The organism is Xanthomonas fragariae, assembly GCF_900183975.1.
In the GTDB taxonomy this organism is placed as follows: Bacteria; Pseudomonadota; Gammaproteobacteria; order Xanthomonadales; family Xanthomonadaceae; genus Xanthomonas; species Xanthomonas fragariae.
On the sequence record NZ_LT853882.1, the window covers coordinates 1,140,814 to 1,256,156 of the forward strand.

The 115,343-nt window shown below is 62.2% G+C and carries 83 protein-coding genes, 3 tRNA genes, 6 other RNA genes and 18 pseudogenes (2 of these 110 only partly in view); 73 read left to right on the plus strand and 37 right to left on the minus strand.

Annotation, left to right across the window (positions count from 1 at the left end; all coding sequences use genetic code 11):
* On the minus strand, positions 1-169 hold the start of the coding sequence (locus PD885_RS05215) for an IS5 family transposase (RefSeq protein ID WP_065975359.1). The gene continues 800 nt to the left of window position 1, outside the view; only the first 169 of its 969 coding nucleotides appear in the window; its start codon is at positions 167-169; the stop codon falls past the left edge of the window.
* A 108-nt stretch (positions 170-277) separates the two neighbouring features.
* Between PD885_RS05215 and PD885_RS05220 the strand changes: the two genes are divergently transcribed.
* From PD885_RS05220 to PD885_RS05240, 5 genes and pseudogenes are all read left to right on the plus strand, one after another.
* Positions 278-1,084 (plus strand): IS5 family transposase, encoded by an 807-nt coding sequence (locus tag PD885_RS05220; protein WP_002801519.1) that lies wholly within the window; start codon positions 278-280, stop codon positions 1,082-1,084.
* 40 nt (positions 1,085-1,124) lie between these two features.
* Positions 1,125-1,624, plus strand: a pseudogene (locus tag PD885_RS05225) (P-loop NTPase family protein); the annotation flags it as partial.
* 586 nt (positions 1,625-2,210) lie between these two features.
* Positions 2,211-8,393, plus strand: a complete 6,183-nt coding sequence (locus PD885_RS05230) for a transducer protein car (RefSeq protein ID WP_088056685.1) — start codon at positions 2,211-2,213, stop codon at positions 8,391-8,393.
* A 176-nt stretch (positions 8,394-8,569) separates the two neighbouring features.
* Positions 8,570-9,936, plus strand: a pseudogene (locus tag PD885_RS05235) (IS5 family transposase).
* Positions 9,937-9,995: 59 nt separating this feature from the next.
* Positions 9,996-10,983 (plus strand): annotated as a pseudogene (locus PD885_RS05240) (IS3 family transposase).
* Positions 10,984-11,010: 27 nt separating this feature from the next.
* On the opposite strand, the pseudogene PD885_RS05245 reads toward PD885_RS05240, so the two are convergent.
* The 5 genes and pseudogenes from PD885_RS05245 to PD885_RS05270 all read right to left on the minus strand — a co-directional run.
* A pseudogene (locus PD885_RS05245) lies at positions 11,011-11,442 on the minus strand (transposase); the annotation flags it as partial.
* Positions 11,443-11,947: 505 nt separating this feature from the next.
* The gene (locus PD885_RS05255) at positions 11,948-12,889 is read right to left on the minus strand and encodes an SDR family oxidoreductase (RefSeq protein ID WP_209019682.1); all 942 of its coding nucleotides are present in this window, start codon (positions 12,887-12,889) and stop codon (positions 11,948-11,950) included.
* Between the two features lie 346 nt (positions 12,890-13,235).
* The gene (locus tag PD885_RS05260; protein ID WP_088056686.1) at positions 13,236-15,548 is read right to left on the minus strand and encodes a xanthine dehydrogenase family protein molybdopterin-binding subunit; all 2,313 of its coding nucleotides are present in this window, start codon (positions 15,546-15,548) and stop codon (positions 13,236-13,238) included.
* Positions 15,545-16,633, minus strand: coding sequence for an FAD binding domain-containing protein (locus PD885_RS05265; protein WP_040763049.1), 1,089 nt, complete (start codon positions 16,631-16,633; stop codon positions 15,545-15,547). The genes PD885_RS05260 and PD885_RS05265 overlap by 4 nt, the downstream gene beginning before the upstream one ends.
* Positions 16,606-17,184 carry a (2Fe-2S)-binding protein gene (locus tag PD885_RS05270; RefSeq protein ID WP_002814407.1) on the minus strand — a complete coding sequence of 193 codons (579 nt, stop codon included), beginning with the start codon at positions 17,182-17,184 and terminating at the stop codon, positions 16,606-16,608. Before PD885_RS05270 ends, PD885_RS05265 begins: the two co-directional genes overlap by 28 nt.
* A gap of 275 nt (positions 17,185-17,459) precedes the next feature.
* On the opposite strand from PD885_RS05270, the pseudogene PD885_RS05275 reads away from it, so the two are divergent.
* From PD885_RS05275 to PD885_RS05295, 5 genes and pseudogenes are all read left to right on the plus strand, one after another.
* Positions 17,460-18,751, plus strand: a pseudogene (locus PD885_RS05275) (DUF763 domain-containing protein).
* Complete coding sequence (locus PD885_RS05280; protein WP_002814406.1) at positions 18,748-19,341, plus strand: GIY-YIG nuclease family protein; 594 nt, start codon at positions 18,748-18,750, stop codon at positions 19,339-19,341. The pseudogene PD885_RS05275 and the gene PD885_RS05280 overlap by 4 nt, the downstream one beginning before the upstream one ends.
* Positions 19,342-19,640: 299 nt before the next feature.
* Positions 19,641-19,716, plus strand: a non-coding RNA gene (locus PD885_RS05285) — sX9 sRNA.
* Positions 19,717-19,777: 61 nt separating this feature from the next.
* Positions 19,778-20,583 (plus strand): annotated as a pseudogene (locus tag PD885_RS05290) (IS5 family transposase).
* A 118-nt stretch (positions 20,584-20,701) separates the two neighbouring features.
* Positions 20,702-21,226 (plus strand): hypothetical protein, encoded by a 525-nt coding sequence (locus PD885_RS05295; protein WP_002814405.1) that lies wholly within the window; start codon positions 20,702-20,704, stop codon positions 21,224-21,226.
* A gap of 63 nt (positions 21,227-21,289) precedes the next feature.
* Here PD885_RS05295 and PD885_RS05300 read toward each other — a convergent pair.
* Together PD885_RS05300 and PD885_RS05305 are read right to left on the minus strand one after the other, a co-directional pair.
* Positions 21,290-21,479, minus strand: a pseudogene (locus tag PD885_RS05300) (type II toxin-antitoxin system death-on-curing family toxin); the annotation flags it as partial.
* Positions 21,476-21,586 (minus strand): annotated as a pseudogene (locus tag PD885_RS05305) (AbrB/MazE/SpoVT family DNA-binding domain-containing protein); the annotation flags it as partial. The pseudogenes PD885_RS05300 and PD885_RS05305, both read right to left, overlap by 4 nt.
* Positions 21,587-21,696: 110 nt before the next feature.
* On the opposite strand from PD885_RS05305, the gene lexA reads away from it, so the two are divergent.
* The 4 genes from lexA to PD885_RS05325 are packed head-to-tail and all read left to right on the plus strand — an operon-like array spanning position 21,697 to position 27,691.
* Complete coding sequence (gene lexA, locus PD885_RS05310) at positions 21,697-22,302, plus strand: transcriptional repressor LexA (RefSeq protein WP_002814404.1); 606 nt, start codon at positions 21,697-21,699, stop codon at positions 22,300-22,302.
* Between the two features lies 1 nt (position 22,303).
* A complete protein-coding gene (imuA, locus tag PD885_RS05315; RefSeq protein ID WP_002814400.1) occupies positions 22,304-22,963 on the plus strand; it encodes a translesion DNA synthesis-associated protein ImuA in 660 nt (219 codons plus the stop codon).
* 9 nt (positions 22,964-22,972) lie between these two features.
* A complete protein-coding gene (locus PD885_RS05320) occupies positions 22,973-24,391 on the plus strand; it encodes a Y-family DNA polymerase (protein ID WP_002814398.1) in 1,419 nt (472 codons plus the stop codon).
* A 48-nt stretch (positions 24,392-24,439) separates the two neighbouring features.
* Positions 24,440-27,691, plus strand: a complete 3,252-nt coding sequence (locus PD885_RS05325; protein ID WP_002814396.1) for an error-prone DNA polymerase — start codon at positions 24,440-24,442, stop codon at positions 27,689-27,691.
* Between the two features lie 40 nt (positions 27,692-27,731).
* Here PD885_RS05325 and PD885_RS05330 read toward each other — a convergent pair.
* Positions 27,732-27,807, minus strand: a non-coding RNA gene (locus tag PD885_RS05330) — sX9 sRNA.
* 118 nt (positions 27,808-27,925) lie between these two features.
* Here PD885_RS05330 and PD885_RS05335 point away from each other — a divergent pair.
* Together PD885_RS05335 and PD885_RS05340 are read left to right on the plus strand one after the other, a co-directional pair.
* Positions 27,926-28,793 (plus strand): annotated as a pseudogene (locus PD885_RS05335) (IS5 family transposase).
* Positions 28,794-28,893: 100 nt separating this feature from the next.
* A complete protein-coding gene (locus PD885_RS05340; RefSeq protein ID WP_002814392.1) occupies positions 28,894-29,712 on the plus strand; it encodes an HDOD domain-containing protein in 819 nt (272 codons plus the stop codon).
* 37 nt (positions 29,713-29,749) lie between these two features.
* Here the strand turns inward: PD885_RS05340 and PD885_RS05345 are convergent, their stop codons facing one another.
* A complete protein-coding gene (locus tag PD885_RS05345; protein WP_231892674.1) occupies positions 29,750-30,280 on the minus strand; it encodes a DUF3757 domain-containing protein in 531 nt (176 codons plus the stop codon).
* 372 nt (positions 30,281-30,652) lie between these two features.
* Here PD885_RS05345 and PD885_RS05350 point away from each other — a divergent pair, with 372 nt between their 5' ends.
* A complete protein-coding gene (locus PD885_RS05350) occupies positions 30,653-32,623 on the plus strand; it encodes an OPT family oligopeptide transporter (RefSeq protein ID WP_002814383.1) in 1,971 nt (656 codons plus the stop codon).
* A gap of 339 nt (positions 32,624-32,962) precedes the next feature.
* Positions 32,963-35,170 (plus strand): prolyl oligopeptidase family serine peptidase, encoded by a 2,208-nt coding sequence (locus tag PD885_RS05355; protein ID WP_386270795.1) that lies wholly within the window; start codon positions 32,963-32,965, stop codon positions 35,168-35,170.
* Between the two features lie 848 nt (positions 35,171-36,018).
* On the opposite strand, the gene mutM is transcribed toward PD885_RS05355, so the two are convergent.
* From mutM to gloB, 4 genes and pseudogenes are all read right to left on the minus strand, one after another.
* A complete protein-coding gene (gene mutM / locus PD885_RS05360; protein ID WP_002814380.1) occupies positions 36,019-36,834 on the minus strand; it encodes a bifunctional DNA-formamidopyrimidine glycosylase/DNA-(apurinic or apyrimidinic site) lyase in 816 nt (271 codons plus the stop codon).
* A 187-nt stretch (positions 36,835-37,021) separates the two neighbouring features.
* Positions 37,022-37,861: pseudogene (locus PD885_RS05370) on the minus strand (transposase family protein); the annotation flags it as partial.
* A 66-nt stretch (positions 37,862-37,927) separates the two neighbouring features.
* On the minus strand, positions 37,928-39,109 hold the full coding sequence (locus PD885_RS05375) for a lytic transglycosylase domain-containing protein (RefSeq protein ID WP_002814378.1): 1,182 nt from the start codon (positions 39,107-39,109) through the stop codon (positions 37,928-37,930).
* On the minus strand, positions 39,106-39,873 hold the full coding sequence (gene gloB, locus PD885_RS05380; protein ID WP_002814376.1) for a hydroxyacylglutathione hydrolase: 768 nt from the start codon (positions 39,871-39,873) through the stop codon (positions 39,106-39,108). The genes PD885_RS05375 and gloB overlap by 4 nt, the downstream gene beginning before the upstream one ends.
* A 12-nt stretch (positions 39,874-39,885) precedes the next feature.
* Between gloB and PD885_RS05385 the strand changes: the two genes are divergently transcribed.
* Genes PD885_RS05385 through dnaQ form a run of 3 tightly spaced genes read left to right on the plus strand, consistent with a single transcriptional unit; the run spans position 39,886 to position 41,769 of the window.
* The gene (locus PD885_RS05385) at positions 39,886-40,542 is read left to right on the plus strand and encodes a hypothetical protein (protein ID WP_002814375.1); all 657 of its coding nucleotides are present in this window, start codon (positions 39,886-39,888) and stop codon (positions 40,540-40,542) included.
* Positions 40,543-40,569: 27 nt separating this feature from the next.
* Positions 40,570-41,022, plus strand: a complete 453-nt coding sequence (gene rnhA / locus PD885_RS05390) for a ribonuclease HI (RefSeq protein ID WP_002814374.1) — start codon at positions 40,570-40,572, stop codon at positions 41,020-41,022.
* A 12-nt stretch (positions 41,023-41,034) separates the two neighbouring features.
* The gene (dnaQ, locus tag PD885_RS05395; protein ID WP_002814373.1) at positions 41,035-41,769 is read left to right on the plus strand and encodes a DNA polymerase III subunit epsilon; all 735 of its coding nucleotides are present in this window, start codon (positions 41,035-41,037) and stop codon (positions 41,767-41,769) included.
* Positions 41,770-42,110: 341 nt separating this feature from the next.
* Here dnaQ and PD885_RS05400 read toward each other — a convergent pair whose 3' ends face one another.
* Positions 42,111-42,815: a PP2C family protein-serine/threonine phosphatase gene (locus PD885_RS05400; RefSeq protein ID WP_002814372.1), complete on the minus strand. Its 705-nt coding sequence runs from the start codon at positions 42,813-42,815 to the stop codon at positions 42,111-42,113.
* Between the two features lie 196 nt (positions 42,816-43,011).
* On the opposite strand from PD885_RS05400, the gene PD885_RS05405 reads away from it, so the two are divergent.
* Both PD885_RS05405 and PD885_RS05410 read left to right on the plus strand, forming a co-directional pair.
* A tRNA-Ser gene (locus PD885_RS05405) sits at positions 43,012-43,102 on the plus strand.
* A gap of 157 nt (positions 43,103-43,259) precedes the next feature.
* Positions 43,260-43,664 (plus strand): DUF6165 family protein, encoded by a 405-nt coding sequence (locus PD885_RS05410; RefSeq protein ID WP_002814371.1) that lies wholly within the window; start codon positions 43,260-43,262, stop codon positions 43,662-43,664.
* A gap of 219 nt (positions 43,665-43,883) precedes the next feature.
* On the opposite strand, the gene PD885_RS05415 is transcribed toward PD885_RS05410, so the two are convergent.
* Positions 43,884-44,933 (minus strand): glycosyltransferase family 9 protein, encoded by a 1,050-nt coding sequence (locus tag PD885_RS05415; protein WP_002814370.1) that lies wholly within the window; start codon positions 44,931-44,933, stop codon positions 43,884-43,886.
* 20 nt (positions 44,934-44,953) lie between these two features.
* Between PD885_RS05415 and PD885_RS05420 the strand changes: the two genes are divergently transcribed.
* The 7 genes from PD885_RS05420 (at position 44,954) to PD885_RS05450 (ending at position 49,063) form a co-directional block, all read left to right on the plus strand.
* Entirely contained in the window at positions 44,954-45,703 is a 750-nt protein-coding gene (locus PD885_RS05420) for a 3-deoxy-D-manno-octulosonic acid kinase (RefSeq protein WP_002814369.1), read from the plus strand.
* Positions 45,703-46,452, plus strand: coding sequence for an MBL fold metallo-hydrolase (locus tag PD885_RS05425; RefSeq protein ID WP_002814368.1), 750 nt, complete (start codon positions 45,703-45,705; stop codon positions 46,450-46,452). Before PD885_RS05420 ends, PD885_RS05425 begins: the two co-directional genes overlap by 1 nt.
* Entirely contained in the window at positions 46,452-47,483 is a 1,032-nt protein-coding gene (gene moaA, locus PD885_RS05430; protein ID WP_002814367.1) for a GTP 3',8-cyclase MoaA, read from the plus strand. Before PD885_RS05425 ends, moaA begins: the two co-directional genes overlap by 1 nt.
* Positions 47,480-47,647, plus strand: coding sequence for a hypothetical protein (locus PD885_RS21940; RefSeq protein WP_002814366.1), 168 nt, complete (start codon positions 47,480-47,482; stop codon positions 47,645-47,647). The genes moaA and PD885_RS21940 overlap by 4 nt, the downstream gene beginning before the upstream one ends.
* A 230-nt stretch (positions 47,648-47,877) precedes the next feature.
* Positions 47,878-48,375: a cyclic pyranopterin monophosphate synthase MoaC gene (moaC, locus tag PD885_RS05440; protein ID WP_002814363.1), complete on the plus strand. Its 498-nt coding sequence runs from the start codon at positions 47,878-47,880 to the stop codon at positions 48,373-48,375.
* Positions 48,372-48,617, plus strand: a complete 246-nt coding sequence (locus tag PD885_RS05445; RefSeq protein ID WP_002814360.1) for a MoaD/ThiS family protein — start codon at positions 48,372-48,374, stop codon at positions 48,615-48,617. The genes moaC and PD885_RS05445 overlap by 4 nt, the downstream gene beginning before the upstream one ends.
* A complete protein-coding gene (locus PD885_RS05450; protein WP_040763046.1) occupies positions 48,614-49,063 on the plus strand; it encodes a molybdenum cofactor biosynthesis protein MoaE in 450 nt (149 codons plus the stop codon). The genes PD885_RS05445 and PD885_RS05450 overlap by 4 nt, the downstream gene beginning before the upstream one ends.
* A 53-nt stretch (positions 49,064-49,116) precedes the next feature.
* On the opposite strand, the gene ffs is transcribed toward PD885_RS05450, so the two are convergent.
* Positions 49,117-49,213: signal recognition particle sRNA small type (gene ffs / locus PD885_RS05455), an RNA gene on the minus strand.
* A gap of 71 nt (positions 49,214-49,284) precedes the next feature.
* Positions 49,285-49,377: transfer RNA gene (locus PD885_RS05460), tRNA-Ser, on the minus strand.
* Positions 49,378-49,512: 135 nt separating this feature from the next.
* Between PD885_RS05460 and dnaX the strand changes: the two genes are divergently transcribed.
* From dnaX to PD885_RS05480, 4 genes are all read left to right on the plus strand, one after another.
* Complete coding sequence (dnaX, locus tag PD885_RS05465) at positions 49,513-51,543, plus strand: DNA polymerase III subunit gamma/tau (protein ID WP_002814354.1); 2,031 nt, start codon at positions 49,513-49,515, stop codon at positions 51,541-51,543.
* A 6-nt stretch (positions 51,544-51,549) separates the two neighbouring features.
* Positions 51,550-51,870, plus strand: coding sequence for a YbaB/EbfC family nucleoid-associated protein (locus PD885_RS05470; RefSeq protein ID WP_002814350.1), 321 nt, complete (start codon positions 51,550-51,552; stop codon positions 51,868-51,870).
* A gap of 70 nt (positions 51,871-51,940) precedes the next feature.
* On the plus strand, positions 51,941-52,534 hold the full coding sequence (gene recR, locus PD885_RS05475) for a recombination mediator RecR (protein WP_002814346.1): 594 nt from the start codon (positions 51,941-51,943) through the stop codon (positions 52,532-52,534).
* A 91-nt stretch (positions 52,535-52,625) separates the two neighbouring features.
* Complete coding sequence (locus tag PD885_RS05480) at positions 52,626-52,976, plus strand: histidine triad nucleotide-binding protein (RefSeq protein WP_002814344.1); 351 nt, start codon at positions 52,626-52,628, stop codon at positions 52,974-52,976.
* 119 nt (positions 52,977-53,095) lie between these two features.
* Here PD885_RS05480 and PD885_RS05485 read toward each other — a convergent pair whose 3' ends face one another.
* The 4 genes from PD885_RS05485 to PD885_RS05500 are packed head-to-tail and all read right to left on the minus strand — an operon-like array spanning position 53,096 to position 57,477.
* Positions 53,096-53,617: a Slp family lipoprotein gene (locus tag PD885_RS05485; RefSeq protein WP_002814343.1), complete on the minus strand. Its 522-nt coding sequence runs from the start codon at positions 53,615-53,617 to the stop codon at positions 53,096-53,098.
* On the minus strand, positions 53,614-55,569 hold the full coding sequence (locus PD885_RS05490) for a transglutaminase TgpA family protein (RefSeq protein ID WP_002814342.1): 1,956 nt from the start codon (positions 55,567-55,569) through the stop codon (positions 53,614-53,616). The genes PD885_RS05485 and PD885_RS05490 overlap by 4 nt, the downstream gene beginning before the upstream one ends.
* On the minus strand, positions 55,562-56,518 hold the full coding sequence (locus PD885_RS05495; RefSeq protein ID WP_002814340.1) for a DUF58 domain-containing protein: 957 nt from the start codon (positions 56,516-56,518) through the stop codon (positions 55,562-55,564). The genes PD885_RS05490 and PD885_RS05495 overlap by 8 nt, the downstream gene beginning before the upstream one ends.
* A gap of 5 nt (positions 56,519-56,523) precedes the next feature.
* On the minus strand, positions 56,524-57,477 hold the full coding sequence (locus PD885_RS05500; protein ID WP_002814338.1) for an AAA family ATPase: 954 nt from the start codon (positions 57,475-57,477) through the stop codon (positions 56,524-56,526).
* Positions 57,478-57,515: 38 nt separating this feature from the next.
* Here PD885_RS05500 and PD885_RS05505 point away from each other — a divergent pair, with 38 nt between their 5' ends.
* The 3 genes and pseudogenes from PD885_RS05505 to PD885_RS05515 all read left to right on the plus strand — a co-directional run bounded on the left by PD885_RS05505 (position 57,516) and on the right by PD885_RS05515 (position 62,193).
* Positions 57,516-59,357: an ArnT family glycosyltransferase gene (locus PD885_RS05505; RefSeq protein WP_088056688.1), complete on the plus strand. Its 1,842-nt coding sequence runs from the start codon at positions 57,516-57,518 to the stop codon at positions 59,355-59,357.
* Positions 59,358-59,376: 19 nt separating this feature from the next.
* Entirely contained in the window at positions 59,377-60,360 is a 984-nt protein-coding gene (locus PD885_RS05510; RefSeq protein WP_088057102.1) for a glycosyltransferase family 2 protein, read from the plus strand.
* A pseudogene (locus PD885_RS05515) lies at positions 60,360-62,193 on the plus strand (hypothetical protein). Before PD885_RS05510 ends, PD885_RS05515 begins: the two are co-directional and overlap by 1 nt.
* Positions 62,194-62,331: 138 nt before the next feature.
* Here the strand turns inward: PD885_RS05515 and PD885_RS05520 are convergent.
* Positions 62,332-62,907: a Maf family protein gene (locus tag PD885_RS05520; protein WP_002814329.1), complete on the minus strand. Its 576-nt coding sequence runs from the start codon at positions 62,905-62,907 to the stop codon at positions 62,332-62,334.
* 113 nt (positions 62,908-63,020) lie between these two features.
* On the opposite strand from PD885_RS05520, the gene PD885_RS05525 reads away from it, so the two are divergent.
* The 16 genes and pseudogenes from PD885_RS05525 to PD885_RS05605 all read left to right on the plus strand — a co-directional run bounded on the left by PD885_RS05525 (position 63,021) and on the right by PD885_RS05605 (position 75,701).
* On the plus strand, positions 63,021-63,530 hold the full coding sequence (locus PD885_RS05525) for a YceD family protein (protein ID WP_002814328.1): 510 nt from the start codon (positions 63,021-63,023) through the stop codon (positions 63,528-63,530).
* 99 nt (positions 63,531-63,629) lie between these two features.
* Positions 63,630-63,824, plus strand: a complete 195-nt coding sequence (gene rpmF, locus PD885_RS05530; protein WP_002814326.1) for a 50S ribosomal protein L32 — start codon at positions 63,630-63,632, stop codon at positions 63,822-63,824.
* Between the two features lie 104 nt (positions 63,825-63,928).
* The gene (locus PD885_RS05535) at positions 63,929-64,906 is read left to right on the plus strand and encodes a beta-ketoacyl-ACP synthase III (RefSeq protein WP_088056689.1); all 978 of its coding nucleotides are present in this window, start codon (positions 63,929-63,931) and stop codon (positions 64,904-64,906) included.
* Positions 64,907-65,281: 375 nt separating this feature from the next.
* Positions 65,282-66,226 (plus strand): ACP S-malonyltransferase, encoded by a 945-nt coding sequence (gene fabD / locus PD885_RS05540; RefSeq protein WP_002814324.1) that lies wholly within the window; start codon positions 65,282-65,284, stop codon positions 66,224-66,226.
* Between the two features lie 82 nt (positions 66,227-66,308).
* Positions 66,309-67,052 carry a 3-oxoacyl-ACP reductase FabG gene (fabG, locus tag PD885_RS05545; protein WP_002814323.1) on the plus strand — a complete coding sequence of 248 codons (744 nt, stop codon included), beginning with the start codon at positions 66,309-66,311 and terminating at the stop codon, positions 67,050-67,052.
* A gap of 154 nt (positions 67,053-67,206) precedes the next feature.
* Positions 67,207-67,446, plus strand: coding sequence for an acyl carrier protein (gene acpP / locus PD885_RS05550; protein WP_002814322.1), 240 nt, complete (start codon positions 67,207-67,209; stop codon positions 67,444-67,446).
* A 140-nt stretch (positions 67,447-67,586) separates the two neighbouring features.
* A complete protein-coding gene (fabF, locus tag PD885_RS05555) occupies positions 67,587-68,822 on the plus strand; it encodes a beta-ketoacyl-ACP synthase II (protein ID WP_002814320.1) in 1,236 nt (411 codons plus the stop codon).
* A gap of 194 nt (positions 68,823-69,016) precedes the next feature.
* Positions 69,017-70,372: an aminodeoxychorismate synthase component I gene (locus tag PD885_RS05560; protein ID WP_002814318.1), complete on the plus strand. Its 1,356-nt coding sequence runs from the start codon at positions 69,017-69,019 to the stop codon at positions 70,370-70,372.
* A 60-nt stretch (positions 70,373-70,432) separates the two neighbouring features.
* Positions 70,433-71,497, plus strand: coding sequence for an endolytic transglycosylase MltG (gene mltG / locus PD885_RS05565; RefSeq protein WP_002814316.1), 1,065 nt, complete (start codon positions 70,433-70,435; stop codon positions 71,495-71,497).
* Positions 71,494-72,453 (plus strand): DNA polymerase III subunit delta', encoded by a 960-nt coding sequence (locus tag PD885_RS05570; RefSeq protein ID WP_088056690.1) that lies wholly within the window; start codon positions 71,494-71,496, stop codon positions 72,451-72,453. Before mltG ends, PD885_RS05570 begins: the two co-directional genes overlap by 4 nt.
* Entirely contained in the window at positions 72,450-72,803 is a 354-nt protein-coding gene (locus tag PD885_RS05575) for a PilZ domain-containing protein (RefSeq protein WP_002814313.1), read from the plus strand. The genes PD885_RS05570 and PD885_RS05575 overlap by 4 nt, the downstream gene beginning before the upstream one ends.
* Before the next feature lie 238 nt (positions 72,804-73,041).
* Positions 73,042-73,116, plus strand: a tRNA-Val gene (locus tag PD885_RS05580).
* A gap of 344 nt (positions 73,117-73,460) precedes the next feature.
* Positions 73,461-73,536: non-coding RNA, sX9 sRNA (locus PD885_RS05585), on the plus strand.
* Between the two features lie 560 nt (positions 73,537-74,096).
* Positions 74,097-75,065 carry an IS5 family transposase gene (locus PD885_RS05595; protein WP_065975354.1) on the plus strand — a complete coding sequence of 323 codons (969 nt, stop codon included), beginning with the start codon at positions 74,097-74,099 and terminating at the stop codon, positions 75,063-75,065.
* Positions 75,066-75,371: 306 nt separating this feature from the next.
* Positions 75,372-75,563 (plus strand): annotated as a pseudogene (locus PD885_RS05600) (hypothetical protein); the annotation flags it as partial.
* 58 nt (positions 75,564-75,621) lie between these two features.
* A non-coding RNA gene (locus PD885_RS05605) (sX9 sRNA) lies at positions 75,622-75,701 on the plus strand.
* A 3-nt stretch (positions 75,702-75,704) separates the two neighbouring features.
* On the opposite strand, the gene prpR is transcribed toward PD885_RS05605, so the two are convergent.
* Positions 75,705-77,306: a propionate catabolism operon regulatory protein PrpR gene (prpR, locus tag PD885_RS05610; RefSeq protein WP_002814303.1), complete on the minus strand. Its 1,602-nt coding sequence runs from the start codon at positions 77,304-77,306 to the stop codon at positions 75,705-75,707.
* 145 nt (positions 77,307-77,451) lie between these two features.
* Here prpR and prpB point away from each other — a divergent pair, with 145 nt between their 5' ends.
* From prpB to PD885_RS05640, 6 genes are all read left to right on the plus strand, one after another.
* Positions 77,452-78,348, plus strand: coding sequence for a methylisocitrate lyase (gene prpB / locus PD885_RS05615; protein ID WP_002814301.1), 897 nt, complete (start codon positions 77,452-77,454; stop codon positions 78,346-78,348).
* 75 nt (positions 78,349-78,423) lie between these two features.
* A complete protein-coding gene (gene prpC, locus PD885_RS05620; protein WP_002814299.1) occupies positions 78,424-79,578 on the plus strand; it encodes a bifunctional 2-methylcitrate synthase/citrate synthase in 1,155 nt (384 codons plus the stop codon).
* Between the two features lie 121 nt (positions 79,579-79,699).
* Positions 79,700-82,348: a Fe/S-dependent 2-methylisocitrate dehydratase AcnD gene (gene acnD / locus PD885_RS05625; protein WP_002814297.1), complete on the plus strand. Its 2,649-nt coding sequence runs from the start codon at positions 79,700-79,702 to the stop codon at positions 82,346-82,348.
* Positions 82,349-82,414: 66 nt separating this feature from the next.
* Positions 82,415-83,614 (plus strand): 2-methylaconitate cis-trans isomerase PrpF, encoded by a 1,200-nt coding sequence (gene prpF / locus PD885_RS05630; RefSeq protein ID WP_002814295.1) that lies wholly within the window; start codon positions 82,415-82,417, stop codon positions 83,612-83,614.
* 427 nt (positions 83,615-84,041) lie between these two features.
* The gene (locus tag PD885_RS05635; protein ID WP_088056691.1) at positions 84,042-86,258 is read left to right on the plus strand and encodes a TonB-dependent receptor; all 2,217 of its coding nucleotides are present in this window, start codon (positions 84,042-84,044) and stop codon (positions 86,256-86,258) included.
* Positions 86,259-86,363: 105 nt separating this feature from the next.
* Entirely contained in the window at positions 86,364-87,326 is a 963-nt protein-coding gene (locus PD885_RS05640) for a nucleoside hydrolase (protein WP_040763051.1), read from the plus strand.
* 46 nt (positions 87,327-87,372) lie between these two features.
* Here PD885_RS05640 and PD885_RS05645 read toward each other — a convergent pair.
* A pseudogene (locus PD885_RS05645) lies at positions 87,373-88,131 on the minus strand (IS5 family transposase).
* Positions 88,132-88,240: 109 nt separating this feature from the next.
* Here PD885_RS05645 and PD885_RS20520 point away from each other — a divergent pair.
* Positions 88,241-88,468: pseudogene (locus PD885_RS20520) on the plus strand (integrase core domain-containing protein); the annotation flags it as partial.
* A 6-nt stretch (positions 88,469-88,474) separates the two neighbouring features.
* On the opposite strand, the gene PD885_RS05655 reads toward PD885_RS20520, so the two are convergent.
* Complete coding sequence (locus tag PD885_RS05655) at positions 88,475-89,281, minus strand: IS5 family transposase (protein WP_002801519.1); 807 nt, start codon at positions 89,279-89,281, stop codon at positions 88,475-88,477.
* Positions 89,282-89,342: 61 nt separating this feature from the next.
* On the opposite strand from PD885_RS05655, the pseudogene PD885_RS05660 reads away from it, so the two are divergent.
* Both PD885_RS05660 and PD885_RS21705 read left to right on the plus strand, forming a co-directional pair.
* Positions 89,343-89,753: pseudogene (locus PD885_RS05660) on the plus strand (transposase); the annotation flags it as partial.
* 449 nt (positions 89,754-90,202) lie between these two features.
* Positions 90,203-91,108, plus strand: coding sequence for a hypothetical protein (locus PD885_RS21705; protein WP_197493697.1), 906 nt, complete (start codon positions 90,203-90,205; stop codon positions 91,106-91,108).
* Positions 91,109-91,249: 141 nt separating this feature from the next.
* Here the strand turns inward: PD885_RS21705 and PD885_RS05670 are convergent.
* The 3 genes from PD885_RS05670 to PD885_RS05680 all read right to left on the minus strand — a co-directional run bounded on the left by PD885_RS05670 (position 91,250) and on the right by PD885_RS05680 (position 92,482).
* Positions 91,250-91,319: non-coding RNA, sX9 sRNA (locus PD885_RS05670), on the minus strand.
* A 77-nt stretch (positions 91,320-91,396) separates the two neighbouring features.
* Positions 91,397-91,957 carry a ferritin-like domain-containing protein gene (locus tag PD885_RS05675; RefSeq protein ID WP_002814284.1) on the minus strand — a complete coding sequence of 187 codons (561 nt, stop codon included), beginning with the start codon at positions 91,955-91,957 and terminating at the stop codon, positions 91,397-91,399.
* 42 nt (positions 91,958-91,999) lie between these two features.
* Positions 92,000-92,482 (minus strand): peroxiredoxin, encoded by a 483-nt coding sequence (locus PD885_RS05680; RefSeq protein ID WP_002814281.1) that lies wholly within the window; start codon positions 92,480-92,482, stop codon positions 92,000-92,002.
* Between the two features lie 159 nt (positions 92,483-92,641).
* On the opposite strand from PD885_RS05680, the gene PD885_RS05685 reads away from it, so the two are divergent.
* The 9 genes from PD885_RS05685 (at position 92,642) to PD885_RS05720 (ending at position 102,912) form a co-directional block, all read left to right on the plus strand.
* Positions 92,642-93,118, plus strand: coding sequence for an Hsp20/alpha crystallin family protein (locus PD885_RS05685; protein ID WP_002814279.1), 477 nt, complete (start codon positions 92,642-92,644; stop codon positions 93,116-93,118).
* Positions 93,119-93,540: 422 nt separating this feature from the next.
* Positions 93,541-94,437 (plus strand): DnaJ C-terminal domain-containing protein, encoded by an 897-nt coding sequence (locus PD885_RS05690; protein ID WP_002814277.1) that lies wholly within the window; start codon positions 93,541-93,543, stop codon positions 94,435-94,437.
* Between the two features lie 262 nt (positions 94,438-94,699).
* The gene (pilH, locus tag PD885_RS05695) at positions 94,700-95,086 is read left to right on the plus strand and encodes a twitching motility response regulator PilH (RefSeq protein WP_002814275.1); all 387 of its coding nucleotides are present in this window, start codon (positions 94,700-94,702) and stop codon (positions 95,084-95,086) included.
* Positions 95,087-95,471: 385 nt separating this feature from the next.
* Positions 95,472-95,612 carry a hypothetical protein gene (locus PD885_RS21335; protein WP_156775365.1) on the plus strand — a complete coding sequence of 47 codons (141 nt, stop codon included), beginning with the start codon at positions 95,472-95,474 and terminating at the stop codon, positions 95,610-95,612.
* Between the two features lie 199 nt (positions 95,613-95,811).
* Positions 95,812-96,954 carry an FtsH protease activity modulator HflK gene (gene hflK, locus PD885_RS05700; protein ID WP_002814274.1) on the plus strand — a complete coding sequence of 381 codons (1,143 nt, stop codon included), beginning with the start codon at positions 95,812-95,814 and terminating at the stop codon, positions 96,952-96,954.
* The gene (gene hflC, locus PD885_RS05705; RefSeq protein ID WP_002814272.1) at positions 96,954-97,817 is read left to right on the plus strand and encodes a protease modulator HflC; all 864 of its coding nucleotides are present in this window, start codon (positions 96,954-96,956) and stop codon (positions 97,815-97,817) included. The genes hflK and hflC overlap by 1 nt, the downstream gene beginning before the upstream one ends.
* A 254-nt stretch (positions 97,818-98,071) precedes the next feature.
* Entirely contained in the window at positions 98,072-98,257 is a 186-nt protein-coding gene (locus PD885_RS05710) for a DUF2065 domain-containing protein (protein WP_002814271.1), read from the plus strand.
* Positions 98,258-98,592: 335 nt separating this feature from the next.
* Positions 98,593-99,885: an adenylosuccinate synthase gene (locus tag PD885_RS05715; RefSeq protein WP_002814269.1), complete on the plus strand. Its 1,293-nt coding sequence runs from the start codon at positions 98,593-98,595 to the stop codon at positions 99,883-99,885.
* A gap of 351 nt (positions 99,886-100,236) precedes the next feature.
* Positions 100,237-102,912, plus strand: coding sequence for a M1 family metallopeptidase (locus PD885_RS05720; RefSeq protein WP_088056692.1), 2,676 nt, complete (start codon positions 100,237-100,239; stop codon positions 102,910-102,912).
* Positions 102,913-103,170: 258 nt separating this feature from the next.
* Here the strand turns inward: PD885_RS05720 and PD885_RS05725 are convergent, their stop codons facing one another.
* Both PD885_RS05725 and PD885_RS05730 read right to left on the minus strand, forming a co-directional pair.
* Entirely contained in the window at positions 103,171-104,490 is a 1,320-nt protein-coding gene (locus PD885_RS05725; RefSeq protein WP_172404507.1) for a Smlt3024 family type IV secretion system effector, read from the minus strand.
* 24 nt (positions 104,491-104,514) lie between these two features.
* Entirely contained in the window at positions 104,515-105,378 is an 864-nt protein-coding gene (locus PD885_RS05730) for a Smlt3025 familytype IV secretion system inhibitor (protein WP_040763043.1), read from the minus strand.
* A 359-nt stretch (positions 105,379-105,737) separates the two neighbouring features.
* Here PD885_RS05730 and PD885_RS05735 point away from each other — a divergent pair.
* A protein-coding gene (locus tag PD885_RS05735) for an IS3 family transposase (protein ID WP_088056693.1) occupies positions 105,738-106,882 on the plus strand; the annotation gives its coding sequence in 2 pieces (ribosomal slippage) (positions 105,738-105,975 and positions 105,975-106,882; 1,146 coding nt in all).
* Positions 106,883-107,312: 430 nt separating this feature from the next.
* On the opposite strand, the gene PD885_RS05740 is transcribed toward PD885_RS05735, so the two are convergent.
* The 5 genes and pseudogenes from PD885_RS05740 to PD885_RS05760 all read right to left on the minus strand — a co-directional run bounded on the left by PD885_RS05740 (position 107,313) and on the right by PD885_RS05760 (position 113,393).
* Positions 107,313-108,344 carry a hypothetical protein gene (locus tag PD885_RS05740; protein WP_040763042.1) on the minus strand — a complete coding sequence of 344 codons (1,032 nt, stop codon included), beginning with the start codon at positions 108,342-108,344 and terminating at the stop codon, positions 107,313-107,315.
* A 339-nt stretch (positions 108,345-108,683) separates the two neighbouring features.
* Entirely contained in the window at positions 108,684-109,652 is a 969-nt protein-coding gene (locus tag PD885_RS05745; RefSeq protein ID WP_088056694.1) for an IS5 family transposase, read from the minus strand.
* Positions 109,653-109,714: 62 nt separating this feature from the next.
* Positions 109,715-110,482 (minus strand): annotated as a pseudogene (locus PD885_RS05750) (IS5 family transposase).
* Between the two features lie 288 nt (positions 110,483-110,770).
* Positions 110,771-112,063: a reprolysin-like metallopeptidase gene (locus PD885_RS05755; protein WP_002806239.1), complete on the minus strand. Its 1,293-nt coding sequence runs from the start codon at positions 112,061-112,063 to the stop codon at positions 110,771-110,773.
* 203 nt (positions 112,064-112,266) lie between these two features.
* Positions 112,267-113,393: pseudogene (locus PD885_RS05760) on the minus strand (IS3 family transposase).
* A gap of 68 nt (positions 113,394-113,461) precedes the next feature.
* On the opposite strand from PD885_RS05760, the pseudogene PD885_RS05765 reads away from it, so the two are divergent.
* Positions 113,462-114,427 (plus strand): annotated as a pseudogene (locus PD885_RS05765) (peptidase domain-containing ABC transporter); the annotation flags it as partial.
* 151 nt (positions 114,428-114,578) lie between these two features.
* Here the strand turns inward: PD885_RS05765 and PD885_RS05770 are convergent.
* Positions 114,579-115,343, minus strand: the 3' portion of a protein-coding gene (locus PD885_RS05770; RefSeq protein WP_088057104.1) for a glycoside hydrolase family 3 C-terminal domain-containing protein. It continues 1,905 nt past the right edge of the window; 765 of the gene's 2,670 nt are visible here — the last part of the coding sequence; its start codon lies beyond the right edge, outside the window; it ends in the stop codon at positions 114,579-114,581.

A 115,343-nucleotide genomic window follows, 5' to 3' on the forward strand; every position in this document is an offset into this window, starting at 1 on the left:
CCAGTGCGTACGGCTGTCGACCAGGCCGCCCCGACACCGGATAGTGCGGCGCGATCAGTCCGAGCAAATGCCTCCACGGAACCACCTGCTCCATCTCGGCCAGGAAGATCTCGCAGCGAGTCTGCTTGCGCTTGCCCAAACCTTCAGCGTCACCAAACGTCAGTTGCATGGATGACTCCTCAACGTAGGTGTGTAGTGTCGCGCATTTGAAGTGCGTTGTTCAGAAGTTCCCTAGAGCGTGTTATGAACTTTGCCCTTGTCACGCTAACGTATACGGATGAAGCCTCGTAAGCCTTATTCCACCGATATTTCCGACGAAGAATGGGCCTTTGCGGCTCCCTATTTGACGCTGATGGACGTGCAGGCACCGCAGCGCAAGTATGAGCTACGCGCGATGTTCAACGCACTGCGGTGGATCGCGCGCGCCGGCGCACCATGGCGATTGCTTCCCAACGATTTTCCGCCCTGGGAAGCGGTGTATCAGCAAACACAGCGCTGGCTGCAAGCGGGCTGCTTTGAGGCCATGGTCAGTGATCTGCGCTCACTCTTGCGTGTGGCGCAAGGGAAAAAAGGCCAGCCGAGCGCGGTCATTTTCGATGCTCGCACGCTGCAGTCCACCTGCGAAAGCGGGCCGCGTGCTGGATACGATGGCTATAAACGCAAGAAAGGCAGCAAGGTACACATGGCCGTCGATACGCTTGGACATCTGCTCGCTGTCCAGGTGACGCCGGCTAATGAGCAGGAGCGCGCGCAAGTCCGATCGTTGGCACAAGAGGTACAACACGTGACCGGTGAAACGGTCAAGATCGCCTTTGTTGATCAGGGCTACACCGGTCAAGAACCGGCGCAGGCGGCCACGGAAGAAGGCATTGAGTTGCACGTGATCAAGCTGCAAGAAGCGAAAAAAGGCTTTGTCTTGCTGCCGCGCCGTTGGGTTGTCGAGCGCAGCTTCGGATGGGCCAATCGTTTCAGACGGCTGGCACGCGACTACGAGCGATTGCCGGAAACCTTGGCCGGTTTGCACTTCGTCGTCTTCACGATCCTGATGCTTGGAAATGCAGCCACCCTCTTTCAAAGTTCATAACACGCTCTAGAGCAACGGGCGGCGGAGCTGTTAACAGGCCCTGGCCCAATTGCTGCGCCCGACCGCGGAACAAAAGCGCAAGGACGCGACCCGGCATCCGGAGCAGGTGATCGCCGCGCAACGCAGCGCTGCAGATCTGTGCGCACGGATCGAGGTGGTGTAGGCGCTGGGCCTGGGTGATCTGAGCCTGAAGCGCAGCACACCGACGTTGTCGCCGGGCGAGCTGCAACGCCTGCGCCTTGCCATGCAGATCTGCTCGCAACTGTTCGGCGTGGTGTATGTGATGGACGAACCATCGGCAGGATTGCATTCGTGCGATGCGCAGGCACTGCTGGGCGCGCTGGACCCGCCCAACGCTGCGGGCAATACGGTCATTGTGGTTGTACACGCCATGCGTGTGGCCGCCAGCAGCGATTGGTGCTGGATATGGGGCAGGGCGCGGGTGGTGCGAGCGGCAACGGTATTGTGTCCGCTACGCTGGAGGGTGTAGCGCGGCTGTGTGGTAGCCATGCCGCTCCCTATTCTTGCCGAGCTGATCCATTTAACGATGGATGTCCCATTTGTATGACAACGCGATGTCTGCACGTCAAGAAGGTTCGCTAAATCGCGCAGAGCTTCGCATGTGCATTTCCGCGCCACGATAGTCGAACTAAAGTAACTAGGATTCACCCAAACTGGGTGTCTATGGTGTCTATGGTGTCTTGCATTACGCATCCGAGCGATGCGGTATCTCTTCTGGGAGGGAGAGGACATGCACTTGATAGGGAAAAAGGCAACAGTGTCGGCCTCGGTCGATATCGATCATTGTGTTTTATCTTTTGACCAGCAATACGCGTGCAAACGCTGCATGCGATGGCGTGAATCTACCGCGCTGAGTGGTTGTGCTCTGGGCTTGCGCCTTGTAGGCACATAAGCATCGCTTTGCCTCATTTGTCGGATGCCTTGCGCATCCCCGGCATCGCTGTGCTTCGAATGAATTTCCAGCCACCTATCCGACCCAAGCGTTGCCTGGCGTCGTGCGTCCACACGCCTGCTGGATAGGACAACGCGCCAGCGTTCCATAAGAGTGCGAAGTCGGCCTCAATAGATGCCGACGCCTTGCATCCAGATTTTTTGGACTATTCAAATGACCACACCACATTTGGTTGCAACGTCGAGTCAGTCGCGGCAGACGCCGACGTTGGAGCCAGCACCAACACCAACACCAACACCAACACCAGCGACGACTTCACCACAGAGCACGCCTGCGCCCACGACTGCGGACAACGGTCTGGGCGCCTTGCCTGCACGGCCGGGACGCAGGGCATCCAGTAGGACCGCCAATGCTGCGGTCCGCGTGCAGAGCGTTCCATCGCGCGGTGGGCGGCGTGCTCGCTTGCAGCTCGACGGTGCCACTGCGGCAGACAGCGATGTCACGCGCTTGATCGCGGACTGTCTGGCGCGTCGGCCCGCGGTTCATAGCGAATCTAATCTGGGTGGTGGCGGATGTCTGTTTCGCTACATGCCGGATCGTAACCACCCGTGCATGCCACGTAATGAGGCGTTTTTCACCACAACCCCCGGCTTGCTGATCGCAGGTCTGACCGTGCACCCTGAAGTCGAGCGCCGCGCCGGTGCTATGCCGACGGCCGCGCAGGTTGCCAGCCAGCTGGCCGATCCGCCAATCGGCCAGCTGGCTGGCATTTGGCAGGCTGCCGACGGGCAGTGCTTCACCCAGCGCGCCAACCAGCTTCATCGTGTCGATGCGACCGGGCGCTGGGTAGCCGTACCTTTGCCTTCGGCATGTGGTGCCGTTGCCAACGTACGCATGCTCGGCCGGCAGGCCGATGGCGGTGTGTACATCCGTGCAGACAACCATTGCTGGCGTGCCGGCAGTGAGCCGATGCCCATCGCGGTGGGCGACATGCCCGACGGCGCTGTGCTCCGGTTCGATGCGGACAGCAGGCCGTGCATGCTCCATGCTGGCCTGCTGCGCCGCTGCGATGGCGATCAGCCCGGCCGGGTCGTGGAGTTGGTGCGTCCAGTACCCCGCGGCCCGGCCCTTGAGTCGACGCCTGCTGTGCCTGTGGATGTGTTGCCGCTGGCATATCCCGATGCCAGTGCTGCCTTGGTGCTTGATGACAAGGGACGTGTGTATGAAGCCGACATGCGTGGGAGCGGGCCGATTGTTGCGCGGCGATTGACGCTGCCCGGCCGGATGGGCAGCGACCAGGGCTGGGCAGTCACCTCCATGGGGCTGGCGACTGATCACAGCGTACATCTTCTGCTGGAAGACAGCGACGGCCACCGCATCTCGCTGCAGCGGCCTGCGGGGAAGGCGCAATTCCAGCCGGCGTTCATGCTTGATCGTCCGTTGTTGCTCATGCGCAGCGAGGGGCTGCAGATGCCTGCGAACGAGGCGATGCAGTCGCGGGTGGTGCTCGATGGTCATGCGCAAATAGGACATCTGGACGGAGTACTGCATTACTCGCCTGCTCCGAACCAGCCATGGGAGCGGCTGATGCTTCCCGGTGGCGCGCCGCTGACCGGCGTTGTCTCCCTGCATACCGGTCCGCGCGGTTTTGTCGATCGTCGTCCGGTGTTTGCGCTGCTGGCCGCACCGCCCCAATTGGTCGAGATCAAGCTTTCAGGCCGCACGACCTGGCTGGCGGCCGATGCGGTGCCCAGCACACCCTCGGGTGGGCCGCTCGCCGTCGTGCCGAACGTGGTGGATGTGTGTTGTATGCCGATCGCCCGCTTTGATGAAGACATTGTCCAGGCGGCCGTGCATGCAGACCGCAGCGCCGTGGTGATGACCGCCTCGGGGCGGTTGGCCAAGGTCGATGCGGACCGAAACAGCAGGGACGTGCCCGCGCTGGAAGGCCCCCTGGGGATCGCGGTCGGGTTGGATGATGCCCTGTATGCCTTGAGCCAACCCAGCGACGGACCTGCACAATTGCGCCGTCTTTCAGACCACGACCAGTGGGAGGCCTTTCCGGTCACGCTGCCGCAGACGTTGCCATCTCCGAGTGCACTGCGGACCACGCGTACCGGACAGCTGCAGTTGCGGCTCGGCGCGCAGTGGCACACGGTGCTCCCATCGATGACGGCTGCCGATGGCGCCCGCTTGCCTGCACGCGTGGCTGCGCATTCCTCACTTGATGAAGTGGCCGTTTCCGGCACCCAGTCGGGTACCAATGCAAGGATCAACCGGCAGCAGGCGAGCCGGCTCAGTACACCAAATCACGACGCAGCGATCAGCACCACCTTGCTGGGTACCACCTCCACCGATCCACTGAGCCTGCGCTCGAATGCGCGGGTCCTTGCGCAGAGCGGCCGCGCGCAGGGCGCCGCGCTCGTGCAGGTGCTCGCAGATGTTGCCGGTGGCACTGCGCGTTTCGCGGCCGGATTGACCGGCGCGGTGCAAGCGCCCACCGCGCAGCAACAGCGGCTCGCCCGCTTCCGTACGGAGGCAGAGCAGGTACTGTCGCGGACGCCTGAGCTGTTCGACACCTTGCCGGTGCTGGCCGAGGTGCGCATTGCCGGTGCCGCAGGTCCGCGCCAGCCTGCGCCTGGGCTGGCGCAGAGTCAGCATGAACGTCTGACGACGCTGCGTGAAACAACGTTGGCTGGCTTGCTGCGTGATCTGCGCAAGATCGGATTTCGTGAAGGGGTGCTGGCTGCGGATCTCTCCATGGCAGATGGTGCCTCCCGCCAGCGCGCGACTTCGACTGCAAGCTATCGCGCCGCCGAGTTGTGGCGGCAGGCGCGTTCGGCTGTGATGCGCACGACGCTGCAGAACAGCGATGACATGTTGCCGCAATTGGATCGCTGCATTGCTGCGCTGGCAGGCGGTGCGTCGTTGCATCCGGAGGCGTTGACTGACACCGAGCATGCACAGCTGACCGAATTGCGCGAAGTCAGTCATCGGCTCAAAGCCGCCGGGGTCAAGTTGCCGATCCGAAATGGTCGAGCCGCCGATGCGCCAAGTGACGCGCATTCCCTGCGTAGCGCATGCCTGCTCGCGGGTCTGATGGAGTACAACGAGCTGTTGGGAGTCGATGATGCAGAGGCGTTGGAGGCGGCCGACGCAAGACAGCAGCAATCCGGTCTGCGAGCACTTGCGAAGCTGGGTCTATCGTCCTGGCGGGAGCTGGAGGCCTTCGACGATGTAGTGGCTACCTTCCGCAAAGAAGTCACCACGCCTGGGAGCGCGCGTCAGCTGCAATTGCTCAAGAGCCTGGGCCTGTCGCCAGGAGCGGAACCGGATGAAATGGCTGCACGCATGGTCGATGTGCTGCAGGATCTGTTCAATCGCAGTACCTTCTTCTCAAACAGAGCGCGCTCTGCCGAACTGCGCGGAGCGCTCGGTTTTACGCAATGGATGAATTTCAATCCGGTCACCTTGAGCATGGGCGGCGAGGCCATCCACGCGCTGGGCGTCGAACGTATCGGTGACGCGAAAGAGGGTGATGCAGGACTGGTTGCCTTCTTTGTCCGGCATGCAAAAGCAACCGCGTTCGGGGCGGCAGGCGTGCGCATGGATCCGAAGCCCAGCCCGGCAAACGACGGAGATGTGGAGGACCCTACACGGACCTTGTCGGCAGCGTGGGGCGGGGTGGCACATCTCAGCATGGGCGGAACCTATCAACACGGCGTGGGTGCAGCGGTCATCCTCTCGCCGTCGACCATTCCCGAGTTTGCAAGACTGTTGTTCGATCGACACGATACCGACACCACCAAGCTGTTGCGCGCAGGCGTGGACGAGGGAGCGATCGGCCTGGACCTGTTCGAAACCAATGCCAATGCATCGCTCAGCGCCAGCCTGATCGTACCCCCGCATACGGTGCAGTTGTCCTACGGTTCAAGGCAGCCGACCCCGCCAGGCACAGATACCAGAGGCAAGCCGCGCAGCACAGTCGCGGCTGCCATGCCGTTCAACATTACAGCGCAGGCAGGTGTGCAATGGAGCCAGATGGAACTGCATCTGGACCATGCGTGGCGAGACATCATCGGGCTTGAATTCCAGGGCCGCGTCGGCATCACTGCCGAGGTCAGTGGGGGCATGCATGCAGCGGGTGCATTTACCTCGGTGCTGGGCCGCAATTTCGCACGGCTGGTCAATGCAGCCACCAGTGCCGGTCATCTGCAGTTGGCCGGTGTGCGTGTGACCTCCAGCGACGTGCAGCTGCCGACCGACGCAGCATTGGACGACACGCGCACCGGTCCCTTGTTGGGGACCGCCAGCTACAAGCGCACGCTGGATATGCAGGCCGCCCAGCCGGTGACGCCGCAGGCATGGGAGGCGATGCGTAAGCGGCTTGAAGAGATCTTTCCGGAAAGCATGGCCGAACTGGGCGGAATGGATTATCCGGCCACGCTGGGCGAGCGACGGGCCGTATTGCTGAAAGCAATCGAACGTATCCAGGGTGTACGAGCGCGTGCAATCGAAGCTGGCGCCGCGCTGGAGGGTCCGGCCCTGGCGCAACAACTGGCGCGCGCTGAACAGGCCACTCCCGCCGAGGCGTCATCGCTGTGGAAAGGCGGCTCGAGGTCTGAGCGTGCTGCCATCGTCGACATGCTTCACCAGTTGCGGCAAGAGGACGCTGCTGCCATCCAGCATCGCGCGCGCATCATTCCTGGCGCACGCGTGGAGATCAACATGTTCGGGCGCGAATCGCTCGACGCGGTGGTCAGCCATGCCATTGGCCATTGCGCGCTGGGCGAGAAGATGCGTGACGTTGCCGAGATGCGTCGCAAGATTCCCGGGCTGGGCGAGGTGTTGGGGCGATTCAAGAATATTCCCAACGTAAATCAGGTCCGGTTCGTGTTCGAGATGCGGCCCCAGGCAAGGATGTCGATCAACGACGCGCTGGAGGCCAAACAGCACGCGCAGGCTGCAGCCGCAATGGGATTGCCGGCGCCCGCGGGTTCAATGGCGTGGCGCGATGTGCTCGTGGCCGCACAGCAATCGCCGGATCTCTACCGTTTGGCGGCTATCGCCGTGCACAACACCGACGAAAACCCGGTGACCACTCGTGTCGGCTTACCCCTGCTGAATGTGGCGACCACGGCAGTGGCGTCGCACCAGCTGTTCGAGGCAGAGATCCAGTTCCGTTATGGGCTGTACGACCGGATCGAGGGCGCTGAAGTGCTTGAGGCAGGAGTACGTGCACTGCGTCAGTCACTGGACCCCTTGCAGCAGGTTGGCGTGCAAGCGCTTGGGCAACGTCAGGGGGCGCATGTCCCGCTATCCGGTCAGACTTCTCCGCGCGGTGAACGGCCCGGGCTGAAGGAAGCGCGCGACCTCGAATTCGAACGCCATCTTCAGAGGAGCGAATTGGCGGTTGGTCCGCACCTGCGCACCTTGGCGCGCGAGCTGACACGGTTCCAGGAGCAGACCCAGCGCACCGAAGCGCAGCACCGGGCGTACGACGTCTTGGTGGAGACACTGAGCGTTGCGCAGGCGAAGGTGGGCGAACGCATCGAGCGACTTCTGGCCAGGCTCGCACCGGCAGACGATGGCGTGGCCGAGGCGGCTGTCACGGCAAGCAGCCTACGTCAGAGGCTTCCCTCGCTGCAGGCCGATCGTGACGCAGTGGATCGGGCAACCGACGCGCTCGCCAAGGCATACGATTACTTCAACACCCACCTTGATGCCAGCCGCGCTGAAAGGGACATTGCGGCAGCTCAACATGCGTTCGAATTTTTACAGCGTGCTGCTGAGAGCGATTCCACACTGGTGTCTGCGGTCGACTATCTGTTGCGTCGGACCGCAGAGGTTTATGAGGTGCAGGATGAAGAGCTCCGGGATGTGGACGACAGGTTGGACGACTTGCTGCCGCGCCTTGAAACCCTGCGTCAGGCGTCCGACGTGGAGCGCAAGGCTGTTGAAGCTGCCGAGCACCTTGCAAAGGGCAAACGCGAAGCGCTGCAGGTATTGGAAAGGCGCGTTGAGGGGACAGACGCTCCAACGGTGATCGATGTGGTGGGCAAGGCACAGGCGACCAAGGCACGTGACGATGCGGATATGCAGGTCAAGAAGGCCCGGCAGCAGATGGCGGAAACCCGTGATCGCATCGCAGCGCTTGTGTCATTGAAAGACAGTCTGTGCGCCCGGCTAGCCGAAGACTTCAATGCGTTGTGCACCATCGACGAGCAGACACGTGCCGCGCTACGGGTGGTGACGCATGCGCGTGATCTGGGTGCCAAGGCACGTACTGCAATGATCGCCACGCTGAAGGAATTGCCTGGTGACGATGCCCCTCACCAGCACGTTGCCGGCAGCGAAATTACGTTGGGCGCGCGACGTCCCCCCAATTTTGAGTAGCGCCTCAGTTTGGAGTCCAATTCCCTACCCCGAGGAGATTGAACTTGAAGAAGCGCTTTAGTCGCCCCTGAAAAACCCCAACCACCCAACGACCGCAAGGCCTTGATGTCTGCACCGGCGTGCCAAAACTACCAGTGTTCGCTACGCTGAAGGCTGGTTTCTTGCAATTTCCGCCCATGCGTACACGCCGTCCTGCTGCCGAGACAGACCCGCCGATGAGTTGTTTCGTTCGCGGCTGGAGAACCAGATCGATCTGCGTCATCCGCTGACGCGGCTGAGCCAACAGATGCCGTGGGCGGCGTTGGAGCAAGCACTTTCATCGCGCTTGCCGGCCACCCAGGCCGGTGGCGGTCGGCCGGCATTGCCGGTGCGGCTGATTGCCGGTTTGCTCTACCTCAAACACGCCTACGACCTGTCCGATGAAGCGGTGTGCGAGCGCTGGCTGGAGAATCCGTACTGGCAGTTCTTCACCGGTGAGGTCGTGTTCCAGACGCGTTTGCCGTGCGATGCCAGCTCGCTGACGCGCTGGCGGCAGCGCCTGGGTGAGGCCGGGATGGAAGAGCTGCTGGCGCACACCATCAACGCCGCGCATGCGATGCAGGCGGTGGACGCACGCGAGTTGTCGCGGGTGATCGTGGACACCACGGTGCAGGAAAAGGCGATCGCCTATCCGACCGACAGCCGTTTGCTGGAGGTGGCACGCAAGAAGCTGGTGTTACTGGCCAAGCGGCACGGCATCGGATTGCGGCAGAGCTACGCGCGGCAAGGCCCGGCCCTGAGCCGCAAGGCAGGTCGGTATGCGCATGCGCGCCAGTTCAAGCGGATGTGGCGCATCCTGCGACGTCAACGCACAGTGCTGGGACGGCTCATGCGCGACATCCAACGCAAACTCGATCAGGTAAACACCGGCGTGCGCGAGCGCATCGCTGTCTGGCTGGAACGTGCGCAACGGCTGTACACGCAGCGTCCGAAGGACAAACAAAAACTGTACGCATTGCATGCCCCGGAAGTGGAATGCATCGGCAAGGGCAAGGCGCGTCAAGCGTACGAATTTGGCGTCAAGGTCGGCATTGCGGTCACCGCCTGCAAGGGATTGGTCGTGGGTGCGCGCAGCTTCCCGGGCAACCCGTACGACGGCGATACCTTGGCCGAGCAGCTGGAGCAGACACGCGGGTTGCTGCAGGATGTGAGCGTAGAACCGACGGTGGCGATCGTGGACCTGGGCTATCGCGGGCGCGAGGTCGATGGCGTGCAGGTCCTGCATCGCGGCAAGGCCAAGACGCTGACGCGACGGCAATGGCGCTGGATCAAGCGACGGCAGGCGGTGGAGCCGGTGATCGGACATCTGAAAAACGACTGCAGGTTGCGTCGCTGCAGGCTGAAAGGTGCCCAAGGCGATGCGCTGCACGTGCTCGGCTGCGCCGCCGGCTACAACCTGCGTTGGCTGCTGCGCTGGATCGCGTTTTTGCGGGCCTGGATGCGGGCGATGGGATGGTCATCCTTGAGTGCCGTGCCGCTGTCACCGACGGCACTTGGCGCTTGAAGGGGATTTTTCAGGGACGACGCTTTACCGAAGAGCAGATCATTGGCTTCTTCGGCGGAATGAGCGTGCCCGATGCCAAGCGACTCAAGGACCTTGAGTCCGAAAACGCGCGGCTGAAGAAGTTGTTGGCCGAGCAGCTGTTCGAGAACGACCTGATCAAGGATGCGCTGCGAAAAAAGTGGTGAGCGCACCGGCGCGTCGTGCGCTGGTGCGCGAGTGGATCGGGTGCGGTGCCAGCGAGCGTCGCGCCTTGGCGGCGATCGGCATGAGCGCCAGTGCGCTGCGCTACTGCCCGCGCGAAGACCGCAACGTTGAGCTACGCGAGCGCATTCTTGCGCTGGCGCATCGCCATCGCCGCTATGGCGTGGGGATGATCTATCTCAAACTTCGTCAGGAAGGACGCGTCGTGAACTACAAGCGTGTGGAGCGGTTGTACCGCGAACAGCAGTTGCAGGTCCGGCGCCGCAGGCGCAAGAAGGTGCCGGTGGGCGAGCGCCAACCATTGTTGCGGCCATCGCAGGCCAACCAGGTGTGGTCGATGGACTTCGTGTTCGACCGCACCGCCGAAGGCCGGGTGATCAAGTGTCTGGTGATCGTGGACGACGCAACCCACGAAGCGGTCGCCATCGACGTGGAGCGCGCGATCTCGGGACACGGCGTTGCGCGCGTGCTGGACCGACTGGCACACAGCCGTGGCCTGCCGCAGGTGATCCGCACCGAGCGCGAAGCCTGCCCTCGGGGCACAACAGCAAGGAGTTTTGCGGCAGGGCGATGGTCGCCTGGGCGCACGCCCGTGGTGTGCAGCTACGGCTCATCCAGCCGGGCAAACCGAACCAGAACGCCTACGTCGAATCGTTCAACGGCCGACTACGCGACGAATGCCTCAACGAGCACTGGTTCCCAACACTGCTGCACGCGCGCACCGAGATCGAACGCTGGCGACGCGAATACAACGAGGACCGACCCAAGAAAGCAATCGGCGGCATGACGCCGGCCGCTTATGCCCAACATCTGACAAACACCGATATCATCAGGCCCGGACTCTAAACCCGGCCGCTACTCAGGGCGGGGGAACGTCGCATCGACGATCGTGCCGGACCGCAGGCTCTGACCCTTGCGCACCAGATGCGCGTTGACGGCCTCCAGCATCCGCGCTGCAAGGCCATGGGTTTCCAGCAAGCGGCGAAAGTTGAGAATCGTGGTCTCGTCGGGAACATTGTCCAAACCACCGAGCCGGGCAAAACGGCGCAAGGTCCGGATCTCGTGCAACGCTTCTTCCATCGCCGGATCGCTCAACGCATACCACTGCTGCAGCAAATGAATCCGCAACATCGTCGCCAGTGCGTACGGCTGTCGACCAGGCCGCCCCGACACCGGATAGTGCGGCGCGATCAGTCCGAGCAAATGCCTCCACGGAACCACCTGCTCCATCTCGGCCAGGAAGATCTCGCGGCGAGTCTGCTTGCGCTTGCCCAAACCTTCAGCGTCACCGAACTTCAGTTGCATGGATGACTCCTCAACGTAGGTGTGTAGTGTCGCGCATTTGAAGTGCGTTGTTCAGAGGTTCCCCTAGAGAGATTCGCGCTGCTCGACGATAGAGTTTCAGAGGTCCGACCCTCAACATTGGCTTCGAAAGAATTCGCCTGAGAACAACAAGGTATTTTCATTATAAATGAAAAATTTAATATAATGTATAGGTTGGATTTATAAGGATAGCCGTAAATCAATTTTTAAATTAACACCTTCCGGTTGAGTGTGTCGCGGATTAATGAATACTTGTATTCAATTGCGAATCCGACGCGACGCCCGACGTCTCCCAATTTTGAGTAGCGCATCGGCCAATAACCAAGCGGTATTGCGCCGTTCGATTGCCTTGCTGATCACCATGGCCTTGGCCACGGTGCAGGCAGATGGCGACGCAGCCAGCAGGAAAAGACGGCGCGTCGCCGATGACACCGCGCGCAGTTGCCGTGGTACGCATGCATAGCAACTGTAGCGATGCATGTAGCGATCAGCCCACGTTGCCGCGCCCACCGACGCTGCTGAAGATGCTGCCAGTGGTGAAGCTGGATTCCTGCGAGGCCAGCAACACATAGATCGGCGCGATCTCTGCCGGTTGCCCGGGGCGCCCGGTCGGGCTGTCGCCGCCGAAGGTCTTGAGCGCCTCTGGGAATTGGCCACCGCTGGGCTGCAAGGGCGTCCAATACGGGCCGGGGGCGACCGCGTTGACGCGTATGCCTTTGGACGCCAGTTGCTTTGCCAGGCACTTGGTAAAGGTGACGATGCCGCCTTTGGTGATGCCGTAATCCAGCAAGGTTTCCGGTGGATCGTCGGCCACGATCGAGCTGGTGCTGATAATCGCCGCGCCGGGTTTGAGATGCCGCACCGCCGCGCGCGTCACCCAGAACAATGCATACAGATTGGTCTTGAGCGTGTCGTCGAACTGTTGATCGTCGATCTCCAAAATCGATTTTTGCGCGGTCTGCCGTGCGGCGTTGTTGACCAGAATATCGAGCCCGCCGAGCTGCTGCGCGGCCTTGTCCACCAGTTGCTTGCAGAACGCGCCACTGCGCAGATCGCCGGGAATGGCCACCGCTTTGCGGCCCGCGGCCTGGATCAAGGCGATGACATCACGCGCGTCGGATTCTTCTTGCGGCAGATAGTTGATTGCCAAGTCCGCACCTTCGCGCGCGAACGCGATCGCCGCTGCGCGGCCGATGCCGGAATCGCCGCCAGTAATTAACGCTTTGCGCCCGCTCAGCCGGCCCGAGCCGACATAACTGTTTTCGCCGTGGTCCGGCCTGGGCACCATCTTGGATGCAAGGCCCGGCCACTGTTGCTGCGGTGTATTGAACGGTGGCCGTGGATACAGAGTGCGCGGGTCCTGGATTGCCGGTCGTGTTGCACCGCCTGCGCTCGCCTGCGTTTGCGCTGCCGCAGTGGTCGACAGCATCGCACTGCCGCCAGCGGCCAGACCGGTGCCGAGCGCACCGATGGCGCGGCGGCGGGCCGGAGAGTGGGTGGAATCGTGCTCGCTCATATCAGCTCCATGCGGGGGGACAGGTGCCACTACTGGAGAGGCACATCACGTGCCTGGAGACGGCAGACGCAACGTGATGCTTCCAGCACACGGCATCCCCATCTGAGCGCGTGTGCTGCTAGCGATACGTGACCGACCAGTGCCGCCTGTGTGAAACAAAACGGGCTCAACATCACAAGATGTTGAGCCAGCGCTAACCCTTGCTGCGGCGATGTCGTGCGTTGTGCACAGGCTCCGCACGTACGACGCCGTCGATCAGTCAATCCGCCATCACCTTGTCCGGCGTCATCGGTGTGCTGCGAATACGCTTGCCGGTGGCGTGGAAGATGGCGTTGCAGATCGCGGCCGAGACACCGACCAAGCCAATCTCGCCCACACCTTTTGCGCCCAGGCTGCTGACCATGCGATCGTCCTCATCGGCAAAGATAACGTCGATGTCGTGGATGTCGGCGTTGGCACAGACGTGATAGAGCGCCAGGTCGTGATTCATGAAGCGGCCGAAGCGGTGATCGGACTGGGTGTGCTCGTGCAATGCCTGGCTGATGCCCCATACCACGCCGCCGACGATCTGACTGCGCGCAGTGATCGGGTTGAGGATGCGTCCGGCGGCAATCGCGCTGACCACGCGCATCACCCGAACGGTGCCCAGTTCTTCGTCCACGCGTACTTCCACAAACACGGCGCCGTGCGTGGCACGGGTGTACTTGCGCTGTTTTAGTACGCTGGGCAGCAGCAGGAACTTATCTTCGACCCGCGTCAGCCCGGCCGCACGTAATACCTCTGGCAATGCAATGGCGCTGCTGGCATCGACACGCAACGCAAGCATGCCATTGGCAAAGACCACTTCGTCCAGCTTGGCTTTGGCAAAGCGCGAATCGGGCAGTGCCTGGGCCAGCTGCAGCAGGCGCGCACGCAACTTGCCGCACGCACCATCCACAGCTGAGCCGACCGTGGTGACATGCGAGGAGCCGCCCTCGATCGGCGCAACCGGTAGCGTTGAATCGCCAAGCTGAAAGGTCACCTGCTCCAGCGGCAGGCCCAACGCTTCAGCTGCGATCATCGCCATCACCGTGTAAGTGCCGGTGCCGATATCGCTGGCGGCACTGCTCACCACCAGGCGTCCATCGGCGTGCAGTACCGCGTGTGCACGCGCGAACATCTGCATCGCATCCCATTGCCCGGTGGCCATGCCCCAGCCCACCCACTCGTTGCCTTCTTTACGCGCGCGTTGTTGCAGCGGGCGTTGTGCCCAACCGAAGCGCTCGGCCCCTTGCTGGTAACACGCGCGCAGCGCTTTGGTGGAGTAGGGCTTGTCGTCGGTCGGATTGACCTGTGCATAGTTTTTCAAACGTAGCGCCAGCGGATCGATGCCGATCGCGTAAGACAACTCGTCCATCGCCACTTCCAGCGCGTGCACGCCGTGTGCAGCGCCAGGTGCACGCATGTCCATGGGGCTGAACTGATCCAGGCTGACCAGCGTGTAGCCCAGATGCACATTGTCGCAGGCGTACAGTTGCCCGCTCCAGTTGACCACCACCTCCACGTAATCTTCGATCCGCGAGGTTTCGGCGATGGCTTCATGCCAGATCGCACGCAAGCTGCCGTCGCGATCGGCGCCGAGCTTGAGCCGCTGCACCGTCTCCGGGCGATGGCCGAAGGTGAACATCTGTTGCCGCGTGAGCACCACGCGCACCGAGCGGTCCAGCAGGATCGAGGCCATCACCGCCAGCGGCAATTGATACTGCGGGCGCAGCCCCGAGCCGAACGCACCGCCCACATACGGATTACGCACGGTGACCTTGCGCTTACTCAGGCCGAACACATGCGACACATACCAACGGCTGTTCTGCGAGCCCTGGGTCTTGTCGTAAATGGTGAAGTGACCATCGGCATCGCGGATCACGGTGGAGGCGAACAGCTCCATCGGGTTGTGGTGCTCCACACCGCTGTAGTAATCGGCCTGGATCTGGCAGGCGGCATGGTCGAAAGCGCCCTGCGGGTCGCCTTTGTCCTTGGGCGGTGGCGAAAAGCCTGCCTTCAATGGCTTGGGCTTGTGCGCACGGTCCAGATTGATCATCAGGTTGGTGTCGTGCGGATCCTGTAACAGCTCCAACTCCACCAGATGCGCGGCGTGGCGCGCGGCCTCGAAGGTGTCGGCAACGACCAGTGCGATCGGTTGGCCGCTGTAGAGAATCTTGTCGTCGTACAACGGACGGAACGGCGAGCCTGCCGGTGCGGCCATGTCCTTGTAGAACAGATCCATGCCGCGCATATGCGGACGGTTTTCGTGGGTGATGATTTCCAGTACGCCAGGCACCGCGCGCGCGGCAGTCAGATCGAACGCGACGATTTTTCCTTTGGCGATGCTGCTGTTGACCACCACGCCATAGGCCAGATCCGGCACCGGCCATTCGGCGGCATAACGCGCCTGACCGGTGACTTTTGCACGCCCGTCGATGCGGGTGACGCCAGTACCGGTGGGGCGATAGCCGGTGCCTTGGTCGGCCACCGGTGGCGTTAGTCCGCTATCGGATACAGCGCTATTGGGCAGATGGGTGCTGTGTGCGTTCATGGCGATTGCTCCAGCGCGCGGGTGCGCCCGCGGTTGTCGATGGTGCCTTCGCGAGCGACGTTCAATGCGCGCACGATGGCGCGGCGTGCCAGCGGCAGTTTGAAGGCGTTTTCGCCTTGCGGTTGCGCGCCTTGCAGCAAGGCATCGGCCAAACCGCCAAAGCTCTCCGTCGTGGCCGGCAAGCCGACCAACTGCGCTTCTGCGTCCCGGTTGCGCCACGGCTTGTGCGCCACGCCGCCCAGTGCCACGCGGAGGTCGCGAATGCTGCCGTCTTCGGCCAACTCCAACGCGGCCGCCACCGACACCAGTGCAAACGCGTACGACAGGCGCTCGCGGATTTTCAGATATACGCTGTGCGCGACGAAGCGCTGTGCATTGGGTAGATCGATATGCACGATCAATTCGTCCGGCGCCAACGTGCTGTCCAGCTCCGGGCGATCTCCGGGCAGGCGGTGGAACTGCGCAAACGCGATAGCGCGTTCGCCAGTGGGGCCTTGCACGTGCACCACCGCATCCAGCGCCGCCAATGCCACGCACATGTCGGATGGATGCGTGGCGATGCACTGTGCGCTGGTGCCGAGAATGGCGTTGTATTTGGTCAGCCCGCCGATGGCCGAGCAGCCGGTGCCCGGTGCACGCTTGTTGCACGGCGTGGCGTGGTCGTAAAAATACATGCAACGCGTACGCTGCAGCAAATTGCCGCCGTTGCTGGCCATGTTGCGGATCTGCGGCGAGGCGCCGGCCAGAATGGCCGCACTCAGCAATGGGTAACGCGCTTGGACCTGCGGGTGATAGGCGGTGTCGGCGTTACGTGCCAGCGCACCCAGACGCAATCCGCCATCGGGCTGCATGCTGATGCTATTCAGCGGCAGGCGATTGATGTCGACCAGGCTGCTAGGCCGCATCAGCTGCAGCTTCATCAAATCGGTGAGATTGGTGCCGCCAGCGATCAGGCGCACGGGAGCTTCGGACGGCAGCGGATGCGCGTTGTCGCCGCGCGATGCGATGGCGCCAAGTGCAACATCGATGCTGTCCGGGCGCGTATAGCTGAGCGGCATCATGCGGGCACCGTCCCTGGCGTCCACGGGGTGGTGGCGCTCTCGCTGCTGTCGCTGGATGTGCCCATGACCTCCATCACCGCATCGGTGATCTGCGGATAGGCGCCGCAGCGGCACAGATTTCCGCTCATCAGCTCACGCACCTGATCGCGATCATGCGCCTTGCCTTCGTTGATCAGGCCGACCGCCGAACACAGCTGGCCGGGCGTGCAATAGCCGCACTGCAAGGCATCGTTGTCGATGAAGGCGCGCTGCAGCGGGTGCAGCTGATCGCCGTCAGCCAAGCCTTCGATGGTGGTGATGTCGGCACCGTCCTGCATCACAGCAAGCGTCAGACAGCTGTTGATGCGGCGGCCGTCGACCAGCACCGTGCAGGCACCGCACTGGCCGTGATCGCAGCCCTTTTTGCTGCCGGTGAGATCGAGCCGGTCGCGCAACAGATCGAGCAGGCTCACCCAGGCTTCGAGCTGTAATTGATACGGCTGACCATTGATGCGCATTTTGACCGGGTATGTCGGCGCAGCGGTGGTGGCGGTTGCCGGCGAGGTGTGATTGGCAGTGGCGGGCGTGGCAGTCATGCGAACCCCGTGGCGATGGCGAAGGAGGGCCATCACCTTGAGGGCGATGCGGTCAACGCCAAGTGACCACGCGTAAGGTTCACAGCGATACGACGCGGTGGAATCGCATCCACTACGTTGCACGCTTGCGTTCGTCTGCAGTGCATTACGCGATCATCGTGCACCGACGGTGCGCAGCTGAATTCGTCAGCCATGTGTGCGCACTGCAACGCATGCGTCCCATCTGCTGCGACGCACCGCAGTTATCCTTGCGTCATGAAAACGAGGTGGCAGTGATGAGTCGGCGCGGTGGCAGTGCGGATCTTCCGTTACATGGCGGGCGCGTTCCGCAGTGGTTGGGCGAGCGGATGACGCGGCTGGGCGCAGTGATGTGCGAGGCGATCGTGCACAGCTACGGGCGCGATGAATTGTTGCGGCGGCTTGCGCATCCGTTCTGGTTCCAGTCGTTCGGCGCGGTAATGGGCATGGATTGGCATTCGTCCGGCATCACCACCAGCGTGATTGGCGCGCTCAAGCGTGGGTTGACGCCATTGTCTGGTGAACTCGGCATCCATGTCTGTGGCGGACGCGGCAGGCATTCGCGCGCCACGCCTGCCGAATTGTTGGCAGTGGGCGATGCCGTGGGGCTCGATGGCGCGGCGCTGGCGCAGGCCAGTCGCCTGGTCGCTAAAGTGGACAGTGCCGCAGTGCAGGACGGTTTCGATCTGTATCTGCATGGCTTCATCGTCAGCGACGACGGCCGCTGGGTAGTGGTGCAGCAAGGCATGCATGGGCAGCGCAAGCAGGCGCGTCGTTATCACTGGCTCTCCGAAGGCTTGAGCAGTTTCGTCGATGCACCGCATGCGGCCATCGATGGTGCGCATCAGGGCAATATCGTCAATCTTGCCGACCATCGCGCGACCTCGCCGGATCGGCTGGCACGCGAATGGCAGCGCATCACCGATATGGCGACACCTGCATCGCCAGCTATCGTGCAAGGCCCGGTCACCGGCGATCTGTTTACCGGCCACGCCTGTGACCCGACGCAGCAACCGCATCTGTCCATGCCCGACCATCACGATGTGCGCAGCGACAACGTGATCCCCGGCGGCTGCATGCCAGCCTGGCTGCCGCAGCCGAAGTGGGCCCCGCCGATTTCACCGCGTTGCTGCAGGTGCCAGGCGTGGGCGCACGCACGCTGCGCTCGCTGGCGATGGTGGCCGAGGTAATGCATGGCACGCCATGCCGTTTCAGCGACCCTGCGCGATTCTCGCTTGCGCATGGCGGCAAGGACCGTCACCCATTCCCGGTGCCGACGCGCGTGCTCGACCACACCATCGGCGTGCTCAAGCAGGCGATGCAACAGGCCAGGCTGGGCAATGACGAACGCCTGCAGGCGATTGCGCGGCTGGATGCACAGGCGCGCCGACTCGAAGCCACCGCGCAAGGTCCCACGGTGGACTACTACATCGCGCAGGAACGTCGCGATTCGCATCGTTATGGCGGGCGCAGCGTGTTCGGCTGGGAGCAGGCGCCAGACAGTGCGCAACCTGCACCGCCGATGCGCGCGCGTGCAGGCCAACGGTGAGCACACGTGAACGCAATATTGCCAAGGTCGCGATCGACGGGCGCTGTTTTACCTATGTATTCCCGTGCCAGTGGGAGGACCATTGCAAGATCGGTTTCTCGCGCGATCCGTTGGGGCGCATCAGCAGCCTGCATCCGCGCTGGTTCGCTTTCTTCGATCTGCAACGTGGGTTATTAATGGAGGCCGAACGCGAGCGCGACGCGCGCGATCTGGAATTGCAACTGCGCCGCCCCTTGCTTGCGCACAACGCACCGGCGCCACTGGCGATCCGTGCGATAGCGGGCGGACATACCGAGTGGTTTCGTGGCGTGAGTGAAGCGCTGGAACATGCGGTGGCCCGATTGCAGGCGCAGGGGTATCGCGTGTTCGTATTGGGTGATTGGCTACAGGCGGCGATGGCGCAGCGGATTGATCGGTTGTACGACTGGGCGGCAGTGCAGTTGAATCCGGACGAACTGGATGGCCTGACCGGCCCGACACCGGCGCAACGTACCCTGCGCGATGTGCTCGATGGCTATCAGGCGTTGGACCTGCCGCTGCATGCGCATCTCCCCGAGCACATCTGTGCGTGGTACTACCGTAGCGCCTGAGTGATGTTGCCAAGGCGTTGACGTGTGCCGGATCAGCATCGCTGCCGGTCTTGAGGAGACACCACATGCAGTTCTCACAGTTGACATTGACCGACGCGTTCAATGTGCTGTTTTCTGTCGATGCGCAGAGAGAACCATTGCTGGCGGATGCACCGTAGCGCGATCGGCCGGCGGTGCGCACCTGCCAAGTGGATGCGATGGTGTGATCAGCTGCTGCACAAGCGCAATACGTAATAAGAGTGGCGAACAAAACGACTGCGCTCACCGCCAGGCGGGTGCGGCCGGTGCTCAGAATCGGCATGTACCACGTGCACTTTGCGGTTGCTCCGCGCCGTCCGCATCCACCTGGCGACTGATTGCTACGTTTTTTTGGCCACTCTAAGAGCGTCTAACAAAACCCCTTGAATCTTGTCTCGCCGGTGGCAAAATTGCGGACATGACACGTCGCAAAGAGATCCCCATTGCGCTGTGGAAGCGCATCGAGCCGCTGATTCCGCAAGTGAAGCGTTCGCCCAAAGGTGGACGGCCGCGTATCAGTGATCAGCAAGCCCTCAACGGCATCGTCTATGTCCTGCGCACGGGCGTGCCGTGGGAAGACCTGCCTATGGAGCTGGGCTACGGCAGCGGCATGACCTGCTGGCGCCGGTAGCGTGATTGGCAGGCCGCCGGTGTGTGGCATCGTCTGCATCAGGTGTTGCTGGCCGAGCGACGTCGCGCTCAGACGCTGGACCTGAGCCGAGCTGGTCTGGACGCCGCTAGCGTAGCCTCCCCCCGGGGGGCCCATATACCGGGCCGAACCCGACCGATCGCGGCAAACGCGGCAGCAAACGGCATCTGATCGTCGATCGCAACGGCATCCCCTTGGCGGTGTGCGTCACCGGCGCCAATCGGCACGACTCGGTCGTGTTCGAGGAGTTGATCGACGCCTTGCCGCCAATTGGTGGCAAACCAGGGCGCCCGCGACGTTGGCCAGACAAATTGCACGCCGACAAGGCTTACGACATCGACCGCTGTCGCGCCTTCCTCAAGCAGCGCGGCATCATTGCGCGGATCGCACGCAAGGGGATCGCGCGCAACGACCGGTTGGGCCGCCATCGCTGGGTCGTCGAGCGCACCCATGTCTGGTTCGCAGGCATGGGCAAACTGCGCATCCGCTTTGAACGCCGCATCGATCTCCACTTGGCGTTGCTCTCGCTTGCTTGCTCCATCATCTGCTTACGGCTTCTTCCTGGGTTTTGTTAGCCGCTCTAAGTGCGTGACGACAGAGACACGACGTCGCAACAAGGGGGCGCGGCGCGCACTGCTCATTGACACCTCGCTTGCTACATCAAGGTTGTCACGCATGTATCGAGAAACCCCCATGCCAGAAGTCAAGACGCGCCGCGCTGCCGCCAAGGAAAAGCGCGAAGGAACTTCGGCCAGTACCCAAGCCGGCGAATACGTGAAGGAAGAAATCGAGCAGGTGCGCAAGGGCGCGCACGGGGTCAAGAATACCAAGCAGGCGATCGCGATCGGCTTGTCCAAGGCGCGCCGCGATGGCGTGGATGCCGCTCCATCCAACTACGCATCCAAAGCCACCAAGAAAAAAATGACGCAAGATAGCGCAGCGGCCAAGTCCAACACCCCGCCCTCGCCGACACGCTCGGCAGGCGCCAGGAAAGCCTTGAAGACCGCCAGCAAAAACACGACCGCCAAGAAGACGGTCGGCAAACACGCCTTGTCCACTCAGGCCAAGAGCGCTGCAAAAAAGCGCTCTGCCGGCGACCGCTCGACGGCGGCGAAGAAAGCGGTTGAAACAAAGGGAACTGCAGTGCCCAAGGCCGCTGCCAAGAAGGCGGCGGCGACGAGCAAGCGTGCTGCGAGTAAAGCAACGTCTACTGACTGAGGACGTTATCAAAAAAATTCGCTGCGCAGTCGCCAAGCGCGCGTACGAGTTGCTTTGCATGTCCAGGCTTGCGGTTAACTCCACCAAATCGGTTGGGGGATCGCCGTAAAAAATGCTGTTGCGGACAGGCTAGTGCCGAATCCAGCAAGGCTTCATCGCACACGCCCGCTGCGCCGCCGTGTTCGCTCAATTGACGCTCGTGGATAGCCAATGCAAGCCCATGCGTGATCCACATGACCATGCGCGTGTTCATTTGTCCAGCTTGTTCAGCACCTGACGATCTTCGCGCATCGCCTGCTCGGCCACATCCATCTGCGCAGCCAGGGTCGGGTCGAATGCGGTCAGCTTGATGTCGTCGGGCGCTGTCGCAAGTTGGGTTCCGCCTGAAGCGGCTCAGCAAACCAGTCTCGCCTGCTGCGATTGGTTGGTGTACAAATGTACACCTTGTCCGATCCGGCTGCTGTGCTTCCATGCAACCCCTGTCTCCTAAACGCGCCGCAGTGCTGGCGTTCTTGCAAGAACAAGCCCAGGCGGGTGTGTCGCCCAGTTTGGCCGAGATCGCGCAAGCCTTTGGGTTTGCCTCGCGCAATGCTGCGCAGAAGCACGTGCAGGCGCTGGCCGAGGGCGGGTTGATCGAGTTGCTGCCGAACCAGAAGCGTGGCATCCGCGTGCCAGGCGGGGCCGGGCGCGAGGCGGTACTGGCCTTGCCGGTGCTGGGCCGGGTGGCAGCCGGTGTCCCGATCGGTGCGGATATCGGCCTGGACCGGCAACTATGGCTAGACCGCGCGCTGTTCTCGCTGCGTCCGGATTATCTGCTGCAGGTGCAAGGCGATTCGATGATCGACGATGGCATTCTGGACGGCGATCTGGTCGGCGTGCACCGCAGCAACGATGCGCGCGATGGTCAGATCGTGGTGGCGCGGGTGGATGGCGAGATCACCATCAAGCGTTTGGAGCGCGGGGCCGAGCGTATCCGGCTGCTGCCGCGCAATCGCGCGCATGCGCCGATTGTGGTGGCGGCCGATGCCGATTTCGCGATCGAAGGGCTGTATTGCGGTCTGATCCGGCAGGGCTGAGATGAGCCAGGAGCCGGCGCGCATCAGACAGGGCGGCAACGCGGCAGTGGCCTTGCCGCTGGAGCTGGATGCCTTGCTGGCTGCGCGCACGGTGTGGCGCGCAGGTCGTGGCACCGCTACCGCCAATGGTGGCGAATCCACCGGGCATGCCGAGCTGGACGCGGTATTGCCCGATGCTGGTTGGCCGCGGCGTGCGCTCACCGAATTGCTGCTGCCCACACACGGCGTGGGCGAGATCGCGTTGTTGTTGCCCACGCTGGCACGCATGACCGGCGCCAGCAGTCGAGTGGTGTTGGTGGCACCGCCGTTCATTCCTTACGCGCCGGCATGGCAGGCGGGCGGGGTGGTGCTGGAGCATCTGGAAGTAGTGCAGGCCGAGCCGCGCGAGGCGTTGTGGGCGTTCGAACAATGCCTGCGCAGCGGTGCGTGCGCCGCGGTGCTGGGCTGGCCGCAGACCGGCGATATGCGCGCGTTGCGACGTCTGCAGGTCGCTGCCGACAGCGGCAACTGCTGCGCGTTCGCGCTGCGCGATCGTCGGCATGCGGTCAATGCATCGCCGGCCGCCCTGCGGCTGGAATTTTTACCTGAGCGCGATGCTTGGCAGGTGCGTAAGTGCCGCGGTGGGCAAGTCCCGTCGCAGCCGTTGCGACTGGCGCATTGAGGCGCACGCATGCTGTGGGCCTGCATTTTGCTGCCGCAGCTGGCGCTGGACGCCGTCCTTCGGCGTCTGGAAGAGCCGCAGGCGCCGCTGGTATTGGTGGAAGGGCCAGCGCAGCTGCGCCGCCTGCATTCGGTCAATGCCGCTGTCGCCGCTGCGGGGTTGAAGGCCGGCATGCGGCTGTCGGCGGCGCACGCAATGATGACGCAAGTGCGCACCATCGATTACGACGCACAGCATGAGGCGCGCACGCAACGTTTTCTCGCGGCATGGGCATATCGGCACAGTTCATTGGTGAGCCAGCAATGGTCGCGCGCTATCGTGCTGGAGGCCGGTGCCAGCTTCCGCTTGTTCGGCCCATGGCCACGTTTCGAGCGTCGTCTGCGCGATGAGCTGCAGGCGTTGGGCTTCCAGCACCGGCTTGCACTTGCCCCCACGCCGCGCGCCGCACGTGTGCTGGCCGGCTTGCGCGATGGCATGGTGGTGACGGAATTGCCGGCATTGCACAACACGCTCGACAAGGTGCCGGTACGCCGCGCTGCCTTGCCCGACGATGCTGGCGAACGCTTGCAACACATGGGTGTGCGCACGCTCGCTGCGGTGCGGGCGTTGCCGCGCGATGGACTGCGCCGGCGCTTCGGCGCGGGCTTGCTCGATCATCTGGATCGCCTCTACGGCCAGGCCGACGACCCCTTGGATTGCTACGCACCCGCGGATCATTTCGATCACCGTGTAGAGCTGGGTTACGAGGTGGAAACGCATCCGGCGTTGTTGTTTCCGCTGCGTCGCTTGATCGGCGATCTGTGCACGTATCTGTCCATTCGCGATGGCGGCGTGCAGCGCTTTTTGCTGCGCCTGGAACACGAAGAAGGCGCCACCGATGTCGAGATCGGCTTGCTGACACCGGAGCGTGCACCGACAGTATTGTTCGAGCTTGCGCGCAACCGGCTGGAGCGGGTGGAGATCCCACGGCCGGTGGTGGCGGTGGGTGTGTTGGCGCGGCAACTGCCGGCGTTCGTGCCGGCGATGCGCGATCTGTTCGATCAACGCGCGCAGCAATCGGTGGACTGGTTGCAACTGCGCGAGCGCTTGCGTGCGCGTCTTGGCGATGAGGCGGTCTATCGCGTGCTTCCAGCCGACGACCCGCGCCCGGAACGCGCCTGGCGTTGCGCTATCGGCGATGCAGTACGCGAAGCCGTTGCGCCCCCGCGCCCACCGCGTCCGACCTGGTTGCTGCCGCATCCGGTGCCCCTGCATGATGCGCAGCTGCGCATCATCTCCGGCCCGGAACGGCTGGAAAGCGGCTGGTGGGACGAGGGCGAAGTACGGCGTGATTACTACGTCGTGGAGACCGCACGTGGCCGACGCGGCTGGGCATTCGCCGCACCAGGCCGTGTGGATGGCTGGATGTTGCATGGATGGTTCGCGTGATTGCCGGCCTGGCTGGCGGCAATCGCACCACGCTCAATGGAGGCATCCATGAGCCGGGATGACACCATCGACGGTGTAGACCGCGACACTCCTGGCGGGCGCATGCCGCGCGCCTGGAATGTCGCTGCACGTTTGCGTGCGGCCAATGACGACATCACACATGCGGCAGTCGCTGATGATCTGCCTGCGTATGCCGAGCTGCATTGCTTGTCGGACTTCTCGTTTCTGCGCGGCGCCTCCAGTGCCGAGCACTTGTTCGCGCGCGCGCAGCACTGCGGCTACAGCGCCTTGGCGATCACTGACGAATGCTCGCTGGCCGGCATCGTGCGCGCTCTGGAAGCGGCGCGTGTCACCGGCGTGCGCTTGATCGTTGGCAGCGAATTCACCCTGGTCGATGGCACCCGCTTTGTACTGCTGGTGGAAAATGCGCACGGTTATCCGCAGTTGTGCGCACTGATTACCACTGCGCGGCGTGCGGTAAGCAAGGGCGCGTATCGGCTGGGGCGTGCCGAGGTGGAGGCGCAGTTGCGTGGTGTCGCACCTGGCGTATTTGCAGTGTGGCTGCCCGGCACACACCCGCAGGCCGAGCAGGGTGTCTGGTTGCAACAGGTATTTGCAGGGCGTGCGTTTCTGGCGGTGGAACTGCATCGCGAACAGGACGATGCTGCGCGCTTACACGCCTTGCAGATGCTGGCGCAGCAACTTGGCATGACCGCACTGGCCAGTGGCGATGTGCATATGGCACAGCGACGCGAACGCATCGTGCAAGACACCTTGACCGCCATCCGCCACACCTTGCCGCTGGCCGAGTGCGGCGCGCACCTGTTCCGCAACGGCGAGCGTCATCTGCGCACGCGGCGTGCATTGGGCAACATCTATCCAGATGCGCTGTTGCAGGCCACGGTGGAGTTGGCGCAGCGCTGTACCTTCGACATTTCAAAGCTCCAATACACCTATCCCAGAGAGCTGGTGCCGCATGGTCATACGCCGGCCAGCTATCTGCGCCAGCTGACCGAGGAGGGAATGCGTGAGCACTGGCCCGATGGTGTGTCTGCCAAGGTGCGTGACGACATCGAAAAAGAATTGGTGCTGATCGCCAAGAAAAACTACGAGGCATTCTTCCTGACCGTGCAGGACGTGGTGCGCTTCGCACGCTCGCAGCACATCCTGTGTCAGGGGCGGGGGTCGTCGGCCAATTCGGCGGTGTGTTATGCGTTGGGCATCACCGCGGTCAATCCCGATGAAACCCGTTTGCTGATGGCGCGCTTTCTCTCCGAAAAGCGCGATGAGCCGCCGGATATCGATGTCGACTTCGAGCACGAGCGGCGCGAGGAGGTGCTGCAATACATCTATACCAAGTACGGGCGCGAGCGTGCCGCATTGGCCGCCACCGTTATCTGCTATCGCGGCAAGAGCGCAGTGCGCGACGTGGCCAAGGCTTTCGGTCTGCCGCCTGACCAGATCGCGCTGCTGGCCAATTGCTACGGCTGGGGCAATGGCCAAACGCCGATGCAACAGCGTATCGAAGAAACTGGCTTCGATTTGGCCAATCCGCTGATCAACAAGATTCTCGTTGTGACCGAGCACCTGCGCGATCACCCGCGCCATCTGTCGCAGCATGTCGGTGGGTTCGTCATCTCCGACGAACCGCTGTCGATGCTGGTGCCGGTGGAAAACGCGGCGATGGCCGACCGCACCATCATCCAATGGGACAAGGACGATCTGGAAACCATGAAACTGCTCAAGGTCGATTGCCTGGCACTGGGCATGCTGACCTGCATCCGCAAGACGCTGGATCTGGTGCGCGGCCACCGTGGACGCGACTACAGCATCGCCACGCTGCCGGGCGAGGATGCGCCTACCTACAAGATGATCCAGCGCGCCGACACCGTCGGCGTGTTCCAGGTCGAATCGCGTGCGCAGATGGCGATGCTGCCGCGCCTCAAACCCGCAGTGTTCTACGACCTGGTCATCGAAGTGGCGATCGTGCGCCCCGGCCCGATCCAGGGCGATATGGTGCATCCATATCTGCGTCGCAGGCAGGGCCGCGAAGCGGTGAGCTATCCATCGCCGGAAGTGGAGGACATTCTCAAACCGACGCTTGGTGTGCCGCTGTTCCAGGAACAAGTGATGGAGTTACTGATGCACGCGGCCGATTACACCGAAAGCGAGGCCGACACCCTGCGCCGCTCGATGGCGGCCTGGCGTCGCGGTGGCGACATGGAGCAACACCGCGCGCGGGTGCGTGAGCGCATGCAGGGCAGAGGCTACGCCTCTACTTTCATCGAGCAGATCTTCGAGCAGATCAAAGGCTTCGGCTCCTACGGATTTCCGCAAAGCCATGCCGCCTCGTTTGCCAAGCTGGTGTACGCCAGTTGCTGGCTCAAACGCCACGAGCCGGCGGCGTTCGCCTGCGGGCTGCTCAATGCGCAACCGATGGGCTTCTATTCGGCCAGCCAGATCGTGCAGGACGCACGCCGTGGCAGTCCCGAGCGCGCGCGCGTGGAGGTCTTGCCGGTTGATGTGCTGCATAGCGCGTGGGACAACACGCTGGTCGGTGGCCGTCCGTGGCGTAGCGATGCCGACCCGGGCGAGCAACCGGCGATCCGTCTGGGCATGCGCCAGATCGCTGGATTATCGGAAGGGGCGGCCAAGCGCGTTGTCGCCGCACGCACGCAACTGGCCTTCGTCGATATCGGCGATCTGTGCCTGCGCGCGGCGCTCGACGAAAAGGCGCGCCTCGCCTTGGCCGAAGCCGGCGCCTTGCAGAGCATGGCGGGCAACCGCAACGCTGCGCGTTGGGCAATGGCCGGCGTGGAAGCGCGTCGGCCACTGTTACCGGGCAGCCCGGAAGAGCGCCCGGTGGACTTCCAGGCGCCGCGCGCGGGTGAAGAAATCCTGGCCGATTACCGCTCGGTCGGTCTGAGCCTGCGCCAGCATCCGATGGCACTGCTGCGCCCGCAGATGCGCCAGCGACGCATCCTGGGCCTGCGCGACCTGCAAGGGCGCAGCCACGGCAGCGGCGTGCATGTCGCTGGCCTGGTCACCCAACGCCAGCGCCCGGCCACCGCTAAAGGCACCATCTTCGTCACCCTGGAAGACGAACACGGCATGATCAACGTCATCGTCTGGTCGCACCTGGCGCTGCGCCGTCGCCGCACATTGCTGGAATCGCGTCTGCTCGGGGTGCGCGGCCGCTGGGAACGCGTGGACGGCGTGGAGCACCTCATCGCCGGCGATCTGCACGATTTAAGCGATCTGCTCGGCGACATGCAGTTGCCCTCGCGCGACTTTCATTGAAGCATTGCGCGCCTCGGGTTCGCGATAGAGCTTTTAGAGTGGCTGACAAAACGTAGCGAGCAGTCGCCAGGTGGGTGCGGACGGCGCGGAGCAACCGCACTGTACGGGTGGTACATGCCGATTCCAAGCACCGGCCGCGTCCGCCTGGCGACTGCGCAGTGGTTTTGATAGCCGCTCTTAGAGCGGCTAACAAAACCCCTTGAATCTTGTCTCGCCGGTGGCAAAATTGCGGACATGACACGTCGCAAAGAGATCCCCATTGCGCTGTGGAAGCGCATCGAGCCGCTGATTCCGCAAGTGAAGCGTTCGCCCAAAGGTGGACGGCCGCGTATCAGTGATCAGCAAGCCCTCAACGGCATCGTCTATGTCCTGCGCACGGGCGTGCCGTGGGAAGACCTGCCTATGGAGCTGGGTACGGCAGCGGCATGACCTGCTGGCGCCGGTTGCGTGATTGGCAGGCCGCCGGTGTGTGGCATCGTCTGCATCAGGTGTTGCTGGCCGAGCGACGTCGCGCTCAGACGCTGGACCTGAGCCGAGCTGGTCTGGACGCCGCTAGCGTAGCCTCCCCCCGGGGGGCCCATATACCGGGCCGAACCCGACCGATCGCGGCAAACTCGGCAGCAAACGGCATCTGATCGTCGATCGCAACGGCATCCCCTTGGCGGTGTGCGTCACCGGCGCCAATCGGCACGACTCGGTCGTGTTCGAGGAGTTGATCGACGCCTTGCCGCCAATTGGTGGCAAACCAGGGCGCCTGCGACGTTGGCCAGACAAATTGCACGCCGACAAGGCTTACGACATCGACCGCTGTCGCGCCTTCCTCAAGCAGCGCGGCATCATTGCGCGGATCGCACGCAAGGGGATCGCGCGCAACGACCGGTTGGGCCGCCATCGCTGGGTCGTCGAGCGCACCCATGCCTGGTTCGCAGGCATGGGCAAACTGCGCATCCGCTTTGAACGCCGCATCGATCTCCACTTGGCGTTGCTCTCGCTTGCTTGCTCCATCATCTGCTTACGGCTTCTTCCTGGGTTTTGTTACCCGCTCTTAGTGCAGGAGCATCGGCAAACCATGCGGTGCAGACCGACGCAAAAGCCTGGGTGAATAGCAGCCGTGACGGGTTACCGTCATCCAACCGGTCTGTGCTACACCATGCAGGCCGCGCGGCCGCGCTGGTTTATCCCTTCACCCCCCCGAGGCGATCATGAAGTTGGAGGCGTTGTTCGACCAGTTGCATACCTTGCCCACGGTGCCCAAAGTGGCACAGGACCTGATTCGTCAGTTCGACGATCCGCAGACCACGATCGAGGTGCTGGCGCACACCATCGAGCGCGATCCGGTGATCGCCGCCAAGGTGTTGCGGCTGGCCAATTCGGCACGCTTCCATGGTCTGCGCGACTCCACCAGCGTGGAAGACGCGGCCACGCGGCTGGGCTTCAACACGCTGCGCACGCTGGTGCTGGCTTCGGCGATGAGCGGGGCGTTTCGCGCCGACCCGGGCTTCGATCTCAAGGCATTCTGGCGGCACAGTTTCGAAGTGGCCGGCATCTGCCGCTTGCTGGCGCGCCAGCACGGGTTCGATCCGGAAACCGCGTTTACTTGCGGCATGATGCACAACATCGGCGAGCTGCTGATCCAGTCGGGGGCGCCGGATTACGCCAGCCGCATCAATCAGGAAACCTCGTCGGCCGGCCACGCGGCTGAGGAAACCCTGCAACTGGGCTTTGGCTACCCGGAAGTAGGAGCCGAGCTGGTACGGCGCTGGCAGTTGCCTGCGGTGATCCAGGAAGCCATCGCCTATCAGGTCCGACCCGCCGCCGCGCCGGAAGGCGCGCTGATGCCGCTGCTGGTGGCTCAGGCGGTGCAAGTGTCTGATGCGCTGGACGTACACGGCGGAGCCACCCCGGCCGCACTGCAAGCGGTTCGTGGTCCATTGATGGACACGGTGGATCTGGATGCACTGTTTGCCGCGCTGCCGGAGGTGATCGAGGCCGACCGCGCGTTCGCCGAGTTGTTGCACTGATATCGATCAACAAGGGCTGTGCGGATGTGCCGCTGGGTCATTCCAGACGTCGCGGTTCGAACGCACAGTCCTTTGTACTCTGTGTGCAGGAGTAGAACGCATCCTGCGTCGGTGCTGGCGTTTTTTGATCGAGCTGCCAGCGCGAGGGGCGTTTGGGGACGACGATCAGGTTGCGCTGCTGATTTGGTGTGCTTCGGTCGAAGTAAGCCAGATCCACTTGCTTGTGGTTACGCACTTCATAGGTGCAATTGACCAGCGCACCCTCCGATTCGGATTCTGTTTTGGATTTGCCCGGCTGCTTGCCGTAGAACAATACCGAGGACAGCTTGATCGGTACACCCTGATCGGGCTGCTTCGTGCTGACCCAATCGCCTCTTCCATAAGCAACGCTTCCAGCAGGAAACTCGACATCGGCGACCGCTCGGTAGTGGGCTGCGTCGTAGTGGACCGCGGCAGGTTCCGGGCATTTTGCGCTTTGCGGAGACTGTTCTTGGCCGAATGCAGTGGATGGCTGCAGCGACAGCATCAGCATGCCGGAGAAAATAACGGTGCTTAGCGGATGTTTCACGGTGGAAGCCTTTCGGTAGCAGGTAGGTGTCAGGAAGGGGAGGGAGTCGTGCTGGTCATCGCGCCGCGCCGAAGCAACCGGGCCGGATCATGCTGCTGCCATCAACACCCAGCGTGGGCGCGATGATAGTGATCGCTGCGACATGGCGGTTTTTCAAGGCGAACCGATGTCGGCGCAGGCGTAATGTCGACGCAGGCGTATCCACGCCATAGGAGGGGCGCTGTGCAGGTCGCTGTCAGCATGGTTTTGGCGGCAGCAGGCCCGGGCACTCCCATCCGCCACAGCAGGCACACTGTCACGCCGCGCCGCAGCTGGACGGAACCCCGCGCAGGGGCTAGCGTGGCGCGGAGTTTTGCTACAGGGGAACCGCCCATGCGCCATGACGCGCAGCCGCGCCAGCTCACCTTCCGCGCCGTCGTGCTGGCCATCGTGCTGGCGGTGGTGCTGTCGGCCGCCAACGCCTATCTCGGCCTGTTTGCCGGCCTGACCATTGCCACCGCGATTCCGGCCGCCGTCGTGTCGATGGGCGTGCTGCGCCTGCTCGGCGGCGGCACCATTCTGGAAAACAACATCGTCCAGACCGGTGCCTCGGCGGGCTCGTCGATTGCCGCTGGGGTGATCTTCACCATCCCGGCGCTGGTGATCATGGGCTACTGGCCCGACTTCAAATACGGGTGGGTGCTCGGCATCGCGGGCATGGGTGGGTTGCTCGGCGTGCTGTTCTCGGTGCCGCTGCGGCGCTCGATGATCGTCGAAGACCCGCTGCCGTTCCCCGAAGGCAAGGCCGCGGCCGAAGTGCTCAAGGCCGGCGAAAACCCCGGCCCGGGTCTGAAGATCCTGGCCATCTCCGGTGCCATCGGGGCACTGGTCAAACTCGCCGCCGCCAGCGGCTTGCGGGTGATTCCCGATACCTGGGCGCAGGCCACCTACCTCGGCAGCAGCCGTCTTGTGGGTTACTTCGGCACCAACCTGTCGCCAGCGTTGCTGGGCGTGGGCTACATCGTTGGCTTGAATGTCGGCATCGTGGTGCTGTCCGGTTCGATTTTGTCCTGGCACATCGCCATCCCGTTGTATCAGCAGTTCTTCATGGGCTCGGACCCGGCATTGGCGCAGAGCCTGGTCGGTGCGTCGGCGGCCGATGCGGCGTTCGGCATCTGGGGCGCGAAGATTCGCTACCTCGGCGTCGGTGCGATGCTGATCGGCGGTGTGTGGACCTTGTTCTCGCTGCGCAAGTCGCTGTTTTCGGGCGTCAGGAGCGGCTTTGCCGTCGCACGCAAGAGCGGTGGCGGGTTGGTCGCCGAGACCGAGCGCGACCTGCCGATGAAATGGATGCTGGTGGCGTTGGTGTTGTGCACCTTGCCGCTGCTGGGCCTGTATCAGGCCATCGTGCAGCAGTGGCACGTGTCGATCCCGATGACCGTCATCATGATCGTGGCCGGCTTTTTGTTCGTGTCGGTGTCTGGCTACTTGGCTGGGCTGATCGGCTCGTCCAACAACCCGGTGTCGGGCATCACCATCTCCACCATTCTGTTCGCTTCGGCAGTGCTGGTGCTGCTGCTCGGCAAGCGCGGTCTGGCGCCGGTGGGCATCGGGGCTGCGCCATTGGGTGCGGTGGCGGCGATCATGATCGGTGCGGTGGTGTGCTGCGCGGCAGCGGTGGGCGGGGACAATCTGCAGGATCTCAAGGCCGGCTATCTGGTCGGTGCCACGCCATGGAAGCAGCAGCTGATGCTAGGCATCGGCGCATTTTCCTGCGCGTTGATCATGGCGCCGGTGCTGAACCTGCTGGCCCAGGCCTATGGCATCGGCCCGGCCACCCCGCAGCATCCCAACGCCCTGGGCGCACCGCAGGCTACCTTGATGGCCTCGGTCGCCAAGGGTCTGTTCGGCGGGCAGCTGCCGTGGTCGATGATTGCCATCGGTGCCGGCGTGGGCGCAGCGATCATCGCGTTTGATGAATGGCTGAAGAAAACCGGCAAGCGCTTCCGCGTGCCAGTGCTGGCCGCCGCGATCGGCATCTATCTGCCGCTGGAACTGATGGTGCCGATCTTTATCGGTGGCCTGATCGCGCATCTGGTGGAGCGCTTCCACACGATCCGCGCCGACGATGAAGACGGCCGCGACCGCGTGCATCGCCCCGGCGTGCTGTTCGCTGCCGGCCTGATCACTGGCGAGGCGCTGATGGGCATCGCCATTGCCGTGCCGATCGTGCTGTCCAGCCGCGCCGATGTGCTGGCGTTGCCGGCCAGCCTGCAGCTCGGTCAATGGTTCGGCCTGGCGATTCTCGCCCTGGTCGGCTGGCTGCTGTATCGGGTCGGCAAGCGCGGGGAACCGGCCGTCTGAGTCTGATGTGTGGATGGCGAATGCGTATTGCACGCGTCGATGGGCACGCAGCGTTGTCTGCGCCATCGCACCAGCCACGCATCGCGGTATGCGTGGCTTTATCTGGAAGGTGACGTTTGCACGACTGCAAATGGTTCGACTTGGTCTCAAGGCCGCACGCTGCAAGAGTGCGCTCTTGGTTTCTCTTGATCCGGTCGATCGTCGGCAAGCAAAGAGCCTCGCCGATCGGCTGAAATGCTACGTGAGTGCGCAGCGTCTTCAAGCGCGTTCTTCCGCTCACACACACTGCACACCGCTCCTGAATCGGTCAGCCGCACATTCCGTACGGATGCGGCTTGCATGACTTCATGCCTTTGCACCTGCGCTGCAGCAACGCCTACCATCGATGCTTTACCGTTGCGGGAAATCTTGATGAAGCTGCGTTACGCCGTGCTGCCCCTGTGTCTGTTGGTCGCCTTGCCAAGCCTTGCCGCCGCGCGTGGTTTCGATGTGCGCGACATGGTGGCGTTGGACCGCGTGTTCTCGCCCACGCTCAGCCCCGATGGCAACGTACTTGTGTTCGCCAAGCGGCAGGCCAACGCCGGCAAGGGCAAGCCGGCCACCGGCCTGTGGATGCGCAACCTGCGCACCGGCGATCCATTGCCGCCCAAGCGGCTCACTCCCGAAGGCTGGAACGTCAACAGCCCGGCGCTGTCACCGGATGGCAAGACGGTGTACTTCCTCAGCAGCAAATCCGGCACGCAACAGCTGTACGCGCAGCCGCTGGCCGGCGGCACCCCACAGCAGCTCACTGCGTTTTCAGTGGACGTGGACAGCTACAAACTTTCGCCCGATGGCAAGCGCATCGCCTTCAGTGCCGGCGTGTTCCAGGACTGCGGATCGGATCTGGGCTGCACCAAGAAAAAGCTCGCCAGCGTCAAGGACGCCAAGGCCAGCGGTGTGGTTTACGACCAGCTGTTCGTGCGGCATTGGGACACCTGGAACGATGGCCGCCGCAACACCTTGTTCGTCGCCGAACTGCCTGCCGCTGGTGCGAAGGCGGTGGTCGGTGCCTCGGCGATCAGCGCCACGCTGGCCGGCGATGCGCCATCCAAGCCGTCAGGTGGCAATGACGATTACACCTGGTCGCCGGATGGCGGCAGCGTGGTGGCCAGCGTGCGCGTGCCGCAGCCTTACGGCACCAAGGCAGGCAAAACTGCAACTGCTGGCGGCAAACCCACCGGCAACGACGAGTCGTGGCAGACCAACTTCGATCTGTATCGCCTGGATGCCGGCGGCAAGTCCGCACCGGTCAATCTCACCGCATCCAACCCGGCCTGGGATGCCGGCCCGGTGTTCAGCACCGACGGCAAGACGTTGTACTACCGCGCAATGAAGCGCCCCGGTTTCGAAGCCGACCGCTTCGGCCTGATGGCGATGGACGTGGCCAGCGGCAAGGCCCGCGAGATCGCGCCCAAGTGGGACCGTTCGGCCGGCGAAATCGTGTTGAGCGACGATGGCGCCAGCATCTATACCAGCGCCGAGGACCTGGGCGAGCACCCGCTGTTCAAGATCGACCTCGCCAGCGGTGAGGCGACCAAGCTGGTGGGCGAGGGCAGCGTGCATGCGCCGGCGCTGGCCGGCACCACGCTGGCGTTTACGCGTAGTTCGCTCAAGAGCGGCGACCAGATCTTTGTCAGCGATGTGCAAGGCCAAAGTTTGCGGGCGATGACGCAAAGCGCAGGTGAGTTGCTGCCGGATGTGCAATTCGGCGATTACGAACAGTTCCAGTTCAAGGGCTGGAATAACGACACCGTGCACGGCTATGTGGTCAAGCCGTACAACTACCAGGAAGGCAAGACCTATCCGGTGGCGTTCCTCATCCACGGCGGCCCGCAGGACAGCTTTGGCAATGGCTGGAGCAATCGCTGGAATCCGCAGACCTACGCCGGGCAGGGCTACGCGGTGGTGATGATCGACTTCCACGGTTCCACCGGCTACGGCCAGCAATTCACCGACGCGATCAGCCAGCATTGGGGCGACCGCCCGCTGGAAGATCTGCAAAAAGGGTGGGCCGCTGCGCAGAAGCAGTACGGCTTCCTCAACGGCGACAAGGCCTGTGCGCTGGGCGCCAGCTACGGCGGCTACATGGTCTATTGGATGGCCGGGACGTGGCTTGATAAAGATGGGAACCATCCATGGAAGTGCCTGGTCGATCACGACGGCGTGTTCGACAACCGCACCATGGGTTATGCCACCGAGGAACTGTGGTTCAGCGAATGGGAAAATGGCGGCACCCCGTGGCAGAACCCGGCTGGCTACGAGAAGTTCAACCCGGTGTTGCACGTGGACAAGTGGAAAGTACCGATGCTGGTGATCCACAGCCAACAGGATTTCCGCATTCCGGTCGAGCAGGGGTTGGCCGCATTTACCGCGCTGCAGCGCAAGGGCATCGCGTCCAAGTTCCTGTATTTCCCGGACGAGAACCATTGGGTGCTCAAGCCGGACAACAGCGTGCTGTGGCACGACACCGTCAATAGCTGGTTAAAGCAGCATATCGGCCAGTGATGTTGCGATTAGCACGCCGCTTGGGGGGCGTGCTAATTGGTGCAGTGATGGTGTGGCCTCAATTTGTAGGGGTGTAGGGAGACCTGGAAAATTGCAGCGTATAAATTGCAGCGTAGAAGTCGTGACGTGTGCTTACGTTGTGCAGCCTGGATGCAGGCCGCACCGGCCACAGCGAGGATGCGCTATGCCAAGCGCAAGCATCCACGTTTTAAGGGCACCTCAAATAACCAAATCCTGACCGCGGCGAGGGACACATCATGCTTACCCGGCCTTCAAAAGATCAGCAATCGGAGGTATTCGTCGACGTTCGTAGCTTGCTCATGCCACGGATGCAGCACTTTGCCCGCTTGCGGTATTCATGCCGGTCGCATTCCAGCCTGCTGCAATCGCGCCAGACGCAGCAGGTGATGACCGGTAACCTTCAACCCGATTACCACCGTTGCACGTGCCAGGCCGAGCGTGCGTAGACACTTGCCACCTTGTTGGGTCAACCGTGCGAACGCGTGCTCGACAAATACCCGATTCTTGGCGATGCGATGATTGCGCCGCTGCTGCGCTCTTGAGCACCGTGCACCGCTGGCGATTGGTGCTTGAAAGTGGTTTTTCAAGGAAGACTAAGGGCGGCTAACAAAACGACTGCGCAGTCGCCAGGCGGGCGTGGCTGGTGTTTGATGCGGCATCTGCCATTCGCACAGATTGCACAGAACGATGACTATGCGTTGTCCGCAACCATCTAATGACCGCTCGCCAAGTATTGGCAGCTGCTCCAGGTGGTTTGCAAGCAGCACAGCTTCAGATGTCAGACATGGTGTGTTGCCCGGTTCGCCAAGCTCGTTGTCTTGCACGTCTTACCGCTGGCAACTACTGCACCACACGGTTGCGCGTTGTCCGATCGTGGCGTGCTTCAGCATGCGCCCGCACTGCTTGCAAGGTTCACCTTCGCGTCCATATACCGTGAGCTCCTGCTCGAAATAGCCAGGGGCACCGTCGGGACTGATGAAATCCCGCAACGTGGTTCCACCACGCTCAATCGCATATCCCAGAATGTCTTTCACCGCCGTAGCCAAGCGCCGATAGCGATCCAGCGACACCTTGCCAGCCTCTCGCAACGGGCTGACTCCCGCGCGATGCAGGCTCTCGGCAGCATAAATATTACCAACGCCTACAACAACAGATTGGTCCATCAGAAAGATTTTCACTGCCGCACGGCGACCACGCGCCAGCGCGTGCAGATAATCGCCAGTAAATGAATCAGATAATGGTTCTGGACCAAGGGCGGCAAGCAAATCATGGGTTTTGGTATCGGATTGCCACAACAGACAACCGAAGCGGCGTGGGTCGTTGAAACGCAACACACGCCCATTCTGCAGGCTGATATCCACGTGATCGTGCGCACGCGGCAACGTGTCGCCAGACAACACACGCAGGCTTCCGGACATCCCGAGGTGTAGCAACGCACTGCCTCCGGCATCTGTATCAATTAATAAGTACTTGGCGCGACGGCGCAGATTGGTGATGGTCGCGCCAGGAAGCAGTCGCTCGATTTGCTCAGGAATCGGCCAGCGCAGGTCTGGCCGCCGCAAGATGACGCCATGGATGCGTTGCCCGAGCAGATGCGGCGACAAGCCACGTAAGGTGGTTTCGACTTCGGGAAGTTCAGGCATTCACGTATCCAATCAGCCAACCCGACATGTACGGGACTCGATCAATATGGTGGCCAAACACGATAAATCCACATCCGCGCATCAGTTGCGTGGAGAATTACGACTTCGGTAGCCTACAGTAGTGGTCTCTGTTTTGATCAATTTTAGACGACCATTGCAATAACTAGTCGTCCCTGAAAAACTCCTTTCAAGCACCAAGCACCAAGCACCAAGCACCAAGCACCAAGCACCAAGCACCAAGCACCAAGCACCAAGCACCAAGCACCAAGCACCAAAAGCACCAAGCACCAATCGCCAGCGATGATCGGTGATCGGCGCTCAAGGATGCCCATCCCATCGCCCGGATCCAGGCGCGCAAAAACGCGATCCAGCGCATCAGCCAACGCAGGTTGTAGCCGGCGGCGCAAACCAAGCACTTGCAGCGCATGGCCTTGGGTGCTTTTGCGCCTGCAACGACGCAGCCGGCAGTCTTCCGGCGTTGCCCGGAACTGCGCGCTCCCACGATCGAGCACTTGCAGGCGCTCACCGCAATCCCGACCTTGACGCCGAATGCGTACGGCTGACGCGCTTTGCCCTTGCCGATGCAGTCCACTCCTGGCGCATGCAATGCGTCGAGTTTTCGCTTGTCTTTGGGAGGTTGCGCATGCACCTGTTGTGCGCGCTGCAACCACACAGCGATGCGCTCGCGCACGTCGGTGTCTACCTGATCGAGTTTGCGTTGGACCCGTCCCAGCACGGTGCGTTGACGTCGCAGGATGCGCCGCATCCGCTTGAACTGGCGTGCATGGGCATAGCGCCCGGCCTTACGATTCAACGCCGGGCCTTGGCGTGCGTCGCTCTGTCGCAGAGCAAAGCCACGGCGCTTGGCCAGCAGCACCAGCTTCTTGCGTGCCACTTCAAGCAAGCAATTTTCGGTTGGATACGCGATTGCCTTTTCTGGAAAACGACGTCGCCAATACGGATTTTCCAGCCACCGTTCGCAGACTGCTTCATCTGACAGGTCGTAGGCATGCTTGAGGTATCGCAAATGTCCGGACTAATTCAGCCCAATCGGGGCAACGACACGGCGAGCAGTGTGCTGGTCGCGCTTAAATCAAGGCATGCCGTCGAACGACAGCACCATGCCTGGCTTGAGAACTGTGCGCTTATCCAGGCCATTGTTGGCGAGCAGCGTCGTCACGGTGACGCCGTAGCGACGTGCAATGGTCCAGGCGGACTCGCCGTTGCGAACGGTGTGGGTCCGTGCCTGAGACGTCGAAGCCTTGGAGGTTGCCGTTGCAACGACCGTCGGGGCGGCATCGTTGGTGTCGATAATCCTGCCCAGATCAGCCGATGCGACAACGGCGTTGGCTGATCCTGGCTGCGCTTGTGCGATCGGAGCGAGCACATGCACACCACGCGGCGCGGCGCGCACGCCGGCCAGGGCGGGATTCAGCCGGGCAAGCATTTGCGGCTCGATCGCGCGTTCTCCGGCCCAGGCATTGAGGCTGGTCCCAGCCGGCAGGGCGTGTTTGGTGAGTACCGGGACTGGGCGATCCAGCGAGGTCAGCAGATTGCCCTGTTGTTGCGCGTGATCGAGCACGCACGCCAGCGCATGCAGCTTTTCCACATACTCGTAGGTGACCTTGGACATGCCAGGCAGTTCGGACGGGCGGGCGTTCTGCGCGTTCATGCCGGCGGTGCGCATCGCTTGCAGTACACGGTACTCGCCAGCGTTGTAGGCCATCAGCGCCATGCGCCAGTCGCCGCCGAACATGCCGTACAGCGTTTTGAGATAACGCACGGCCGCGGTGGTGGAATCCACGGCCGACAGGCGGCCATCGTATTGCGCGCCGACCGGTACATGGTGGTTGCGTGCGGTAGTCGCGATGAACTGCCACAGGCCGGCAGGGCCGCCACCGTTGCGGGCGCCTGGGCGGTAGCCGCTTTCGACAAACGGAATTAGCGCAAATTCGGTCGGCATGTCGGCTGCGCGCAGCTCATCCACCACATAGCCGAACAGCGGCAAGACATCCTGCGCACCATCAGCCAAGCGAGCCGGGGCACGCGAGAAATCGTGTTCCCAGCGGGTGTCGTTGTGCTCGCTGTCGCAGCCAGGATCGGCGCGTCCATCCAGAAACAACGAGAAAATGTCCCGTCCGTTGCGCACGCCGGGTGCGGTGGTCGGTGTCGTGGAGCTGTCCGCGGCTTCGGGGCACCTTGGGTCGTTCGACGATGCGGCTGCCGGTGCAATGATCGCGCACGCGGCCAGCACTGCCAGAAGCAGGCGCCTCATGCGCGAAATTCGTCTTTCCAGCGCCGAAGTTCGGCAAAAACATCTACTTCTAAAGAAAGTGCGCCAGCTGCGCGCGGTGCGACTGCAGCGCGTATTGCGGGGCTGGTGGTGCGTAAAAACGGATTGGTGGCCAGCTCACTCTTCAGCGAAATCGGCAGGGTAGGACGGGCTGCATGACGCATGGCCTGGGCTTCCTGTTGACGGCGCTGCAAGGCAGCGTTGGTGGGATCGACGTGCAGTGCAAAGGCCGCATTGGCCAACGTGTATTCGTGGCCGCAACACACACGCATTTGGCCAGGCAAAGAGGCCAGGCGCTGCAGCGATTCGAACATCTGAGCAGCTGTACCTTCGAGCATCCGCCCACAGCCTAAGCTGAACAGGGTATCACCGCTGAACAGATGGCCGTCGGTGACGAACGCGATATGACTGCGGGTGTGGCCGGGAACTTCCAGCACCTCGAACCTGTTGCCAAGCAAACTCAAGTGTTCGCCCTGGCCAACCTGATGGGCTTCTGCGGGAATGCGCTCGTCGGCAGGGCCGAACATTGCAAGGCCTGGCCATCGTTGCTGTAATGCCGCTACGCCGCCGATGTGGTCGGCATGGTGGTGGGTCAGCAGTACTGCGCTGGGAATGAGTCCTTCTCGCTTCGCAGCGGCGAAGACTGGCTCGGCCTGACCAGGGTCGACGATGACCGCGCGGCCATCCGCAGCGACCAGCGCCCAGATGTAGTTGTCTTCGAATGCGGGCAGGGCGGTCAGTCGCATAGAATTGGGACCATGCATGCCATGTCATTCTCCCGTCAAGCTGGCGTCTCATCTTGGTTTGAAACCGGTGCAGGACGCAGCTTGCTCCAGCTGGAGCGCCGATTGGCGCTGGAGGCGCTGCAAACACGTCCATCGCAACCTTGGTTGTGGCTGACGCCGACCACCGAACTGCCCCCGCGCGAGGCGCTGCAGGGGCGCGGTCTGCGGCTGTATCGCAGTGCCGGGCGCTTTGCCGGCGATGCGCGTTGCGCCATTCCGTTTCCGTTGCCGACCGAAAGCCTGCAGGCAATCGTGGTGCAGCATGCTGTGATTGCCGGTGCGGCCGAATTTCTGGCCGAATGCGAGCGGCTGCTGATGCCGGGTGGTCGCCTGTGGTTGTTTACGCTCAATCCGCTGAGCCCGTACCGCTTTCGCTGGGCGCGGCGCGGGCCGGTCGCCTTGCGCCCGGATCGCTGGCGGTCGTTGGCGCAGCGCGCCGGTCTGCAAAGCGTGGAGACGGAGCGTTACCTGGGGCCGATCTGGCGCACCGGGCGCGGCTCCACCGACCCTGACAGCGCACCCTGGCGCGCGGTGTACTTACTTGAAGTGGAAAAGCGCACCGCCGCCGCGATCGGTCCAGCACCGATCGCCCTACCGTCGCGCTGGCCGCAACCGGTGGCCACGATCTGACCTGCCCACTTGCAACAATGGAAGCTGATGAAATCAATTGAAGTGCATACCGATGGCTCCTGCCTTGGCAATCCCGGGCCGGGCGGTTGGGCGGCCTTGTTGCGTTACAACGGCCGCGAGAAGGAACTGGCCGGCGGCGAGCCCAATTCCACCAATAACCGCATGGAGTTGATGGCGGCGATCATGGCGCTGGAAACGCTGACCGAGCCGTGCCAGATCGTGCTGCACACCGACTCGCAATACGTGCGCCAAGGCATCACCGAGTGGATGTCCGGCTGGGTGCGGCGCAACTGGAAAACCGCTGGCGGCGACCCGGTCAAGAACCGCGAGCTGTGGGAGCGGCTGCATGCGGCCACGCAACGTCACAGCATCGATTGGCGGTGGGTGAAGGGCCACAACGGCGACCCGGACAACGAGCGCGTCGACGTGCTTGCCCGTAACCAAGCCATCGCCCAGCGCGGTGGCAGCGCAACAGCGTAAGCAAGAGGATTCATGCGTCAGATCATTCTCGATACCGAAACCACCGGCCTGGAATGGCGCAAGGGCAACCGCGTCGTCGAAATCGGTGCGGTGGAGCTGCTGGAGCGGCGCCCGAGCGGCAACAACTTCCACCGTTATTTGAAGCCCAATTGCGATTTCGAACCCGGCGCGCAGGAAGTGACCGGGTTGACCCTGGAATTCCTGGCCGACAAGCCCGTGTTTGCCGAGGTAGTCGACGAATTCCTGGCGTACATCGACGGCGCGGAGTTGATCATCCACAACGCCGCGTTCGACTTGGGCTTTCTGGACAACGAACTGGCGCTGATAGGCGATAACTACGGGCGCATTATCGAGCGCGCGACGGTGATCGATACCTTAATGATGGCGCGCGAGCGCTATCCAGGGCAGCGCAATTCGCTGGATGCCTTGTGCAAGCGCCTGGGCGTGGACAACTCGCATCGCCAGTTGCACGGCGCCTTGCTCGATGCGCAGATCCTGGCCGATGTGTATATCGCGCTGACCTCGGGGCAGGAAGAAATCGGCTTTGCCAGCGCCGATGCCGGCCAGAGCAACCAAGACGGCAGCAGCGTGATCACCTTCGATCCGTCGCTGTTGTTGCCGCGCCCGCCCGTGGTGGTGACCGCGTCGGAGTCGCAGGCGCATGAGGCGCGCCTGGCGCAGTTGCGCAAGAAGGCTGGGCGTGCGTTGTGGGACGAACCGGTCGAAGACGTCGCTGTCGCAGGGTAGGGCGGCTAGTGGAGGACGGCGCCGACATTGGAGAGTGGCTGCGAATGCTGGGAATTTGCATGTGCCGCACGCCACTTCGGTTGCTGCATGCCTCAAGCACTCAAGCACTCAAGCACTCAAGCACTCAAGCACTCAAGCACTCAAGCACTCAAGCACTCAAGCTCATGGCCCCACTGGCCACGTGCCGTCGCTTACGCTCTCAGCGTAGCGAGCAGAACATAGCGAACAGTCGTCATGTGGGTGTAGAAGGCGCATCGATGCCAGACTGGTCTACAGGTACATGCCGGTTTCGAGCATTGGCCGCGCACAACCAGCGCAGCGCGGTGGTTTCGCTCACCGCTCTAGTAACTGCGCACCAGGATCGCCGTAATGTTGTCCGAGCCGCCGCCATCCAACGCGGCGGCGACCAGACATTCGACACACTCCTGCGCACTGCAATCGGCCTGCGACAAGGTTGCCGCGATGGCCGCATCGTCCACTTCTTCGGTCAGGCCGTCGCTGCATAACAGCAGCTGCATACCGGATTTGAGTTCGCCCTGCATGGTGGCGACATTGAGATGAGCCGGATCGGTCACGCCCAGCGCCTGCGTCACCACATTGCGGTGCGGGTGCGCACGCGCCTGCTCGCTGGTGAGCGTGCCCTGGGCGATGAGTTCCTGTACATAACTATGGTCCTGGCTCAGCTGCGCCAGACGCCCGTCGCGCCACAGATAGGCGCGGCTGTCGCCGACCCAGGCCACTTCGAAGCGCTGGCCCAGTACGCGTGCAGCCACCACGGTGGTGCCCATCGGCAAGGTGTCGTTGCAGCGGCGCGAGGCCTTGATGATTTCTTCGTCGGCGATGCGCACCGCCTGGGCAAGTGGGGTGCCGGCGCGCACTTCGCGCACGATGGTTTCGCGGGCCAGGGCGCTGGCGACTTCGCCGCAGGCGTGCCCGCCCATGCCGTCGGCCACCAGCCACAGTCCCAGCTCGCTGTCGCCGTAGTACGTGTCCTCGTTGAGGTCACGGCGCAGGCCGACGTGGGTGAGGTGTCCGAATTCGAGCATGGGGCCGGGTCGCAAGGAGGAAGATTCGTCACCATCATCGCGGCCCGACCTGCCAGCGGCAACAGACCGCTGGCAGGTGTCGTAGTGCCGGTTCACGCCCGGCCGAACGCCCGCCGTGCCGACGCTGGCCCAGGCCGCTTGTGGCTTGGCGCGTGTACTCGTATGATGCTCGGCCCCAGTACACTGGGGACTATCTGGAGAGGTGGCAGAGCGGTTGAATGTACCTGACTCGAAATCAGGCAGGCGTTTATAGCGCCTCGGGGGTTCGAATCCCCCCCTCTCCGCCAGATTGCGGCGACGAGTTGTGCCACTGCCGCGTGAGTTTCGCCGGCAGCAACGTTGCCTGGTTCGCATCAGCCCCCGCAAGGGGGCTTTTGTTTATGTGTCGCAGTTAGTCGCTGCTGCGATGACTACAATCCGCTCGATATCCGTTGGAGGCCTGTCATGTCCGAGATCCTGGTGCCCGTGTCCTTTGGTGAGCTGCTCGACAAGATCGCGATCTTGCAGATCAAGTCCGAGCGCATTAGCGACCCGACCAAGCTGACCAACGTGCGCAACGAGTTGTCCGCGTTGGAAACCCGCTGGATGGCGCATCCGGCCGCCGGTCACGACATCGTCCGTCTGCGCGCCGAGCTCAAGGCAGTCAACGAGCGGCTGTGGGTGATCGAGGACGACATCCGCCTCAAGGAACAGGCGCAGATGTTCGACGATGCTTTCGTGCAGCTGGCGCGCAGTGTCTACATCGAAAACGACAAACGCGCGCGCATCAAGAAAGAGATCAACCTGGCGCTGGGTTCGTCGTATGTGGAAGAGAAGTCGTATCATGACTACCGCGCCAGAGGCGCCTGACAGCGGCGGGCGGGCTGATTGAGGCGCCGTCAGGCCAGCACGATCGGTACTCGGAACAGTATGTCTTCGATGCACCGAAGCTGCTGCTCCTGCTTCTTGCGACCATCTGACGACTGCGTGCTGCGCAGTTGGTCCCAGGGCGGATGAGCAGCGGCGCTACGCGCGTCGCTTGCTCAACGGGCTGAGCGAGCATTCGGACGAGGAACCGTTCGCCAACGCTCAGCGCAGACGATCGGCGCGATAACGCTCGAAGGCGGCAATCGCATCGTCCACGGTGATCAGCGACATCACATCGTCGGATTCGATCTTGGTGCCCCACCTCAGCTGGTCGGCCGGCTTGCCAAGATGCTTGCGCGCCGCCGCGTCGTAACGATCCACGCAATAGCGCACATCCGAATACGGGCCGCTGCGCAACGGATTGCTGGCCGCATGCAGGCCAAGCACCTTGCGGCCCATCGCGTTGGCGATATGCATTGGTCCGGAATCCGGCGTGACGACCAGATCGGCGCGGGCGAGCAGGGCAGGTAACTGCTTGAGCGTGTCCTTGCCGACCAGATTCAGTATCGGCGTACGGGCTGCCGCAACGATGGCGTTGGCGGTGCTGCGCTCCAGTTCGCTGCGACCACCGCACAGCACGATCCGCCAGCCTTGCGCGGCAACATGGTCCGCCAGGGCGGCATGGCGGTCGGGATACCAGTTGCGACGTGCATGACTGGAGCACGGCGAAATCATCAGCACTGGGCGTCCATCGTCGTCCCACTGCGCGTGTGCCCAGCGGTGTGCATCGTCCGGTACTGGCAGGTCCCAGCGCACCTGGGTCTGGGTCAGGCCCAGCGGTTCGGCGAAGCTGCCGATGGCGTCGAGCACGTGGATGCCGGGGCGATCGGCGATGCGCTCGTCGACGAATAAGCCATGTAGATCCTTGGAACGGCTGCGGTCATAGCCGATGCGTCGCCGCGCCGGCACGAACGCCGACAGCACGTTGGCGCGCAACGCCACCTGCATCTGCAGCAACGCATCGAAGCGGCCCAGCGGTGCCAGTGACCGGCGCAATGCGCGCATGCCGGCCACGCCAGTGCGCTTGTCGTAGGCATGAAAGGTCACACCGGGCAGGCCGTCGAGCAACTTCAGACCTGCCTTGTCGATGATCCAATGCAACTGCGTTGCGGGAAAGCCCGCTCGCAACGTGCGCACTAGCGGCACCACGTGGGTGACGTCGCCCAGGGCAGATAGGCGCAGCAGGCATAACGAAGCGGGCGTAGAAGCCATGGTGTTGTTAGACTCGATAGATGGTTGCCTTCGACGCCACTGAAGCGCTGACGCCGTACCGCGAAGGCTGCGGCTATGGCGCCATTCTGTTCGACCGCGAACGGCTGCGGCAAGCCGACGCCAGCCTGTTTTCGCCGCAATCCTGGGGCGACAGGGCACGGCCGGTCGATGAAGGCGGGCGTGGCGGGGCGTGGTTTGTGGATGCGCCGTTCGGCCATAGCGTGTTGCGGCAGTATCTGCGTGGCGGCATGGCCGCGCGCATCAGCCGCGATCACTATCTGTGGAAAGGGGCGGGGCGCACGCGCAGTTTTGCCGAGTTCCGGCTGATGCGCGAACTACTGCAGTGCAAGTTGCCGGTACCGCGTCCCTTGGCCGCGTGCTATCTGCGCGAAGGCCTGAGCTATCGCGCTGCGTTGTTGATGGAGCGCCTGGAAAACGTGCGCTCGCTCGCCGACCACGCGCAGGTTGCCGGGCGTGGCGCGCCCTGGGAAGAGACCGGGCGGCTGATCGTGCGTTTCCATCGGGCCGGTCTGGATCACGCAGATCTCAATGCGCACAACATCTTGTTCGATGCCGGCGGGCATGGCTGGTTGATCGATTTCGATCGCGGCGTGTTGCGCATTCCGGCCACGCGCTGGCGTGAGCGTAATCTAAAGCGTCTGCATCGCTCGCTGTTGAAGCTGCGCGGCAATCGCAGCCGCGACGAAGTCGACAAGGACTACGAGCGCCTGCATCGCGCTTATGAACTGGCCTGGGGTCGGGGCTACTGATGAATTGGGCGTTGCGTGTGCAGGGGGTCGGCAATGCGTCGGCAGTGTCGCTTGGTTCGCCGATGGCGACGATCGAACATGCTGGCGTGCCTTGGCTGACCATCGATTGCGGCAGCGAAGGGCTCACCGCCTACCAAGCCCATTATGGTCAGTTGCCGCAGGCGATCTTCATCACCCATGTGCATCTGGACCACGTGGGCGGTATGGAGCGGTTGTTCGTGGATAGCTATTTCTCCGAACGCCGCGGGCGCACCCGACTGTACGTGCCGGCGCCGGTGGTGCCATTGCTGCAGCGGCGCATTGCCGACTACCCGAATGTACTGGCCGAGGGGGGCGCAAATTTTTGGGACGCGTTTCAGTTGGTGCCGGTTGGTGATGCCTTCTGGCACGACGGGGTGCGACTAGAAGTATTCCCGGTGCGCCACCATTGGCCAGAGACGGCCTATGGGCTGCGCCTCAAGGGCGCGCTGGTGTGGACCGGCGACACCCGGCCGGTCCCGGAGATGCTGGCCCGTTACGCCGACGACAGCGAGCTCATCGCGCATGACTGCGGCGTTCACGGCAACCCGTCGCATACTGGTGTGGATGATTTGGAGCGGGAATACCCGCAGGACCTGTTGAGCCGCATGCTGCTGTACCACTACGCCAGCGATGCTGACGCCGACGTGCTTCGCGCACGCGGGCATCGCGTGGCGGTGCCAGGGCTACATCTGGCGCTGGCGGACCCGACTGCCGCTACGGTGCGCTGATGGGTGCCTTGCTGCTGCCGGATCTTGCGACTGCGCCGATGCAGGACCGTTATGGTCGGCCATTGCGCGATCTGCGCTTGTCGGTCATCGAAGCCTGCAACTTTCGCTGCGGCTATTGCATGCCAGCCGACCGCATGCCGGACGATTATGGCTTCGATGCGCAGCAGCGCCTGAGCTTCGATCTACTGGAAACACTGGTGCGTGCATTCGTGTCGGTCGGCGTTACCAAGGTGCGTCTGACAGGCGGCGAACCACTGCTGCGTCGCGACTTGCCGAGCTTGATCGCGCGACTTACCACGATCGACGGTATCGAGGACTTGGCGCTCACCACAAACGGTGCGTTGCTTGCTCGTCATGCCGTGGCGCTGCGTCAGGCCGGGCTGCGGCGCATTACCGTCAGCATGGATGCGCTGGAGCCTGAGCTGTTCACGCGCATGAGCGGCGGTCGAGGCGACATCGCGCAGGTGCTGTCCGGCATTGCCACGGCCGAGCAAGCCGGCTTCCAGCGCTTGAAGATCAATTGTGTGGTGCAGCGTGGCGTCAATGAAGATCAGGTGCTGCCGCTGGTAGAGCATTTCCGCGGCACCGGCCACGTACTGCGCTTCATCGAATTCATGGATGTGGGCAGTTGCAATGGTTGGACACCGGATGCGGTGGTGAGCTCCGCGCAATTGCACGAGCGCATTCGCGCGCGCTGGCCGCTGGAGCCGCTGGATGCCAATTACACCGGTGAAGTGGCGCAGCGCCACGCGTTTGCCGATGGTGCAGGGGAGGTGGGTTTTGTCAGTTCGATCAGCGTGCCGTTCTGCGGCGACTGCCAACGTGCGCGCGTATCGGCCGATGGCCATCTGTATACCTGCCTGTTCGCCAGCCAAGGCCACGACCTCAAGCAGGCCTTGGCCGGTGGCGAGCACCGTTTGGCGACCCATCTACGTCAGCGCTGGGGCATGCGTGGCGATCGCTACAGCGAGGTGCGCGCATCGACACTGCGTCGCGGAAAGCCGGTCGAGATGTTTTTGATCGGCGGGTGAGCGAGATATCGCTTCTGCTGCACTTGCGCGCGCTGGAGCTGCGTTTGCTCGATCCACGGGTAAGCAGCGCCGTGCAGGCGCTGGAAGACTTGCTCGATCCAGCGTTTGTGGAGTTCGGCGCGTCCGGATGGCGTTACACGCAACCGGTGTCATCGCTGCGTTGAGTGCTGATCAGGTTGCAATCGCCGACAAAGCAGATGGCTTCGAATACGTGCTACTGGTGCCGCATCTTGCGCGTTATCGGTCGGTCGATTGCCGTAATGGCATCGCGCGGCGTGCATTGCGCACTTCGTTATGGCGCAAGAACGCGTATGGATGGCAGCTAATGTTCCATCAAAGCACCCCGTTCACCGACAATGTCGCATCCTGCGCGTCTGTCATCGTGTCATCTCCCATGCCTGCAAAATCCCGTTCCGCATGCCTTACCCACCTGGATGATGCCGGGCTTCCGACGATGGTGGATGTCTCGGACAAGGCGGTCACCGCACGCAGCGCCACCGCTGAAAGCCGCGTGCGATTTCCCGCTGCCGCGGCGGCGCGGTTGCGCGCCAACGGCTTGCGCAGTGCCAAGGGCGGCATCGTGGAAACTGCCGTGATCGCCGGCACGATGGCGGTCAAGCGCACGCACGAATTGATCCCGTTTTGTCATCCGCTACCGATCGATGCGTGTCGTTTCGAGATCGACTGGGCTGGCGAACGAGTGCTGGAAATCAGCTGCACGGTGCGCTGCGTGCATCGCACCGGTGTGGAGATGGAAGCACTCACCGGTGCCAGCGTGGCGGCGTTGACGGTCTATGACATGTGCAAGGCGTTATCGCACAGCATGAGCATCGGCCCGACCAAATTGGTGTCCAAGCGTGGCGGCAAACGCGATATCGGAGCAAAGCGATGAGCGCGACAGTGACGGTGCTTTATTTCGCCAGCCTGCGTGAGGCGGCAGGCATTGCCAGCGAGCAGGTGCAATCAGATGCGCAGGATTTGCGCGCGCTGTATGCCGAACTCGATGCACGCCACGGCCTGCGCTGGACGCCGGCGCAGCTGCGGGTGGCGGTGAATGGCGCGTTTGCGCGCTGGGAGGATGCGGCGGGCGATGGCAGCGAAGTGGTCTTTATCCCGCCGGTCTCGGGAGGTTGAGCGTGAGCGCTCAGACCACCGCCATTTTTGCGCTCACCGAAATGCCATTGCCGGTCGACAGCTTGCGTGCCGGTTTGGAGAATCCGCATGCTGGTGCATTTGCCAGCTTCGAAGGGTGGGCGCGCAACCACAACGAAGGCCGCGGCGTGGTTGGGCTGCGTTACGAAGCCTATGCCGCGCTCGCGCAAGCCGAAGGGCAGCACGTGCTCGACGAAGCGGTGAGTCGGTTTGCCATCGTCAACGCGCACTGCGTGCATCGCGTGGGCGAGCTGCGCATCGGCGACATTGCGGTGTGGGTCGGCGTCAGTGCGGCGCACCGTGGCGCCGCGTTTGATGCGTGCCGCTTCATCATCGACGAGGTCAAGGCACGCGTGCCGATCTGGAAGCACGAGCATTACCTCGAAGGCGATGCGGGCTGGCTGCACCCGGTGTCGCAGACGCAGTAGTGCGCGCTTGCAAATTAAACGATCCGGCGGACATCGTAAGAGTTAGGGTGGTGTCCCCGCCGGTTGACCTCGGCGCCCGCATCAATCGATACCGTTGCTGCCTTCCGGCCCTGGCGGGATTTTCGATCTAGCGTCGCGAGGGACCGACGGGGCCACCATAAGACGTGGGCCACGCTGCCGTGGCCCTGGATCCGTGCAACCGCGTTGCACTATCATAAAACTGGCGGAGAGAGGGGGATTCGAACCCCCGAAGCGCGGTTTAGACGCTTACACACTTTCCAGGCGTGCTCCTTCAACCACTCGGACACCTCTCCGTACCTGCACGGCAGCGGCCGTGCAGGGCCGCAAATTCTAGCGGTCGCCGGCCCATACCACAAGCTGAATCTTCCGGGCGCAGTCGGCGAGACCGGGCGTGGCACAATATCGGTTCAAAGGAAGCTGGTTGCCCGATGTCTTATCTTGTTCTCGCCCGCAAGTGGCGCCCGAAGCGTTTTGCCGAACTCGTGGGCCAGGAACATGTGGTCCGTGCGCTCAGTAACGCGCTCGACAGTGGGCGCGTGCATCACGCGTTTCTGTTCACCGGCACCCGCGGCGTGGGCAAAACTACCATCGCGCGCATTTTCGCCAAGTCGCTCAATTGCGAACAGGGCACCAGCGCCGACCCGTGCGGTCAATGCCCGGCCTGCCTGGACATCGATGCCGGCCGCTATATCGACCTGCTGGAGATCGACGCCGCGTCCAATACCGGCGTGGACGATGTGCGCGAGGTGATCGAGAACGCGCAATACATGCCCTCGCGCGGCAAGTTCAAGGTCTACCTGATCGACGAAGTGCACATGCTGTCGAAGGCGGCGTTCAACGCGCTGCTGAAAACGTTGGAAGAGCCACCCGGGCACGTAAAGTTTTTGCTCGCCACTACCGACCCGCAGAAGCTGCCGATGACGGTGTTGTCGCGCTGCCTGCAATTCAACCTCAAGCGCCTGGACGAGGACCAGATTCAGGGCCAAATGACCCGGATTCTGGCTGCCGAGCAGATCGAATCGGATCCGTCGGCGATCGTGCAGCTGTCCAAGGCGGCGGACGGTTCGTTGCGTGATGGCTTGTCCTTGCTCGACCAGGCGATCGCCTATGCCGGCGGTGCGCTGCGCGAGGATGTGGTGCGCGCCATGCTCGGTACGGTCGATCGCACCCAGGTTGGCGCGATGCTACAGTCGCTGGCTGATGGCGATGGCGTGCGCCTGCTGCAGGTGGTGGCCGCGCTGGCCGAATTCTCGCCCGACTGGAGCGGCGTGCTGGAGGCTCTGGCCGAGGCTTTGCACCGCATCCAGGTGCAGCAGTTGGTGCCGTCGGTGGCGTTTGTCGGCGATAGCATCGACCCGACCGCGTTTGCCGCGCAGTTGCGGCCAGAGGTGGTGCAGCTGTGGTACCAGATGGCGCTCAACGGGCGTCGGGATCTGTATCTGGCCCCCAGCCCGCGCGCTGGTTTCGAGATGGCGGTGCTACGCATGTTGGCCTTCCGTCCTGCTGCGGCGATGCCGGCTGGTGGCAGTGATGATGGACGCGGCACCAATGCCGGTGGCGGTACACGTTCGGTTGCTGCCGGCGTGCAGGCGGCGGCACCGGCGGCAGCGGTGCCTAAGTCTGTTGCGAAGCCGGCCGGGATGATCGATGCGGCGCCTGCTTCGGTTGCGTCGGTTGCGTCGGTGCCCGCACCCACGCTGGCCGCCGTGGCACCAGCGCCCGTTGTTGTGCTGCCTGCGACGGAAGCAGCGTCCAGTTGTCGCCCGTCCGCAGCCACCGTGCACAGCGACGATACGCCGCCGTGGGCGGTAGACGACGCACCGGTACGTGTTCAGGCTGTGCCCGTGTCCGATGCGACAACCGCGCTCGCTCCCGAAGCTGCAATGGCGCCGCCGGCTGCGGTTGTGCCTGAGGCCGTAGTTGCACCTCACGCAGCCGGCGTTGCTCTTGCGTCTGTTCCGGCTGCTGAGGCTGTGGTGGCTACGCCATTTGCAGCCGCAACATCCGCAGCCACGCCATCTGCACCAGCACCGACGGCCGATCAGTCTGTTTTGCTCGATGACCGTCACGTCGCCGACACCGAGCAATGGCTGGATTTGGTGACGCGCAGCGGTTTGAATGGTCCGTCACGCCAGCTTGCCGCCAATGCCGCCTTCGTTGGTCATCGCGCTGGTGTGTTGCGTCTGGCGCTGGCGCCGGGCTTCGAATATCTGAATTCAGAGCGCTCTATCGCCAACCTCGCGCAGGCGCTGGCGCCGGTGTTGGGAAACACGCCGCGCATCGTCATTGAGACCGGCAGCGCCGGTGTCGAGACCTTGCATGAGCGTACCAATCGCCAGAAAGACGAGCGCCAGAGCGCGGCAGAAACAGCCTTCATGAACGACCCGAGCGTGCAGCAGCTGATCCAGCAGCAGGGCGCGCGGGTCGTCCCCGATTCCATCCGCCCTTACGACGAGTAACGACACATGCGTGGAAACATTGCCCAACTGATGCAGCAGGCGCAGAAGATGCAGGAAAACCTGGAGCGCGCCCAGGAAGAACTGGCCAAGCTGGAAGTCACCGGCACCGCTGGCGGCGGCATGGTCAGCGTGACGCTGACCGGCGCCAAGGAATGCCGCAAGGTGCGCATCGATCCGAGCATCCTCTCCGACCAGGAGATGGCCGAGGATCTGATCGCCGCCGCTTTCAACGACGCCTCGAACAAGATCGATGCCGAATCCAAGGACCGCATGGGCTCGGCCACGGCCGGCATGCAGCTGCCGCCCGGCATGAAGTTGCCTTTCTGAGAGGCGGGGAATCGGGAGTCGGAAGAGCGAGATTGTCTTCAAGCTTTTGCGATTCCCCATTCCCGACCCAATGTCCTCTTTGCTCGAACAACTGATCGAGGCCTTCCGGGTGTTGCCGGGTGTGGGCCAGAAGTCCGCGCAGCGCATGGCCTATCACGTGCTCGAACGCGAGCGCGAGGGTGGCCGTCGTTTGGCTACGACCTTGGCGAATGCGGTCGAAAAAGTCGGCCATTGCGTGCAGTGCCGCGATTTCACCGAGTCGGAGATCTGTGCGATCTGCGCCAGTGCCAGCCGTGACCGACAGCAGCTGTGCGTGGTCCAATCGCCGGCCGACCGCCTGGCGATCGAACATGCCACCGGGTATCGCGGGCTATATTTTATTTTGCAGGGGCGTTTGTCGCCGCTGGATGGCATCGGCCCGCGCGAATTGGGGCTGGATCGGCTCGGCGAGCGTCTGGCCGCCGGTGAGGTTACCGAAATGATCATTGCCACCAACGCCACCGTGGAAGGCGAGGCGACCGCGCATTATCTGGCGCAATTGGCGCGTCAGCACGCAGTGCGCCCGAGCCGGCTTGCCCAGGGCATGCCACTGGGGGGAGAACTGGAATATGTGGATCGCGGCACCTTGTCGCACGCCTTCGGTACCCGAAGTGAGGTGCTTTGAGGCCGGGGTTGGGGAGTTTAAAAGCAAATCATCACAAGTGCGCACGGTAAGCTCTTGCCAATCCCAACTCACTAATCCCAATCCCCCTTCCATGACCGACACCATCTTCGGCAAGATCATTCGTCGCGAAATTCCTGCCACCATCGTTTTCGAAGACGACGAAGTGCTTGGCTTTCAGGACATCGCACCGCAAGCGCCGGTGCATGTGCTGTTCATTCCGAAGCAGCACGCCATCCCCACGCTGGACGATGTGCCGCCAGAGCAGGCGCTGCTGGTCGGCAAGCTGGCAATTGCTGCGGCGGCGTATGCACGTGAGCGAGGACTGGCACAAGACGGTTATCGTATCGTGATGAACTGCCGTGAGCATGCGGGCCAAACTGTGTTCCATATTCATCTGCATTTGTTGGCCGGTGCGCCGCTGGGGCGGTTCGGAACGCCCTGAGCGTTTCTCGATCACGTGCCTGAGTCCATGACGCGCCTGACTTCATCGCCGAATCGCACAAACAAAAACGCCGCTCCTTGCGAACGGCATTTTTGGATATCAACTACCTCGGCAGCGGATTACCACCAGCCGCGGCCCCAGCCCCAACCGCCGCCCCAGCGCGGGCCCCACGGGCCGTACGGGTAGGCCGGCACGACGTCTACGTCGCGCACGACCGGCCACAGATAGACCACGTCGGCATCCACCTTGGGCAGCTTGTAGTCGTACTCGCCAATCTTGGTGGTTTCGAAGCCTTTGATCTTGCCGATAAAGGTGACTTCGCGGCCCGGCTCGAACACCGCCGGATCGTAGAAGCCCGAGCGGCAGGCCAGGAAGCGGCCATCGCTGGCATCCACGGCGTTGCGGTCCGGACGACCGCTGGCGTTGAGCGGACGCGAAATCAGCTCGAAGCAGGTCTGGCCCTGGCCGGGTTTGGTCTGAATGATCTTGCCGCCCCAACGTACGGACGTGCCGACCTGTGCACTTGCAGTGGAATCGCTCGGACTGACCGCAGGGAACTGGCCTTGCAGCGGTTTGGGCGCGGTGGCGCAGCCAGCCAGCCCGAGCACAGCGATAAGAGTAACAAAAAAACGGGTACTCATGAGGAAGCTCCGGTTCGCGGGCGATGCTGCAGCAAGTCTTTCAATAGAGATGCGCTGTCCGAGTCCGCGCCAGCGTAGCGCGCGGCAGCGAAACGTTGGCTGAGCGCCAACAATGCCGTATTCGGGCGCGCGCGGGCGACCCGTTGCGCCCAGGCAATGGCCGGCTCGTGCGGCTCGCGTGCAAGGGCCAGCTTGCCGTAGCGACGTCCTAGCCGATGCCAAGCGCGCAGCAGTGGGTCGCGCTCACGTTCGCCGCGCGCCAGCAGCCAGCCCATCCATGCCAACGCGCTAACTGCGAACACGCCGAAGATGGCAGCCAACTGCGAGGTGCCCAGGCGATCGATCCCGAAGGGTTGCAACAGCTGTCGCTGGCGGTCGGCATTGAAGGACAGCACCAGGTCGTTCCAGCCGCGGCGCAGCAGGTCGCTGACCTGGCCCAGGCTGGCCCACACGCCGATCTCGGCGAAATTACCCCCGCCGCCGATCTGCAGGCGATCGTCAAGCGTGTCGTAGATGCGCTCCGGCGCCACTGCGGCGGTGGGGTCTACGCGCACCCAACCACGTCCTGCCAACCAGACTTCGGTCCAGGCGTGCGCATCCATGCGCCGCACCACCCAATAATTGCCCAGCCCATTGTAGATGCCGCCTGCATAGCCGGTGACCACGCGCGCCGGGAGTCCGGCCGCGCGCATCAGCACCACGAACGAGGAGCTGAAGTGCTCGCAGAAACCGGCTTTTTGCTGAAACAGGAATTCGTCGACGCTGTTGCGACCGAGCAGCGGGGTATCTAGCGTGTAAGCGAATTCGCGGGTGATCCACTGCAACGCGCGTTGCACCACGGCATCGTCGTTGTTGTCGCCGGCTTCTGCACGCCACTGCCGTGCCAATGCGACCGTGCGCGGATTGAAGGCCGGAGGTAACGCCAGGGCACGTTTGCGCAACGGGTCTGGAAGATCGATGTCAAAGCGCGCCGGCGGTGCCGATTGCAGGTCCCAACGGGTTAGCGCACTCAACGGCCGCTGCGCGAACAGTTCGTAGTCGGGCGACAGCTCGGCATTGGCCACGGCTTGCGTGGGTAGATCCAGCGATACCAGTTGGCGGCGATCGGTGGGCTCGTAGTCCAGGCGATATCGATAGGTCTGTGCCCCGGCAGTGACCGATGCCGGCTGGCCGCGGCCGGTCCAGTGCGCGCGCTTCCAAGTGCGTCCATCGAAGTCCCACATCACCGGCCCGCGCCAGTAGCGTTGCTGCGGCGGTGGCGCCTTGCCGGTGAACTGCACACGCAGCGCCGGGCTGTCGTCGGCCATCAGGTCGATCCACTCGCCCGGCGACATGTTGTCCGACAGGCCGGGGCGCGCCAGCGCGCGCTCGGGCACGCCCCACAGCGGGGAGCTCAGGCGCGGCAGCAACCAGAAGCTGGCCAAGGCCAGGGGCACACCGATGACGACCAGTTTGCCGATGCCGCGTAGTTGCTGGCGTAGCGCAGGCGTGCCGGTGCGGTGCTCCTCGTCGGCCAGCCTCTGCATACTGAGCAGCGCGCTGACCACTGCCAGCAGCGCCAGGCCGATCGTCGCTGGGCCCTGATCCAGTAGAAACGCAGCGAACGGAGCGAACAGCGCGAAGCCGAGCAGGCTGCGCGCATCGCGCAAGGTACGCAGCTCGGAGGCCTTGATCGCCAGCATCGAAGCCAGCACCGCGCAGCCGGTATCGCGGCCGAAGCGCATGCCGATCTGCCAGTAAACCGCCGCCAGCATCGCCACCACCAGCAACAGCCGCACCGGCGCCATCAGCGTGCCGCGCCAGCTCAACACGCCGACCAGCACCGCGGCGATGGCGATGGTAGCCGCGAGCATGCCGGGCAGTTGCAGTAGCAACGGCGCCAGTGCCAGCCAACTGGTGACCAGCACCCAGCTGCGGCCGGCCTGGCTGATCGGGAGGGATGGCTCAGTCATGAGGAAGCAGGGCCAGGGCGCGCAAACACAGATGATGGTGCGAAGGCCCTTGCGCAGGTCCTAGCGGCGGCTGGCCCGGCAACAGCAGGCGGTAGCGGCGCCCGTCGCGCTCGGCCAGATTGACCCAGCGGGCCAAGCGGGCGATGCGGCGTTCGTATGGCAGCGCATTGAGCGTGCGCGAGTCCAGCGTGACCTCGATGCCTAAAGGTTGTTCGTATTCGCGCACCAGCAGCGTGTCGCGGCGCGCGGAGTGCTTCCAGGAAATCGTGCGCGGTGCATCGCCAGCGCGATACGGCCGCAGTTGATGCATTTCTTCGCCTTGCGCGTGCAGGCGAGTCTGGTTAGGCGAACCGGCGCCTTCCGGTAATGCCGGGCCGTGTTCTTCGGGCTTGGGGTAGGCCAATAACGGCCTGTCCGGCCACACCCACGACCAGGCGCGGACCAAACCCAGCGGCTGGGTGCTCGATAGGCGGATGCGTCCGATGTCCTGCCAGCCGCGGCGTTCGGTGGGCACCAGCAGATCAACATCGGCCATGTCGTGCTCGACTAGCGCGCAGAAGCCGCTGTGTTCCAGATGATCCAGACGCAGCCCGCGCCGCACGCGGGTATCGCGACGCGCCAACGACACCCGCATGCGCAGCGGTTCGCCAGCGACCACCGGTTCGGCCGACACCGCCTCGATGCGCAGCGCCGACAACTGCAGATGCGCCATGATGCTGCTGGCGATCCCGGCAGTGGTCAGCAGTAAGGCCAGCAGTAGGGCCGGGTTGTTGTTGTAGTTCAACGCGCCCAGCAGCATCGCCAACAGCAGGGCGGTGACGAACAGCCCGAAGCGGGTCGGCAGCACATAGATACGCTGCCGATCCAGCACGATCGGCAAAGCCTCCGCGCCCCGCGGACGCGCCAGCAGGCTGAGGCGGTGGCAGATGCCGCGCAGGTGCGCACGCACGCGTGTCAGTCCACCGGCACGCTGTGCAACAGTGCCTTGGCCAGCGCCGGCCCGGATGAGGATTCGGCCTCCGGCGTCAGCCGGTGCCCGGCCACCGCCACAAATAGCGCCTGCACGTCTTCGGGCAGCACATGCTCGCGCCCGAGCAGCAGCGCATAGGCCTTGGCAGCACGCAGCAGCGCGATTCCGGCACGCGGCGACAGGCCGACACGCACCCCGGCATGCTGGCGGCTGCGCAGCAACAGGGCCTGCACATAGCCGATCAGCGCATCGCTGGTGTGGATCTGACCGACCACCGCGCGCAGTGCAACCACCTCGGTATCGCTGAGTTGCGGCGCGGCCTGGGCAATCAATTCGCGCCGATCCACGCCCGACAGCAGCGCGCGCTCGGCATCGGCGCTGGGGTAGCCCAGGCTAAGCCGCAGCAGGAAGCGATCCAGTTGCGAGTCCGGCAGTGGGAAGGTGCCGGACAGATCGACCGGATTCTGCGTGGCGATCACAAAGAACGGCTCCGGCAATGCATGCGTGACGCCATCCAACGTGACCTGTTGTTCGGCCATGGCTTCGAGCAACGAACTTTGTGTGCGCGGCGGCGCGCGATTGATCTCGTCGGCCAGCAGCACGTTGGTGAACACCGGGCCGGGATGGAACTGGAACTGACGCGAGGTGGCGTCATAAACCGACACGCCCAGCACATCGGCCGGCAGCAGGTCGGAGGTGAACTGCACGCGCTGAAAGCCCAGCCCCAAGCTGGACGCCATCGCGTGGGCGAGGGTGGTCTTGCCCAGGCCGGGCAGGTCTTCGATCAATAGATGTCCACCGGACAGCAGTGCCACGAACGCCAGCCGCACTTCCTGCGCCTTGCCCAGTAGCAGCGAATTGACCTGGTCTTGGGCGCGCTGCAGCGATTGGCACAGCGCATCGGTTAGCATTTCCGTGGAACGCATTGGTGTCGACATCACAAATCCGTAGTTGAAAAAGAAGAGTGCATAGGGCAATGCAAGGGGACCAACGCGCATATCGCACCTTCGTGATCCTGTGGACACTGGCCACGGCCGTCAAGCTATTGATCGCCGCGCGGCTGCCACTGTTCGTCGACGAGGCGTTTTATTGGCAGGAAGGCCAGCATCTGGCTGCGGCCTATTCGGATTTGCCGGGCATGACCGCTTGGCTGGCGCGGCTTGGGGTGGAACTCGGCGGGCATCATTTGCTGGCATTGCGCCTGCCGTTTTTGGCGATTTCCGCGCTGATTCCCTGGTTGATCGCGCATATGGCCACGCGCTGCTTCGGCTCCACCCTGGGCTGGCAGGCCGGCAGTCTGACGCTGCTGATGCCGCTGTCGGCCACGCTGGGCATTCTGGCGGTACCGGATGTACCGATGGCACTGGCGGCGGTGCTGTGCATGGATGCCGGCGCGCGCCTGTTGCGCAAGGTTGACGCCATCAGCGCGCTCGAGCTCGCCATCGGGCTGGTGATTGGCGCGCTCAGCCACTACCGCTTCGTCGGCGTGATCGGCGTGGGCTGCATTGCGCTGCTGTGCATTCCGCAGGGGCGCTCGGTCATGCGCGACCCGCGCATCTGGATGGCACTGACGGTGGGCGCGGTGAGCTGGCTGCCGCTGCTGTTCTGGAACACCGACCATGACGAGGCTGGATTGCGCTTCCAACTAGTCGACCGGCATCCGTGGCGCTTCCAGATCACCGGGCTGTGGTTCCTGCTGATCCAGACGGTGCTGGTAACTCCGCTGCTGGCCTGGGCGATGATCAAGATCGGTCTGGCCGGCATGCGCGGTGGCGACGGTTCGCGTGCACAGTGGCGTTACTTCGGCTTGCTGGGCGGCATGTCGACCGTGGCGATCTTCGTGCTCGGTTTCTTCAGTGATGCCGAGCGGATCAGCTTTCACTGGCCGCTGCCGGGCTACCTGGCCTTGTTGGTCGCGGTGCCGGTGATCCTGATGCGTTGGCCGCACACGCTGCGTCTGGCAGCCTGGTTGATCGCACTGCTGGGCACGATCGGTGCGTATGGTTATTACCTGGCGGTATCGGTGCCGTCCATCCGCGTTAATGCGGCCGGTGAAAAATACTATCCACGCAATTTCGCTGGGTGGAACGATCTGGCACGCGCGGTCAAGACCAAGCTGGTGCAGATGTCGCCGGGCACGCGCTTGCTGGCGGAAAACTTCAAGGTCGGCGCCGAGCTCGGTTTTCAGTTGCACGATGCCAACGTGGAAGTGCTGCGCGCCGACTTGAACGACAAGCACGGGCGCAGCGCACAGCTGCTGCAGTGGGGCTTGCTCAGCGATGGCACGCGCGCCGGTCCGCGGCTGTTGGTGCTCTCGCCCAGCGATCAGCGCTATCGCGATCTGTTGAAGCGTTACCACGCCATCTGCGCCATGGTCGGGCCGCTGCCGCCGCCCAGCGTGGTTTCCACCGATCACGGGTATCAACGTTTTCTGTTGTTCGCGCTGCCTGCGCAACGCCAGCCTGGCCCGTGCATCGCCCCGGCGATGGCATGGATCGACGTGCCGCAGCCGGATGTAAGCGTGTCCGACCGGGTGCAAGTGCGCGGCTGGGCATTCAAGGACGGCGTCGGGCTATCGGATGTAGAGCTATTGCTCGACGGTCGCCCGGTCGCACATGCCGATTACGGCGCACTACTCGATGTGCGCCCGTACTGGAAAATCTCCACCGACCCGCAGCACCCGAACGTCGGCTTCAGCGCCACGCTCGACACGCACGCGTTGCTACCGGGCACGCATTGGTTGGGACTGCGCCTGCACGGTCACGACGGCAGCGTCGAGGATTGGTGGGAGCAACCCGTCACCGTTTCCACTCCTTAGATTCGCAGTGACCGACGCCATGACTGTTGCCCATCCTGCGCCATGGTTCGAGATTCGAATCGCCGTACTGATGCCTTGCCACAACGAGGCGGCAACGGTTGCGTCGGTAGTCGGTGATTTTGCTGCGGCTTTGCCGGGCTCTGTTATCTACGTGCTGGACAACAACTCCAGCGACGCCACCGCATCGATCGCCGCGGCGGCCGGCGCGCAAGTATGTCGCGTGGCGTTGCAAGGCAAGGGCAATGTGGTGCGGCGGGGGTTTGCCGATGTGGAAGCCGATATCTATGTGCTGGTCGATGGCGATGCCACCTACGATGCATCCGCCGCACCGGCGCTGGTGCGCAAGCTGATGGACGAGCGGCTGGACATGGTGGTCGGCGCGCGGCGCGATCAACAGCAGGCCGCGTATCGGCCCGGACATCGGCTGGGCAACGTACTGCTGACGCTTTGCGCGGGACTGCTGTTCGGTCGCAGCTTCCACGACATGCTATCCGGCTATCGCGTGTTCTCGCGGCGCTACGTCAAATCCTTCGCCGCGCATGCGCATGGATTCGAAACCGAGACCGAACTGGCCGTGCACGCATTGCAGTTGCGCATGCCGGTGGCCGAGGTCGGGACCGCTTACCGCATGCGTCCAGAAGGTTCACAGAGCAAGTTGAACACCTGGCGCGATGGCTGGCGCATCCTCACCACCATCGCCAAGTTGTTCAAGGCCGAGCGGCCACTGCTGTTCTTCTCGATCGGCTTTGTGGTCAGCGCCACGTTGTCGATCGTGCTGGCGATTCCGTTGTTCGAAACCTATTTTCAGACTGGTCTGGTGCCGCGTTTTCCCACCGCGATCCTGTGCGTGGCGTTGATGCTGCTCGGCTTCTTGTTGCTGGCGTGCGGATTGATTCTGGACACGGTCACGCGCGGACGTGTGGAGGCCAAGCATCTGGCGTATCTCGCTGAGCCGGGCGTCGGCAGTCTTGTCTCGACGCCAGAAAACAGAGGCAATCGCTGATGGCATCCATCGCCACGCCGACCCTTGCCAACCGGCGGCAGCGCTTGTTGCGATGGGCAAATCGCCACTTCGGCTTTCATTCGCCACGCCACATCGCCTCGGCAGTGATTGCCGTGTTGCTTCTGGGTACGGCGTTGTCGCTGTGGTTTGGGCAAGATGCCAATTGGGATCTGCGCAATTACCACCTCTATATCGGTGATGCGTGGGCAAACAACCGGCTGGGTGTGGATTTGGCCCCGGCACAGATGCAGAGCTACTTCAGCCCGTTGCTTGATGCAGTGCATGCCTGGTCGATGTTGCATCTTCCCGCGCCGTTGGTCGGGGCATTGCTGGGTGCATTACACGCCGTGGTTTTCATTCCGGTAGCAGCGGTGGCATGGCGCGTATTGGCCAACGAATCGCGGCGTGCGCAATGGGCACCGCTGTTTGCGATGGCCGGCATGAGCAGTGCGGTGTTCCTGTCCGAGCTCGGCGGCACCATGGGCGATACCGCTAGCGCGGTTCCGATATTGGCGGCGTTGTCCATCGTGCTGTTGGCGCAATCCAGGGCGCGTCACGGTGGGCGCGTCGTACATCTATGGGCCATCGCCGGTGCATTGATCGGTCTGGCAGTAGCGCTCAAGCTCACCAATGCGCTGTATGCGCTCGCATTGGCACCGGCAGCTCTGTGCGATGGCAGGACGCCTGCGTTCGCGCGTATTGGGCGTGAGTGTGCTTTCCGGCGTTGCGGGGTTGGTGTTGGTGCTGGTAGCTGGTCCTTGGTATTGGCAGGTCTGGCAGCACTTGTGCAATCCGCTGTTTCCGCAATTCAACGGTGTGTTCAAATCTTCATTGGCCCAGCCAGTGTCCATCGGTGATGTCCGCTGGGTGCCGCGCAACATCGGCGAACACCTCGTCTGGCCGCTGCTGTTCACGCTCAAACCGCAACGTATCGGCGATCTCGGTCTGGTGCAGGCGGGATGGGCGGTGCTGTATGCCGTGGTGGTGATTGCAGCAGGGCGTGCCGTATTGCGGCGACCCGTACGCTCGGTTGGGGGTGATCGTGCTGCCGTTGTCTTGCTGGTGTTCTTCGGCGTCGCCTATGCGTTATGGCAGGCGATTTTCAGCATCCATCGTTATCTGGTGGTGCTTGAGCTGTTGGCGCCACTGGTGTTGTGGATCGTATGCCGGCAAGCGTTCGCGACAGACGCAAATCGCAAGGCTGCCTGGTTGATCGGTCTGTGTGCGCTGGTCGCTGTAGTCGGATGGAAGGACTGGGGGCACGAGGCATGGGCACGCAACAGCTTCCAGGTGCAGCAGCCGGTGCTGGGCGATCCTGCTGCAGCCACCGTGCTGTTAGTCGGCGACGAGCCGCAATCGTGGCGAGTGCCGCTGCTCCCGCAGCCGGCGCGCTACATCGGGGTGGCCACCAATATTTCCGAGACCGATCACTATCGTCAGCGCGTGCGTGCGTTGATCGCTGAGCGGCCGCAGCTCTACGCCATGTTGGGCGCGGCGCGCGACAAACAGCAATTGCGTATCGATCGAATGAATCGCTGGGCGCAACAGATCGGCTGGGATAGCCAGCCGCAGTGCACGCGTCTGCGTTGGTTGATCGCGCACGGTCTGCGTGCCGAGCTGGATGCATCGCAATCGGGCCGCTGCGTGCTCACCGTGCCCAGGGGCAAGGCGTTGGATATCGCAGCCGCAAACCACTCCGCACGCAAGGCTGCGCAGCAGCGCCTGGCCGCTTATGGGCTGACGCTGGACTCCGCGCGCTGCCGCACGTTGTCCTCGAAAGTTGGTCAGGCCGAATATCCGTACCAGTTCTGTCAGTTGGCTCTGCCCAAGTAGGGCTACGTGCGACTAGAAACCTTTTGCGCGTTTGTGAGGGAAGCGCGGCTGGATGCCGGGATTTGCCACGTGCCCGTGCAGGTCCCTGAGCGACCTTCGACCCTGGTAGGTCGACACCACGGTCAGTCGCCACAACTCTCAGGGAATTTCGAACCCCGCCTGCCGCAACAGCCGCGACAGCGCGATCAACGGCAGGCCCACCAGCGCGGTGGGATCGTCCGAACCTATTGCATCGAACAGGCTGATCCCCAGGCCTTCGCACTTGAAGCTGCCGGCGCAATCCAATGCCGGTTCGGTGGCCAGATAGCGCTCGATCTCGGCAGCTGTCAGCGGGCGCAGCTGCACCTCGGTCAGGTCCAGTGCGTGCAGGCTACGGTCCGGGCCGACCAGACTCACTGCGGTATGGAAGCGCACCAGACGACCGGACATGGCGCTCAGCTGCGCACGTGCCAGTTCAACAGTGCCCGGCTTTCCCAGTGCCTCGCCATCCAGGTCGGCGACCTGATCCGAGCCGATAACCCATGCTCCTGCTGAGTATGCCGCCACCGCAGCAGCCTTTTCGGCGGCAAGACGGCTGGCCAGCGCGCTCGGTGTTTCACCCGGCTTTGCCTGCTCATCGACCTGCGGCCAGGCAGTGCTGAAATCCAGTTGCAGACGGCCGAGCAGTTCGCGCCGATAGACAGAGGTGGAGGCAAGAATCAGGCGTGGCATCATGGTGTGTTGCACGGGACAGGCAGGGGAGTCTGCGGGCCTGAGCGCTGCGCGGCAATTGCGCTGAATTGTGCCATTTGACATGGCAACTGCGGGTCTTTAACATTCTGCGGCTTATGTCCGCGAACGTACCCGAAATGCTGGATGCTTGGCGGATGGTCGCAGCGCGCAGGCGCTTCGATGGCCGCATCCCTCTGTGTGCAATGACCCGTCTGCAGGGGAGTCTGGTCGATACCGAGGGCGAATGCGTATATTCGCTTCAATTCGATCAAGACGATCTGCTGAAGGTTACCTATGTCGAGCTCAGCATCGATGTCGAGCTGCCATTGGCCTGCCAGCGCACCTTGCAACGTTTTCTGTATCCGGTGCAAATCAGACAGCGTCTTGGTTTGATCCGTGATGAAGCCGACGAAGCTGCGTTGCCGGCCGAGTACGAGGCCTTGCTGGTGCCGGAAGGTGGCATGCTGCGGGCCGCAGACATGGTCGAGGACGAGCTGGTGCTGGCGGTGCCAGTGGTGCCGATGGCGCCGGGAAGCGAAGCGATCAATGCCGAATGGGTTCCGACCCAGGAAGAGCAAGACAAGGCTAGTCCGTTCGCGGCGCTGGCAGCGTTGAAAAAACAGTAACCGCCGCTGTTAAGGGCGGAAGGATCAGGTCGACGCGGGCGTAGAGCGTATCGTTCGACTCGACAGACAAGTTTATCGAACTTAAGTTGGAGCAATCCCATGGCTGTGCAGAAATCCCGAGTCACCCCGTCCCGTCGCGGCCAGCGTCGTTCGCACGATGCCCTCACCGCCAAGCAGCTGTCGACCGACCCGACCAGCGGCGAGATCCATCTGCGCCACCACATCACCGCTGACGGGTACTACCGCGGCAAGAAGGTGATCCCGACCAAGTCGTCCGCCGTCCAAGAAGATTGATTCGTAGCGCCCGCCGCGCTCGACGCGGCTGGGCGACCGTCGCTTCTTTCGGAGTCGCAGGCCACTGCGACTCTTGCAACAGGGAACAGGCAACAGGGAACAGTATGAGCAAGCGGATCTATTCCAGAATCGCGGGCACGGGTAGTTATTTGCCCGAAAAGGTGTTGACCAACGACGATATGTCCAAGCTCGTCGACACCTGTGATGAATGGATCTACTCGCGTACTGGTATCCGTGAGCGTCACATCGTCGCCGACGACCAGACCACCAGCGATCTAGCGTATTTCGCCTCGCTGAAGGCGATGGAAGCGGCCGGCGTTACCGCTGACGAGCTCGATCTGATCGTCATCGGCACCACCACTCCCGACCTGATCTTTCCGTCTACCGCCTGCCTGTTGCAGGCGCGGTTGGGCAATGTCGGTTGCGGTGCGATGGACGTCAATGCGGCCTGCTCGGGTTTTGTCTATGCGCTCAGCGTGGCCGACAAGTTCGTGCGCAGTGGCGACTCCAAGACCGTGCTGGTGGTTGGCGCAGAAACCCTGACCCGCATCGTCGACTGGACTGATCGCACCACCTGCGTACTGTTCGGCGACGGTGCCGGCGCTGTCGTGCTCAAGGCCAACGAAGAAACCGGCATTCTCAGCACCCATCTGCATGCCGATGGCAGCAAGAAAGAGCTGCTGTGGGATCCGGTCGGCGTGTCGGTTGGCTTCGGCGAAGGCAAGAATGGCGGAGGTGCTTTGCGGATGAAGGGCAACGACGTCTTCAAGTACGCAGTCAAGGCGCTGGATTCTGTGGTCGACCAGACCCTGGCCGCCAACGGCTACGACAAGCACGATCTGGATTGGCTGATTCCGCATCAGGCCAATTTGCGCATCATTGAAGCCACCGCCAAGCGGTTGGACTTGCCGATGGAGCAGGTGATCGTCACCGTGGATCGCCATGGCAACACCTCGTCGGCCTCGGTGCCGCTGGCGCTGGACGAAGCCGTCCGCTCGGGCCGCGTGCAGCGTGGCCAGTTGCTGCTGCTGGAAGCGTTCGGTGGTGGATTTACCTGGGGCTCGGCGCTGCTGCGCTATTGAGTCCGCAAGTGCTGCCGGGCTCGCCGGCGGTGCTTTCAAATCCGGCTGCGCAGAGGGCAGATGTGCATGGGCAGGGCGATGAGGGCGCTGCCATGACTGCTGACGCGATCCAATAGTGCTCGCCATCGTCATCCTGCTGCTGGCCGGTATAGGCCGACCGCATTTGTTTGGCTTTGCGATCGTTAGCACGCCATGACCTTCCGCAGCGCTTTGTGGCCGCCGCTGCCCCCGTCGTTGCGTGCCGGCTACTGATCGGTCAGCTGTGCGTTCTGCGACGCCGGACCATCCCAAAGCAGGCACTGCATACGCGGCAGTACAGACGCCAGGGCGATTTCGCACGTATTATCCCGGCTCGATTTTTGTAGGCAGCAACGCGTGACCGAATCCACTCTCGCCTTCGTGTTTCCCGGCCAGGGCTCGCAGTCCCTGGGCATGCTGGCCGAACTGTCCCAACTGCACCCGCAGATTCGCGACACATTTGCCGAGGCCTCTGAAGGCGCTGGCGTCGACCTGTGGGCACTGTCCCAGGGCGGCCCGGAAGAGATGCTCAACCGCACCGAATACACCCAGCCGGCCTTGCTGGCCGCGGGCATCGCGGTGTGGCGGTTGTGGAACGCGCAGCGCGGGCAGCGCCCGGCGTTGCTGGCCGGGCACAGCCTGGGGGAATACACCGCGCTGGTTGCCACTGGCGCCTTGTCGCTACACGACGGCGCGCACCTGGTGCGGCTGCGCGGCCAGTTCATGCAGGCCGCTGCCCCGGCCGGTGTCGGTGCGATGGCCGCGGTGCTGGGCGCCGAAGACGCGTTGGTGCTGGACGTCTGTGCCGAGGCAGCAGGCAGCCAGGTGGTGGTCGCGGCCAACTTCAACTCGCCTGGTCAGATCGTGATCGGTGGCGACGTGGCAGCGGTGGATCGCGCGCTGTCCTTGCTGGCCGAGCGTGGCGTGCGCAAGGCGGTCAAGTTGGCGGTGAGCGTGCCTTCGCACACCCCGCTGATGCGCGAGGCGGCCGACCAGCTCGCTGAAGCGATGGCCGGGCTGACCTGGCATACCCCGCAGATTCCGGTGGTGCAGAACGTGGATGCACGCGTGCACGACGGCGGCGAGGCGATTCGCCAGGCGCTGGCCGAGCAGCTATATCTGCCGGTGCAGTGGACCGGTTGCGTGCAGGTGCTGGCCGCGCAGGGCATTACCCGGATCGCCGAATGCGGACCGGGCAAGGTGCTGAGCGGGCTGATCAAGCGTATCGACAAGCGCCTGGACGCGCGTTCGCTGGCTACCCCTGCCGATTACGCGGGCGCATTCGACGCGTGGGTGCACTGATCCGACGCACATGCCGGTCATGCCGGCCTCACTCCACGTCCCTGGCTGCGGTCGCGACGTCCCCACTTGAGGAACAGCATTCATGAGCAAGCCACTGCAGGGCGACGTCGCCCTCGTCACAGGTGCCAGTCGCGGGATTGGCGCTGCCATTGCCGATACCTTGGCTGCCCAGGGCGCCACCGTTATCGGTACCGCCACCTCCGCCTCCGGCGCTGCAGCGATCGGCGAGCGCTTGGCGGCCAACGGCGGTCACGGTCGTGAACTCAACGTCACCGATGCCGCCGCGGTCGATGGCCTGATCGATGCGATCGGCAAGGAATTCGGCGCCATCTCGATCCTGGTCAACAACGCCGGCATCACCCGCGACAACCTGTTGGTGCGGATGAAGGACGACGACTGGCAGGCGATCATCGACACCAATCTGACTAGCGTGTTCCGCACGTCCAAGGCGGTGATGCGCGGCATGATGAAGGCGCGCAAGGGCCGCATCATCAACATCGCCTCGGTGGTCGGTGTGACCGGCAATCCGGGGCAGACCAACTACGCAGCGGCCAAGGCCGGCATCATCGCGTTCTCCAAGTCGCTGGCCAAAGAGATCGGCTCGCGCGGCGTGACCGTGAATGTGGTGGCGCCCGGTTTTATCGATACCGATATGACCAGGGCGTTGCCGGAAGAGGCCAAGACCGCCTTGTTGCAGCAGATCGCGCTCGGCCATCTGGGCCAGCCGGAGGACATCGCCAACGCGGTGGCGTTTTTGGCCGGCCCGACCGCTCGCTACGTCACCGGCGAGACCCTGCACGTGAACGGTGGCATGTACATGCCCTGAGCGTGCAGCGCCGGGAGGCGCTAAGTGTCTGATCGGCCGAGAGTTGTGATGCAATGCAACGCTCGGTCGCTTCCACTACACTATCCAACGCGGCCATCGCAGCACGATGGCGTTTTTTTGTACCACCACTACTCCATCTGGAGCGATATCCCAAATGAGCACCATCGAAGAACGCGTCAAGAAAATCGTCGTTGAACAACTCGGCGTCAAGGAAGAGGAAGTCACCACCAGCGCATCGTTCGTCGATGACTTAGGGGCCGACTCGCTGGACACCGTCGAGCTGGTGATGGCACTGGAAGAAGAGTTCGAGTGCGAGATCCCGGACGAAGAGGCCGAGAAGATCACCTCGGTCCAGCAGGCGATCGACTACGTCAAGGCGCACGTCAAGAGCTGATGCGTTGTTCCTGACCGCGGCGGCGCGCGTCAAGCCGCTGCTGCGTCAGACATCCCATGGGGCCGCTGATGCGGCCCTGTGTTTTTCAGCGTCAATCGCAAACCGCAAGCACCGTTCGTTCTGTGGTGAGGAGATCTGCAATGAGTCGTCGTGTTGTCGTTACCGGCATGGGCATGGTGTCGCCGCTGGGCAATGATCTGGCCACCAGCTGGGATGGAATCATCCACGGGCGCTCAGGCATTGGCCCGATCACGCAGATCGATGTCTCGCAGTTCACCACCAAGATCGCAGGCGAGATCAAGAATTTCGACCCCACGCTTTTTGTGTCCGCCAAGGACGTCAAAAAGATGGACTCGTTTATCCACTACGGTGTCGGCGCATCGTTCATGGCGCTGGACGATTCCGGCCTGGAAATCGACGAAAGCAATGCCGAAAGGGTGGGCGCCATTCTCGGTTCCGGCATCGGCGGGCTGCTAGGTATCGAAGAGCAGACCATCAAATTTCATGAGGGTGGCGCGCGTAAGATTTCGCCGTTCTATGTGCCCAGCACCATCATCAATATGCTGCCGGGCCAGGTGAGCCTCATCAAGGGTCTGAAGGGTCCGACGTTCTCGGCCGTGTCGGCCTGCGCCACCTCCAACCATTCGATCGGCACCGCGATGCGCATGATCCAGCATGGCGATGCCGATGTGATGCTGGCCGGCGGCGCCGAGCGCGGGTCCTCGCCGAGTTCCGTCGGCGGTTTCTGTGCGATGAAGGCGATGTCCACCCGCAACGACGACCCGGCCGGCGCTTCGCGCCCGTGGGACAGACAGCGCGACGGTTTCGTGCTTGGCGACGGCGCCGGCGTTCTGGTGCTGGAAGAATACGAACACGCCAAGGCACGCGGCGCGCGCATATATGCAGAACTGGTCGGCTTCGGCGCCAGCTCCGATGCGTTCCACATGACCGCTCCCAGCGAAGACGGCGAAGGTGCGGCGCGCAGCATGGCCGCGGCCATGCGCGATGCCAAGCTCAACCCCGAGCAGATCGGTTACCTCAACGCGCACGGCACCTCTACGCCGCTGGGCGATCTGGCTGAAACGATGGCGATGAAGCGCGCGCTGGGCGACCACGCCTACAAGGCCATGGTCAGTTCGACCAAGTCGATGACCGGTCACCTGCTCGGCGCAGCCGGTGGCGTGGAAGCGATCTTCTCGGTGATGGCGCTGCACACCGGCATCATCCCGCCGACCATCAACCTGGAAGAACCCAGCGAAGGCTGCGATTTGGATTACGTGCCGAACGTTGCGCGCGAAGTGCAGGTCGATGCGGTGATGTCCAACGGCTTCGGCTTTGGCGGCACCAACGGCACGTTGGTATTCAAGCGCGTCTGAGTCGGCGCGCCGTCTTCTTCGTTGAGGAACGGTGCGCGACATTTTCCGGCCGCCGCGCGTGACGCGTTCGTGCGGGCGGATGCTACGTTACGGTCCGCTCCACACTTGATCCACACTTGATCCACACAGCATCACACGCGCGCTGCGTCTACCGTAGAGCGGCGCGATTGAGCACCTAACGCCATGCCGGACCGATGACGCTCACCAGACCACTGCACGCGGACATCGATTTGCTGGCCCTGCATCGGCTGGTCCCGCAGCGGTATCCGGTGCTGCTCGAATCCACTGCCGCCGGCACACAACACGGGCGCTGGGACTTCTTGCTGCTCGCAGAGGGCGCAAGTCTGCGGCTCGATCCGGATGGCCGCACCCGTGAGGGCGAGGGGCGCGTGCTGGAAGGCAGCTTTCTGGCTGCGCTGGATGCCGCCTGGCAGGCCGAGCGTGTTGCGCACGATGCGACGAGCCCATGGCCGTTTCGCGGCGGCTGGGCGGTATTGCTCGATTATGAGCTGGCTGCGCAGGTCGAGCCGATCCTGCATCTACCAACGCGCACTGATCGCCTGCCGACCGCGCTCGCCCTGCGCGCGCCCGCAGCGGTGCTGCGTGATCGCGTGGAAGGGCGCTGCATCGCGCTGGCCGAGCCCGGCCGCGAAGATCTGCTGGCTCGCATCGTCCAGGACATCGCCGCCTGCGCCGCGCTGCCGCCGTTGCCGACCTGGGTTGGGCCTGTGGTCGTCGAAGAAGACGCGCCCGAACGCTTCACTGATGCAGTGCAGTGCGTGCTCGATTATCTGCGCGCCGGCGATGTATTCCAGGCCAATATCTCGCGTGCCTGGCATGCGGCGTTCGCTGATGCGGTCGATCCGGCTGCGTTGCATGCGCGGCTGCGCGCGGCCAATCCGGCGCCGTTTGCTGGCCTGTTCGTCGCGGCAGGGCGCGCAGTAGTGAGTTCCTCGCCCGAGCGCCTGGTGTCGGTGCAGGGCGATGTGGTGCAGACACGCCCGATCGCTGGCACCCGCGCGCGCTTTGCCGACGATGATGATGCCGCACGCACCCGCGAGCTTGTCGGCCATCCGAAAGAGCGTGCCGAGCACGTCATGCTGATCGACCTGGAACGCAACGACCTGGGACGCATCTGTGCGCCGGGCACGGTGGAGGTGGACGAGCTGATGTGCGTGGAAAGCTACGCGCACGTGCACCACATCGTCAGCAATGTGCGCGGCCGTCTGCGCGCGGCCGTTACGCCGGGCGGGGTAATTGCGGCGGTGTTTCCAGGTGGCACGATTACCGGCTGTCCGAAGGTGCGCTGCATGCAGATAATCGCCGAGCTCGAACAGACTGCGCGTGGCGCCTACACCGGCGCGTTCGGCTGGCTCAATCGCGATGGCGACATGGACCTCAATATTCTGATTCGCACCGCCGAGGTGGCCGGGGACCGCGTGCATTTCCGCACTGGCGCCGGGATCGTGGTGGATTCGCACCCGCAGCGCGAGCTGGACGAAACCCGCGCCAAGGCGCGTGGGATGCTGCGCGCATTCGACCGGACATGAGTGAGTCAACGGGACGGCACCGGCGCGCGTTATCCTGCGCGGCGCTGGGGCAATGACGAGGTGAGTGTGGCTAAGACTGGCAAACGCGGATGTCTGGCCGTGCTGGGCACGGCACTGTTGCTAGTAGGGCTGCTGGCGATTGCGGCCGTGGTGGCGTGGCGGCATTACCTGCACTTCGTCGATACCCCGGTGAGCGCCAGCGCACCCAGCGTGGCGATTGCGCCCGGCGATTCGCTCAAGGCCACGCTGCGCAAGTTGCGCGAGGCTGGCGTGGCGCAGGGCGCGGATCTGGAATGGCAACTGCTCGCCCGTCAGGTCGACGCGGCCGGCAAGCTCAAGGTGGGCGAATACGCGCTGGTGCCGGCCTTGTCGCCGCGCGAGCTGCTCGATCGCATGCGCCAGGGTCGAGTGATCCAGTACCGCTTCACGATCGTGGAAGGCTGGAATTTCCGCCAGTTGCGCGCTGCACTCGCCACGTCCACGCCGCTGCAGCAATCCATCGGTGCGCTGGACGATGCGGCGCTGATGGCGCGGCTGGGGTTTGCCAACCAACATCCTGAAGGTCGCTTCCTGCCGGAAACCTATCTCTATCAGCGCGGCGACAGCGATCTGGATGTGCTCAAGCGTGCGCACATCGCCATGGACAAGGCGCTGGCGCAGGCTTGGAAGCAGCGCGCCCCCAACCTGCCGCTCAACTCGCCGGAGCAGGCGCTCATCCTGGCCTCGATCATCGAAAAAGAAACCGCCCTGGGCTCGGAGCGCCCGCTGATCGCCGGGGTGTTCCTGCGCCGTCTGCAGCTGGGCATGAAGTTGCAGACCGACCCGACCGTGATTTACGGCATCGGTAGCGGTTATGACGGCAATATCCGTCGCCGCGACCTGACCAACGACACGCCGTACAACACCTACACCCGCACCGGCCTGACCCCGACCCCGATTGCCATGCCGGGCCGGGAGGCATTGTTGGCGGCGGTGCGCCCGGCGCCCGGTGAGGCGCTGTACTTCGTTGCGGTCGGTGATGGAACCGGCGCGCACGTGTTCTCGGCCACCCTGGCCGAACACAATGCTGCCGTTGCGCGTTATCTGCAGCGTCGCCGTCTCCCGCAACCGGAACCCACACCATGACCTCCGCGTTTTCGCCCTGGCAGCAGCGCGCTTACGACCAGACCGTGGCCGCCCTGGACGCGGGCCGACTCGGGCACGGCCTGTTGATTTGCGGACCGGAAGGCCTGGGCAAACGCGCGGTGGCATTGGCGCTGGCCGAGCACGTGCTGGCCAGCTCGCCAGACCCGGCGCTCGCCCAGCGCACGCGCCAGCTGATCGCGGCCGGTACCCACCCGGACCTGCAGCTGATCTCGTTCATCCCCAATCGCACCGGCGACAAGCTGCGCACCGAGATCGTGATCGAGCAGGTGCGCGAGATTTCGCAAAAGCTCTCGTTGACCCCGCAATACGGCATCGCCCAGGTGGTGATCGTCGACCCGGCCGACGCGATCAATCGCTCCGCCTGCAATGCCTTGCTCAAGACGCTGGAAGAGCCTTCGCCGGGTCGTTACCTGTGGCTGATCAGCGCGCAGCCGGCGCGTCTGCCGGCGACCGTCCGCAGCCGCTGCCAGCGGTTGGAATTCAAGTTGCCGCCCGCGCACGAGGCGCTGGCCTGGTTGCTGTCGCAAGGCGTCAGCGAGCGGGTTGCACGAGAGGCGCTGGACGCCGCGCGCGGTCATCCCGGTCTTGCTGCGCAGTGGCTGCGCGAGGATGGCCTGGCGGTGCGTCGGGCGGTGGCGCAGGACCTGGAACAGGTCACCAGCGGCCGCGCCGGGGCGGTGGACGTTGCGCAGCGCTGGACCAACGATGGCCAGGCCGATCAACGCCTGCGCCATGCCGCCGATCTGGCGCTGGCGCAGGCATCGGCCGGCTTGACCGATCCATCGCGGTTGCACAAGCTGGCGATCTGGTTCGACGCCGCCAATCGCACGCGCGATCTGCTGCGCACCACCGTCCGCGCCGATCTGGCAGTGACGGAATTGTTGCTGGCCTGGCGCGAGGGAGAGCGTCCGCCACGTTCTAGGGGAACCCGATGAGTGCAATGAATGCACGCCAAGGCATTTTGTCGCTGGCGTTGAAGGACAAGCCGGCGCTCTACAGCGCCTACATGCCGTTCGTGAAAGGCGGCGGCATCTTCGTGCCCACGCCCAAGCGCTACATGCTCGGCGACGAAGTCTTCCTGCTGCTGACCCTGCCGGACTCCAGCGAGCGCCTGCCGGTCGCCGGCAAGGTCATCTGGACCACACCGGCCGGCGCGCAGGGAAACCGCGCCGCCGGCATCGGCGTGCAGTTCCCGGACGGCCCGGAAGGCGAGGCGGTGCGCAACAAGATCGAGATCCTATTAGCGGGCTTGACCACCTTGGATAAGCCGACGCATACGATGTAGGGCGGTGTGCTGTAGGGGCGCGGGATTGCGGTCGTGTCCGAAGTGCTATTCCAAGGTGCGTATTGGGCGTTTGAGCGACGCGGGACCGATCACTACTACGCGCTGCCAGGCGGTCGGAGCGCCGCGTCCAGTCACCGCGGCGGGTTCTTTTCGACCGCATCGCCACCACCCTGGATGAACCTGTTGACGCCTGTTGACGATCGCCACTGCTGCCCTATAATGCTCGGCTCGCGTCACCGGGCGGTTAGCTCAGCGGTAGAGCATTGCCTTCACACGGCAAGGGTCACAAGTTCGAACCTTGTACCGCCCACCATCGAAACCCAATAGCAGCAAGGATTTCAACGCGCGAGAAAAAAGCCGGTCATGAGCCGGCTTTTTTGTGGGCATTCTCGAAGGAGCTTGGCCCATTGGCAGATCTACGCAAAGAGTCGCTCTCACGCTCGATCATTCAATCGCATCGCATAGCGCCCGACAGGGCCAAGCATGCTCACGGCTGAGTCGAACCGTCTTCTGTGGGTTCAATGGTTCGTGCCAGACATGACGCATGGTGGCGATCAACTCGAGTCATGCCTTTGCACGCGTCAGTAGTGCATTAGAGCGGCTAACAAAACTATTGCGCTAACCGCCAGGCGGGCGCGGCCAGTGCTCGGAATCGGCATGTACCATTCGTACACCGCGGTTCCTCCGCGCCGTCCGCACTCACCTGGCGACTGCTCGCTATGTTTCGTTAGCCACTCTTAGGCAATGCATGCGCATATCCATTCCGGCCATGCTTGAAGTTGTTTAAGGGCAGCAGTGCATCAAATGCTAGGCACAACCCTTGCACAAGCCCGGACGCATGCTAGGTGCGATCGTGGGAATGGCGATAATGAAGTCACGCATTTTGTTGCTTGCGCTGGTCCTGACGGCTTCAGCCCCTGCCCTCGCGAAGGAGTATGCACGCACGTCTTCTGATGCACAGATTAAAGCTGAGCTTATTCGGCGATCAATCGAATCGTATCCAGGCAACTGCCCCTGTCCGTACAACTCAGCAAGCAACGGCAATAGTTGCGGTCGCCGAAGCGCTTATAGTAGTGGTGGTGGCTATGCGCCGTTGTGTTACGCGAAAGATGTGACTGCAGCGATGGTTGAAGAATACAGATTCACACCACGGTAAAATTCAGCCTATAGACGGCGCAGTGCGAGATGTTGCAAAGCGCCGCTTTAACTCAACGTGTCACTTGTCACCTAAGGAACCTCTGAACAACGCACTTCAAATGCGCGACACTACACACCTACGTTGAGGAGTCATCCATGCAACTGACGTTCGGTGACGCTGAAGGTTTGGGCAAGCGCAAGCAGACTCGCCGCGAGATCTTCCTGGCCGAGATGGAGCAGGTGGTTCCGTGGAGGCACTTGCTCGGACTGATCGCGCCGCACTATCCGGTGTCGGGGCGGCCTGGTCGACAGCCGTACGCACTGGCGACGATGTTGCGGATTCATTTGCTGCAGCAGTGGTATGCGTTGAGCGATCCGGCGATGGAAGAAGCGTTGCACCAGATCCCGACCTTGCGCCGTTTTGCCCGGCTCGGTGGTTTGGACAATGTTCCCGACGAGACCACGATTCTCAACTTTCGCCGCTTGCTGGAAACCCATGGCCTTGCAGCGCGGATGCTGGAGGCCGTCAACGCGGATCTGGTGCGCAAGGGTCAGAGCCTGCGGTCCGGCACGATCGTCGATGCAACCCTGATCGCTGCGCCCAGTTCGACCAAGAACACCGACCGCGCGCGCGACCCTGAAATGCATCAGACCAAGAAAGGCAATCAGTGGTATTTCGGGATGAAGGCACCCATCGGCGTGGATGAGTTTTCCGGGCTGGTGCGCCACGTCCGTTGTACGGCTGCCAATGTGGCCGATGTCACGGTGACCCACGCATTGCTGCACGGCAAAGAAGACAGTGTGTTCGACGACAGCGGCTACACCGGTGCGGACAAACGCGAAGAACTGCAGACCTGCAAGGCTGCTTTTTTCATTGCCGCCAAGCGTTCGACGATTCAAGCCATTGGCAACAAACGCGAGCGCCGTCAGGAAGAACGTTGGGAATACTTCAAAGCAAGTGTGCGTGCGAAGGTGGAGCATCCATTCCGCGTGATCAAACGCCAGTTTGGCTACACCAAGGTCCGCTATCGCGGCTTGGCCAAGAACACCGCGCATGTGCTGACCCTGTTCGCACTATCCAATCTGTGGATGGTGCGCCGGCAGTTGCTGCCGGCCAGGGGATAATGCTGTCTGGCGCCAGCCAACGCCGCAAGAAACCGTAGAAATCGTATCGTACGCATCAACTCTGTGCGCTATTGGCACGCAGCAGGCTCGAATTTTAGAGGTCTGGTGAGTTGTTCAGACCTTCCCTAACGCTTCAATCGGTTGGTGTGCACAGGATTGATAGTCCGCGCCCCCGGCGCTGAGTGCGCCATCGCCTTTGTGTTGTGCCTGCTTCTTGCGGGCTCAGCAAAGAATTGCCATTCTGCAAGGCCCCGCGTTTAAGTAAGAGTGGCGTTAAAGACGCTGCTCGGAAGTGCCTTGGTTGCGATGTTGCTGTTGGCTGGTTGCGCCCGCGATGTGGGCGAGCAGTAAGTGGACAACTGGGGCGATATGAAGTCGGAAAAGCACGTGCTGAGCATCGAGCACAACGGCGAGAGCTTCATCATTCGCGATACCACGCCTGAGTTGTTCGGCAGTGGCGTCGAGACCCGGAACCATCTGGCGATTTTGAATAAAGGCGGCTAACAAATCTACTGCGCTCACCGCCAGGCGGGGGCGGCCGGTGCTCGGAATCCTCATGTACCACTCACTCGTACACTGCGGTTCCTCCGCGCCGTCCGCACCCACCTGACGACTGCTCGCTACGTTTTGTTAGCCGCTCTAAGTACGTGATGCCACGGCCTGCGCCTGCATCCAGCGCCACAAGGTGGTGCGCGAAACGCCTAGCGCTTTTGCGGCGAGCGCACGATTGCCATTGGTGCGATCGAGCGCTGCGCGGACTGTTGCTGCGGTTAGGTGCAGGCGTGAGGTTGCCATATCGTCGTGGCCGAACGGCGCTGCGCTATCGCCGATATGTACGTCGAATAATTCCGGCGCCCAGCGTTCGAGTTGCTCCAGGCTCAGGCTGTCGCTTGGATGTGCCTTCCAGTGAATGCATAGACGTTCGACCAGGTTGCGGAGCTCGCGCACGTTGCCTAGCCAGGTGTGCTGTTGCAGTCGCTGCAATGCCGCAGCAGACAACGGCGAGGCAATGTTGCCGAGTTGCTGGAAGTAATGCGTCAGCAACATTGCAATTTCGTCGGGGCGATTGCGCAGCGGCGGCAGTGCGATGCGTAATGCTGCCAGGCGGTAGAACAGATCGCGGCGGAAGCGGCCTCGTTCGACCAAATCCTGCAACTGTTGCAGGCTGGCGGCGACCACGCGGACGTCGACGGCGATGGGCACTGTGGCGCCCACGCGCAGTACTTCGCGCTCTTCCAGGACGCGCAGCAATCGGGTTTGCAGCGGCATTGGTAACTCGCCGATTTCGTCGAGGAATAGCGTGCCGTCCTGTGCTGCCTCTATCAGGCCGATATGGCCGCCGCGGCGTGCGCCGGTGAATGCGCCGTCGCTGTAGCCAAACAGTTCCGCTTCCAGCAGCGATTCGGTGATGGCGCCGCAATTGATCGCGACGAAGCGGCCGCGCCGACGGCTGCCGGCATGCAGTTGGAGCGCAACCAGCTCCTTGCCGGTGCCGGTCTCGCCGCTGATCAACACGGTGCTCGGATGTGGGGCGTACAGCTGCACCAGGTCGCGCACGTGTGCAATTGCGGCGTCTTCGCCAAACAGTGCATCGGTGCGGCGTACGCGTCGTGTGGTGGTGCCGCCGGTGGAGCGATCGATGCTCGGCGCGGTGCCCAGCGTGATGGCATGTTCGAGCGCGTGACGTACCGAATCGGCCGAGTACAACAGCACGCCGGGCAAGCCGGCCTGCTCGGCGAAGTCGATCGACATGCCGGTGCCGACGATGACCTGGATGCCGCTGACGCGCAGGTCGGCGATGCAGTCGCGCGCATCTTCGGCGGTGACGAAGCGCCGGTGTGCGATGTCCAGATCGAAGCTGGTCTGGAAGGCGCGGAACGAAGGCACATCGCCGGCGTGGGTGACCACGCCGATACGCGGCGCGATGCGGCGCGCGCGCGCAAGCGCTTCCATCAGATCGAATCCGGTGGCCCGGATCGGTGCCAACGGCAACGCGAGCCGGCTGCGCAGATAGGCAGCATTGGAGCCGCCGGCGACCAGAACGTCGCAGCGCTCACGGCGCAGGCGTTGACCGATGACCTCGACCGCTTCGGCAAAGCCGAGATTGATCTGCTCGATACGCGCGCGCTTGTCGAACTCGGGGATGACATCGGCCAGCAGGCCGGTCAGGCGCGAGACGCTGACAGTCCAAATTACCGGTGGGGAGGTGTCTGTTGAATCAGCAAGAGGAGGGCTGCGCATTGGACTGCCGTGTTGCAACGATGTTTCATGCTGCTCGGGATGTTGCAGGTTTGCAACAGCTGGCCCGGCCCCTCCCAATGCAATCAACCGCTTGCAATTGGCACGCCGTTTGCGCCCCCACCCTAATCCCATCCCAGGAATCGCCATGATGTCTTCGCCCACCGCCTCCGCCGGCACGCGCTTGCGCGCGGCGCTGGCTGCCGAATCGCCGCTGCAGGTGATCGGTGCGATCAACGCCAACCATGCGCTGCTGGCCCAGCGCGCCGGCTATCGGGCCATCTATCTGTCCGGTGGCGGCGTGGCGGCCGGTTCGTTGGGATTGCCGGACCTGGGCATCAACACGCTGGAAGACGTGCTGATCGACGTGCGTCGCATCACCGATGTCTGCGCGTTGCCGCTGCTGGTAGACGTGGATACCGGCTTCGGGCCGAGTGCGTTCAACATCGAGCGCACTATCAGATCGCTGATCAAGGCGGGCGCGGCCGGCTGCCATATCGAAGACCAGGTCGGCGCCAAGCGTTGCGGGCATCGGCCGGGCAAGGAGATCGTCAGTCAGGCCGAGATGGTGGACCGGGTCAAGGCCGCGGCCGATGCCAAGACCGATGCGGCGTTTTTCCTCATTGCACGCACCGATGCGATCCAGATGGAAGGCGTGGATGTGGCGATCGAACGCGCGATTGCCTGTGTAGAGGCCGGTGCGGACGGAATCTTCGCCGAGGCAGCGTACGACCTGGAAACCTACAGGCGCTTTGTCGATGCGGTGCGCGTGCCGGTGCTGGCCAACATCACCGAATTCGGCAAGACGCCGCTGTTCACGCGTGACCAACTTGCGCAAGCCGGTGTAGCGATTCAACTGTTTCCGTTGTCGGCATTTCGTGCCGCCAACAAGGCGGCTGAAGAGGTCTATACGGCGATTCGGCGCGATGGCCACCAGCAAGCTGTGCTGGAACGCATGCAGACGCGCGAAGAGCTGTACGACCGCATCGGCTACCACGGCTACGAGCAGCGCCTGGATGCGTTGTTTGCGCGCAAAGGCGCATGATCACGGTCTGCCGCGCACAGGTTTCGCCACCTTAACAGCGACACCGCAACACGACACGATTCGGGAGCTCATCGCATGAACGACACCGTCAATCCCGGCTTCAAGCCGAAGAAATCCGTCGCGTTGTCCGGCACCCCCGCCGGCAACACCGCGCTGTGCACGGTGGGGCGTAGCGGCAACGATCTGCATTACCGCGGCTACGACATTCTGGATCTGGCAACCACCAGCGAGTTCGAGGAAATCGCCTATCTGCTGGTGCATGGCAAGTTGCCCAACAGCGGCGAATTGCGCGGCTACAAGGCCAAGCTGCGCTCGCTGCGTGGCGTGCCGGCTGCGGCGAAAACCGCGCTGGAACAGTTGCCTCCATCGGCGCATCCGATGGATGTGATGCGCACCGGCGTGTCGGTGCTGGGTTGCCTGCAGCCGGAAAAGGACGACCACAATCATCCGGGCGCGCGGGATATCGCCGACAAACTAATGGCCTCGCTGGGCTCGATGTTGCTGTATTGGTATCACTACAGCCACAACGGCAAGTGTATCGAGGTGGAAACCGATGACGACTCGATCGGCGGACATTTCCTGCACTTGCTGCATGGGTTTGCGCCGCAGGACTCGTGGGTGCGTGCGATGCACACCAGCCTGATCCTGTACGCCGAGCATGAGTTCAACGCGTCCACGTTTGCCGGTCGCGTGATTGCCGGCACTGGCAGCGACTTGTACAGCGCCATTGCCGGTGGCATCGGCGCATTGCGCGGACCCAAGCACGGCGGCGCCAACGAGGTGGCATTCGAAGTGCAAAAGCGCTACGACACCCCGGACGAAGCCGAAGCCGACATCAAAGCACGTGTGGAGCGCAAGGAGATGGTGATCGGCTTCGGGCATCCGGTCTATACCGTGTCGGACCCGCGCAACAAGGTGATCAAGGAGGTGGCGCGCGAGCTCTCCGATGAGCAGGGCAGCCGCAAGATGTACGACATCGCCGAGCGTCTGGAGACGGTAATGTGGGACATCAAGAAGATGTTCCCGAACCTGGATTGGTTCAGTGCGGTGAGCTACCACATGATGGGCGTGCCGACTGCGATGTTTACGCCGTTGTTCGTGCTGGCGCGCACTGCCGGTTGGAGTGCGCACATCATCGAGCAGCGTGTGGATGGCAAGATCATCCGCCCCTCGGCCAACTACACCGGCCCGGAAGATCAGGTGTTCGTGCCGTTGGATCGGCGTCCCTGAGCGGATGGCTGAGGTGCTGCCCCTCATCCGCCCTTCGGGCCGCTTCTCCCGCGCGTAGAAGAAGAGCACCGCACTGCACAGCAATACCAAAAACCTCGCCCGCCTTGTGATATCGCCAGCCATGAACAGCCAGTACCGCAAGCCCCTGCCGGGTACCTCGTTGGATTATTTCGATGCACGCGCTGCCGTGGATGCGCTGCAACCCGGCGCCTATGCAATGTTGCCGTACACCGCACGTGTGCATGCCGAAAACCTGGTGCGGCGCGCGGAACCACAACTGTTGGAAGCGTATCTTCGCCAGCTGATCGAGCGTAAGCGCGACCTGGATTTCCCGTGGTTTCCGGCCCGTGTGGTCTGCCATGACATTCTCGGGCAGACCGCGTTGGTCGACTTGGCCGGCTTGCGTGATGCGATCGCCGAGCAGGGCGGCGACCCGGCGCAGGTTAACCCGGTAGTGCCAGTGCAGTTAATCGTCGATCACTCGCTGGCGGTGGAATATGCCGGCTTCGACAAGCAGGCTTTTGCCAAGAATCGCAGTGTGGAAGATCGCCGCAACGCCGATCGCTTCCACTTCATTGAATGGACCAAGCGTGCGTTCGAGAACATGCAAGTGATTCCGCCGGGCAACGGGATCATGCACCAGATCAATCTTGAGAAGATGTCGCCGGTGATCTACACCCTCGATGGCGTAGCGTTTCCCGATACCTGCGTGGGCACCGATAGCCACACGCCGCATGTGGATGCGCTAGGCGTGATCGCGGTGGGTGTGGGTGGATTGGAAGCGGAGAATGTGATGCTGGGCCGGGCGTCGTGGATGCGCTTGCCCGACATTATCGGGGTGGAATTGTTGGGCCGGCCAGCACCGGGCATCACGGCCACCGACATTGTGCTGGCGTTGACCGAGTTCCTGCGTCAGCAGCGGGTGGTCGGCGCCTATCTGGAGTTTTATGGAGCCGGCGCCAGTGCGCTGACTATCGGCGACCGCGCGACCATCTCCAACATGACGCCGGAGTTCGGTGCCACCGCGGCGATGTTCTATATCGATCAGCAGACGCTGGACTATCTGCGCCTGACCGGGCGCGAAGACACCCAGATTGCATTGGTGGAAACCTACGCCCGCCAGACCGGCTTATGGGCGGATGCTCTTATCTACGCGCAATACGAGCGCGTGCTGCAGTTCGATCTGTCTAGCGTGGTGCGCAACATGGCCGGTCCATCCAACCCGCACAAGCGCGTGGCCACTACCGAGCTGGCCGCCCGCGGTATTGCCGGTACCTGGGACCAGGTGCCGGGACAGATGCCCGATGGCGCGGTGATCATCGCGGCGATTACTTCGTGCACCAACACCTCCAATCCACGCAACGTCATTGCTGCCGGCTTGCTGGCACGTAATGCGAACGCACGCGGATTGACCCGCAAACCGTGGGTGAAGAGTTCGCTGGCGCCGGGTTCCAAGGCTGTGCAGTTGTATCTGGAGGAAGCGGGTCTGTTGAGCGAGCTGGAACAGCTTGGCTTCGGCATCGTGGCGTTCGCATGCACCACCTGCAACGGCATGAGCGGTGCGCTGGATCCGGTGATCCAGCAAGAGATCATCGATCGCGATCTGTATGCAACGGCGGTGTTGTCGGGTAACCGCAATTTCGATGGGCGGATCCATCCGTATGCCAAGCAGGCGTTTCTGGCATCGCCGCCATTGGTGATTGCGTATGCGATCGCCGGCACGGTGCGCTTCGATATCGAAAAAGATGTGCTGGGCATCGATGCCGATGGCGTGGCGGTGACGCTCAAGGATCTGTGGCCTACCGATGCGCAGATTGATGCAGTGGTGGCACGCAGCGTCAAGCCGGAGCATTTCCGCAGCGTCTACGACCCGATGTTCAAGCGCAGCGTGACGCAGGGCATCGGCGTGAGCCCCTTGTACGCTTGGCGCCCGACCAGCACCTACATCCGCCGCCCGCCGTATTGGGAAGGCGCGCTTGCTGGCGCACGCAGTTTGCGTGGCATGCGGCCGTTGGCGGTGTTGGGCGACAACATCACGACCGATCATCTATCGCCGTCGAATGCGATTCTGGCGGGCAGTGCGGCCGGCGAGTATCTGGCGAAGATGGGCCTACCGGAGGAAGACTTCAACTCCTACGCAACCCATCGCGGCGATCACCTCACCGCGCAGCGCGCCACCTTCGCCAACCCCAAGCTGGTCAACGAAATGGCGGTGGTCGATGGGCAAGTCAAGGCCGGTTCGTTGGCGCGGCTGGAACCGGAAGGTCAGGTGTTGCGCATGTGGGAGGCGATCGAAACCTACATGACGCGCAAGCAGCCGCTGATCATCATTGCAGGCGCCGATTACGGCCAGGGTTCTTCGCGCGATTGGGCCGCCAAGGGCGTGCGCCTGGCCGGTGTGGAAGTGATCGTCGCCGAAGGCTTCGAGCGGATTCACCGTACCAACCTGGTCGGCATGGGTGTGCTGCCGCTGGAGTTCAAGCCGGGCAGTGATCGCAAGACGCTGGGCATCGACGGCAGCGAGACCTTCGATGTCGCGGGTGAACGCACACCGGGCGCCACGCTGACGTTGTCGATCCATCGGCGCAACGGCAAGCAGCTGCAAGTGCCGGTCACGTGCCGCCTGGATACTGCCGAAGAAGTGTCGATTTACCAAGCCGGCGGCGTACTGCAGCGGTTTGCGCAGGATTTTTTGGAGAACCGGGAGTCGGGAGTCGGGAATCGGGAGTTGTCAGGAGCAACGGCAACACCGAGACCGGAAATGCACTAGCGTTCTGTCGATTCTCAGCTGCCTATTGCCGTCTGCATCCCAGTCCCCAATCCCGGCCTTTCACCCATGACCCATCTGCCCCAACTCCGCATCCCCGCCACCTACATGCGCGGTGGCACCAGCAAGGGCGTGTTTTTCCGTCTGCAGGATCTGCCTGCCGCCGCTCAGCAGCCTGGGCCGGCGCGCGATGCGTTGCTCTTACGAGTGATCGGCAGCCCTGATCCGTATGCCAAGCAGATCGATGGTATGGGTGGGGCGACCTCGAGTACCAGCAAGAGCGTGATCGTGTCGGCCAGCACGTGCGTCGGGCACGATGTGGACTATCTGTTCGGGCAGGTGTCCATCGACAGCGCGTTCGTGGACTGGAGCGGTAACTGCGGCAATCTGTCGGCGGCGGTTGGGCCGTTTGCGATTGCCAACGGCTTGATCGACGCTGCACGTGTGCCGGGCGATGGTGTGGCGACGGTGCAGATCTGGCAGGCCAATATCGGCAAGACCATCGTGGCGCATGTGCCGATGAGCGAGGGGCAGGTGCAGGAAACCGGCGACTTCGAACTGGATGGGGTGACCTTTCCGGCGGCCGAGGTGCAGCTGGAATTTCTCGATCCGGCCGACGCTTTAGAGGGCGAGGGTGGGGCGATGTTTCCCACCGGCAACCTGATCGATCAACTGGAGATTCCAGGCCTGGGCACGATTGCCGCAACGCTGATCAACGCCGGCATTCCGACCATCTTCGTCAACGCGCGAGACCTGGGCTACACCGGAACCGAGCTGCAGGAGGCCATCAATGGCGACCCGCGTGCGCTGACAATGTTCGAGACCTTGCGCGCGCACGGTGCGGTACGAATGGGGTTGATTGCGAAGGTGAAGGATGCCGCCTCGCGGCAGCACACGCCAAAAGTGGCCTTCGTTGCGCCGCCGGCCGACTATGTCGCGTCTAGCGGTAAGCGGGTGCAGGCGGTCGAGATCGATCTGCTGGTGCGTGCGATGTCGATGGGCAAATTGCACCACGCGATGATGGGCACCGCAGCGGTAGCGATCGGCACCGCGGCCGCCGTGCCGGGCACGCTGGTCAATCTGGCGGCCGGCGGTGCGGCGCGTTTGGCAGTGCGCTTCGGGCATCCGTCCGGCACCTTGCGGGTTGGTGCGCAGGCGCAGTTGGTCGACGGCAAGTGGCAGGTGACCAAGGCGCTGATGAGCCGCAGTGCGCGGGTGCTGATGGAAGGTTGGGTGCGGGTGCCAGGCGGTGTTGCCGAGGTCCAGTGATCGCGCATGGGTAGGGTGCGTATTCTTTTCGGGGAATGGGATGAGCATGCGGCAACACGCCGCTGCTCAGCACAGGCGCCGGCGCTGCGCTGGTCAGCACTTGCGTCGCTACTCTTAAACATTTGCAATTGATGCGGGAGCAGTAGGCCGTCGCACGCGCTCCCACGCGCCCCGCGCAACGCGTCTGTCATTGCAGGAGATCGCGCATGCAAGCCGATTCGAACGGCGAGCTTGCCGTGCCCATTTTCTGAGACCTGGCATGCCCCAACGCACAAATTGCACGCCCGTGTTACATCAATCAGAAAGCCTTTTAGATTTCCGGAAATTTTTTCGTATGGGCTCTGCCATATTTGTGTAAATCGTGTTAATTCTGTTGCGCTGCGGCACGCAGACCGGGCCGCCCCGTCACCAGAGTTCGGAGTTTCCCATGTCCGCCAGCCGGTCGCTCAAGATCAGCGCGCTCGCCGTTGCTGTCGCTTCTTTTCTCCCGTTCTACGCTGCCGCTCAGCAGGTGCCCAGCGACAACGGTGTCGTGCGTCTGGATGCGGTCAAGGTCACGGTCGAGCGTCGCTCGGAAGACTCCAAGGATGTGCCGGTGTCGGCATCGGTGCTGCGTCCGGAATTTCTGGACGCCATCTCCACCAGTGGCTCGGACATCCGTGTGCTGGCCGGCAAGGCGCCCAGCCTCAACATCGAATCGTCCAACGGCCGTGTGTTTCCGCGCGTCTACATCCGCGGCTACGGCAACACCGATTTCAATACCTACGCCTCGCAGCCGGTGTCGTTGATCTACGACGAGGTGGTGCAGGAAAACGCCTTTTTGAAGGGCTTCCCGATTTTCGATCTGGCAGGCTTGGAAGTCTTGCGCGGCCCCCAAGGCACGTTGTTCGGTCGCAATACGCCGGCCGGTGTGGTCAAGTTCAATTCGGTCAAGCCGAGCATCGGCGCCAATGACGGCTACGCCAGCCTGTCTTACGGGACCTACGGCACCATGACGCTGGAAAGCGGCCTGAGCATCGCGATGGGCGACCATTGGGCAGCGCGTCTGTCCAGCTTGGGCCAGCGCCGCGACGATTGGGTGGAAAACCGCGACGGCCGCGATCTGGAAGGCTATACCGATACGGCCGTGCGTCTGCAGCTGCTGTATCAGGCCAGCGACGACTTCAGCGCGTTGTTCAACGCGCATGCGCGTCACTTGGACGGCACAGCGCGTCTGTTCCGCGCCAACCTCGTCCAGCCGGGCACCAACCAATTAGTGCCCGGCTTCGATGCAGAGAAGTCCTTTATCGACGCTGCCAATCATCAGCAACTGCAGACCTACGGCGGCAGTGCCAATCTGACCTGGGATCTGGGCGACATCGCGCTGCACTCAATCACCGCCTATGAAGGCATCGGCAAGTACTACAGCCGCGGCGACATCGACGGCGGCTTCGGCGCGGTATTCGCACCGCCGTCCGGCCCGGGCGTGATCCCGTTCCCGGTGGAAACTGCCGGCGGCATCAAGCGCCTGGACCAGTACAGCCAGGAAGTGCGTGCCGAATCGCAGGACGATGGTCCGCTTAACTGGCAGGCCGGCCTGTACTACTTTCATGACGATGTGGAGGGCGAAAACTATACCTACAACAGCTTCAGCGGCGGCGACCTGGCTAGCTATCAACTGACCCGTCAGCGCAATACCTCGTGGGCCGCGTTCGGCTCGTTGAACTACGCGGCCACCGGCCGTTTGAACCTGCGCGCCGGCATTCGCTACACCTACGACAAGAAAACCTTCGACGTACTGGGGCTGGATCGCGTCACGCTGATCGAGCCGTCCAGCGGCGAGACCGACAACTCCAAGGTCACCGGCGATGTAGCGGCGAAGTTTTCCATCAACGACGGCATCAACGTCTATGCACGTGCGGCACGCGGTTTACGCGGCGCGAGCTTCGGCGTGCCCTCGGGCACCGCGCCGCTGACCGTGGCCGAGCCTGAGACGGTGGATTCGTTCGAGATCGGCATCAAGTCCGACCTGTTCGACAACCGTGCACGTCTGAACTTGGACATCTACGATTTCCGCGTCAAGAATCAGCAGCTCACCGCAGTGGGCGGCGTGGCCAACGACGTACGTTTGCTCAATGCTGATAAGACCAAGGCGCGCGGCGCCGAGTTCGATTTCGAAGCGCTGATCACCCAGAACCTGCGCGTTACCGTCGGCGGTGCCTACAACTGGACCAGCATCGACGACCCGAGCCTGTCGGTGGGCGTGTGCCGTACCTGCACCGTGACCGACCCGCTCAATGCTGCCGGCAACGCCATCATCGACGGCAACGACCTGCCGCAGGCGGCCAGGTGGATGGCCAATACCACGCTGCGTTACGGCATCCCGATGGGCAACGACGGCGAGCTGTTCTTCTACACCGACTGGTCCTACCGTAGCGAAGTGCACTTCTTCCTTTACGATTCCAAGGAGTTCACCGGTCAGCCGTTGGTCGAAGGCGGCGCCAAGATCGGCTATAACTGGGACGCGGGTGCATACGAGTTGTCGGTGTTCTGCCGCAACTGCACCAACCAGATTCGTGTGACTGGTGCGATCGACTTCAACAACCTCACCGGCTTCATCAACGATCCGCGCATCGTTGGCGCGCAGTTTCGTGCAAATTTCTGATCGGCGTTGCGGGTTAGCAGGCTCGAACGGTTTGCGATGATGCCGGCGGTTTTTGATGGCGGTAGGAGTAGATGCATGCAGTGGATCTGGCCAATTGCGTGGTTGATGATGGGGATGTGGTGCGCGTCTGCGGCTGCATGGGCGCAGACGCCTGTGACCGGAGCGCAGTCTTTGCAAACGCCTGCACCCACCGACTTGCTGGTGGTCTCTACCGATATCGGTGACGATATTGATGACGCGTTTGCATTGGGGCTACTGCTGCGCAGCCCGCAATTGCGTGTGCTGGGCATCGCATCGGCGTGGGGAGACACCACATTGCGTGCGCAGTTGTTACAGCGCTTGTTGCAGCGGGTAGGGCGCAGCGAGATTCCGTTGGCGGTGGGCGCACGCACCACCAGCACGCTTCCTTTCAGCCAAGCGCGTTGGGCGGGCAGAGGGCAATTGCCAAGCAATCTGCCGGACGCGGCGGCGATGATCCTGCAGCAGGCGCGGCAGCATCCTGGTGAAGTCACCTTGCTGGTGTTAGGGCCGCTGACTGATGCCGCGTTGGCACAGCAGCGCGACCCGGCCGGCTTTGCCAAGCTCAAGCGCATCGTGGCGATGGGTGGATCGGTGCGGGTGGGCTATGGCAAGTCGGCGTATCGCCCCGCCAGTGCCCCGGCGGCGGAATACAACATCCTCGCTGACATACCGGCCGCGCAGCGTGTATTCGCTGCCGGCGTGCCGCTCGTGTTGCTGCCGCTGGACGCCACCCAAGTCACGCTGGAAGAACCCGAGCGCATTGCACTGTTTGCGCACGGCGACGGGCTCACCGATGCGCTCACGCAACTGTATTACCAGTGGCGCAATACCGACCAGCCATGGGCCAGCGCGACGCCGACCTTGTTCGATGCAGTGCCGGTGGCCTGGCTGCTGCGCCCCGAGCTGTGCCCGACCACGCCGCTGCACCTGGACGTCGATGCGCAGGGCTATACCCACGAGGGGCCGGGCACGCCGAATGTGCAGGCTTGTCTGATGTTGGATAAGCCAGGGTGGACGGTGTTGTACATGCGGCAACTGTTGCACTGAGGCGTTTTGTCACTGCACCAGTGAACAGACCATGGATTTAGAGCGGCTAACAAAACCAAGGAAGAAGCCGTAAGCAGATGATGGAGCAAGCAAGCAAGAGCAACGCCAAGTGGACATCGATGCGGCGTTCAAAGCGGATGCGCAGTTTGCCCAAGCCTGCGTGCGCTCGACGACCCAGCGATGACGGCCCAACCGGTCATTACGCTCAATGCTCTTGCGTGCAATCGGCGCAATGATGCCGCGCTGCTTGAGGAAGTTGCGACACCGTTCGATGTCGTAGGCTTTGTCGGCATGCAGTTTGCCTGGCCAGCGTCGTGGGCGCCCTGGTTTGCCACCAATTGGCGGCAAGGCGTCGATCAACTCCTCGAACACGACCGAGTCGTGCCGATTGGCGCCGGTGACGCACACCGCCAAGGGGACGCCGTTGCGATCGACGATCAGTGCCGTTTGCTGCCGCGTTTGCCGCGGTCGGTCGGGTTTGGCCCGGTGTAGGGCCCCCGGGGGAGGCCACACGGGCGGCGTCCAGACTTGCTCGGCTCAGATCCAGCGTCTGAGCGCGACGTAGCTCGGCCAGCAACACCTGATGCAAGCGATGCCATACACCGGCCGCTTGCCAATCACGCAACCGGCGCCAGCAGGTCATGCCGCTGCCATAACCGAGTTCCACAGGCAGGTCTTCCAACGGCACGCCCGTGCGCAGGACACAGACAATGCCGTTGAGGGCTTGCTGATCACTGATATGCGACCGTCCACCTTTGGGCGAACACTTCACTTGCGGAATCAGTGGCTCGATGCGCTTCCACAGCGCAAATGGGAATCTCTTTGCGACGTGTCATGTCCGCAATTTTTCCGCCGGTGAGACAATATTGAAAGGGTTTTGTTAGCCGCTCTAAATCCGCAGGCCTATCTGACCTCCGGGCAAACCGAACCAGAACGCCTACGTCGAATCGTTCAACGGCCGACTACGCGACGAATGCCTCAACGAACACTGGTTCCCGACGTTGCTGCATGCACGCACCGAGATCGAACGCTGGCGACGTGAATACAACGAGGACCGACCCAAGAAAGCAATCGGCGGCATGACGCCGGCCGCTTATGCCCAACATCTGGCAAACACCGATATCATCAGGCCCGGACTCTAGAGCGTGTTATGAACTTTGAAAGAGGGTGGCTGCATTTCCAAGCATCAGGATCGTGAAGACGACGAAGTGCAAACCGGCCAAGGTTTCCGGCAATCGCTCGTAGTCGCGTGCCAGCCGTCTGAAACGATTGGCCCATCCGAAGCTGCGCTCGACAACCCAACGGCGCGGCAGCAAGACAAAGCCTTTTTTCGCTTCTTGCAGCTTGATCACGTGCAACTCAATGCCTTCTTCCGTGGCCGCCTGCGCCGGTTCTTGACCGGTGTAGCCCTGATCAACAAAGGCGATCTTGACCGTTTCACCGGTCACGTGTTGTACCTCTTGTGCCAACGATCGGACTTGCGCGCGCTCCTGCTCATTAGCCGGCGTCACCTGGACAGCGAGCAGATGTCCAAGCGTATCGACGGCCATGTGTACCTTGCTGCCTTTCTTGCGTTTATAGCCATCGTATCCAGCACGCGGCCCGCTTTCGCAGGTGGACTGCAGCGTGCGAGCATCGAAAATGACCGCGCTCGGCTGGCCTTTTTTCCCTTGCGCCACACGCAAGAGTGAGCGCAGATCACTGACCATGGCCTCAAAGCAGCCCGCTTGCAGCCAGCGCTGTGTTTGCTGATACACCGCTTCCCAGGGCGGAAAATCGTTGGGAAGCAATCGCCATGGTGCGCCGGCGCGCGCGATCCACCGCAGTGCGTTGAACATCGCGCGTAGCTCATACTTGCGCTGCGGTGCCTGCACGTCCATCAGCGTCAAATAGGGAGCCGCAAAGGCCCATTCTTCGTCGGAAATATCGGTGGAATAAGGCTTACGAGGCTTCATCCGTATACGTTAGCGTGACAAGGGCAAAGTTCATAACACGCTCTAAACCCGGCCGCTACTCAGGGCGGGGGGGATGTCGGGTGCGCGCAGCTTCCCGGGCAACCCGTACGACGGCGATACCTTGGCCGAGCAGCTGGAGCAGACACGCGGGTTGCTGCAGGATGTGAGCGTAGAACCGACGGTGGCGATCGTGGACCTGGGCGATCGCGGGCGCGAGGTCGATGGCGTGCAGGTCCTGCATCGCGGCAAGGCCAAGACGCTGACGCGACAGCAATGGCGCTGGATCAGGCGACGGCAGGCGGTGGAGCCGGTGCTCGGACATCTGAAAGACGACTGCCGGTTGCGTCGCTGCAGGCTGAAAGGTGCCCAAGGCGATGCGCTGCACGTGCTCGGCTGCGCGGCCGGCTACAACCTGCGCTGGCTGCTGCGCTGGATCGCGTTTTTGCGTGCCTGGATGCGGGCGATGGGATGATCATCCTTGAGTACCGTGCCGCTGTCACCGACGGCACTTGGCGCTTGAAGGGGATTTTCAGGGACGACTAGTTAAAACTGTCCGCTTATCCCCGCTGGGCTGCGAGCATATTCAACTTTACCGGCAACTACCTGTGGCGCAACCGTACCAGAGTCGGTGCGGAAAGGCTCAGGCCATTACGAACTCTGCCACCAATTTAACTTGCTTTAAATTCCGTTTTCTGAGGCGACCCCATCAAACGCTCGTTTATTGGACGCTAGGCTATGGTGAGGCTTGAGCTCCGAAAATCGCATTATTCGAGTCCAGAAACAGTTTTAATTTTCAATATCCATCTAGACCGTTACCGGCCTGCACACGAACAATTTGACACTTTCCCCCATGCTCTGGAAAACTTTTGGAACCTGCGAGTAGTTGGAGCCACTCACTTTAAATTAAATTCAGGTGCTGTCATGCGTATTGGTAAGCTACACACCCCAGTCTCAAGTTACGAAGTTGAACTCCTTCAAAAGGAAAACCTTAGTAGTGCAGGGCTGTCCTCCTCTACGGGCATGGTAAACGCCCAGTACGCTCAACCACGTCCCCCTGTTTCTTCTAGACCACGACGCCCTGTTTCTTCTAGACAGGGAGTGAATGAAGTACGGGGCGTCTCGGCCGTGTTCAATAGTAAATTAAAAAAATCCGACCTTGCGGCGGGCGATATTCTTATATTGATTGATCAGCCTGACAACACAACTTGCACTCATCAATTGATTAAAATTGGGCAGAGCCTGCCCTCGCTTTCCTTTTTACGTAACAACGCCGGCGATCCTGCGCTGGTACATGCGGTTATGTGGTCGAAAAGGAGAAATAACGTGGGTAGGATGACTGTGAATGGTCCCGGAGAGTCGGAAATTGTCGAGATGCGCGGCGGCACCCAGTTGTCTTCCTCATCGGGTCCGATCCGGCAAGGAATGTATAAAGTTTACTCGCCAAAGGATAAAAATCTTGGCGATTGGGCTGCTCAGATCGGTCAAATCTGGAGCGCAGAAGAGAAGATTCGTTACTCAAAGCCTAAAAGTGTTCTTAGCATTTTACGAAACTCTAATTTCAATGGTGGCGCCAAGCGGGCTAGTGAAAAATATGCGGGTCAGGCCTTTGAAAATAAACCTAGAATCCGCGGTTCCTTTTGCTCTCATTTTATTTTGGCGGCATATCAGGCCGCGGCGGCGAATATACGCATCCCTTTTAGCGGCGCATTGAGGGTCGATGCGGAAGCTACCTCTGTGAGGACGATGGAGCATTTTTTGAAAGAAGATAAACAAGCTTTTGAATTCAAAGGTTATCTGAAAATTGAACCGGCAGATTTGCTCTATTGAGGGTCGCGGTAAGGATGGCAGTTACCTGCCCCCACCGCACTTAAATGCCCACAATTTGCCAAGCTTTCAATAGGTGTGGCGATCTGCATTCATAAACACGCCGACCTGCAATCAGCGCGTTTTTCGACCGGAATTAAGAGTGGCTAACAAAACTTAGCGAGCAATCGCCAAGTAGGTGCGGACGGCGCGGAGGAACCGCAGTGTACGACATGAGGATTTCGAGCACAGTTCGCGCCCGCCTGGCGGCTGCGCAGTAGTTTTGTTAGCCACTTTTAATTACCTACTTACTTACTCGCCAATCCAGCCTTCCAGCATGTCGGCGAATTCGTCGGCATGCTCTTCTTCCTGGGCCAGGATGCTCTCCAGAATGCGCTTGGTGGTGGTGTACTTGTCGCCGATGAAATCGATCATCTCGCGGTAGCTGTCGATGGCGATGCGTTCGGCGATCAGGTTCTCGCGCACCATGTCGCGCAGATCGGTGCCTTCCTTGTATTCGGCGTGCGAGCGCTTGGTCAGGGTGTCCGGATTGAGGTCTGGCTCGCCGCCCAATTGCACGATGCGTTCGGCCAGCTTGTATGCGTGTGCCTGTTCCTGCTGCGCATGCTCCAGAAACTCGCCCTTGACCGCGTCGGCAAGCATGCCCTTGGCCATGAAATAGTGGCTGTAATAGCGTAGCGTGCACACGTATTCGGTGGCCAGTGCAGTGTTGAGCAGGGTGATCACCGCCTCGCGATCGGCGTGGTAGCTCTCGGTGATGGCGCCGTCTTCGATGCTCTGGCGTGCGCGGGCGCGCAGGGTGGCGGTATCGGTGATACCGGCAGGGGTTTTGCTGGCTGGCTGATCAGACATGGCTGGCCGTTTTCCTTCTGGGTGGACGGGGGTATCAATGCATCAATCGGGCAGGTGCTCCAGCACGTAATCGGCGGCAGACACCTTGAATTCGCCGGGCTCTTCGACAAATAAGGCCTTGACCACGGCGTCGTCGGCATACAGTGCATAGCGGCGCGAGCGCAGGCCCATGCCCGAGCTGCTTGCGTCGCTATCCAGGCCCAGCGCACGGGCCAGTTCGGCATTGCCGTCGGGCAGCAGGTGCAGGCCATCGGGCACGAGCTGGCTGCGACCCCATGCCTGCATCACAAACGGGTCGTTGACGGCGGTACACAACACGTCGATGCCACGTTTGCGAAAGTCTTCGAAGTGCTCCACATAGCCCGGCAGGTGCTTGGCCGAGCAGGTCGGGGTGAAGGCGCCCGGCACCGCGAACAGCAGCACCTTGCGGCCTGCGAACAAGGTATGGGTATCGACCGCCTCGATGCCTTCGCGCATGCGCTTGAGCACGACTTCGGGAATGCGGTCACCAACGTGGATAGTCATGGGCGGCTCCTGTAGCTGAACGAATTCTAGAAAGGGGTACGGGAAAAGCGCGTCAAAGCGCTTGAAATCCGCAGCGCCAGGCCTATTTGACGCGCATGGCCGGCGCAACGGCGCACGCCGCGGCGGCCGGCCCGTCACCCAACCTTTTGGAGGCTCGCAATGAACATCGTTCGTTATCCCCAGTGGCCCACCCACGCCCTGCAAAACGAGATCAAGCATGTGTTCGACCGCTTCTTCGAGCAGAACGGCGACACCGACGAATCGGCAGTGGTGACCGCGCAGTGGGTGCCGCGCGTGGACATCAAGGAAGAAGCCAACCACTTCGTGTTGTATGCCGATCTGCCGGGCATCGACCCGAGCCAGATCGAGGTGCAGATGGACAAGGGCATCCTGTCGATCAAGGGCGAGCGCAAGAGCGAGTCCAGCACCGAGACCGAACGCTTCTCGCGCATCGAGCGCCGTTACGGCAGCTTCCACCGTCGCTTCGCGCTGCCCGACAGCGCTGACGCCGATGGCATTACCGCTGCCGGAAACAATGGTGTGCTGGAAATCCGCATTCCCAAGCGCCCGGCGGCCACCCCGCGTCGTATCCAGGTCGGCAACGGTCAGGACACCAGCGCCAGCACTGTGCAGTAAGCGTAGCGGACTCACTGGCCGTGCAGGCGTCAGGTGCGCGGCCGGTGCTCGGCACTGACCTGTGCTTTGCGTACATGTCGGTTTTCCGCGACCGGCAGCATCCGGCTGGCGCCTGCCCGCCAGTTGCCGCCGCCGCTGCAAGGCAATGGACCTGGAGCGAAGTCATCGGCTTCGCTCCCCGGCGACGGTCGCGCCGTAGAATAGGCGCGGTCGCCCGCCCGGCTGCGAATAGATCGGCTAACAAACGTGTTGCGTGACCGCCAGTTGGTCGCGGTTGGTGTTCGGAATTGGCAGGTACGCCTCGTACAGTGCGGTTCTGCGTTTCGCCCGCGCCACCTGAGAGCTGTCCACGACGTGTTGCTAGGCGTTCGAACTGGCTCGTGGCCTCGGCTGCGAGCCGTTTTTTTTCCAGAGGTGATTAGATGGAATTCAAGGATTACTACGCAACGCTCGGCGTGGAGCCGAGCGCAGGCGATGCGGAGATCAAGACCGCTTACCGCCGACTCGCGCGCAAGTACCACCCCGACGTCAGCAAGGAAGCGGGCGCGGAAGACAAATTCAAGGCTATCAACGAAGCCTACGAAGCACTGCGCGACCCGCAGAAGCGCAAGGCCTACGACCAGTTGAAGGCGCAGGGTTTCCGCCCGGGCGACGAGTTCCAGGCCCCGCCCAATTACAACGGCGGGCAGGGCTTTGACTACGAGGAAGTGTTCGGCAACGGCGGTGCTGGCGGCGGCTTCAGCGATTTCTTCGAGAGCCTTTTCGCTGGCCAGCGCGGTGGCCGGCCGCGAAGCCCGGGTGTTGGTCCTGGCCCAGGCCCGGGCCCGCAGGTGCGCGGCGACACCCGCGCCAAGCTGGCGGTACCGCTGGAAGCGGTGCACGCGGGCGACAGCGTGCGCATCACCATCAACGGCAAACAGTTGGACGTGCGCGTGCCCAAGGGCGTCCAGCCCGGCCAGGTGATTCGCCTGAGCGGGCAGGGCAACGGCGGCGGCAACCTGCTGCTGGAGATCGAATACGCCGCGCACCCGAAATTCGAGGTGGACGGGCGTAACATTCTCTACACCCTGCAGGTCATGCCCTGGCAGGCCGCGCTGGGCACCACCATCAGCGTGCCGACCCTGGGTGGCTCGGTGGAGTTGAAAGTGCCGGCCGATTCGGATGCCGGCCGTAAGCTGCGCCTACGCGGCCGCGGCCTGCCGGGCACCACCCCGGGCGACCAGATCGTGGAGCTGGAGATCCTGGCCCCGGCGCCGACAGACGATGCGCAAAAGAAGGCATATCGCAACCTGGCAAAGGCGTTTGGCGAGACGGTTTGAGCTAGCTTAAGCCCCTCTCCCTGGAGGCGAGGGGTGAGGGTAGGCAGCCAAGCAATGTATGCGCTAGCGACGATCTGTGACGTTGTTGAATGCATTTTGCTCCAACCAACACCGCGTTACCGTTTCCGTATCAAGAAGGTAAAGACAACGCGCATCCAACTTTCACCTCGCACTAGCAGCAGGCTGCGTCCAGCTTCACCGCCCTCAGCTACCGAAGGCGCGGTCGGCGCACTACACTCGCCGCGCACACAAGGGAAAACACATGGCACGCATTTTGATCGTCGACGACTCGCCGTCGCAGCTGGTGGGGATTCAGCGCATCGTTGAGAAGCTGGGGCATGAAACCATGACGGCCGCCGATGGCGCCGCTGGCGTGGAAGCTGCCAAGTCGTCGCTGCCGGATCTGGTGATGATGGACGTGGTCATGCCCAACCTCAACGGGTTCCAGGCCACGCGCATGCTCAAGCGCGAACCGACCACCCAGCACATTCCGGTGATCCTGGTCACCACCAAGGACCAAGACACCGATCGCATGTGGGGCATGCGGCAGGGTGCCCGCGCCTACATTACCAAGCCGTTCTCCGAAGACGAATTGCTGGAAGTGATAGAGCGCGTGTTCAACCAAAAAGACGAGCCGCCGGCTGCATGATCGCTTCGGCGAGCTGTGATCGAGGGTAGAGTTTTTTGTCCGAGCCAGCGGGGTCTCACAGCGTCATCGCCGCACAGAGCCTAGGGCACCACGCGCCTTAGCGCCACAGCTAACAGCCTGCGCTTCACCGCGCTTGCCACCGGTCGTATCCAGTACGCACCGCAGGTTTGGAATTTTCGTCACTGTTTTTTCGGTCGCATCGCTGTCTTGCGCCAGTAGTCAGTTGATCCGTATCGATCTATAAACATTGACGCGCCAGCCAACCAGCGAGGCCGCCCCACCACAGGATCGGGCCGGATACCCAAGCCATTGCTCGCACGCGCGATGCACCTGCCTGCCAGTCTGGATACCACGCCATTGATCACCGTCGACTCGGTCCAGAACGGTGTTTGACGTACCCGGTGGTGGGCGAGAATGGCAGGTAGGCGTCGGCACGGCCGGTCTGTTCGACCATGCCTTCCAGCAGCTGATCGGCGCGCTTCGGGCTTTCGACGTCGAAGGCAGCTTTGCGCGCGTCCTTTCTTGACCTCGCCAGCGCGCCGCTACCTTTTTCAACCCACTCAAGACTCAGCCAACCGCCCCATTCACCCCACCGGCTAAACCTGGATGTAGCGAACCGGGCCTTTCAAAACGACCGGTCTGCCCTATCTAGTAGAATCAGCAAATCAAACAACACGGCGGCACTGCGGGACTGGCCCGCACAGCCCCTCGATCATGGAGCGTGCATGGCCTGGAACACACCCGGCAACAAGGGCGGAGACGGCCCGGATCCCAACCGTCGCAGGTCCTGGGGCCCGCGCGGTGGTGGCAACGGTGGTGGTTGGGGCAACCTGCCCGCCCCGTTGAAAGAACTGTTCGATGGCGGCGTCGGGCGCTGGGTTCTGGTCGCGGTGGTGCTGATGGTGCCGTTCTCCAGCTTCCAGCTCATCGGCGAGCAGCAGCGCGGTGTGGTGCTGCGCTTCGGCCAGTTCTCGCGCATTTTGCAGCCCGGCCCTAACTTCAAGTTGCCCTGGCCGATCGAGTCGGTGCGCAAGGTCAATGCGACCGAGATCAAGACCTTCAGCAACCAGGTGCCGGTGCTGACGCGCGACGAGAACATCGTCAACGTCTCGCTCAACGTGCAGTACCAGATCAGCGACCCGCGCAAGTACCTGTTCGGTTCGCGCAATGCCGATCTGGTGCTGGAGCAGGCCGCGCAAAGTGCCGTGCGCGAGCAGGTCGGCCGTTCCGACCTCAATACCGTGCTCAACAATCGCGGCCCGCTGGCGATCGCTTCCAAGGACCGTCTGCAGGCGGCACTGGATGCCTACAACACCGGCTTGGCCGTCACCGGCGTGACACTGCCGGACGCGCGTCCGCCGGAAGAAGTGAAGCCGGCCTTCGACGAGGTCAACGGTGCCCAGCAGGTGCGCGAGCGCTTGATCAACGAAGCCCAGGCCTACGCCGCCAAGGTGGTACCCGAAGCGCGCGGTCAGGGTGCGCGCACCCGTACCGGTGCCGAAGGCTACAAGCAGGCGGCGATCTCCAAGGCCGAGGGCGACGCCGATCGCTTTACCTTGTTGCAGGAGCAGTACGCCGGCGCCCCCGAGGTGACGCGTAAGCGCTTGTGGCTGGAAACCGTGCAGAAGGTGCTGTCGGAGAACCGCAAGGTGATCGGTAGCGATGGCCGCCAAGTCATCTATGTACCGCTGCCGGCCGACGCCAATAAGTCCACCAACGCCAATGCCAACGGCAAATCCGGCAACGGTGGCATGCCGTCGATGGTGCCGCAGGATGTGTTGTTGAATCCGCCGCAAAGCGCCAGCAGCCAGAGCATCCGCAATCCGGAGCGCGGCCCACGCCCGACCGGTCGCGAGGGAACCGAATAATGAAGAATTCGATAGTTATCGGCCTGATCGTCGCCGTGTTGCTGTGCCTGATGGGCTCGGTGTTCGTGGTGCGCGAAGACCAGACCGCCATGGTGCTCAACCTGGGCCGTGTGGTGCGCGCCGACCTCAAGCCCGGCCTGCACTTCAAGATTCCGATGGTGGAATCGGTGCGCGTGTTCGATCGCCGCTTCCAGGTGCTGGACACCGCTCCGGCGCGTTACTTCACCGCCGAACAGAAAGACGTGAGCGTGGACTTCTTCGCCATTGGTTACATCTCCGATGTGCGTGCGTTCTATCGCGCCACTGGTGGTGAGGAGTCGGTCGCCAATTCGCGCCTGGCTCCGATCATCACCGACTCGCTGCGTAACCAGATCAACTCACGCACCTTGCAGCAGCTGGTCTCCGGCGACCGCAGCGAGTTGATCGCCAGCCAGCTCAAGGGCATCAATGGCGCCATCAAGGGCTTGGGCATGCAGATCACCGACCTGCGCATCAAGCAGATCGACCTGCCGACCGACAGCCAGGTGATCACCGACGTCTACGAGCGCATGCGCGCCCAGCGCAAGCAGGAAGCGAGCAAGCTGCGCGCCGAAGGCGAAGAGCAGGCGCTGACTATCCGCGCGCAAGCCGACCGCGAGTCCACCGTGATCGTGGCCGACGCCGAGCGCGATGCGCAGAAGCTACGCGGCGAAGGCGATGCCCAAGCTGCGCGTATCTACGGCCAGGCCGGTTCCAAAGACCCGTCGTTCTACACGTTTTACCGCAGTCTGGAGGCGTATCGCGGCGCCATGGCCGATGGCAATGGTGTGATCGTGCTGGATAAGAACGACCCGTTCTTGCAGTACCTCAAGAGCGATCGTTAAGGGCAATCGTCTGCGGCAGACGTGACAGTTCTCAGTTCCGCTTTCGCTTCGCCAGTCCAGCGACACCTGTTCCTGCTGCAACGAAGACGCCCCCTGTGCGGGCGTCTTCGTTTTGGCCTCTCTTCCCCCGAGAAGAAGGAAGGGCTCAGGGTAATGAGAAATAGAGTTCTGGTTGCCTCGTATCTTCATCTGTTGCTTCGCTGCACTGCTTAGCGAAGCAATGCACACTCAGCGGCCATGTCACGGTTGTCTCCATGCACGATTTACTGACCGCTCTCTGTCTGGTCGCCGTTTTTGAAGGCCTGATGCTATTCGCCGCGCCAGATGCCTGGAAGCGGATGGCCGAGCAATTGTTGAGTCTGCGATCTACGCAGCTACGGATGTTGGGCGGCATCACCCTGGTGGTGGGCGCGATTGCACTGTGGGTCTTGCGCCACTGAGTTGTCAGCCCGTCGCCGGCTTCAAAAGAAGCGAGCAGGGCAGGCCATCAGCAGCGGAAGCGCACGGCAACCTCACTGCAAGCTGCAATCTGACCAGCCCCGGAGCCGCCGACCTCAAGGGGTGGTGCATGCCACCGGAAACCCGGATAATGCACAAAAGCCGGCCGGGCACGCTCCAACCAGAGCACCCCGTTCGGCTTTTTTCGTGTCAGGGCTGTCGCACCACTGCAATGCTCCCCGATGGAGCCGGGCGGCAGGTGTCGCTGCCAGCTTTTGAGCCGGTCCCATCCCGCGGCCCCGATGGCCGCAGCAAAACTTTTAGGAGTCAACCCGTCATGGGTCAGTCAGTTGTTGTGCTCGGTGCCCAGTGGGGCGATGAAGGCAAAGGCAAGATCGTCGATCTGCTCACTGAAGAAATCGGTGCGGTCGTCCGCTTCCAGGGCGGCCACAACGCCGGCCACACCTTGGTCATCAACGGCAAAAAGACCGTCTTGCATCTGATTCCGTCCGGCATCCTGCGCGACAACGCGCTGTGCCTGATCGGCAATGGCGTGGTGATCTCTCCGGCCGCACTGATCAAGGAGATCAGCGAGTTGGAAGAAGCGGGCGTGGAAGTGCGTTCGCGCCTGAAGATCTCCCCGGCCGCACCGCTGATCATGCCGTACCACATCGCGCTGGATCAGGCCCGCGAGAAGGCCGCCGGCGGCAAGGCCATCGGCACCACCGGTCGTGGTATCGGCCCGGCATATGAAGACAAAGTCGCCCGTCGCGGTATCCGCATCGCCGACCTGCATTACCCGCCGCAGTTGGAAGAACTGCTGCGCACCGCGCTGGATTACCACAACTTCGTGTTGACCAAGTACCTGGGTGTGGAAGCGGTCGATTTCCAGAAAACCTTCGACGAAGCGCTGGCCTTCGGCGACTACGTGCAGCCTATGAAGTCCGACGTAGCCGGCATCCTGCACGACCTGCGCAAGCAGGGTAAGCGTGTGCTGTTCGAAGGCGCCCAGGGCGCGTTGCTGGATATCGATCACGGCACCTATCCGTACGTCACCAGCTCCAACACCACCGTGGGCGGCGCACTGGCCGGCACCGGCGTGGGCGCCGATGCGATCGACTACGTGCTCGGCATCGCCAAGGCCTACGCCACGCGCGTGGGCGGTGGCCCGTTCCCGACCGAGTTGGACGACGAAGTGGGCCAGGGCATCCGCGACCGCGGTGCCGAGTATGGCGCTTCCACCGGTCGCCCGCGTCGCTGCGGCTGGATGGACATCGTCGCACTCAAGCGTGCGGTGGCCATCAACGGTATCTCCGGCCTGTGCATCACCAAGCTCGACGTGCTCGACGGCATGGAAAAGCTCAAGGTCTGTATTGCGTACGAATACCGCGGCAAGCGTACCGAATACGCGCCGCTGGACGCGCAGGGCTGGGAAGAGTGCACCCCCGTGTATCTGGAATTCCCGGGCTGGACCGAGAACACCCACGGCATCACCGAATGGGACAAGCTGCCCGTTGCCGCGCGCGCCTATCTGCGCGCGCTGGAAGAACTGGCCGGCTGCCCGATTTCGATCGTCTCCACCGGCCCGGATCGTGACCACACGATGGAGCTGCAGGATCCGTTCGCCTGATCGGCTGATTCCGCAGCATGCACCGGCCTGGTTCACGCCGGGCCGTTTGCGTTGGTGCGTTTTTTGGAGCCATGGCACGCCATTGGACGGGCGTCGGCACGTTGAGCAGGCGGGCATGGCAGCCTCTGCACATCCACATGCCCGCCATCTTCGAGGACCCAAGCGCTGGATGCAGGGGCGCACCATCGGCAAGCTGCATCCGGTTTCAAACGAGCCTGTGTTGGCGGGGTGCATTAGGTCACCTGTAAGCTTCTGCCATGACCTTCGGCCGTGTAAGCCGCGCCTGCTTGCGTGATCATCCGGCACCTGCTCCGGCCCTCAACCTCAACCTCAACTATTTCTAGGAACTCCATGCGCCAGATTCTGGTGACTGCAATCGCACTGGCCTTGGCCAGCACTTCCATGGCTGCCACGGCGCAATCGGTTGCTGCCGCGCCCAGCGCCGTTGCCGGGTCAAACGTGCAGGTCGTCACCACGCAGCTGCCACGCACGGCCAAGCCCACGCATTACGCGGTGGAGATCACCCCGCATGCCGACAAGATGACGTTCGATGGCAAGGTCGCCATCGATATCGTCGTGCTGGAATCCACCGACCGCATCGTGTTGCAGGCCGCCAATCTCATCTTCGCGCGCAGTACGTTGGCGCAGCGCAAGGGTGCCAAGCCGCAGATCGCCACCGTCAGCACCGACGCCGATGCACAGACCGCCACCTTCGCCTTCGACAAGCCGCTGCTGCCGGGCAACTACGTGTTGTCCATCGATTACAGCGGTGTGATTAACACGCAGGCCAACGGCTTGTTCGCGCTGGATTACCCCACCCCGCAAGGTCAGCGCCGCGCGCTGTTCACTCAGTTTGAAAACTCCGATGCACGGCGTTTCGTGCCGTCCTGGGACGAACCGAACTTCAAGGCCACCTTCGACCTTGCAGTGAACGCACCGGCGGCGCAGATGGCGGTGAGCAATATGCCAGTGGCCTCCTCCACCGAATGCGCGAATGGCTTCAAGCGTGTGGCCTTCAAGACCACGCCCAAGATGTCCACCTATCTGCTGTTTTTGAGCGTGGGCGATTTCGACCGTGCAACGGTCAAGGCCGACAACGGCACCGAGATCGGTGTGATCGCGCAGAAAGGCAAAGTCGATCAAGCCAGCTTTGCGCTGGAGTCCAGCAGCGACATCCTGCATGGGTACAACGAATACTTCGGTGTCCAATACCCGCTCCCCAAACTGGACAATATCGCAGCACCTGGTCACAGCCAGTTCTTTGGTGCGATGGAAAACTGGGGCGCCATCTTTACGTTCGAAAAATCGCTGCTGCTGGATCCTGCCACCTCCGACATCAACGACAAACAGGCCGTGTTTCACGTTGCTGCACATGAGATTGCCCACCAATGGTTCGGTAATCTGGTGACCATGGCATGGTGGGACGATCTGTGGCTCAACGAAGGTTTTGCCAACTGGATGGAGACACGCACCACCCGCAACCTGCATCCCGAGTGGGATATCGACAAGACCGGTACAGCGTTCGAAAGCCGCGCAGCCATGCGTCGCGATTCCTTCGCAACCACCCATCCAGTGGTGCAGCACGTAGCCACTGTGGAGCAGGCCAGCCAAGCCTTCGACCAGATCACCTACGAAAAGGGTGAGGCAGTGATCGGCATGTTGGAAGATTATGTGGGCGCCGATCACTGGCGTGCCGGTGTGCGTAGCTACATCAAGCAGAATCAATACAGCAATGCGGTCACCGATGCGCTGTGGCAGCAGATCGGTGCCATTGCACCGGGCAAACAGTTCACGCAGGTGGCGCACGACTTCACCTTGCAGCCTGGTGTGCCACTGATCAAAGCCAGCGCCAGTTGCGACGCCGGCACCACCACGGTGACGCTGGAGCAGGGCGAGTACACGCTCGATCGGCCAAGCAAGCAAGCGTTGCGCTGGCATGTGCCGGTGGTTGTGCGCGGTGCGGCAGGGAGGGAGGTCCGGGTTCTGGTCGATGGCACTGCGCAGGTGCAATTGCCGGGTTGCGATGCGCCGGCGCTGGTCAATGCCGGCCAGAAGGGTTATTTCCGCACGTTGTATGCGCCTGCGCAATTCAAGGCGCTCGGTGCCGGCTTTTCGGCATTGCCGGTGGTGGATCAGGTGGGCGTGCTGATGGACACCGACGCGCTGGCAACGGTCGGGTTGCAGCCCGAAGCGGATCTGCTCACTCTCACCGCAAAGGTACCGGTCGGCGCATCGCCGGATCTGTGGCAAGTGGTGTCCAGCATCTGGGCCGATATCGACGCACTGTTCGATGGCGACGCCAAAGCGCAGACTGCGTGGCGTCGTTTCGCGCTGTCGCGGCTTGCCCCGGAGTTTGCCGCGTTGGGGTGGGATGATCGCAAGGACGATTCGTCGCAAACCAAGCAACTGCGCGCGGCGCTGCTGCTTGATCTGAGCGCGATGGATGATGCCCAAGTAATCGCCGAAGCGCGTCGTCGCTTTGCCGCATTCCAAGCCGATCCGGCAACGTTATCGCCGGAACTGCGCAACACCGTGCTTGGCATCGTCGCCCGTCATGCCGATGCCGCCACGTGGGACGCGTTGCATGCGATGGCCAAGAAGGAAACCTCGTCGATGATCCGTGACCAGTACTACGCTCTGCTGGCTAAGAGCAAAGATGATGCGCTGGCACAACGTGCGCTGGACATGGCGCTCACTGCTGAGCCGGGCGCCACCACCGGCGCCCGCATGATCTCTGCCGTCTCCAGCGAGCACCCGGAGTTGGCATTGGACTTCGCACTTGCACATCGCCAGCAGGTGGACAAGCTCATCGACTCCACCGCACGCTCGCGCTATTACCCGCGCTTGGGCGCTGCCTCCGGCAAGCTGGAAACAGCCGACAAGATCAAGGCCTACGCTGAGCAGTCTCTGGCCGCCACCTCACGCCGCAATGCAGAAACCGCCATCACCGGCATTCAAACGCGGGTGAAACTGCGTGCGCAGCAGGTGCCGCAGATCACGGCATGGTTGAAGGCGCGCAAGGGCTGAGCGCCCCTGATCGGCATGCCCGGTGCTGTGTTGCAGTGCTGGGCATGCGGTCCGTGCACCGCGGGCAGGCGCGGGCATCCTCGATGCGCACCCGCTGATCGCTTCGGTTGAGGGCTTGAAGCGATCAGCGGGTGCGCCTACGCAACGTCAGTCACGCCACGTTGGCACTCGACAGCCGTTGTGACCTGCCCCGCATCCGGCCGGCACGTTCTGCATCGTCGCCACGCGTTGGCCGTACATCCCGGCGCGTGCATCACGTCATCTGCATGCCCGGAATTTCACGAGCCGGTTGTCCATCGCTGGCTGCTGGCTCTGCAGCAATGCCTGCTGTCGTTCCATGTTGGCCATCTCCAGTTGCTGCAGCGATTGCTCCACCGGCGTGCGCACGGCCACATCGGTGGGCATGGAGGCGCGCAGGTGCGCAGGATCACCCCGCTCGCCCTGCACCACAAACACATCGCGCCCGGCGGGGATATCTTTGGTCTGGACGCTCAGCACCACATGGTCGGCGCGCTCCAGGTCGTTCTGGCGGGCAATGGCCATCACGCTGGCGATCAGGCGCTCGCTGTGCACATCTGGCGTCCGCCCGGCTTGCGCATCGATTGCGCTCACACCTGCACGGACCTGCTGCAGTAATGCGTAGTCCCGGTGACCAGGGTCGATATCGGCAAGTTTGGTAGGCGCCTGCGTCCGATCGGGCATACCGTCGACCGATGCCGTGAACGGGCTGAGGGTGATAGAGCGGTGCGGATCGTCGCGGTGGAACTGCGTGGCTTTCTGCTGCCGTTCCAGGCGGACGGCGCGGGCATCGTCGAGTTCGGCGATACGATCAGGGTTGGTTTCTTCGCGTATGGAAGGGTGCCCGCCGCCTGCGCTGACATTCACCCACTTCTGCTCTTTTTCGAAGTACATCGCGTAGAAGCTGTTGCTGCCAATGAAGTTGGGGTCGACAGCGGAGCGGCCTTCCAGCATCTGGATCGCCTCGGTGGTGCCGAGCTTGGCCAGGTACTGGCTGCCGGCCGCCGGTCCCATTTGCGTAAAGGTCTCATAGCCTGTGTTGCTGATGCGGGCGGCGCCTGCATACTCGTTGTCGAGCATGTTGGTCCAGATCTGTTCCAGCTTCTGGGGGCCGCTTTTTTGCTCGGCCGCTTCTAAAAGCACACGGGGTGTCCAGCAGTTGGGATCGAGCTTGTGGAATTCAAATGCTCTATCGTGTGCAGTCATTACGTCCTTACCTGGAAGGTTCAGCGCCAAGTCCAGGCGGTGCTGTTCCATCCAATGCATCCTGCGCTCCAAATCCTGTTTGAGCAGCGTCTGTCCGAACACCTCCCACTGGTGTTCGCTCAATTCGGCGTTGGCAAAGTGTGATCCGTTGTCGTGTTGATGTCTGGCGTAATCCTCCGCATAACTGTTTGCAACTCGGCCAGGCAAGCTGTCATTGCGGACGACACCCAGTGCCAACGTTCCATAGCCATCGGCACCTGGCAACTGTGAAAGATAGTTCCAGTAGAGTTCGCGGTTGCCATCTCTGGCATAGCTGGTTAATACCGCCAAATCCTTCTTATTCAGTCCACTCATGATTCACTCCTGTAATGAGACGGGTTACTGGACCTTGGTGCGCGCCAAGGCATGCCGTACTGCGCTTTCCATGCGCTTCCAATCCTTCAGGAATGCGCGTTTGTAGGTCAATGTGATCGAGAGATTGTTCTCGATATCCGAGAAATAATGAAAGCAACCGGCGGCAACTGCGCCATCCTCGCTGATGACCTGGTTACCTTCCAGTCGCACACCATCTCCTCGAAATGTCTTGCTGTCACATTTGATGAACGTCGTCAAATTGCCCTTTGGTCCGCGCGCGACATACCAGTCGTCTTCGTAGCCGGGGTTACGGGTTGGTGGTTTGCCATAGCGTGTTTCGTATTCCTTCGAATACCCTGCCATCTTTGCTTCGTCGATGGCGTACAGCATCAGCCCCATGGTCTTGGCTTGGGCAATGCGCAGGTCCAGGCGATCTCTTGGATCTCGGCGTTCCAGCGAACCGTCTTCAGTGATGGCCTCGTTGGACGACAGTCTCTCCAGAGATGTTTCGATAGGTGCGCGGTCGATGTAGTCGATCGACACAGAGATCTCTTTCCGGAAATCATTCGTGCGCGGGTTTACCCGCGCCCCGGGAGGGGTGGGCTTCATCTCTGGCCACTCGATGAGCAGCGTCACCCCCTCACCCGGCCAAGGTGCGATCTGGCTATCCAGATAGTTGGCGGGAATGCGGAAGGTGTTCGGCCCCAGCTTCACGTCGACGGGGGCATCCGAATAGGTGTGCCCGTTGATGGTGCGGCCTGTTGTAACGGTGTCCGACATGGGAGAAGTCCTTTTTTGTTCGGTCGATGGCGTCCGTGCATACGCACTGCCGGTTACAGCCACGGCAAGCGCAAGAGCCAGGCACCGGCCGGATGACATCATGCGCATTGGTCAATCCATTGCAGGGTTCGCTGTGAACTATAGGCGAATCGGCGCCGATGGGGCAGGAATGGCATCGATTGCGCCGGATTCGTCTTGTTCTGGACGCTCGGCAGGTCAGGGCCTGCACCCTGATGCGTGGACATTGGTTCGCACCGTCCAAGCAACGGATGAAGGTGCGTGCTCAATGGGCGCCGCATAACAAAATAGTCGCACCGCATGAGCCGATTGTTTGGAGTATTCGGCTTACTTTTCCAAGCCGCGCCGAGCTGGTGGAAGAACTCGCCGTGGAGCATGCAGACCTCTGATACGCCCAGGGTTTCCTAGACATCTCAAGGCCATGGAAAATGGTCAATTCGGAGGTGTCTATGAGCAGCAAGCGGTATACGGATGAATTCAAGATCGAGGCGGTCCGGCAAGTGACCGATCGTGGTTTCAAGGTGGCAGAAGTCGCGGAGCGACTGGGTGTCACCACGCACAGCCTCTACGCCTGGCTGCGCAAGTTCGGCAAGCCTGGCGTGGTGCAGCGCGCCGAGGTGGACCAGAGCGCCGAGGTTCGGCGGCTGAAGGCAGAGTTGCGTCGAGTGACCGAGGAGCGCGACATCCTAAAAAAGGCCGCCGCGTACTTTGCCAAGGGGTAAGGGCAAAGTACGCCTTCATGCAAGCCCACTGTGGGGAATTCAGGGTGTGTGCGATGTGCCGGGTATTGCGGGTCAACCGGTCGGGCTATTACGCCTGGTTGTGCTCGCCCAACAGTGAGCGCGCCAAGGAAGATGAGCGCTTGCTTGGACTGATCAAGCACCACTGGCTGGCCAGCGGCAGTGTCTATGGGCATCGCAAGATCACCAGGGATCTGCGCGATCTGGGTGAGCGTTGCAGTCGCCATCGGGTGCATCGGCTGATGCGCACCGAGGGACTGCGTGCCCAGGTGGGCTATGGTCGCAAACCGCGCTTCCATGGAGGAATGCAGTGCAAGGCGGCGGCCAACCTGCTTGACCGACAGTTCGACGTGACTGAGCCGGACACGGCCTGGGCGAGCGATTTCACCTTCATCCGCACGCATGAAGGCTGGATGTACCTGGCTGTTGTGATCGATCTGTTTTCCCGGCAGGTCGTCGGCTGGGCGATGCGCGATCGGGCCGACACCGAGTTGGTCGTGCAGGCCTTGTTGTCTGCGGTGTGGCGGCGCAAACCCAACGCTGGTTGCTTGGTTCATTCGGACCAAGGGTCTGTCTACACCAGCGATGACTGGCGCAGTTTCCTGGCGTCCCATGGCGTGGTGTGCAGCATGAGTCGGCGTGGCAACTGCCACGACAACGCACCCGTGGAGAGCTTCTTCGGCCTGCTCAAACGCGAGCGGATCAGGCGGCGGACCTATTCCACCAAGGACGCCGCTCGCGCCGAGGTATTCGACTACATCGAGATGTTCTACAACCCCAACCGCCGCCACGGTTCAACTGGCGACCTGTCCCCTGTAGAGTTTGAACGGCGCTACGCGCAACGAGGGTCTTGAGTGTCTACGGAACCCTGGGCGTATCATTTCTTACATCTGCGGATTGTCGGTTATTAGCTCAAGCAGCGCGCTGCACTGAAAGACACCAGCGCAGCGGCAATCCCGAACGAGAAGGTTAAATCGCCTGCCTCGCGCCAGACGAGCTTGAGCCAGCGAAGGTGGGTAGCTTGCCTGAGTCCTCTTGCAGTAAATTCCTTAATCGTTTAACAGCAAGAAATGCCAATCGCCTGGGCCTAGCCTTTCTTCGGACACTGCTGTCGCTTAGCAATTAATGAGCTGCCGACGAATTGGATGTGTCTCGTACGAATCCCTGTAGACTCTCAACAGCGTCTAGCTGTCAGGCAGAGCTATGCCCACTGGCGGAACGGTCGACTCGATGTCTTGGTCTGGTTACGCCCGATCTATCCTGATGCCGACTTCGAGTTGTCTATCAGAGCTTCCCGGTAAATTCAATTGAGGGCATGACGCCTGCTGACACAGCGCAGGCACCCAGGATGAGATTGTTAATCTCAGCAGTCGTACCGCCGTCACTGATGCACGTGGGCGACAGGGTTGTCCCATCCTTGACAGCCAATTTCGTGGTAATGGATGTGCCTGTATTGAAGTATGCTTTCTTGCTACTATTGCTACCGTCGACATTGAAGTCTGCCTGCGTCCATACGGAACTGATGTTGAGAATATTGCCTTTCGCGCTTACGCTGTAGGCATCAGTACCATTTGTGAAAATCACGGTATCGTTGCCGTTGGCGGCCGCCTTCGCCGTCAATCGGAAGTTTGGTAGTTGGCCGATTGGGTAATGCGGCGTCGGTACGGCTTTACTTTGCCTGAAGCAACTAGTGTCTCCGTCGCTGCTCCATCCGGACGGGCATGTGCTGCCGAAGTTGATCATCCAGTATTCGATTAAAACGTATGCTGAGTTTGCGGGGCCATCGTTCCCGTAGAGGAATTGTTCCCATACTGTGCAGCCCGAATGATTCTGGCACGCTGACGTTGTCCCATCGGCATTAGTGTTCAGCTGCACACTATATTCATCCGGGCTAGCGTCACTGTTTACAGTCTTCAGCCCGGTTACCGTTGGAAAACTTCCCACCGCCTCGCTAATAAGACCATGCCCTCTGAGCGCGTAGCTCACGGGGTCTTGCGTTGCACCGACGGCATCTGCAAGTAACTTTCGTCCAGCGGCGCTCTGAGTGGTCATTTTTCCGACTGGTAAACGATGGTTTCGACGTGGCAATGCGTTGCAGGGCACCGAATCCCAAATCATGCTTGGGTATTTGGCGTGAAAGCATCCGGTCGTCGGCGTACTAGACCTTACAAGCTCTATTTGCCATGCCTGTTGGACCTGCAATTCCAGTTGGCTGGGACTGACGTTTACTGGCTGCGTACCACCTAACTGTGCAGCTGCTTGTGCGCAGTTAGCAGTGGCAATTGCAATTACTAGCAGGAATTTACTGTGTTTCATCGTATTTCCTTTGTTAACGGAAGAATAAATTTAATTTCCTACTACGCTGCGTGTCAAGAGGTGACGCTTCAGCATCCTGTCGGAGCGGGATACCGGAAAGCTATTTTGCGCAGCGTATATCGCAACTCGACGTTTCAAGATCCCCAAGACGCCTCGATTAATTAATCTTATGGGAAAAAATCTATTGAAGGACTCGACCACTTCAATGCATTAGGGAAGGTCTGAACAACGCACCAGACCTCTAAAATTCGAGCCTGCTGCGTGCCAATAGCGCACAGAGTTGATGCGTACGATACGATTTCTACGGTTTCTTGCGGCGTTGGCTGGCGCCAGACAGCATTATCCCCTGGCCGGCAGCAACTGCCGGCGCACCATCCACAGATTGGATAGTGCGAACAGGGTCAGCACATGCGCGGTGTTCTTGGCCAAGCCGCGATAGCGGACCTTGGTGTAGCCAAACTGGCGTTTGGTCACGCGGAATGGATGCTCCACCTTCGCACGCACACTTGCTTTGAAGTATTCCCAACGTTCTTCCTGGCGGCGCTCGCGTTTGTTGCCAATGGCTTGAATCGTCGAACGCTTGGCGGCAATGAAAAAACCAGCCTTGCAGGTCTGCAGTTCTTCGCGTTTGTCCGCACCGGTGTAGCCGCTGTCGCCGAACACACTGTCTTCTTTGCCGTGCAGCAATGCGTGGGTCACCGTGACATCGGCCACATTGGCAGCCGTACAACGGACGTGGCGCACCAGCCCGGAAAACTCATCCACGCCGATGGGTGCCTTCATCCCGAAATACCACTGATTGCCTTTCTTGGTCTGATGCATTTCAGGGTCGCGCGCGCGGTCGGTGTTCTTGGTCGAACTGGGCGCAGCGATCAGGGTTGCATCGACGATCGTGCCGGACCGCAGGCTCTGACCCTTGCGCACCAGATCCGCGTTGACGGCCTCCAGCATCCGCGCTGCAAGGCCATGGGTTTCCAGCAAGCGGCGAAAGTTGAGAATCGTGGTCTCGTCGGGAACATTGTCCAAACCGCCGAGCCGGGCAAAACGGCGCAAGGTCCGGATCTGGTGCAACGCTTCTTCCATCGCCGGATCGCTCAACGCATACCACTGCTGCAGCAAATGAATCCGCAACATCGTCGCCAGTGCGTACGGCTGTCGACCAGGCCGCCCCGACACCGGATAGTGCGGCGCGATCAGTCCGAGCAAATGCCTCCACGGAACCACCTGCTCCATCTCGGCCAGGAAGATCTCGCGGCGAGTCTGCTTGCGCTTGCCCAAACCTTCAGCGTCACCGAACGTCAGTTGCATGGATGACTCCTCAACGTAGGTGTGTAGTGTCGCGCATTTGAAGTGCGTTGTTCAGAGGTTCCCTAACAAAACCAAGGAAGAAGGCGTAAGCAGATGATGGAGGATGCGAGCGAAAGCAACGCCAAGTGGATATCGATGCGACGTTCAAAGCGGATGCGCAATTTACCCATGCTTGCGAACCAGGCATGGGTGCGCTCGACGACCCAGCGATGGCGGCCCAACCGGTCGTTGCGCGCGATCCCCTTGCGTGCGATCCGCGCAATGATGCCGCGCTGCTTGAGGAAGGCGCGACAGTGGTCGATGTCGTAAGCCTTGTCGGCGTGCAATTTGTCTGGCCAACGTCGCGGGCGCCCTGGTTTGCCACCAATTGGCGGCAAGGCGTCGATCAACTCCTCGAACACGACCGAGTCGTGCCGATTGGCGCCGGTGACGCACACCGCCAAGGGGATGCCGTTGCGATCGACGATCAGATGCCGTTTGCTGCGATCGGTCGGGTTCGGCCCGGTATATAGGCCCCCCGGGGGGAGGCTACGCTAGCGGCGTCCAGACCAGCTCGGCTCAGGTCCAGCGTCTGAGCGCGACGTAGCTCGGCCAGCAACACCTGATGCAGACGATGCCACACACCGGCGGCCTGCCAATCACGCAACCGGCGCCAGCAGGTCATGCCGCTGCCATAACCGAGTTCCACAGGCAGGTCTTCCTTCCAACGGCACGCCCGTGCGCAGGACACAGACAATGCCGTTGAGGGCTTGCTGATCACTGATATGCGACCGTCCACCTTTGGGCGAACACTTCACTTGCGGAATCAGTGGCTCGATGCGCTTCCACAGCGCAAATGGGAATCTCTTTGCGACGTGTCATGTCCGCAATTTTGCCACCGGCGAGACAAGATTCAAGGGGTTTTGTTAGACGCTCTAAAGTGGACGTCATTTGCAGCGATTATCCGATAGATCGCTCCAGAAATACGCTGCGAACGATGTCCATCGCCTACAAGTACGACTTACTGTTTTATGTGGTATGTCTGCAAGCGTTTTTGAGGGTCAATCTGTGACAGCGCATGGCGTGCACTAACGCCATGCGCTGTCACGGCTCCGGTAGCAGCCGTGACAGCGGGTGACTCATCGCTTGGTCGGCCTAAAGTTGGCCGCGATGGGCATAGTGATATTTAACGCTCTGGTCTGGTCGGCTTCGTTTACATCCCCGCACGGGTTGCCATTGCATAACGTGATACGTGGATTGGCAAAGTAGGGAACCCTCCGCTGATCGTCGGCGGTATACGCCATGATGGTATTGAAACTGCCCTCATCCAATGTCTGCCGCCATCCGTAAGCATAAGTGAACGCGCCAGGACCGGAATCGGCTTTGTCGTGAGCCAGACCAAGGTTATGGCCGATTTCATGCGCGAAGGTAATGTCTTCGCAGTAATTTCCGGCTTCTTCGTCGGTACCGTCACTGATTGTGGCGTACCCCGATCCCTGCATATTGACATTGTACGATCGAAGCCCACCACCGTTCAGCCACGCCACGCCGCAAGCGCCTTGATTTGCGTGGTAAGGGCGTAGCAAGGCGACAAGATCGGCGCCCTGGGTGTCACGCGTGCTGTGTAGTGCCGCTAATGAAGACGTGCCTGAGGCTTCGGTCAGGTCGTTAAGTGCAGCACCATCTGTAGTGGAATCTGTGTAATTAACCTCCTGCGTACCGATCAGGCGCAGGCGTCCATTCACTTGGCTATCCGAGTAGGCACGGTTGGTAACGGCGACCAGATAGTTGATGCGGGTATTAACGGCATCCACCGATCCTAGCTCGCGGACCAAGCCTGGGGTATAACCTACGAGCACGTCGACCACCGTCGGGGTCGTTGCGCTCGCCGCCTGCTTCACTAGTGCAAGACTACGTTGTAAATCTTGCTCGCTGACCGCTTGCTTCGGCGGAATCAGGTAGTCGGACGCCATGGCACTATCATTGCTCTTGAGGCGGTCAAGAGCAATGTTTCTTGGTAGACGTTCTGCAACATACAGCTTGTCGCCTTGGGTAACGATACGAAGCGATGTGTTATTGTCCACCGGAATTGATCCAAATACTGCGTTGCGGCCGAAGGTGATCACTACACTTCGCTTTTCTGCGGGGAGGGTGCCGACAAAGGTCCAATGATCATTGTCCTGGGTGTTCTGCGAAATAGTTTTTGCATAGATGCGTCGGCCGTCTGGCAGCGGTAACCAAAGTCCACCAGCAGCAGCATTATCGTAGGCTTGCGATTCGTTGATTTTGATCGGGCTTAGCCTTTCCGTTGAAGTGACCCTAGTCTTCTGTTGGTTTGAAAATGCAAGCCATTGGTCCGCTGCAAATGCCATAGAGGTGGCAGTGCAGCTCAGTCCCAGAAAGATCGTCGCTGCTAGAAAATTTATTTTCATAAATACCTATTTTATTTTGGTAATTAATTCAATGGTGTGGAACAAAATACGCCGTTGCGCAGTCATATTCATCGCACGACACTTAGCAATCTCATGCCGCCCTGCGGCGGGGTAACTATGCTGAAAAGATCCGATAACTTCAACGCCTCTCTAGATGGCTTGTGATGTAATCGACGTCCCCCCGCCCTGAGTAGCGGCCGGGTTTAGAGTCCGGGCCTGATGATATCGGTGTTTGCCAGATGTTGGGCATAAGCGGCCGGCGTCATGCCGCCGATTGCTTTCTTGGGTCGGTCCTCGTTGTATTCACGTCGCCAACGTTCGATCTCGGTGCGTGCATGCAGCAACGTCGGGAACCAGTGTTCGTTGAGGCATTCGTCGCCTAGTCGGCCGTTGAACGATTCGACGTAGGCGTTCTGGTTCGGTTTGCCCGGCTGGATGAGCCGTAGCTGCACACCACGGGCGTGCGCCCAGGCGACCATCGCCCTGCCGCAAAACTCCTTGCCGTTGTGCCCCGAGGGCAGGCTTCGCGCTCGGTGCGGATCATCTGCGGCAGGCCACGGCTGTGTGCCAGTCGGTCCAGCACGCGCGCAACGCCGTGTCCCGAGATCGCGCGCTCCACGTCGATGGCGACCGCTTCGTGGGTTGCGTAGTCCACGATCACCAGACACTTGATCACCCGGCCTTCGGCGGTGCGGTCGAACACGAAGTCCATCGACCACACCTGGTTGGCCTGCGATGGCCGCAGCAGCGGTTGACGCTCGCCCACCGGTACTTTTTTGCGCTTGGCGGCGCCGGACCTGCAGCTGCTGCTCGCGATACAACCGCTCCACACGCTTGTAGTTCACGACGCGTCCTTCCTGACGAAGTTTGAGATAGATCATCCCCACGCCATAGCGGCGATGGCGATGCGCCAGCGCAAGAATGCGCTCGCGTAGCTCAACGTTGCGGTCTTCGCGCGGGCAGTAGCGCAGCGCACTGGCGCTCATGCCGATCGCCGCCAAGGCGCGACGCTCGCTGGCACCGCACCCGATCCACTCGCGCACCAGCGCACGACGCGCCGGTGCGCTCACCACTTTTTTCGCAGCGCATCCTTGATCAGGTCGTTCTCGAACAGCTGCTCGGCCAACAACTTCTTCAGCCGCGCGTTTTCGGACTCAAGGTCCTTGAGTCGCTTGGCATCGGGCACGCTCATCCCGCCGAACTTGCTGCGCCACAGGTAGTACGAGGCCTCACTGAAGCCATGGCGGCGGCACAGGTCTTTGATCGCCACGCCTGCTTCGGCCTCACGCAGGAAGCCAATGATCTGCTCTTCGGTAAAGCGCTTCTTCACGTCCAATCTCCTCGGGGTAGGGAATTGGACTCCAAACTGAGGCGCTACTCAAAATCGGGGGGACGTCGGGCTTCAGCACGGCCAGCCAGCTGGTGTTCGGCCTGGAGCGCATCGCGGTGATCTGGATCGGCGCTAGGTTGGCGCTGGACAACGTGTTTTCGGTCGGCATGCTGGTGGCTTACCTTGCCTACAAGGACCAGTTCGCGATGCGTGTGAGCGGGTTAATCGACAAATGGATCGAGTTCCGCATGCTGCGCCTGCATGGCGAGCGGCTGGCCGATATCGTGCTGACCCCGCCGGAAGACCATCACGCGTTACCGCAAGCGCTGCCACCTGCCGAGCCAAGCATTGAGGTGGAAGAGCTGTCGTTTCGCTACGCCGACGGCGAGCCGTGGGTGGTCAAGGACTGCTGTTTCACGATTGCGCCAGGGGAATCTGTGGCCATCATTGGCGGGTCTGGTTGCGGCAAGACGACGCTGGTGAAGCTGTTGCTGGGTTTGCTCACGCCCAGCGCAGGTACGATCCGCATTGGTGGACACGATCTGCACAAGATCGGCCCGCGCACGGTTCGAAGTATGGTCGGTGCGGTGATGCAGGACGACCAGTTGTTCGCTGGAAGCATTGCCGACAACATCCGTTTCTTCCAGCCGGATTCGGATCAGGACAGGATCGAGGTGGCCGCGCGCCTGGCCGCCGTGCATGAGGAAATTGTCGCGATGCCGATGGGCTATCACAGTCTGATCGGCGACATGGGAAGCTCATTGTCTGGCGGTCAGAAGCAGCGGTTGATCCTGGCGCGTGCGCTGTATCGGCAACCGACGCTGCTCTTCCTCGATGAAGCCACCAGCCATCTGGATGTCACGCGCGAGCGCTTGGTCAACGAGGCGGTGAAGCACTTGCAACTGACCAAGGTGATCATGGCGCACCGCTCTGAAACCATTGCCAGCGCCGACCGCGTCCTGGTGATGGAGCAGGGATGGATCGCGCAGGAGCTCAGGCCGCAGCGATGTCACATCTTGAAAATCAAGTCTTGATTGCTTGAGTACAGGCCACACGTGTCGATGCTCGATTTCCGAGCAGCTGCACGCCGTACTCATCTGCCCGGTTCACCATAAAACACGCCCAATCACGCAACCGGCGCCGACCAGGAGCCGACGCCTGTTGCGTGTCATCCAGTGGCAAGGATCACTTCGGCAGCGGCGAGTGCCCCGAAATCGAAAACGCCACAGCTGCGCCAGCGGCGCCGGTGCCCGGTTGGCCGCCGCCTACAAACAGCGTGTAATTGCCCGCTTCTACCGCACGCTGTCCGTTGCGATCCACATCGCTCAATGCACGCGCATCCAGGGTGAAGGTCAGCGTGCGTTGCTCGCCCGGTTGCAGATGCACACGCTGAAAGCCGACCAGGCTGCGCAACGGCGACTGCGGGCGATCCGGATAGTGCAGATACACCTGCGCCACTTCATCGCCGGCACGCATGCCGGTGTTGCGCAGGGTGGTGGTCACTTGCAGCGTGTTGCCTGCTTGCAGCGTGGTGGTGGACAACTGCGGCGCGCCGTACGCGAAGCTGGTGTAGCTCAAGCCATAGCCGAACGGAAACAGCGGCTCGCCCTTGAAGTAGCGATAGGTGCGGCCCTGCATGTCGTAGCTAACGTAGGGCGGCAGGTCCTTGGTGAAGCGATAGAACGTCACCGGCAGGCGCCCGCCGGGATTGTCGTCGCCGGCCAGCATGCGCGCGATCGCGGTACCGCCGGACTGGCCGGGGTACCACGCCGCCACGATGGCATCGGCGTGCGTTTTGGCCCAGTTCAACGCCACCGCACTGCCGCTCATCAGCACCACCACCAGCGGCTTGCCCGCGGCCTTGGCGCGTTCGAGCAGCGCTTGTTGCGGAGCGGGCAGGGCAATGTCGTTGCGGTCGCCGCCGTCGAAGCCGGGCACGTCGATGCGCAA

Bases quoted from the DNA above. Each gene is read 5' to 3' on its own strand.
- PD885_RS05220 (WP_002801519.1), top strand. From the start codon at position 278: ATGAAGCCTCGTAAGCCTTATTCCACCGATATTTCCGACGAAGAATGG.
- PD885_RS05230 (WP_088056685.1), top strand. From the start codon at position 2,211: ATGACCACACCACATTTGGTTGCAACGTCGAGTCAGTCGCGGCAGACG.
- PD885_RS05255 (WP_209019682.1), bottom strand. From the start codon at position 12,889: ATGCTGTCGACCACTGCGGCAGCGCAAACGCAGGCGAGCGCAGGCGGT.
- PD885_RS05260 (WP_088056686.1), bottom strand. From the start codon at position 15,548: ATGAACGCACACAGCACCCATCTGCCCAATAGCGCTGTATCCGATAGC.
- PD885_RS05270 (WP_002814407.1), bottom strand. From the start codon at position 17,184: ATGACTGCCACGCCCGCCACTGCCAATCACACCTCGCCGGCAACCGCC.
- PD885_RS05295 (WP_002814405.1), top strand. From the start codon at position 20,702: ATGCCAGAAGTCAAGACGCGCCGCGCTGCCGCCAAGGAAAAGCGCGAA.
- lexA (WP_002814404.1), top strand. From the start codon at position 21,697: ATGCAACCCCTGTCTCCTAAACGCGCCGCAGTGCTGGCGTTCTTGCAA.
- imuA (WP_002814400.1), top strand. From the start codon at position 22,304: ATGAGCCAGGAGCCGGCGCGCATCAGACAGGGCGGCAACGCGGCAGTG.
- PD885_RS05320 (WP_002814398.1), top strand. From the start codon at position 22,973: ATGCTGTGGGCCTGCATTTTGCTGCCGCAGCTGGCGCTGGACGCCGTC.
- PD885_RS05325 (WP_002814396.1), top strand. From the start codon at position 24,440: ATGAGCCGGGATGACACCATCGACGGTGTAGACCGCGACACTCCTGGC.
- PD885_RS05340 (WP_002814392.1), top strand. From the start codon at position 28,894: ATGAAGTTGGAGGCGTTGTTCGACCAGTTGCATACCTTGCCCACGGTG.
- PD885_RS05350 (WP_002814383.1), top strand. From the start codon at position 30,653: ATGCGCCATGACGCGCAGCCGCGCCAGCTCACCTTCCGCGCCGTCGTG.
- PD885_RS05355 (WP_386270795.1), top strand. From the start codon at position 32,963: ATGACTTCATGCCTTTGCACCTGCGCTGCAGCAACGCCTACCATCGAT.
- mutM (WP_002814380.1), bottom strand. From the start codon at position 36,834: ATGCCTGAACTTCCCGAAGTCGAAACCACCTTACGTGGCTTGTCGCCG.
- PD885_RS05375 (WP_002814378.1), bottom strand. From the start codon at position 39,109: ATGAGGCGCCTGCTTCTGGCAGTGCTGGCCGCGTGCGCGATCATTGCA.
- gloB (WP_002814376.1), bottom strand. From the start codon at position 39,873: ATGCGACTGACCGCCCTGCCCGCATTCGAAGACAACTACATCTGGGCG.
- PD885_RS05385 (WP_002814375.1), top strand. From the start codon at position 39,886: ATGCATGCCATGTCATTCTCCCGTCAAGCTGGCGTCTCATCTTGGTTT.
- rnhA (WP_002814374.1), top strand. From the start codon at position 40,570: ATGAAATCAATTGAAGTGCATACCGATGGCTCCTGCCTTGGCAATCCC.
- dnaQ (WP_002814373.1), top strand. From the start codon at position 41,035: ATGCGTCAGATCATTCTCGATACCGAAACCACCGGCCTGGAATGGCGC.
- PD885_RS05400 (WP_002814372.1), bottom strand. From the start codon at position 42,815: ATGCTCGAATTCGGACACCTCACCCACGTCGGCCTGCGCCGTGACCTC.
- PD885_RS05410 (WP_002814371.1), top strand. From the start codon at position 43,260: ATGTCCGAGATCCTGGTGCCCGTGTCCTTTGGTGAGCTGCTCGACAAG.
- PD885_RS05415 (WP_002814370.1), bottom strand. From the start codon at position 44,933: ATGGCTTCTACGCCCGCTTCGTTATGCCTGCTGCGCCTATCTGCCCTG.
- PD885_RS05420 (WP_002814369.1), top strand. From the start codon at position 44,954: ATGGTTGCCTTCGACGCCACTGAAGCGCTGACGCCGTACCGCGAAGGC.
- PD885_RS05425 (WP_002814368.1), top strand. From the start codon at position 45,703: ATGAATTGGGCGTTGCGTGTGCAGGGGGTCGGCAATGCGTCGGCAGTG.
- moaA (WP_002814367.1), top strand. From the start codon at position 46,452: ATGGGTGCCTTGCTGCTGCCGGATCTTGCGACTGCGCCGATGCAGGAC.
- moaC (WP_002814363.1), top strand. From the start codon at position 47,878: ATGCCTGCAAAATCCCGTTCCGCATGCCTTACCCACCTGGATGATGCC.
- PD885_RS05445 (WP_002814360.1), top strand. From the start codon at position 48,372: ATGAGCGCGACAGTGACGGTGCTTTATTTCGCCAGCCTGCGTGAGGCG.
- dnaX (WP_002814354.1), top strand. From the start codon at position 49,513: ATGTCTTATCTTGTTCTCGCCCGCAAGTGGCGCCCGAAGCGTTTTGCC.
- PD885_RS05470 (WP_002814350.1), top strand. From the start codon at position 51,550: ATGCGTGGAAACATTGCCCAACTGATGCAGCAGGCGCAGAAGATGCAG.
- recR (WP_002814346.1), top strand. From the start codon at position 51,941: ATGTCCTCTTTGCTCGAACAACTGATCGAGGCCTTCCGGGTGTTGCCG.
- PD885_RS05480 (WP_002814344.1), top strand. From the start codon at position 52,626: ATGACCGACACCATCTTCGGCAAGATCATTCGTCGCGAAATTCCTGCC.
- PD885_RS05485 (WP_002814343.1), bottom strand. From the start codon at position 53,617: ATGAGTACCCGTTTTTTTGTTACTCTTATCGCTGTGCTCGGGCTGGCT.
- PD885_RS05490 (WP_002814342.1), bottom strand. From the start codon at position 55,569: ATGACTGAGCCATCCCTCCCGATCAGCCAGGCCGGCCGCAGCTGGGTG.
- PD885_RS05500 (WP_002814338.1), bottom strand. From the start codon at position 57,477: ATGTCGACACCAATGCGTTCCACGGAAATGCTAACCGATGCGCTGTGC.
- PD885_RS05505 (WP_088056688.1), top strand. From the start codon at position 57,516: ATGCAAGGGGACCAACGCGCATATCGCACCTTCGTGATCCTGTGGACA.
- PD885_RS05510 (WP_088057102.1), top strand. From the start codon at position 59,377: ATGACTGTTGCCCATCCTGCGCCATGGTTCGAGATTCGAATCGCCGTA.
- PD885_RS05520 (WP_002814329.1), bottom strand. From the start codon at position 62,907: ATGATGCCACGCCTGATTCTTGCCTCCACCTCTGTCTATCGGCGCGAA.
- PD885_RS05525 (WP_002814328.1), top strand. From the start codon at position 63,021: ATGTCCGCGAACGTACCCGAAATGCTGGATGCTTGGCGGATGGTCGCA.
- rpmF (WP_002814326.1), top strand. From the start codon at position 63,630: ATGGCTGTGCAGAAATCCCGAGTCACCCCGTCCCGTCGCGGCCAGCGT.
- PD885_RS05535 (WP_088056689.1), top strand. From the start codon at position 63,929: ATGAGCAAGCGGATCTATTCCAGAATCGCGGGCACGGGTAGTTATTTG.
- fabG (WP_002814323.1), top strand. From the start codon at position 66,309: ATGAGCAAGCCACTGCAGGGCGACGTCGCCCTCGTCACAGGTGCCAGT.
- acpP (WP_002814322.1), top strand. From the start codon at position 67,207: ATGAGCACCATCGAAGAACGCGTCAAGAAAATCGTCGTTGAACAACTC.
- fabF (WP_002814320.1), top strand. From the start codon at position 67,587: ATGAGTCGTCGTGTTGTCGTTACCGGCATGGGCATGGTGTCGCCGCTG.
- PD885_RS05560 (WP_002814318.1), top strand. From the start codon at position 69,017: ATGACGCTCACCAGACCACTGCACGCGGACATCGATTTGCTGGCCCTG.
- PD885_RS05570 (WP_088056690.1), top strand. From the start codon at position 71,494: ATGACCTCCGCGTTTTCGCCCTGGCAGCAGCGCGCTTACGACCAGACC.
- PD885_RS05575 (WP_002814313.1), top strand. From the start codon at position 72,450: ATGAGTGCAATGAATGCACGCCAAGGCATTTTGTCGCTGGCGTTGAAG.
- PD885_RS05595 (WP_065975354.1), top strand. From the start codon at position 74,097: ATGCAACTGACGTTCGGTGACGCTGAAGGTTTGGGCAAGCGCAAGCAG.
- prpR (WP_002814303.1), bottom strand. From the start codon at position 77,306: ATGCGCAGCCCTCCTCTTGCTGATTCAACAGACACCTCCCCACCGGTA.
- prpB (WP_002814301.1), top strand. From the start codon at position 77,452: ATGATGTCTTCGCCCACCGCCTCCGCCGGCACGCGCTTGCGCGCGGCG.
- prpC (WP_002814299.1), top strand. From the start codon at position 78,424: ATGAACGACACCGTCAATCCCGGCTTCAAGCCGAAGAAATCCGTCGCG.
- acnD (WP_002814297.1), top strand. From the start codon at position 79,700: ATGAACAGCCAGTACCGCAAGCCCCTGCCGGGTACCTCGTTGGATTAT.
- prpF (WP_002814295.1), top strand. From the start codon at position 82,415: ATGACCCATCTGCCCCAACTCCGCATCCCCGCCACCTACATGCGCGGT.
- PD885_RS05635 (WP_088056691.1), top strand. From the start codon at position 84,042: ATGTCCGCCAGCCGGTCGCTCAAGATCAGCGCGCTCGCCGTTGCTGTC.
- PD885_RS05640 (WP_040763051.1), top strand. From the start codon at position 86,364: ATGATGGGGATGTGGTGCGCGTCTGCGGCTGCATGGGCGCAGACGCCT.
- PD885_RS05655 (WP_002801519.1), bottom strand. From the start codon at position 89,281: ATGAAGCCTCGTAAGCCTTATTCCACCGATATTTCCGACGAAGAATGG.
- PD885_RS21705 (WP_197493697.1), top strand. From the start codon at position 90,203: ATGCGTATTGGTAAGCTACACACCCCAGTCTCAAGTTACGAAGTTGAA.
- PD885_RS05675 (WP_002814284.1), bottom strand. From the start codon at position 91,957: ATGTCTGATCAGCCAGCCAGCAAAACCCCTGCCGGTATCACCGATACC.
- PD885_RS05680 (WP_002814281.1), bottom strand. From the start codon at position 92,482: ATGACTATCCACGTTGGTGACCGCATTCCCGAAGTCGTGCTCAAGCGC.
- PD885_RS05685 (WP_002814279.1), top strand. From the start codon at position 92,642: ATGAACATCGTTCGTTATCCCCAGTGGCCCACCCACGCCCTGCAAAAC.
- PD885_RS05690 (WP_002814277.1), top strand. From the start codon at position 93,541: ATGGAATTCAAGGATTACTACGCAACGCTCGGCGTGGAGCCGAGCGCA.
- pilH (WP_002814275.1), top strand. From the start codon at position 94,700: ATGGCACGCATTTTGATCGTCGACGACTCGCCGTCGCAGCTGGTGGGG.
- hflK (WP_002814274.1), top strand. From the start codon at position 95,812: ATGGCCTGGAACACACCCGGCAACAAGGGCGGAGACGGCCCGGATCCC.
- hflC (WP_002814272.1), top strand. From the start codon at position 96,954: ATGAAGAATTCGATAGTTATCGGCCTGATCGTCGCCGTGTTGCTGTGC.
- PD885_RS05710 (WP_002814271.1), top strand. From the start codon at position 98,072: ATGCACGATTTACTGACCGCTCTCTGTCTGGTCGCCGTTTTTGAAGGC.
- PD885_RS05715 (WP_002814269.1), top strand. From the start codon at position 98,593: ATGGGTCAGTCAGTTGTTGTGCTCGGTGCCCAGTGGGGCGATGAAGGC.
- PD885_RS05720 (WP_088056692.1), top strand. From the start codon at position 100,237: ATGCGCCAGATTCTGGTGACTGCAATCGCACTGGCCTTGGCCAGCACT.
- PD885_RS05725 (WP_172404507.1), bottom strand. From the start codon at position 104,490: ATGAGTGGACTGAATAAGAAGGATTTGGCGGTATTAACCAGCTATGCC.
- PD885_RS05730 (WP_040763043.1), bottom strand. From the start codon at position 105,378: ATGCGCATGATGTCATCCGGCCGGTGCCTGGCTCTTGCGCTTGCCGTG.
- PD885_RS05740 (WP_040763042.1), bottom strand. From the start codon at position 108,344: ATGAAACACAGTAAATTCCTGCTAGTAATTGCAATTGCCACTGCTAAC.
- PD885_RS05745 (WP_088056694.1), bottom strand. From the start codon at position 109,652: ATGCAACTGACGTTCGGTGACGCTGAAGGTTTGGGCAAGCGCAAGCAG.
- PD885_RS05755 (WP_002806239.1), bottom strand. From the start codon at position 112,063: ATGAAAATAAATTTTCTAGCAGCGACGATCTTTCTGGGACTGAGCTGC.